This window comes from Acinetobacter sp. YH12241 (genome assembly GCF_013417535.1).
Lineage (GTDB): Bacteria > Pseudomonadota > Gammaproteobacteria > Pseudomonadales > Moraxellaceae > Acinetobacter.
The window spans coordinates 1-115343 of record NZ_VPDQ01000006.1 but is presented as its reverse complement, the minus strand read 5'-3'; the positions used below and the strand labels follow the sequence as shown (position 1 = coordinate 115343).

Here is a 115343-nt window from a genome sequence, read left to right as displayed (position 1 = left end):
ACCCGACGCAGACAGGAAGAAGGGGATAGTCCAATTTCACGTGCCAGATCGTTGTTCTGAATACGACCATTGGCTTGCAAGTGATGAATGATATTTTTATCAATTCGATCAAGTTTTACTCGCACAGACTTGGAAGATATTTTCATAAATTAGAATATAATTCGAAAAATAATACTTATTATAAAATAAATTGAAAGCCTATTTTGTAAAAATTCGCAGATACTAATTCCACTTTCCGAAGATTCAAAGGAAAAAGGAAATGTCTGTATTTGCACTTTTTGCACTGACCGTGCTCCCCCTGATTTTTACACCTGGACCAGATATGCTGTTTATCCTGTCTCAAGTGATGGGTAAAGATGCAAAAGCAGGCATGATGGCAACTATCGGGATTTGTTCAGGTTATCTGGTACATTCCATTTTGGTAGCAATAGGAATCGCAGCGATTATCGTGTCTTTTCCGGTATTGTTTGAGGCGATTCGCTGGTTGGGTATTGCTTATTTGCTCTATCTGGCTTGTAGCCTGTTGAAATCAGTATTTAGTAAAAACTCAATGAAAATTGAGAAAAAGACCACTGCTAATCCAGTGAAAAAAGGCTTCTTTACGGCCTTACTCAATCCTAAAGGCATGCTGATCTATTTTGCGATCTTGCCGCAGTTTATCGATAAAAGCGGAAATACGGTGAGCCAAGGCTTAATTCTCTCTTTTATTTTTATCGGTATGATTTTCATTGTTTATTGTGCTCTCAGCATTCTGTTCAGCAGAATTACCCGCAATACACAAATTGATGAGCGTAAACAGAAATGGGTTGATGGCACCTCAGGTGGTTTACTTGCCCTTGCTGCAAGCTGGTTAATTATTAATTAAGCAATGTCGTATTTTAAAAAAGCATACTGCTCCCGGTATGCTTTTTTTATATTTATAGATTGATGACAACCCGATTTTTAGACCTGCCAACAAAATAAAGCGGAGTAAATTGAGCAGATATGCAGAATAAATGATGAACAATTCTCTATTATGTCCAAACTGACCAAAGCGGTCATTTTTAAATATAAGTCATTTTCCACAAATCTCAGGACGGATTTGTGCATTTAATAAGCAAAAATCAAAAGTTCTGATGTGTTTCATCAAATAAAAACATAATAAAAATCAAAGGTTAAATTTTATTAAATATTGATAAAATTCATTGTAATAAATCGATACGGATTAATTGTGAACGCATCGTTCAAGGAAAATTACGCATTTTTACAGCTCTTTGCTGAATTGTGACTTGACCGAAATGCCGTGCACATTGCAAGATAGGGCACCTAAAAAAATTTAAGTGAAGAGTTATTATAACTTTTCTCAACATTTACATTTGCTAAAACAGCCGAGGATTACATGAAGGCTCTTGTTGCTGTAAAACGTGTGGTTGATGCCAACGTTAAGGTTCGCGTTAAGCCGGACAACAGTGGTGTTGACTTAACAAACGTTAAAATGTCAATTAACCCATTCTGTGAAATCGCGGTGGAAGAAGCGGTTCGTTTAAAAGAAAAAGGAACTGTTTCAGAAATCGTTGTTGTTTCTATTGGTCCTAAAGAAGCGCAAGAACAAATCCGTTCTGCAATGGCGCTTGGTGCTGACCGCGGTATTCTGGTTGAAGCTGATGACAGCCAGCTAGGTGCGCTAGAAGTTGCTAAAATTCTAAAAGGTGTTGTTGAAGCTGAACAACCACAATTGATCCTTCTTGGTAAACAAGCAATTGATGACGACTCTAACCAGGTTGGTCAGATGCTTGGTGCACTTCTAGGTGCAGGTCAAGGTACATTCGCTTCAGAAGTTAAAGTTGAAGGCGACAAAGTACAAGTGACTCGTGAAATCGACGGTGGTCTACAAACTGTTGAATTATCACTTCCAGCGATCGTAACTACTGACTTACGTTTGAACGAGCCACGTTATGCAGCTCTTCCAAACATCATGAAAGCGCGTAAAAAACCGCTTGATACCAAGTCACCTGCAGATTTCGGTGTAACTACTACAACTAAACTGAAAACAGTAAAAGTTGAATCTCCTGCAGAGCGTAAAGCTGGCGTACAAGTGAAGTCTGTAGACGAGCTTGTAGAAAAATTGAAAAACGAAGCGAAAGTGATCTAATACAGAAGGATAAAAATCATGAGTATTTTAGTAATCGCTGAGCACGACAACAAAGCACTTAACGCTGCTACTTTAAACGTTGTTGCTGCGGCGCAAAAAATCGGTGGTGATATCACTGTATTGGTTGCTGGTTCTGGCGCTCAAGCAGTTGCTGATCAGGCAGCTAAAGTTGCGGGCGTAAGCAAAGTTTTACTTGCTGACGACGCTGCTTATGCAAACCAATTGGCTGAAAATGTAGCAAAACTGGTTGCAGAATTAGGTAAAGGCTATAGCCATATTCTTGCTGCTTCTACTACAACTGGCAAAAACATTCTGCCACGCGCTGCTGCACTTCTTGATGTCAGCATGATCACAGACATCATCGCTGTTGATTCTGCAAATACATTCAAGCGTCCTATCTATGCAGGTAACGCGATTGCAACTGTTGAGTCTTCTGAATCAGTAATCGTTGCAACTGTTCGTGGTACTGCATTTGATGCGGTTGCTGCTGAAGGTGGTTCTGCTGTGGTTGAAGCTGCTGCTTCTACTGGTGATGCTGGTATTTCTAAGTTCATTAATGAAGAAATCGTTAAATCTGAACGTCCTGAATTGACAGCTGCTCGTATCGTCGTTTCTGGTGGTCGTGGTGTAGGTTCTGGTGAGAACTACCACAAAATCCTTGATCCACTAGCTGACAAACTTGGCGCTGCTCAAGGTGCTTCACGTGCTGCAGTTGATGCTGGTTTCGTTCCTAACGATATGCAGGTTGGTCAAACTGGTAAGATCGTTGCACCTGACCTGTACATCGCTGTAGGTATCTCTGGTGCGATCCAGCACTTGGCAGGTATGAAAGAGTCTAAAGTGATCGTTGCGATCAACAAAGATGAAGAAGCTCCAATTAATGCAGTAGCTGACTACTGGCTAGTAGGTGACTTGAACACTGTAATTCCTGAATTGGTTTCTAAAATCTAATTTCTGAATCAGTTTCAAAAAAACGCTCCTTTAGGAGCGTTTTTCTTTTTTTTTAATCTAAATAATTAATCTAACTAACAAGTCGTCCATTTCTGACTCGAAATTTTGGTTATTGTATATTTTGTGTTGATATTAAACTTTTATTAAGCTTGCCATTTGGCGGAGTGTCCGTGAAATTTGATTTTCAGTTACCAGTCAGTATTTTGGTAATGATGATCTGCTGTTTGATTTTCCCTTTTCTCCCGAGTTTGCACCTTCCTTTGTTAGGAGGTATGACGGTTACAGCAGTTGAGTCAATTCAAGCATTAATGTTGTTTGGTTTTGCCGTATTTAGTTTTTTCTATATCCGTCCATTTGAATTAAGTAAAGGTCAAAAACAATTTTGGCTCTGGTCAGTTGCATGGTGGATTATGCTGTTTGGTAGAAGTACCAGCTGGGGACGTGACTATTTCCCGGAAGTGCCAAAAATCTATTTCCGTGGTATTTCGGTTCTTGTGATTGCACCCGTGGTGTTTATGCTGTTTTTAGCACCTTTGCGTCAAGAAATTGCTTATAAGTTTAAGCATGTATCACTTCCAATTTGGGCACTCATATTAGCTTTCATTGGCTTGCTGATGTCTGATGGCATTGAACATAATCGGTTTTTTATTCATTTTATTTTTACAGATTTTATCTATAAAGATTTGATGGAAGAACTATACGAATTTCCGCTTATTATCGGCTTATTCCTGGTCGCTTATCCATTAATGAAGCAAGATTGTGCTGTGACAAAATCAACTAGTCAGGTCATAGCTGAAGATGATTTGTCCGATATCGATTCTAAACTTCATATTTAAGTGACTTGCTTTTTTAAAGAAAAAAATGAACCTCTGCAAGCAGAGGTTTTTTAATATCAAAATATTGTGAAGTGATTAAAATTTCTACTAAAAATCCTGTGGATAGTTGGGGATGAAACAGATAAATTTAGCCTAGATTATGCTATACTGTACGACTAAATTTTAATATTGGTTCAGCTTTTTTTGAGCCGATTTATAGCTGGATTTACGACATATAAATGCAAGCCAAATCTGGCTTGTAGAATAAGGAGTATGCATGAGCGTATCGGAAATTAGACCGATTGCCATTGAGGATGAACTCAAGCACTCGTATTTAGACTATGCAATGAGCGTGATTGTGTCACGTGCCTTGCCGGATGTACGAGATGGTCTAAAACCTGTTCATCGTCGTGTGCTATTCGCAATGCACGAATTGGGCAATGACTACAACAAAGCTTACAAAAAGTCTGCCCGTGTTGTAGGTGATGTCATCGGTAAATATCATCCACATGGTGATTTTGCTGTTTATGAAACCATTGTCCGTATGGCTCAGGACTTTAGTCTGCGCTACCAACTGGTTGATGGTCAAGGGAACTTTGGTTCGATCGATGGCGATAGCGCTGCGGCAATGCGTTATACCGAAGTTCGTATGCGTAAGCTGACCCATGAATTACTGGCCGATCTGGAAAAAGATACAGTTGACTGGGAAGATAACTACGACGGTTCTGAGCGTATTCCGCAAGTCATGCCAACTCGTATTCCGAACCTATTGGTGAATGGTGCGGCCGGTATCGCAGTCGGTATGGCGACCAATATGGCGCCACACAACATGACTGAAGTGGTGAATGCGTGTCTGGCTTATGCAGATAATCCAAATATCAGCATCGAAGGTCTGATGGAATATATTTCCGGTCCAGATTTCCCAACGGGCGGTATTATTTACGGTAAATCAGGTATCGTGGATGCCTATCGTACCGGTAAAGGCCGTTTGCATATTCGTGGTAAATATCACTTTGAAGAAGATGCCAAATCTGGCCGTACTACGATTGTCTTCACAGAAATTCCTTATCAGGTCAACAAAGCGAAAACGATTGAACGTATCGCCGAGCTGGTCAAAGAGAAAAAACTTGAAGGCATTTCTGAACTTCGTGATGAATCTGACAAAGAAGGGATGCGTATTGCGATTGACCTGAAGCGTGGTGAAAATGCTGAAGTTATCGTCAATAACCTGTTCCAGAATACACAGTTAGAAAATTCTTTCAGCATCAATATGGTGTGTCTGGACAATGGTCAGCCGAAATTGATGAACCTGAAAGACATCATTGCGGCGTTCATTCGTCACCGTCAGGAAGTCGTGACACGTCGTACCATGTACGAACTGCGCAAAGCACGTGAACGTGGTCATATTTTAGAAGGTTTAACCGTTGCTCTGGCAAATATTGATGCCATCATCGAAACCATCAAAACTTCTGCCAACCCGGCTGAAGCGCGTGAACGTTTACAAGCAGGTGAGTGGGCAGCAGGCGGTGTGGCAGCATTGCTTGAAAAAGCGGGTGCTGTTTCTGTACGTCCTGACGAAATTGAAGGCGAAGATCCAGAGCGCCCATTTGGTATTGATGGTGAGGTGTATCGCTTATCTCCGACTCAAGTCAACGCGATTATGGAACTGCGTTTGCACCGTTTGACCGGTCTTGAGCAGGATAAACTTCAAGCTGAATATTCTGAAATCTTAGGTCAAATTGCTGAATACACAGCCATCTTAAATGACTTCAACTTATTGATGAACGTCATTAAAGAAGAGCTGGCATTGATTCTTCAGCAATATGGCGATGCGCGTAAAACAGATATTGTTGAATCTCGTATCGACTTCTCTCGTGAAGATCTGATTCCTGAAGAGCAAATGGTTCTGACCGTTTCAAAAACAGGCTATGCGAAAACTCAACCATTATCTGACTATGCTGCTCAGCGTCGTGGCGGTCGTGGTAAGTCTGCAACCAGCATGAAAGAAGACGATTACATCCAGCACATGGTTGTAACATCGAACCATGCTACGGTACTTTGCTTCACCAATGTCGGTAAGGTTTATCGCCTGAAAGTTTATGAGGTGCCACAAGCTTCGCGTGGTGCCAAAGGTCGCCCAATGGTGAACTTGTTGCCGCTGGATGACAACGAAACCATTACTGCTATCTTGCCAGTGATTGATGCACCGAAGAAATTCAAAGAACGTCTGGCTGACTTCAAGGCATTTGTGAAGACCAATGCTGCCCAGCTGCAAACCAATGAAGTGATCAATAGTCACTTTGCGGCACTAGAAGCAGCTCTTGCTGAATCTGAAGATGGTGCAGATGATATTTCTGATGCACTGCGTGTTCAATTGAAAGAGCTTGGTTTAGCACTTTCAACCACTGATCTTGATGCTGACATCATCAATGACTTTGCACAGCAAGCCGAAGCTGTTCGTAAGAACTTCTATGTGTTTATGGCGACTGAGTACGGTACGATTAAACGTGTAGAACTGGAACAGTTCTCAAATGTTCGTTCAAACGGTTTACGTGCGATTGAACTGAATGGCGATGACACCTTAATTGGTGTTGCGATTACTGACGGTGAACAGCAAATTATGTTGTTCTCGAACGAAGGTAAAGCAATTCGTTTCGCAGAGACTGACGTACGTTCAATGGGTCGTTCAGCCAAAGGTGTGCGCGGTATGCGCGTGACCATCGGTGCTTCTCAGGTTGAAGATGCAGAAGATGCAGATGTTGAATCTGATGATGAAGATACAACTGAAGCTAACTTCATTAGTCGTATCGTATCTCTAGTGGTTGTACCTGAAACCGGTGAAGTGCTGTGTGCTTCTGCAAATGGTTATGGTAAACGTACCCCGGTAGATGACTTCCCAACCAAGAAACGTGGCGGTAAGGGTGTGATTGCAATCAAGACCTCAGAACGTAACGGTGAGCTGGTCGGTGCAGTTGCGATTGACGCATCTAAAGAACTGATGCTGATTTCTGATGGCGGTACATTGGTACGTACCCGTGCTTCTGAAGTGGCACAGACTGGTCGTAATGCACAAGGTGTTCGTCTGATCCGTCTGGCTGAAGATGAAAAACTGGTGGGTGTAGAAGCGATTGAAGCAGTTGAAGATGAGTTGGAAATATTGGAAGATATTGAAAATACTGAATCTGCAGCTGATGATGTAACTGATACACAAGAAGCTGAAAAAGATGATGACAATACAGTAGAGGAATAAGTTCTGCTACTGATGAAAAAGGGCGCTTCGGCGTCCTTTTTTACACATCGGCTAAATGAGAGATAAATAATGAAAACCAGATTGATGCTTTTGACCGCAGCTATTGCACTCAGCGGCTGTAATAATGCAATGGACAGTATGCCCGATCCAAGCCCTGAGCAGGAAAAGGCAGCGCAAGTAGCTTATGAAGACCTGCGTGATGGAAAATATGACGAGTTTTTAGCTCAGCTTGAACCGAAGTTGCAGGCAGAGTTTCAAAACAATGAAAAAATCATGAAGCGTTTTTCACGTTCAATTCCGCAAGGTGAATATAAGTCCAAGACTATCATGAGAAAGAACTTCGAGGAAAATAACGGTAAACCGAGTGAATACAAGGTCAGCTATGAAATTGTCTATCCAAAAAATCTGGTTCAGTATGATGTGAGTTTTGACCAGCCGAATGGCAGTACTAAAATCCGCAACTTTAATATTCAGGTATTTGGTGAATAATTTTCAATGTGAATAGACTGAATAAATCCATATCTAAGAACGTGGGCGTAGCCGATAATAGCCTAAGCTCATACAGATGATGCCGATCACCAATAGATAAGCAAGCTTTCCTAGAATCATATAAGTGGGCACGCCCATCTGATTGAGCTGAATAAACATCTGCACGATTTGGGTCGAAGGTAAAGCTTGCCCAATAAGTTGGACCCAGACTGGCATGGCAGCATGCGGCCAGGCGACTCCTGAAAGCATAAAGAGCGGAATCGAAGTAAAAACAATGATATGACCGGCGCGTTCTGGCATGTCCAGAAAACTGGCGAATAGTGTGGTAATACCAATCATGCAGAATACAAAGATGGGTACAGCCAGCAGCATGCCCCAGAAATTTCCACCACGGGGATAATCAAAATACCAGAAAGTAAAACCAAACAGGTAATAACAGCCCAGACAGCCAATGGTCAGAATCGCCAAACTGATACCACTTAAGGTGGTCAGATTAATCACCTGTCTACTTTCTCGATACAACGCAATTAACATACTCAGGCCTAGAAAAATAGTCTGATGAATAATCAATGGCGCAACAGCCGGAAACACATAGCTGCCATAGCCAGAAAGCGTATTAAATAATGGAATCTGGTGAATGGATAGGGCAGGAGAGAAGTGTGAAATCTCGCTAAAGCGTTCAGCATATTCACTTAAGGTATTTTCTACTGAAGAGACCAAGCCTAAACCAATCTGTTTGGTAATTAAAAAGTTAGCAGCACTTAAGTACAGCCCAATCCCGCCATTTTCACCATGCCGGATAGATTGAGAAAGATTATCTGGTAATAATAAAATCCCGTCAGCTTTTTGAGTTTCCACCCAGTATTTGGCTTCAGCAAAATTTCCAGTCACCGCCTTGATTTGTACATTGGGGCTTTGGCTGACATGACTGATAATGGTATTGGTTAAAGCACTTTGCTCTTCGTCGACAATAATAATCGGCAAGGCTTCTGCCTGTTCAGCTTTATACGCCGTTGGATAAAAAAAGCTGTAAAACACAACCGATAAAATTAGGGTGGTAAAAATACTGGTATTGCTAATAATGTCTTTAAAAGTTTGGCAATAAGCTTTCCAGAGTGATTTCATGGTGACACTCCTTTGGCTGTTTTTTTGAGAAAGACATAGGCCAGCACAGCATAAAGCACGACATAAATGACGAGCACGAACATCGGTTGCAGTGAAAGAGAGAGCGGACTGCCAATCACCCATTGCTCCGTCTGTAATTTGGCATAGGGTGTATAGGGAATAATATTGGCCCAGAACTGGGTGAATAGTGGGGCATTATTAAGGGGCAAAGTCACCCCAGCAAAACTGAGCGATGAACCACCATAAACTGCTAGTAGACCAAAAGATTTGGTCAGGTCCTGAGTGGCCAGAACCACCGCACTACTGATAAAGGCATAGGCACTATAGAACAGTATTTGCGCCAGAAGAATTGGCCATAATGACCCGGCAATAAACCAGCCGCGAATTTCGACCAGCCAAAACATCCAAGCCCAGGTCCAGCAACAAAATATTGCTACATAAACCAGATTTTTAGACAGCAGTGCCGACCACAAGTTTTGTTGGGCAATCCAATGACTAACAGTATGTCGTTTAATTTCCTGACCCACAGCAAAAGCCACACAGCAACATAACAGCAAGTGCAAAATTGCCGGCACCATGTAAGGTTCCAGATAAAATTCATAATTCAGCTGCGGATTATACAGTGGGGAAATTTTAATATTCGGTGTAGGTGCTTCCAGATAGGGGAGCGTGTTACCTAGATACTGCTTGCCAGTAAATTCAGCCAGAGCCTGCAAGGTGCTAAGTAGCATAGCCGAAGAAATGGTATTCCCGATACTAAAATAACTCTGATTAAAAGCAATACTAATTTCAGCATCCTGAGCTTTGACCAGTCGTTGCTCGGCTCCGGCAGGAATATGAATATAGCCCCAGATTTTATTTTCGTTTAATAGCTTCTCGATTTCGACCGTTTGATCGGAAACGGTATGCACTTGTAGGGTATGATTCAAAGATAAATGATCATAAATCTTGCTGCTCAGGCTACTTTGATCCTGATCAATAATGGCGATTGGTAGATGATCCGGTTTGCCTTTGGCAAACATGCTACCAAGTAAAATCAGAATACAGGCAGGGGCGAGCAGGACCAGAGCCAGATCCCATTTTTCTCTGCATAAATAGCGTATTTCACGCTGAATACCCGCCCAGAATCCAGAAGCCATTTATTTTGGCTCTTTCAATTTAAACAGCACGCTCATGCCGACTTTTAGCTCAGGCATTTCAGTGACTGGCACAAGATGAACTTTAAAACTGCGGACATCATAACCACCGGTTTGGCGCGTGGTTTTAATGGTGGCAAATTCACCTTCAGCACTAATATTTTTTACTTTAAAAGTAGCTGATTGATTCAGTGCCGGAATAAACCCTTCAAGCTGTTGCTGTTTACCTAAAGCGGCATATTGGTCTTCACGAATATTCAGGCTAATCCAGCGTTCTGCCGAGATCAGGCTGACCACTGGCACTGCGGTTGCCACCAGCTCAGTGGCATTGCCATAGGTTTTGGAGACGGTACCATCAATCGGTGCCAATAATTCAGTTTCTGCTTCTAGTGCATTGGCTTCGGCGACTGCTGCACGGGCTATATCGACCTGAGCATCTGCAGAACTTTTCTGTTCTGGTGTACTGCCGCGTTTAGCCCGGGCATATTGCTGATAAGCGGCTTCTGTCATTTGGGATGCAGATTGTGAAGCTGCAAACAGTTCATCTCGGCGCTGGCGGGAAATGACACCCTCCTTAAACAGGTTAGCTCCACGTTGATAGGAAGTTTTAGCGAGTTGCTCCTGTGCTTTTAGTGACTGCCAGTTGGCATACAGAGAAGCGATATTTTCTTCCTGAGAACCACGTTCTGCGGTGGACTGAAGTGCTAATGCAGACTGTAAAGTAGCTAAAGCCTGCTGCTTTTTCGCCTCAATTTCAGGACTATGTAATTTTACCAGCGCCTGGCCTTTCTTGACGTTATCGCCTTCCTGTACATAAATCTTTTCAATCCGGCTTGGAACTTTGGTGGCCACTTGAACGGTTTCTGCCTCAACCCGGCCTTGTAGCTCGATTTCTTTGGGTTGATAGGTTTTCCATAGGCCAAACCCAATCAAAGCAAGAATCACTGGAATTAAAGCTAAAAGCAGATATTTTTTGCGCGATTTTTTTTCTGTGCTTTCAGGATTATCTGGCTCTGATTCACTGTAATTGATTTCTGAAGCCGTTTCATCAACAGGATGTTCTGGCTTTTGCTCATCTGTCATGTCTGGCTCCATTAACGAATATAGTGGGTATTGGCATGTTGCATGTAATTTGGAAATTCAACAATTGAGCCATGGCTCTGTAATAAGGTCGCGAGAGATATTACATATTTATAAGCGTTTAATGCCATTTCTGCCTTTAAACTGCTGAGCATGTTTTGGGCATCGATGACCTGAGTGGCTGTCCCGACTTCTTCCTTAAAGGATAACTCCTGAATACGCAGGTTTTCCTGAGCTGCTTTCAGGTTCTGCTGAAGTAGAGCATCACTTTGCTGGGCGCTGACTGCTTCACTAAATGATTTATAAATCAGGTTTTCAATCTCCTGCTGGGTACGCGCCGTCATGAGTTCAGCGGCATAGCGTTTCAGCTCTGCAGCCTGAATATTTTTATTTTTATCAATGCCTGAGAACAGGTTATAACGTGCTGCAACCCCCACAATCCAGTTTTGATGTTGATCCAAGCTATATTCACCAAACGCAAAAACATTTGGCTTTTTAGCGGCCTGCTGGGCTTTGACATTGGCTTTGGCCAGTTCGGTATCCATCTGCATTTTTTTGATCAGAGGAGAGTTCTGGCTAAAACTGCTGAGCAGAATATTCACATTTTGGGGTTCAGCACGATTCACAAACAAAGGTGTGCTTAGCTCGGTGATATTGCTATCCAGCAACAGATTATTTAGCTGAAATAGGGCAGCATTCAGATTGGCTTGGGCATTTTGTTGTGCGCGTTCAGCATTGTTGCGTGCCACTTCGAACTGCATGCGTTGACCTTTACTGATAAAACCCTGCTGTTCCAGCTTCAGAGCATTACGATAATGTTGTTGCATGGCATTTGAATTAAAGAGTGCTGCATCCAGTAACTGTTTTTGTAGTTGAACATTAAAGTAAGACTGAATCAGTTCAAAACGCTGCGTGTCCTGTTGCTGCTGATTGCTAAGTTCGCTACGTCCTGACTGAATATTGGCAATTTCTTTGGCGCTACGGGTGAGGCCTCCGGTATATAGTGGCATCATCACGGAAACAGTGGGACGAATCACCTGATCTTCAAGGACGACATTAGACGTATCCGGAATCAGACCAACTCCGCTATGAATAGTATTGTTAAGTCCTTCACGCAGTGGATCAGTAATACCTGCAGGTAGATCCACACCATTACTGGCTTCCCACTCATTAAGCCGGCCATTCACGCCTTGAGAGAGTGAATTTTCCAGATTATTTTTAAACTGCTTTAATGGAATATCGACTTCACTATGAAAGGCATAGGCACGAACATTCAGGTCAACACGAGGTAGGCCAATACCTTTGACAGCTTCTGCTTCAAGTTTTGACGCTTGCTCCAGACTTTGAAAAGCCTGGCTACTATAGGAACGTTGCAACAATTGTTGTTCTGCATCCTTAAAGCTGATGCTTTGTGCATAAGCAAAACTGCCATACATCATAGATGCAAGTACAGTCAGACCCCAGCAGACACATTGTTTATTTTTCTTCATATTCATAAAGTGGTAATGTAAAAGTCACATTAATTCAGTCTAAGCTGCATTATAAATCAAGTGCTTGCAGTGCAGGAATGGGTTAAGTTGTAGTATTGTTGTAATTTGAAACAATTCACTTCTCAAGTTTCAAGCTGATAGTTCTATGTCACTCTAAAACTTGAGCCGAGTTTAAATTCATTTTTCAATTATTTTATATTAGCGGCCGATTCAACATCTTCTAAGTATTGGATGAGATTGAATATTTTTAGCTGTACAATTTCTCATAAATGAAATCACCGAGTTAGAACAAAAAAATCAAAGATATTCAAATTATCCCTCGAATCTAGATTGGTTTTTTGACTCTATCTTCATTCTTGGATAGAAATAATTTTGTGCAAGCGGCGTCCAGATATGGTTAAATGCCATCATTTTATTGTGTTTCACTCTGAAAGGAAAAATCATGCGCGCGTACAACTTCTGTGCTGGTCCTGCTGCATTACCTACTGCCGTACTTGAAAAGGCTCAAGCTGAAATGCTTGACTGGCAGGGCAAAGGTCTTTCGATCATGGAAATGAGCCACCGTAGTGCAGACTATGTTGCAGTTGCGGAAAAGGCAGAAGCAGACCTTCGCAAACTCATGAATATTCCTGAGAACTATAAAGTACTGTTCTTGCAGGGTGGTGCATCTTTGCAATTCTCGGCAATTCCATTGAACTTGCTGGGTAAAAACAACAAAGCTGACTATATCCGTACCGGTATCTGGTCTGAAAAAGCATTGAAAGAAGCTAAACGCTATGGCGATATCAATGTGGTTGAAGCAGGCATTAAAACTGAAGATGGTAAATTAGCGATTGCTGATCAAAGCACATGGAATCTTTCTGATGATGCCGCTTATGTGCATTATGCAGATAACGAAACTATTGGCGGTCTGCAATTTGCCCATGTGCCAGAAACTGATAAGCCACTCGTATGTGATTTCTCTTCAAGCATTCTGTCTGCACCGATTGATGTTTCTAAATTCGGTCTGATCTATGCCGGTGCGCAAAAGAATATTGGCCCTGCAGGTTTAACACTGGTTATTATCCGTGAAGATCTGCTTGATCAGGCAAAACCTGAAATTCCAAGCATCCTGAAATATGCAGATCAAGCGAAAAACGGTTCGATGGTCAACACACCATCAACTTATGCATGGTATCTATCTGGTCTGGTATTTGAATGGTTACTGGAACAGGGCGGTGTAGACGCGATTCATAAAGTGAACCTGCAAAAAGCTGAATTGCTTTATGGCTATATCGATTCTAGCGACTTCTATGCAAATCCGATTGCCAAAGAAAACCGTTCAATCATGAACGTTCCATTTACCTTGGCAAATCCTGAACTTGAAAAACAGTTCCTGCAAGAAGCAAAAGAAAACCATTTGCTTAACCTTGCCGGCCACCGTTCAGTAGGCGGTATGCGTGCCAGCATTTACAATGCCGTACCGTTAGAAGGTGTACAGGCATTGGTAAACTTCATGGATGACTTTGCTAAACGCAATGCTTAATTCCTGAGAATTAAAAAACCCGGCAATTGGCCGGGTTTTTTTATCATTTAATTCGGGTTAAAAAACAAAGTTATGTAAGATATAGCCGCAAATGAGCATACCCAATACGAAAAATAGGCATGACATCATATCAAGCTGATAACGCGAGCCAAGATGATGCTCAACCTGCTGTAAATTTTCTTCTTGAACGATTTTCATAGATATTTATTATCCGATCTATTTATCGTAAATGATTATTTGTTGATCGTATTTTTACCATAAAAAATTGATTAAATAAAGTACATTCTTAACTAAACTTCATAAAGTATTAATTTTATTTAAATAACTGGCCTCAATATATTCATAAAAATAGAACTATTATATTAAGTCATTATTTTTATAATGTTTTTAATATGATTATTCAGTTTAAGATAACATTGAAAATGAATTTATTTGAATTTAAATCTGTGGATAAATCTATTTTTAATAAATTCAAAATCCATTAATTCTGATTTCAATTGTGGATAAAAAATAATCAGAATTGAGAGAATATCGCACTAAAATAAATAAAAAACAGGAGACTCATATAAAAATATGAGCCTCCGATCTGGATATTCAGCTTAAGCTGCTTTTCGATAGATATTGGCCTGAATCCACAGATTGCCCCGAATATATTGACCAATCTGGAAATCTTTATGCTTGTCATTGCGGGTGGCTACACGGATCAAGGTAGCCGGCTGGCCTTCATCATGAATCAGGGTAACATCATAGAGCATGTAGTCCTGATCCATAAATTGCATTGAAGTTTTACCGACAATATTGCCCTGGAACCAGGCTTCATCTTCCTGACCCATGGTCTCACCATAGAGATAAGCGACCATTTTGGAGAAATCAACCGTTACCGGTTCTTTGTCTTCTTCAGATTTCGGCTCCCAAGCATCGATCTGTTCCTGTAAATTATCCGGTGCAACACCATTATTTTCCGCAAGAATTGCATTCAGGGCACGGTGATGTTTGATAGAGGCAGGATCATCCACGACTAAATGTTCATGGTCAGTCACCACTTCCAGTTCATAAGCCCAAGCATTTAAGTTGACGATATAAGACTGGTCTTTTTCATAATGCGACCGGTTGACGCTGTACAGCGTATCAAAGGCATAGATGATATTGTTGGCACCCAGATTGAGACGCAACACAGCTTGGGTGTCGGATTTACAAGAAATAATCCGGTCAATCGTGGCTTTCACCTGGTAGGGACTGTCAAAACCCGGAAATGCGGTTTTCACAGCCTGTGGCTTGTTATTTTCTACGGCAATCACTTGGCTTAATTGTACCGCAGCTTTGCTCGGTCCCTGAATCAGCCAGGTGGTTTCATCCATATCGCATTCTTGTGTACACAAGCCCATCGGCATTACAGGTGCGTCAAGGGCTTTGCCTAACCACTGGGGAACATCTGTGCCTGGGTTTTCAGTAAGCAAGGTCCAATGTTCGACATGACTACCGAAATTTTGATCATCAATAGTGATGATCTCTGGGCTATTCTGTTTTTTCATATGCACAATTGATCTTGGATGACTTATTTATAGTTAATCGAGGGTCATTACGATTTTTCAAGTCACTCGAATGAATTTAAAAATTAAAATGCAAATCATGTGAAGTCAAATATTTTTCTAGTTGTGAGTGGCTGACTCATTTAATACGGTTGAGTTGAGTATTTAAATACCAGGATATTCAGAGAAAGAGCAGTTTTAGGCATCAACCTGCATCCTCTGATTTGCTACACTAGTCCAAATTTCTCCCTTATGGAAAGCTGTGTGTTGCCATTCAAACTTTGGGTCGATGCAGATGCATTACCTCGTATTCTGAAAGATGTGATTATCCGTGCCTCCGATCGTTATCAGCTTGAAGTCACTTTTGTGGCTAATCAGCCGGTAGGGATTACACCGTCGATTCGTATCAATTCTATTCAGGTGATGAGCGGGGCAGATGCAGCAGATCAGGAAATTGTTGATCGTATGAAAGAGCATGACATTGTGGTGACGCAGGATATTCCTTTGGCTGCTCAAGTCATCGAGAAGGGCGGTATCGCGATTCACCCGCGTGGCGAAATCTATACAGTGGCTAACGTCAAAGCACGTCTACATTTACGTGATTTTATGGATACCTTGCGGGGGGCTGGTGTACAAACCGGTGGCCCACCGCCGATTTCTGAACGTGATAAACGTGAATTTTCCAGCTCTCTAGATCAAACCATTCAAAAACAGAAACGTAAAACTGCGATTAAATAAAAAACGAGATCAAGTATGCCCCCAAAAAGTAACCTGATGTTGACCTATGCCTTGCTGGTTTTCATCTGGTCCACCACACCACTGGCGATTGTCTGGAGTGTGGAAGATTTGCATCCGATGTGGGCATTGGCGATCCGCTTCTTTTTGGCTTTGCCTCTGGCCTTAGGATTATTGTGGTTATTTAAAACCAGATTACCGCTTGATCGTGTTTCCCTGCATAGTTACTTGGCGGGTGCATGCAGTTTTATCGGCTCGCAAATTTTTACTTACTGGTCTACGGATTATTTAAGTTCCGGCATCATTGCCTTAATGTTCGGCTTGGCCCCCCTAATTTCAGGTCTGATTGGGCGTTTTGTCTTTCAGATGCAACTTTCGCTAAATCAATGGCTGGGAATGGGAATCGCTTTAATCGGACTTTCGGTGATCTGTCTAGGTGATGCAGATCAGCATATACAGCCAATTGGAATCGTGATCGCTCTGGTTGGTGTATTAGTTTATTGCGTATCTATGTTCTGGGTGAAGAAAATCAATGCACCAATTGATCCTATGGCACAGGCGGCCGGTTCGATTGGTTTGTCAGTCGTTTTTTCTCTGGGTATGTTGCCATTTATCTGGCAATACGCACCCACTGCTATGCCACATGCCAAGTCCTTATTTGGTCTGGTATATGCGGTAATTATGGCATCACTGATTGCGATGTTCTGTTATTTCAAACTGGTACAGAAGATTAAGCCGACGACTCTATCTTTAACCACCGTTCTGACACCGATGCTGGCCTTGCTGGTAGGTGTATTATTGAATAATGAAAAATTGCCGCTCATTGCTTTGGTGGGTGTAGTAATCTTATTGTTTGGCTTAGTGGTTTATTTCGCTAAAGAAATTAAGGCGAGCTATAAAGCCCGCCTTTAATAAAAAGATAGATACCAGTCTTAAGCAAAGCTGGCTTTCACACATTCGCCCAGTTTGACGCGATCCTGAGGATGCAGGGTAATGAAATAAGCACCCGTACGATATTTCCCGTTTTCTTCTGCACGACTGTAGGCCACCTGAGCGGTTGCCGCGATGTGGAAGAAGTTTTCCGGGTGACTTAAAGTCACATGCAGATAGGTTCCTTCACTAATCGGCTGATCACTAAAGAAGCTAAAACCAGTCTCTGAAAAGTTCACATGTTCCGGTACAGGTAACATGCTTTGTACAATTGCGTCATACAAAGAACCGGTAATAAGGTTTAATTTTTGGTTGAATAAGGATAAGATTCGAGCAATTTGTTGATCTTTTTCAGATAATTGTTCTAATTCGTAGTTAACAGCATGATCAAATTGATCTAGCTCTGCAAGTAGTAGAAAATAGCGGGGCAATACGAAATTAGCATCGTAAGGATCATTCAAGGCAACATCATCGGAAATAATCTGATAATTGATTCGTAAAGCAGCATCGATTCGAGACAGGACTCGTCTTTCAGTGAATCCGTTTGGATGCTGTACATTTTCCATAATTTATTACCTCGGACTAGATGGTTATGTTCAAACCAATCTCGCTGTATATAGGGTTGAAATATACTCGCGCACGGCGTAGTAACCACTTCATTTCTTTTATCGCATTGGTCTCAATGATCGGTCTCACGCTCGGTGTAGCAGTCCTCATTACAGTTTTGTCTGTCATGAATGGTTTTGACCGAGAGTTGAAAAATCGCGTCTTGGGGATGGTTCCTCAAGCCACTGTTTCTTCGACGCAAATTCTAACAAATTGGCCTGAACTTGCAAAGCAGATTGAGCGGCATGAACACGTTCAAGGTGTGGCTCCTTTTACCCAGTTACAGGGGATGCTCACGGCTCAAGGGCAAGTTGCCGGAATTATGGTCAGCGGAATTGAACCAAAGTATGAGAAGAAAGTTTCGATCATCCAGAACCATATGGTCGAGGGTAGTATTGATAACCTGAAAAAAGGTGAATTTGGGATTGTTTTAGGCAAACAGATGGCAGATGCCATGGGCGTAGGCTTGAACGATAATATTACCTTGGTTCTACCTGAAGCGACGCCTTCACCAGCGGGTGTTGTGCCACGTTTTAAACGCTTTAAAGTGGTTGGGATCTTCAGCATTGGTGCAGAAGTTGATTCGATGATGGGTTATATTGCCTTGAACGATGCTTCAACCTTGTTACGTCTGCCAGATGGTGCACAAGGCGTACGTATGAAGCTGGATGACATTTTCGCAGCGCCTCAGGTTTCTCAGGAAATTGTGCGTGATTTACCGGGTAACTTCTATGCCTCTGACTGGACTTATACCCACGGTAATCTGTTCAGCGCAATTCAGATGGAAAAAGCAATGGTCAGCTTATTATTATTCCTGATTGTCCTGGTCGCAGCATTTAATATCGTGTCTTCACTGGTAATGGTGGTCACAGATAAAAAATCCGACATCGCAATTTTACGTACTTTGGGTGCTTCACCTGCCACGATTACCCGAATCTTTATGGTTCAAGGTACTGTGATCGGCGTAATCGGAACTTGTGCGGGTGCCATTCTCGGGATTATTGCCGCCACCAGTATTAGTAGTTTTATTGGCTGGTTAAACAATTCACTTGGCCTGAATATGTTTGATGCTTACTTCATCAACTATTTACCTTCTTATCTGCGCTGGCAGGATGTGGTCGTGATTGTAGGTTTGTCACTTGCCTTAAGTTTCCTAGCCACTATTTATCCAGCATTCCGTGCTGCTAAAATTCAACCGGCGGAGGCATTGCGTTATGAGTAATCTGGTTCTGGATGCCCAAAATATCGAGAAATCTTTTACAGATGGAAAATCTACGGTTGATGTGATCAAAGGGATTTCATTGCAGGTAAAGGCCGGGGAATTTGTTTCTATTGTCGGTTCAAGTGGTTCCGGTAAAAGTACCTTGTTGCATATTCTGGGAGGATTGGATCGTCCTTCTGCCGGACAAGTGATGGTCAATGGCCGCCGTTTTGACAATTTATCTGAAGCAGAACGCGGCTATGTCCGTAATGAAAATTTGGGCTTTGTATATCAATTCCACCATTTATTGCCAGAGTTTACTGCACTAGAAAATGTCGCGATGCCTTTAATGCTTCGTAAAAACGTCAAGTTTAAAGAGGCTAAACAGCAGGCAGAATACTTACTGGAGCGTGTTGGATTAACCCATCGTTTAACCCATCAACCGGGCGAACTTTCAGGGGGCGAGCGTCAGCGTGTAGCACTGGCTCGTGCCGTGGTGACCAAGCCGAAGTTAATGATGGCAGATGAGCCAACAGGTAACTTGGACCGTAAAACAGCCGATAAAATCTTTGAGTTGCTGACTGAATTACGTAGTGAATTCAATATGGCCATGTTAATTGTGACCCATGATGAACAATTGGCACATTCGGCAGACCGGATTCTACATATGCGTGATGGTCTATGGATGAATGACTAATTACAGAAATAATCTTCTTTAATTGAAGCTCACTTCGGTGGGCTTTATTATTGCCTGAAAATAATAATAAAAAAGAAAATCTTCATGTTGCAATGGCTGTGTCTGGGCTGGATTTTAGGCCTTGCCAGTATGGGAAAATCTTTTCTGAATATTGAGTTGAATTCAATCTCAGTGATATTTCTTGCTGTGCTCTTTTATTTCTGTAGTTCCAAGCTCAATACTGTTCTGAAAAAGCCCTTACATAAAGGATTGCTGGTAAGTACCTGTATTCTACTCGGGACATTTTTGGGATATGGTTATGCCAATCAACAGCTCAGCCAACGGCTATTGAATGTCGAGCATGAAGTACTGCAGAAAGACATTATCGTTTATGTCAAACGCTTGAATAAACTCGGTGAACAATCCATCCAGCAGCCTTTGGAAGTATTAAACCTCGATGGACGCACCGTAACCTGGATGGGTTTTCTACCTAAAACCTCATCGAATACTTCACAACTATCAGCGAATCATGAAAATAATGCACTTGAACTGGGGCATTATTACCGGCTGCAAGGGCAGGTACGTCCTAATCACAGTTATGCAACGCCCGGTGCTTTTGATGCTGAAAAATGGGCACTGCAACAGAATATGATGGCAGGTTTCCGGATCAAACAGATAGAGCAACTTGATTCAGCTACTGTTTCTACACTGGGGTATAGTCAGTTTATTCGAGAGCAAAGAGCTTTAACTCAGCAATTTCTACTTTGGGTAGAGAAGAAGCGGCTGCAATTAAGAGAGTTCATAGCAAGGCAACCTGTACAAAATAAAGGTTTGCTTCTGGCTTTGCTCACCGGAGATGAAAGCCTTTTAAATCCTGCAACTGAACAGCAATTTCGACGTATGGGTATGAGTCACTTACTGGCGATTTCCGGACCACATGTGCTGATCTTTGCCCTGATGGTCTGTGCCATGCTTCGGCTACTCGTCGCACGAAGTATGCCTCAGCTTTATCTAAGATGGACACGCCAGTATTTTCTGGCTTTACCTTTTCTGTTTTGTGTGGTGCTGTACTGTGCCTTTGTGGGTTTTGAAATCCCGGCAATCCGCACTCTGCTGATCTGTATGATTGGTGTCATCCTCATGCTGCTTCGACAAAATCTGCAGGCTTTAAAACTACTGATTCTGAGCGCCGCCTTACTGTTATTCATTGATCCCTTTAGTATCTTGTCCGCGGCTTTCTGGCTATCCTATGGGGCCTGTTTTGTATTGCTCAGAATTTATCAGACCATTCAACAGCGACCATCCGAGCAAAATCAGACAGCAATACAAAAACTGTATTTTGCAGCTAAAGTGCTAGTGGAATCACAGTGGAAAATCTTTCTCGCTTTATTTCCTTTAATGATGCTGTTTTTTAAGCAGATTGCCTGGATCACACCGTTCAGCAATTTGGTCGCAATTCCCTGGATCGGTCTTTTGATTGTACCGATCGATATTCTGGCAGCAATTCTCTTTTTTATCGCTGAACCGGTCTCAAGCATGCTATTTCAGCTTAATGATCTGTTGCTGAATATCCTGTTGGGCTTCTTAAATCTGCTGGATCACTGGTTTAAACCGCAGTTAATTCCAGTTGCAATGAATCACTGGATGATTGGGCTATGTATTCTGTCTTTGCTGATTTTATTCTTACCACGTGGAGTATTACCAAAATCCTGGATAGCTGTCGCGGCGGTACCAGTTTGTGTTCCTCAATTTAATCATCCGCCATTTCAGCTTTCGGTGCTGGACGTTGGGCAAGGGCAGGCGATATTCCTTCGTTATGGAACTCATAACATGATGATCGATATGGGTGGTTATTATGATGAGGAAAAATTTAGTATTGGGAAGCAGGTAATCATGCCATTTCTGTCGGTACAAGGTGTTTCTCAACTGGAGCAGGTGATTTTAACGCATCTGGATCAGGACCATAGTGGTGCTTATCACAGCATTAAAGAGCAGCTCAAGATTAAGAATATCTATGCCAATGAAGTGACCGAAACTGCAGCCTCTTCAAACTTTCAATTATGTTATCAGGGACAGCGGTGGCAATGGCAGAATGATGTGCAGATTAAGGTCATTGCACCAAAACTAGAACAATTAAATACTGCTAATTTCAATAAAAATGACCTGTCTTGTGTAGTGTATTTGCAGCTCAAAGATGTCTGGCCTTATCAGAATTTTCTGCTGATGGGAGATGCAGGTTGGCAGACTGAATATCAGTTACTCAAAGACTACCCCGATTTAAAAGTGGATGTCTTGGTCTTAGGCCATCATGGCAGTCAGCACAGTTCAGCTTATCAATTCTTGCAGCACTATCGTCCTAAACTGGCGATTGCGTCTGCTGGAAAATTTAATCGTTACGGGCATCCAAGTCAGTTGACTCAACAGCGTCTCAAAGAATTGGATATTCCTCTATTGACTACAGCAGAGCATGGCAGCCTGCATTTTCATCAGCAAGGAACTCAAATCATTCTAGAAACTGAAAGAAGTCGCTGGAAATGGTTACAAAAACAAAATCTAACTGACTGATTCTAGAGATGGTTCAACAGCAGCCAGATTAGAAGTTCTTAACTGGTTCACTTTGGACAAAGCTTGGTTATGATCAAGCTTATAAATATTTCCCAGATCTTCGTGAGCTCTAAAGCGTTTATAGCTCCAGTGATAATGTTCAGGATGACGCTGAATCAGGTTTTCAATCGTGTTGATGATGATGCCTGTACCTTGATTAGCATCTCCCTGATAAATTTTTTCATCTATGGCCTCGATATGAATATCAAAGCCAGCATCCTCATTACGCAGGGCATAAAGAAACAGCGCACGGGCTTTGGTTTTCTGGATCAGCTTGGCACTCAGGTTGCTGGTGGCCAAAGGAACGCCAAAGTAAGGAATATATTCACCGCCAACGTTGGGTGTATGATCCGGCAGAATGACAGTGGTGCCACCTTGCTTCAAGGCCTTGAAAATTTGTCTTACACCAGACTCATCTGTCGGCACCAGATTGGCCTGTTCGCGGCTGCGTGCTGCACGAACAAATTGATCCGCTGCCTGATTTTTTACAGGTTTATACATGATGGTCATTGAAGTGAATTGCGCAACATAGGCATTCATGATTTCCCAAGTGCCAAAGTGCGGCACAATCAGTACCAGACCTTTATTTTGTGCCAAGGCATCATGCAGTAAATCTTCGCCTATAACCTTATGCACTCTCTCAATATTTTTCTGATTACTCGAACCCCAAATACTGAAAAATTCGAAATAAGACATCAGTTCATTGCGAATCGCGGCACGGGTAATCCGTTCTCTTTCCTGTGTCGACAGTTCAGACAAACTGATCTCAAGGTTCAGGCGAATTACATCAGAAGTTTTAGAAACTTTAAAAATATTAACGATTAAGGCAAGAATACGCGCAATCCATCGGGAAACTGAAAGCGGTTGGCGGCTAATATATTTGAGTAAACCGTAAGCTGAATTCTTTGAGCTGCGTTCAGTCATTGAGTTGTAATATTGATAAAATAAAAAAGAATAGCACTTATTATAGGCGAAAACGGTTTCTTTAGACAGAATTACCCTTTTCGGTGTATATAATGGGTTCAATATAAATTAATTTATTGGATTATTTATGTCCGATTGGCCACCAAAACCTGAAAATCAAATACAAAATACGCAACAACCAGTTCAACCGACTGGCCCAGAATGGAAACTGCTGGAAAAAGCGGTTTTAGCTTCAGTAGAAGAGCAACGACGGGCACGTCGCTGGGGGATCTTCTTTAAATTTCTGACCTTCGCTTATCTGCTGGTTGTCATTCTTGCGCTGGGTAAAGGCTGTAGCATGAGTGCTTCTGATCCAAGTGCAGGCGCAGGTGCACACATTGCTGTGGTTGATATTATTGGCACGATTGCCGCAGACAAGCAAAGCGTAAACAGTAGCAATACCATCAAATCACTCAAAAAAGCCTTTGAAAACAAGCAAAGTAAGGCTGTCGTTTTAAATATTAATTCACCGGGTGGTTCACCAGTCCAGTCAGATGAAATCTGGCAGGAAATCCAGTATCTGAAAAAACAGTATCCTGAGAAAAAACTCTATGCCGTGATTGGTGATACAGGGGCTTCTGGTGCTTACTATATTGCATCCGCTGCAGATGAAATCATTGTCAATCCATCGAGTCTGGTCGGTTCAATTGGTGTGATCATGCCGAACTATGGTGTGAATAACCTGCTGCAAAAACTTGGAGTTGAAGACCGCACCATGACTTCAGGTGAAAATAAAGCTTTGCTGTCCATGACACAGCCGGTTGATCCTGCGCAAAAAGCGCATGTACAAGGTGTGCTGGATAATGTGCATGGTCACTTTATTAATGCTGTAAAGCAGGGACGTGGAGCGAAATTAAAATCGACTGATCCTGCTATTTTCTCAGGTCTGTTCTGGACCGGTGAACAGGCGGTGAAATTGGGTATTGCAGATCGTATTGGTAGTTTAAATACTTTGAAGCGTGAACTAAAAACTGAAAAAGCTTTAAATTACACCATTGAATATAGTCCATTTGAGTCAGTACTAGGTCGTATGGGTTCATCGATTGGTGAAGGAATTGCAACTTCAGTGGCACAGAAACTTCAGTCAGAAAATAAAACGACATTACAATGAAACCCTTGATTCATTTTGCACACGCCAATGGCGTACCATCTAAAGTCTATCAAAAGCTGTTTGAGGGACTGCAAGATGATTACGATATTATCTATGTGCCGTTATTAGGGCCTGATAAGCGTTATCCGATTGATAATCACTGGAAAAGTCTGACTCAGCAGGTGATTGATAGTATCGTGCGTCAGTCTCATGGACGTCCGGTAATTGGTTTGGGGCATTCATTAGGTTCAGTCCTGAGTTTTCAGGCCTCCCTACAGCGTCCGGAAATTTTTTCGCAAATGATTATGCTTGATCCGCCGATGATCATGGGCAAAGAAGCCTTGGCGTTGCATATTGCAAAAACTTTTCGCTTAAAAGCACTGGACCAGATGTCACCTGCAGGTTTGTCGAAACGCCGTCGTGATCATTGGGAGTCTCGGGAACAGGCAGCTGAACTGCTACGACCGAAAGGCTTTTATCAGGATTTTGATGCAGATTGCTTCCAGGCTTATATTGACTATGCCTTAAAGGATGATCCGGTTCGAGGTGGAGTTGAACTCACCATTCCTAAAATGGATGAAGTGAATATCTTTAGAACCAATCCATCGCTATGGTGGTTACCTCAGGCAAAACCAAAAGTACCAGTACATCTGGTGGTTGCCAAGAAAGGTCCATTTTTGGCGCGCAGATTTCCGCAGCAAGTGCAAAAGAAATTTGGCATTCCATTTACAGTAGTAGATGGTGGGCATATGTTCCCATTAGAGCAGCCTGAGCAAGTAGCGAGTCTGGTCAAACAACTGATTCAGCAACAGTCTGCTTAAAGTTCATCTCATCTAAAGAAATAAAAAAACGCATCCGAGGATGCGTTTTTTTATATTTGGACTTTTAGAATTTGCAGAATTGAACGGGTTCTTGCATTTTTGCATTATGGTACAACACACCTTGTTCAGTATGCTGAATTGTCCCATTACAAATCCATTCTACCACTTGTGGGTAAATCAGATGTTCCAGTATATGTACCCGCTGAGCTAAAGTGTGAGTCGTATCTTGATGCGATACTTTTAATACACCCTGTGCTAAGGCTTGGCCGGCATCCAGTTCGGGGGTGACATAATGCACTGTACAACCATGCAGAACATCACCAGTATTCAGGACGCGCTGATGGGTATGCATGCCTTTGTAATGTGGCAAAAGAGAAGGGTGAATATTCAGCATTTTCCCTTCCCAGGCTTTCACAAATTTTTCACTTAAAATTCGCATAAAGCCCGCAAGTACCACTAGATCAACATCCCAGTCCAGAAGCTGCTGATGCATGACATCATCAAAAGCTTCCCGGCTTGGATACTGCTTATGTTCAATGACTGCGGTCGGAATTCCTGCTTTATGAGCGCGCTCTAAAGCAAATGCTTCAGGCTTGTTGGAAAGCACCCCGACAATTTCTCCTGACAGATTGGCATCAATCAGGGCTTGCAGGTTCGATCCACTGCCTGAAACAAGTACAGCAATTTTAATCATGCGAAATTACGCGAAGATCACACGGATTTTTTCGTCAGCGCCTTCTACAGACTCGGCATTATCTGCAATATGACCCATGGTCCATGCTTTCTCACCCAAACCGTTGAGTAACTCTACAGTTTTGTCTGCTTCGGCTGCATCAACAACAAGAACCATACCTACGCCACAGTTAAAGGTACGATACATTTCAAACTGTTCTACACCGCCTTCGCGTTGAAGGAGTTTGAACAGCTCAGGCCATTCCCAAGAAGATTCATTTACGACTGCTTGAGCACCGTTTGGTAATACGCGAGGCAGGTTGCCTGGCAAACCGCCACCCGTGATGTGTGCCATCGCATGTACATCAACCTGTTTTAGCAGTTCAAGAATAGATTTCACATAAATGCGTGTTGGTTCCATTGCAACATCAGCAAGTGGACGACCATCAACGATTTGATTCAGGTCAACATTTTTAACTTCAAGAATTTTACGAAGCAACGAATAACCGTTTGAGTGTGCACCAGAAGATGCAACACCAATAAGTACATCACCCGCTTTTACTTTAGAGCCATCAATAATTTTGCTTTGCTCAACTACACCGACACAGAAGCCTGCAAGATCGTAATCTTCACCTTCGTACATGCCTGGCATTTCAGCAGTTTCACCACCAACCAGTGCACAGCCTGCAAGTTCACAGCCAGCACCGATTCCTGTTACGACATTTGCAGCCACGTCCACATTTAGGTGACCAGTCGCATAATAGTCCAAGAAGAAGAGTGGTTCAGCACCACAAACGAGAAGGTCGTTCACACACATTGCAACCAGATCTTGACCAATGGTGTCATGACGGTTCAAATTCAGTGCCAGACGTAATTTTGTACCAACACCATCTGTGCCTGATACGAGAACAGGTTCTTCATAACCTTTAGGGATCTTACAAAGGGCGCCGAAACCGCCTAATCCGCCCATTACTTCAGGACGTTTAGTACGCTTAGCGACGGACTTGATTCGGTCGACTAACGCGTCTCCCGCTTCAATATCGACACCTGCATCTTTGTAGCTTAAACCAGTGTTTGGGGTAGAAGTTGAGTTGCTCATAATGAAGTCTCCGCATTCGCGCGGGGGATTATAACCTGAATATGCAAAACTCTTATGGTATTTATGCCCTAAAATGCTATCTTTATTAAAATATTTTACTTTTTATAACGATTAATAGAGAGAAGGCGAAACTTTATGGTAGATCGCACATTGCGTCGCGTGTTTATCCTAGCTGGGATAGCTTTGTTGTTGTGGATTCTATATTTACTAAAACCCGTTGTAATTCCATTTGTTGCAGCGTTTTTAATGGCTTATCTGTTCAGCCCGCTGGTAGATAAACTGCACGATATCGGTCTGCCGCGTTGGCTCTCTATTAGTATCGTTTTTACTGGAATCGGGATCGTTATGATCCTGGCGATCTGGTATCTGGTGCCGTTGATCTGGCAGCAGCTGATTTATGCGCGTGACAATATACCTGCGGTCATTGGCTGGATTAATTCAACCTTTTTGCCATGGTTGTCGAATACCTTCAATGTCGTTGAAATGGAAATTGATACCACACAGATTTCTGATGTGGTCATGGACTATGTGCAAACCAATTATAGTGCTGACAGTATTCAGGCCTTCCTGCTACGCCTTGCACAATCTGGAATTAACTTCTTGCAGATTGGCGGTACGATTGTCCTGATTCCAATTATTGCATTCTATTTCCTGCTGGATTGGGATCGTATGCTGGAAAGCTTGCGTCGCCTGATTCCACGCCCTTATGAAGAAAGCACCTTAAGAATTGTAGGTGAATGCCACAGTGTGCTGGGCGCCTTTGTCAAAGGACAGTTTCTGGTGATGATTCTGCTGGGAATTGTTTATGCAGTGGGCTTACAACTGATTGGTCTTGAAGTCGGTTTGATTATCGGTATGGTGGCAGGCCTGGCCAGTATTATTCCTTATCTGGGCTTTGCTGTCGGTATTATTGCGGCTGTGATTGCAACTTTCCTGCAGTTTGGGATTGACTGGTGGCAACTGGTTCTGGTTGGTGTGGTCTTTATGGTCGGTCAGGCGGTAGAAGGTTATGTACTGCAACCATTCCTGCTTGGCGATAAAATTGGCTTATCACCAGTAGCAGTTGTATTTGCGGTACTGGCGGGTGCTCAACTGGCGGGTTTCATGGGAATGCTGATTGCTCTCCCAGTTGCAGCGGTAATTGTGGTTCTGCTCAGACATGCACGTGAATATTATGAATGCACATCATTTTATGGAAATCAGGCAGTCGTCATGAATGATCCGGCTACAGGTTCCATAAGCGTAGAAACTTCAGACTTAGATGTTGATATTGAAATGAAAAAGTCAGAAGCAAAACCACTGCAAGAGGGAGAGAAATCAAGTAAGATGGATGTACCTCTTCATAAAGACTCATAAGGCCATCAGAATCATATGCGTCAATTGCAGCTAGATATAGAACCTCAACTCGATGCTCGAATTAGTGATTTTTCGGGCCCGGGATGGGGGCATGTAATTGATGCAGTCCGACAGCTGCATGCAGGCCTAATCAGCCGCTTTTATGTGTATGGCGGAGCTGGAACAGGGAAAAGTCACTTACTCTCTGCCATTTGTGATTCTTATCTGGAAATCGGTAAGACTGCTATACAGGTGTCTTTGCTGGAGCTTCTGGATGCGCCTACTGAAGCGATTACTTCGCTGGACCGGTTTGACCTGATCGCACTGGATGATATTGAAGCCATTAGTGGGGTTCCACACTGGCAACGCGCCGTTTTTCACTTGATTAATTATAATGATGAAGGCGGTGGTCAGCTGGTATTTTCTTCCCGTTTTGCACCCATTGAGTTAAAGCTTGAATTGCCCGATTTGCAGTCCCGACTCACGCAGGCAGTTAGTGTCCGTGTCCCAAATGGCAGTCTTTATGCGGACCGATTTGCCTTGGTATCCTCGGTATTGGACCGACGCGGTATTCATCTTGATCCACAGATTTTTGATTATTTGCTAAATCACGGACCACATCAAACTTCCGTGCTTTTACAAACATTAGAACAGATTATTCAATTACTTAAAGGCGAAAAGCTGAAGGTCAGCAATGCTAACCTGCGGCAGATTTATGCATTAATTGATGAATATCGTTAAATTATAAAACATCTTGAGTAATTACTCAGTCTATGCGAAAGTAAGGCAAAATAATTCGCTGTTGCAAGGAAGATGCAACTTTAGAAGAAAAAGAAAGAAATAAAAAATTAAGGAGAAGGGTATGCTCAAGAAGAGCATAGGCATGGCTTTGCTATGTATGGCGGGGCAGGCATATAGTGCAGAAATTATTGTAACTACCACAGAAGATATTGAAAAAGATGACAAGGAATGTTCACTTCGAGAAGCTGTTGAATATGTGAATCGTGGCCTGGCTAAAGAAGGTTATATGGGCTGTGGTGGCGAAAATGCTATTGGCACCATTATCTTAAAAGAAAAAACGACCTATGTACTGAATAAGCATATCCCGATCAAGAAATCAGTAACGATTAAATCTATCGCAGAAGTAGATGGTGAATTTAGTAGTACCGATAAGGTAATGGGGTTATATAACGCTCATATTCAAATGAAAGGGACAGATAATCTCTTCCGTATTAGCAATGATGAAGAGCTGATTCAAGTCAATTTAAAAGAACTCGACCTTGAAGGTTGCGGTAAAAGCAGCTGTGCCGAACAAGGTGGCCTAATTCATAATAAAGGTAAATTGGTGATTGATTACAGCCGCTTATACAAGGGAGCTGCGAGTCAAGGTGGTGCCATTTATAATGTGGGGAAATTTGGCCAGAATCTGATTGCTTTTGCCGAAATAAAAACCAGCCTGATTGAAAATAATCAGGCGCAACAGGGTGGCATACTCTATAGCCAGCTTCCATACTTTCTGGTTTATCAAAGCGTTTTAAAGAATAACCAGACGCTGAATAATAATGCTACCAATATTTATACAGCGGGCCAAGTCGATAATCCTGCCGATATTCAATCCATTAATGCTGAAGTCCTAAGCAGTACCCTGTTAAAAAATAAGGGAGCACTGATCAATGTGATTGATGGAGTGGGAATCAATAACCTGACAATAGTGGACAATACAGGTACAGCACTACGTATTAGTGCCCCGAATGGTAAAGCCTATGTGGCGAACAGTATTATTTTAAGAAATGGTACGCAGGATTGTCAGATTGAAACTACGGATAAAAGTACGATTCACAATAACCTGGTAACAGCATCTTGTGGTACAGGTGATGCTGCGTATCCAAACCAGATCTGGACAGGTACTCGCTTGTTTGCAGAGGCTTCAGATCAAAGTGAAGGTGTTTGTCTAAATTTAAAACAAAATAGCGATGCTATTCTATGTCCTTATAGCGTTCCTAAAGATCAGTTCTTGGGCTATCTACGTCCTCGTATCCTGTTGAATTATAATCAGGTTAGTGATTCACCGATTGTAAATAGAGGGACTAGCTACAATAGCAGCAATCCTTCAGTCAGCTGTGAGGCGTCAGACCAACGCGGTGTAGACCGTTTACTAGATAACTTATTTTGTGACCGTGGTGCGATTGAAATTACAGTTCCAACATCTACCAGTCTGGTTGGACAGGATCTTCTAAAAGGAGAGACTGCAAAGTTTTCAATTGAATCTGCTTTAGGAGATAGTGATTTAATTCCTAAAGAGCAATGCAATAACATTATTGGAGAGAATCCAAAGGGTGAGCCTTGGCAAGATGGCTGCTTACAGGTTATCCAAACCAAAACTGTTTCCAAGGGCAAAACAGTCATTGATATTGATGGGAATGTTGTTTATACCCCAGATTCACAATGGCATGGTGCTGACATTTTTGAAATTCAGGTAGTTACTTCCTCTACACGCTTTAATAAGTCCAAACCTTATCTGGTTTTAAGTACCCAGATTGTACAGGAACCTAAAAATGAAATGAAAGACAAGTCTGTGAAGACCTCGGGTGGGGCATGGGGGATTGCTGGCTTAATGGGCTTGATAGGGTTGATCGGCCTACGTCGCAGATTAAAAGATTAAGGAAAAATCATGAAAAATTATAAAAAAGGACTGCTTGCAGCCATGATTTTATCTGCCATGAGTTTAATGGCAGCCGAAGATAAAACCATATATGTCACTACATTTGCTGACGAGGACGGGGAAAATACCAGTGCCTGTTCCTTGCGTGAAGCCATTAAGACAGCCAAGCTGGATAAATCCTATGGAGGATGCAATGTTGGCCGTACATTGCGTAATGATGGTTCCGCTCCAGATGTCATCCAACTCGAAGCTGGGGAATACAAACTCAATAGTGAAATTATTGTTGAATCCCATGTCAATATTTTTGGAAAATCACCCTTCAATTATACTCAAAGAAGTCCTATTACCTTTTTATATCCAACACGTGAGGCTTTAACAACCACCATTTCAGGCCAAGGGAAAACCCGCTTATTTAATACGGTCGCTAGCCAAGCCAGCATGGTGGTAAATGGTGTCATCCTGAAAGATGGTTATGCTGCAAAAACCAGTCTGGATAAAGGTAATGGTGGAACATTTTATGTCGCCGGTCCTCTAAGCCTCGTGAATAGTGAAATTGTAAATTCACGAGCGGCTGCAGAAGGGGGAGCAATTTATGCAGTGGCGATGAATAATGAAAAAGTTATCAGGATTCAGGATTCCTTAATTCATCAGAATAAAGCAGCTACATATGGCAGTGTCTTGGCTATGGATTGTGTGGGGAATTTGGGCAGTACAGAGACCAAGCTAGAAATTAGCGCAAGCAGCATTGTCAAAAATGGTTCTACTGATACGGCCAGTATTCTGGACTTCTGTGGTTATGCCAAAGCTGATATTAGTAACTCTACGATTGCAAAAAATACGACCAGTACTACAGGTCATATTTTCCGAATGGCTAATGAAATCAGCCGTCCATTAAGTTCTTTCTTCACTTTTAGTGCCATTAATAACACGATTGTCGAAAATACTGCTCGCTCTACCATCTTTTATGACAATACTGGTAATTCGAGTCTGGCTTATAACGTGTTGGCCTTTAACCAGGGCTTGTCTTGTGAATATGCCTTGAATGGTGGGAATCCAAGTAAAGAACAAGGTGTAGATTTATTTACTGCTTATAATGCGATTCATACAAGTGGTTCCTCACGCTGTATATTACCTGAACTGGCAGAAAACAGTGTTTCAACGAATATTGATGTATCCAGTAATCAGATCACAGATCTATTAACTGCTTATATCGAACCTTCTGTAAATAACCGTTATTTAGGGATGTATTATCCTATTGATCGACAATCGAATACGGATCTGGTCAATATCGGTACAGAAAGTTGTGAAGAAACTGATCAGCGTGGAATTGAGCGGTTGACTAAGGCAACCTTATTATTTAATCCGGACGCAAAAAATTCCTGTGAAATTGGGTCAGTAGAAATCCGGCGCTTAACTGCAGCAGATATTTCTGGCCTAAAAAATAGTTCTTTAACAGAGTTGCTGGATTATTATCAGGAAAATATTGATGATATTAATTCTATTCTGGCCGATAAGAATACAAAACCTGAGGAAATACAGGGCTTAAAGGAAGAGCTAAAAGAATATGAGGATCTTTTAAAATATACCAAGCAATACCAGAAATATCGTGCCATATACGTTAATCCATTTAGTTTGGTCATGCCTCAAGAAACTTTAAATAATACTCAAGTACAAGCTAAAGCATTAAATTCACAAAATTATGAAATTACAGTGCAATCTTTAGGTGTAGGGTCTTTATCTGGATCAGGCAGTTCATTAATTGTTCAAGGTGCGCCGAATGACCCAAATTTAAAATGTGAATGGAAGCCTGACTTAAACCGTATCATGATGTATCGTACTGATGGCAAAGTAACCAGTCTCTCGGATACGGAGTATTGCCGTTATACAATTAAAGACAAGCAGACAGGTGCCAGCAGTACAGGTATTTTGCAGGGCGCATTTGTAAATATTAAACCGATTGTAAAAAATGATGAATATAGAATTAGCGCAGAGAACAATCTGACCGTAACTGTGAATCCATTAGAGAATGACAGCGATGATGGTGATGGTCCACGGATGAATGGCAAGGCTGCTTTCTATCGTGATAAAGATGGTCGTGAGATTCCAATTCGCATTGTCAAGCTTCCTGCCGGAGTAAACCTTTCCGCAGAGCGAGAAGGACCATGCCCAGGAAATTTTGCAGGTGAAACCTGCTATGGTGGAAAATTAACCTTTAGTGTGAAAAATACTTTTAGTCAGTCAGATTATGATATGCAGTATCATGTTTTTGATGCAGATGAGTTGATGTCAGATACAGCTAGAATTAACTTAAAAAATACGGCTAAAAATACCAATACATCATCAAGTGGTGGTGGTTCATTTGGAATTTGGGGATTGTTCGGATTATTAGGTCTGGCAGGATATCGCCGAGTTAGAAAATAATTGCAGCATGAAAAAAGCCTCCAGATGGAGGCTTTTTTATTTAACTTAAATTAATGAGTTTTAGGTTGAGTGAGTTGCTGGTATTTCTGGATATATTCTTCACGGATCGCCAGTCGTTCTTCTGGTGTTGCTTTTTGCATCCGTGCCCCTAACTCCTTACGTTCCTGGCTGCTCATCATTTGCCAGGTTTCACGCATACGCTGCTTTTCAGCTTCAGGAAGCTGGGTGAACCAATCCATGCGTTGCTGTAAATTAATACGTTGCTGTTCAGGCATTTCTTTTAAGGACTGATAACGTTTAATTAATGCCAGTTGCTCGGAATCAGAAAGTGTATCCCAGGTTTCGTTGACCTGCGTATTGGCATCTTTGGAAAAAATCCAAAAACGTTCAAATCCCGCAAAGCTGGTTTGCAGGAAGCTGAATGCACAAAATGCAATTGCTAATCTTTTAGCTGCCATGTGGAACTTTGTCCTCACCTAAAACCATTAACATTTCCAGATCTTCAAGCATCTGTGGGGAGAGTTTGGGGGTAGATACTGCCTGAGTCTGAGGTTCGTTATGGCTGACAATATTCGGTAGCACTACCACGCCAGCAATCGCAGCAGCCAGAGCAAAGCCAGACATTTTTAGAAATGCAAAGCGTGAATGTTGTGCGTCCTGAATATGCTCCAGCACATGATTCATCACCACCGGTTTATCCTTGTGGTGCTGTGCCAGTCCATCAAGTTTGGAAGTTACTTGCTTTAAGAAATCATCTTGCTTCATTCGGATGATCCTCCCAGATATGGATTTAAGTGTGCTAGAGAGGCACGTAGACCTTGAATAGCACGGTGATAATGGGTTTTCACACTGCCTTCTGTACAGTTCATAATTTGCGCTGTAGTTTGAGTATCAAAGCCTTCCCAGGCTCTGAGCATAAATGCTTGCTGCTGACGCACAGGTAATTTGGCAATCGCCTCCTGAATTTCTTCAGCAGTTACTGCCTGATCCAGAAATTCTAAAGGTGAGGGCGTAGATTCATCTACCAGATTGTCAAATTCGACTTCGTCGTCATCAAGGCTGACTTTTTTGAAAAAGGAAAAGGGCTGGTTGCGACGTGCTTCTTTACGACGCCAATCCTGTAATTTGTTATTCAGAATCGTATAGAACAGGGGATACCACTCTTCAGTGCTTTTCTCTGCATAAGATTTATGCAAAGCAATAAAAGCTTCCTGAACCAGATCCATTGCGATCCCATGTTGTCCTTGAGTCGCACTTTCCATCATCACCAAAGCACGCCCAGTCACGTCCTGCATGAAATTTTTCAGGCGAGACTCTGCCGTACTCTTTAGAATACTCGCATCTTGTGACTGCAACGGTTTCGGTGCTAAATCCATAGAGATGGAAAATCCTGTCATTGGATACCCACCATTATTCCCAAGTTCATGTGCATATAACGTTGGGAATAACGATTTGGTTGACAATAAAACTTATTATTTTTGTAGTGTAATCTATTTTATAAATACACTGACTGGAATTAAAACAATGTAACCTAAATACCGTATTAGATACGTTGACGCACCATCTCAAAGAAACAGATAGAGCCTGCAATGGCAACATTCAGGGATTCCTGTCCACCTGGCTGTGGAATAGTCACCGCTTCGGCATGTTGCAGGGCATAGTCAGATACGCCTTGACCTTCATTGCCCAGAATCCAGACGCAGGCTTTACGCAAGTCTTTACTGTACAGGCTGCTAGAACGATGTGAGCTGGTGACATATACCGGAATCTTGAATTGCGGTAAAAGGTCTTCCAGTGCGATATTTTCAAAAGTTTGCAAAGAAAAATGCGCGCCCATACCTGCACGTAATACCCGTGGTGACCAAAGAGATGCTGAACCCTTAGTACAAATGACCTGATCAATACCGGCAGCTGCTGCTGAACGTAGCAGGGTGCCAACATTACCGGGATCCTGCACATTTTCAAGGATCAGAGTGTCAGCCGTAAAATCAAGTGCCTGGCTTGAGCTTGGAATATCGACAATCGCCATACATGCAATCGAAGTGCCTAAGGTACTCAGGTCCTTATAAAGCGATTCACCAATGACAAAGACCACACCGGTATATTTGTTTAAAATAATGTCGAAATCAGGATGCGCTAAAGCATGTTCAGTCGTGAAGATCGAATTGATTTTCTTGTTTTCATGTAACCATGCAAGACACAGGTGCGTGCCTTCAAGCACAGTCTGTCCTTGTTTTTTTCGATAAGAATTCTGTTCAATTAAACCGCGTAAGTGTTTAATTTTAGGATTGTCTTTGGATTCAAGGAAGATGGTTGGCATAAGAAGAAAGTCCACGGCAGTCAATCAAAGATCAACTGCCGTTTAAAAATTAGTGGTGGTAGCTGGTCACAAGCTCAACTTCATTTTTTGAGCCAATGATGACAGGAACACGTTGATGCAGATTTGTAGGTTCGATTTCAAGAATGCGGACACGACCAGTCGTTGATGCACCGCCAGCCTGTTCCATCAGCATACTCATTGGATTGGCTTCATACATTAAACGTAAACGACCTGCTTTAGTTGGGTCTTTTAAGTCGTATGGGTACATGAAGATCCCGCTACGGCACAGAATACGGTGAATATCGCCGACCATACAAGCGACCCAGCGCATATTGAAATCTTTGGCGCGAGGACCTGTTTTACCTGCCAGCAATTCATCGATATAACGCTGTACAGGCGCTTCCCAGTGACGCTGGTTCGATGCATTGATTGCATATTCTTTAGTATCAGCAGCTACCTGAATCGCTTCAGAAGTCAACAGAAACTCTTGAGTTTCAGGATCGAAAGTGAAGAATACCACACCGGCACCCACAGTCAGTGCCATCATGGTTGATGGGCCATACAGCACATAACCAGCAGCAACCTGATTGACACCAGCCTGCATGAAGTCTTCTGCCTGAGTTACACTATTTTTTGCAGGAAGAATTGAAAAGATGGTACCCACACACATGTTGATATCAATATTGCTTGAACCATCAAGTGGATCGAACAATACTAGATATTGACCATTTTCCTGAGCTGAAGTGAATTCATCCAGTTCTTCAGACGCTAAACCGCCTACATGTGGATGTACTTTTAATGCATCAATCAGATAATCATTAGAAATCACATCCAGTTTCTTCTGCTCTTCGCCTTGAACATTTTCATGTTGAGCACTACCTAATACACCCGCTAGAGCACCTTTTTGCAGGAGTTGGTCAATACGCTTGCAGGTATTTCCAATTGTTTCAATTACTTGTGCAAGTTCAGGTGTGAGGTTCCCGCTTTGTTGTTGTAGAAATTGGGATAAGGTGCGGTATGACATAAGGGAAAAACTCCAAGACTTATAATCGGGGAAAAAAGATCAAAACGATATACGGCTATATTTTAGAGGAGAACGTCCGAAAAGGACAATTAAACTGAATTATTTGTTGTGATTTTGCCCTTGCAACTCCTGTGGAAAGTGCTATGTTGAATCAAAGGAAAAAATGATCATAGGAGCACAGAGATGACAACATTAAAGTTTGATGCGACTCCAACGCCGAGCGAAGCGATTAATCTCGATGAAATTTCTGAAGACAAGATGAAAGAAGCGTGGAAGGATTACGAAGCAAAACCTGAATATAAAAAATTCAATAAACACGACATGATTGAATCCATGCAAACTGCAGAAGAAGGTGAAGGCAAAGAGTAATTTTATTCTTTGATCTTTCAAATATCCCTCTAATAAAAAAGCACTCGATTGAGTGCTTTTTTATGAATGATGTATTATTTAAATGATCACTTATTTTAGTAGTGGTGGAACAGCTTCGTAGTTGATTTCTACACGGCGGTTTTCTTTCCACGCACTTTCATCATGGCCAGGATTAACTGGCATTTCTTTACCATAGCTCACTGCTTCAAGTTGGCCTGCATTTACACCAGAAGTGATCAGGAAACTTTCTACTGCTTTGGCACGACGTTCACCAAGCGCCATGTTGTATTCACGTGTACCGCGTTCATCTGTATGGCCTGTCAGAGCTACACGAGAATTGGCATTTGCCATCAGGAACTGGGCATGTGCTTGCAGAGTACGGATATCGTCATTGCTCAGTTCACTGCTGTCATAGTCAAAGTGAACTACACGTTTAGCTAAATAAGCCTTATTTTCCGCAGTTACACCTTTAGCAGATGCACCGTCCATATTTTGAGCACTTAAAGCTGCATCTTCACTTAGACCTTCAGTGTTTACAGTGGTGGTGCCACTGGTATCCAGGTTGCCAGTTTGGACTTCAGCTGCTGGTTTACGGCTGGCACAACCAGTCATTACGACTGCAGCTGCAAGTAAAGGAAGTGCAAATAATTTTACTTTGTTCATTCTTCATCTCCATGAAGGTTGATTATGGGGTAAAGCATTTATAAATATTGAACTATTATTTTGGTGCCCAAGCAGGTTCGCGGACTTCACCTGTTTCACTTGGCAAATTCATGCGGAACCGGCCATCGAGAGACATAATGGATAACAATCCACGGTTACCTTCGCGAGTGGCATAGACCACCATCTGACCATTTGGCGAGAAGCTAGGTGATTCATCCAGGCTGGTTGGCGTCAGGATATTGGTCACACCTGAGCTAATATCTTGTACAGCCACTTTATAGTTACTGCCACTTGGACGATGAACCAATGCAAGTTTCTTACCATCTGCACTTAAGGTCGCGCGGGCATTAAATGCGCCACGGAAAGTCAGACGTTTAGTACTTTCATTATTGAAATCATAGCGGTAAATCTGCGGAGAACCACCACGATCTGAAGTAAAGATAAATGATTTTCCATCTGGTGCATAACGTGCTTCTGTATCAATTGCGCTATCGTTAGTCATGCGTTTTAACTGGCGTGTTTCCAGATTCATCTGATAGATTTCCGGGTTGCCGTGCATAGATGCAGTGAACAGCATGCTCTTGCCATCTGGAGAGAAGCTTGGCGCACCGTTTAAACCACGGAAGCTGGCCAGCTTTTCACGTTGACCAGTCGCCAGATCCTGTACATAAATGGCCGGACGTTTGGTCTCAAAAGACACATATGCAATTTTTTTCGCGTCCGGTGTCCAGGCAGGTGACAGGATTGGATCACGCGAAGTCAAAATGGTCTTTGGCTGTTCACCATCCGTATCGGCAATCTGTAAGGTATAACGCTGCTCAGGCGTTGCCGGGTTACGTAAGACATAAGCAATACGGCCAGTGAAATCTCCCGGAATACCGGTTAATGCCTGATAGATGGCATCACTGATCATATGGGCTGCCTGACGGGTACGTGAAGCAGGAACAGTCAGCAACTCATTCAGTAAGTATTGACGTTTTTCGACATCATACAATTGATACTGAATGCTATAAGAACCATCCGGATTGGTCTTGGATGAACCGGTCACCACATAGGGTACGCCTGCAGCTGCCCAAGCTTCAGCATTTGGCGAATTTAGTTGTGCTGTAGCAGGTAAATTCTTCGAGGCACTGGCAAATTTACCAGAACGATTCAGGTCATTTTCCACCACCGGATAAATACTCTGATCCTGGCTAAAAGGCACAATGGCAATTTTAGGAGCAGCTTCAGGAGCTTTGGTAATTTCCAGATGCAGTTGGGCCTGAGACTGGGTCGCAGTGACCGCACCCAAAGTGGTCATGATTGCAAGGCAGAGTAGGTGTTTGCGTGTCTTTTCCATCATTCGTTATTTACTCAAATCAACGGAGTTATTTATAAGTGATTGGGCTACATCATCGCATGGATTTATGCGAAATAGACCACGAATTTATCATCAAACTGTTATATCACTATGGGGAGTGATTATTATTTAATCTGTTTCAATTGAAGTTTAACTCAAAAAAACAGCCATAACACTTTTTCTTTATTATGGCTGTTTTTCATTAATGAGCTGTAAAGGTTGAAGTAAAACTTCGTGCTTCACGGCGTGCATCCGGATCTGAAGGCATTGGATAAGGTGCAGCAGCACGTACTGCCGCTTCTACACTGGCTTTCATATCTGGATCACTGGCACTCACCACCACAGAAACCACAGAACCACTATCGCTCAAAGTGACCCGAGCAGTCGCTTTCTGGCCTGAGGAGCCCACAGGGGTATCCCATGCACGTCTGATTTTATTTTCGAAATCACGTTTTGCAGTAGAGGCAATTCGCTTAGATTCCGCTTTTTTCTGTGCAGCTTCTTCAGCAGCCTGTTTGGCTGCAGAGGCTTTGGCATCAGCTTCTGCTTTAGCCTTTGCCGCAGCCTCAGCTTTATGTTTAGCATCCGCCTCTGCTTTAGCTTTTGCAGCGGCATCAGCTTTATGCTTGGCATCAGCATCCGCTTTGGCCTTCGCAGCGGCATCAGCTTTACGTTTAGCTTCGGCCTCTGCTTTAGCTTTCGCCGCAGCGTCAGCTTTGTGCTTGGCATCTGCTTCCGCTTTAGCCTTCGCAGCCGCGTCAGCTTTACGTTTAGCTTCAGCCTCTGCTTTGGCTTTTGCCGCAGCGTCAGCTTTATGTTTAGCATCCGCCTCTGCTTTAGCTTTTGCAGCCGCATCGGCTTTACGTTTAGCTTCGGCATCTGCCTTGGCTTTTGCCGCAGCATCCGCTTTTGCCTTGGCTTGAGCCTCTGCTTTTTGCTTGGCGGCTAAATCAGCCTTTTTCTGCGCTTCAAGTTTGGCTTTTTGTGCAGCATCGGCTTTACGCTGTGCTTCTACTTCGGCCTTACGCGCTGCTTCAGCTTCAGCCTTAGATTTTTGTGCAGCCTCTGCTTTGGCTTTGGCAGCAGCCTGTTTTGCCTGTTCGGCGGCTTCAGCACGTTTTGCTGCTTCGGCTGCTTGCTGAGCGGCTTTGGCTTGAGCAAGCTCTGCCGCTTTGGCTTCTTGCTGAGCTTTTTGAATATCGATCTGTGGGGGTGCTGGTGCAGGCTGCGGTGCCGGAGGTGTCGGTGCAGCTGCCGTTGGAACCACAGGTGCAGGCTCTACACTCGGTTCAGCAGTTTGGGTAATTTCTTCTGCAATATTTTCATGTGCAGTTTCTTCAAACTCGGTTTCTTCACGAGTCACCGGCTTGAGGTCTTCAGGTTTAATTAAAACCGTTTTAATCTGTTTTGGCGGTTCAGGTGGCTTACTCATGCCCAGAAAAAGCAGGCCCACCAAAGCAACTGCATGGATTCCTAGCGTAAACCCAATCGCAATTGCTTTCTTCTGAAACGGTGGTTTCTGATAATTTTTCATACTTTATTCTAATGGCTTGGTCAGTAAACCCACTTGGGACAAACCGGCATCTTGCAGGCTTGACATCAAGGCCATCACATCGCCATAAGGGCGGGTGGTATGACCATTGATCACGACATTGAGGACCTTGTTTTCACTTTCCGCAGTGCTTTGCGCTTCTATCAAAGTCTGCGTCAAAGCCTCTAGGGTGACAGGACCTGTGGTCTGATTTTTATATTCCAGAAAATAAGTACCATCTTCTTTTAAAGTGACGATAGTAGGCGCATCTTTGGATTCGATCGGCAAGCCATTGGCCTGCGGCAAATCGACCTTGATGCCACTGGTAATCATTGGGGCAGTCACCATGAAAATGACCAGAAGTACCAGCATCACATCGATGTATGGCACCACATTCATGTCACTTTTCAGTGGTTTTTTAATACGCTCGAAGCGTCCTGAACGTTGAATGGCCATTAGTCATTGTCCTGCGTAGCGCCCACAGATTGACGTTGCAGCAGAGCTACCATTTCTTCAGCAAACATGGCGCGGTCAGAGTACAGTGCTTCACCTTTAGATGTGAAATGGTTAAAGGCTAAAACCGCAGGAATTGCAGCAAATAAACCAATCGCCGTTGCAATCAGGGCCTCTGCAATACCAGGTGCGACAGTGGCCAAAGTAACCTGATCGACATCTGCCAGACCAATAAAGGCATTCATGATGCCCCAGACGGTACCAAACAGACCGACATAAGGAGCGACTGAACCAATACTGGCCAGCGCACCCAAGCCTTGTTCCAGATGTCCCTGATCACGACTTAAACCTACCCGCAGAATACGTTCGGTTCCTTCAATTGACTGGGCAGTTAGAGCATGGCGTTTTTTAAGTTTAAGGAACTCGCCCAGACCCTGATAGAAGATATCTTCCAGACCAGTACGTTTGGAATTGAGCTGGGCATTGTTATAAAGCGTCTTGAGTTCGGCACCTGACCAGAAAATTTTCTGGAAATGATCGTCGTCAGCCTGAGCCTTTTTATAGCTCATGGTTAACTTAGCAATCAGGTACCAGCTGTACAACGAGGCTAACAGGAGAGAAAGCATCACCAGTTGTACGACAGGGCTTGCTTGTAAAATAAGATCTGAGACTTGAAGAGATGATTCTAACTGAGTTGCCATAGCTGTTACGTGTGCCAAATAATTTTTTTAGTCTTGTTCCAATTCTTTATGAATCAGTTCGCGGATTTCATCAGGAAGTCGACGTGGTTTCATGTCTGCACTAATACATGCCAACTCGACCTCACCAGATGCAAGCATGATTTCACCACGATAAATATTTTGTTGCAATACAAATGATGAAGCTTTACATGAAATGACACGTGCAGTCACGGTAATCAGGTCATCCATGAGGATTGGGCGCATATATTTGACGTTAATTTTGTGCACAACAAAGTTATAGTCGGATTGATGCCAGTAGTGACTCACTCCGGAAGCACGTAACCATTCAGTACGGGTACGTTCCATATAGCGAATATGGTTAGCGTGGTAGACAATGCCACCCGCATCAGTATCTTCAATATAGACGCGGATATTGAATTCAAAGTGATTCGCCATAGTTTTGTTCCATGCAGATTTTACGAAATTATTGCTTGTTTTTAGAGGCTGGAGCAGGCTTAGAATTTGCCTTATTCATTCCAAAAGTCAAGCAATTTAGCGCGTCAAAGTTTAGCACTGTGAGCTTTGAGACCAATGGCACAAGATGTCAAATCTGGATGGAGCAGGGGCTAAGCCAGTACGGAACGGCCAATTGCTTATTAATACGGCGAAGTAAAAGCATGAATGAGACCAGTCACTCATGCTTGAGGAACTAAGAATCAGCTTTTGTTATTTTGCTTCCAGCTCGCTTGTACCTGATCAGCCACTTTTGGATAATCCAGAATAAAACGGACATGACTTTCTACGCCGGTTTTTAAAGTCGCATCATCGACTATAAAATTCGGGTTATGGTTCGGTGCTGCTTTGGCTGGGTCCTGATCGGCTGGCGTTGCACCGACGAAGACAAACAATGATGGCATCAGCTTGCCATAATAAGCAAAGTCTTCACTGGCACTAGCATTGTTATCAAGCAGATGCAGTTTATTTTCACCATTCACCTTAGCCAGAGTCGGACGCATCAATTCGGTCAAGGTTTTGTCATTGGTGGTAACAGGTGCATAGGGTGCAATTTCTACTTTGACTTTGACATCATTGGCTGCGGCATTGTGTTCCAGCATTTCCGGCAAGTCTTTTAAAATGCCTTGACGGACATCTTCACTGTTAGAACGAATCGTACCGACCATATTCACCTGATTAGGAATCACATTTCCTGTGGTACCACCCTGAATACTTCCAATACTGACCACGCCCATGCCTTTGGTTAAATCAGCTTTACGGCTTACCAGACTTTGTAAATTATTAATCATCTGTGCAGAAGCATAAATTGGATCGCGACCTGCCCAAGGCATTGAACCATGTACCTGATGGCCATCTACCTGTATACGTAAATGATCCGCGCTATTGAGAATTGCACCATCTTTATAGAAAATATTGCCGCTTGGCATACCCGCCATCACATGCATTCCAAAAATCACTTCAGGCTGAGGATTCTTGAGTGCGCCATCAGCCAGCATTTTACGTGAGCCGATCTGATCACCTTGACTAAAGTTATCAATATCTGCACCGCCTTCTTCTGCTGGCTGGAATACAAAAACTACGGTTCCGGCAATCTTATCTTTATTGGTAGCGAGCACTTTGGCTGCACCTAATAGCATTGCAGTATGCGCATCATGACCGCAGGCATGCATCACATAAGTTTCCTTGCCTTGATAAATACCTTTCTGCTTGCTGGCAAAAGGTACAGCTGCCGTTTCCTGAATCGGCAAGGCATCCATATCTGCACGTAATGCCATGACGGGGCCAGGTTTTGAACCTTTTAGAACGCCGATCACACCTGTTTTGGCATAGCCTTTACGTACTTCAATACCATAGGACTTTAATTCTTTTTGTACTAATTCCGAGGTTTTGAATTCCATATTGCCCAGTTCAGGATATTGGTGAATATGCTGGCGTAGTTTGATGGTATGCGCTTCGGCTGCTTTAACAGAATCATCTACCCAATCTGCTAAAGCCAGTTGACTGCAAAATAAAAGAGGGAGACAAAACGAAAGCGTCTTATGCATGTTCATATCAGGGAGAACCTTAAAAATCTGAATAGAGTTAAAGAGATGCCTGAGCATTACATAATGCACTACATTTGACCAAAACCCTCTGAATATGGATTTCATACCTTTTCGGTATATTCATTTTTAGTACTTGCTGATAAAGGGAATTTTACAGAGGTAGATATTGTAAAATTATGTAATTATAAAAATTTAACGGTCTATTTTATTTAAAAAATTCAAACGAATAGAGAATTATTAAAAGGAATTTGTATCTGATTTAAAAATCTTTCATTATCTAAGTTTCAACTATTTCTCTAAGTTAAATACTATTTTGGCATTAAAGTTGCTTGGATTATTTCATAATTATTATTGATAAAATTTAAAAGAAATAGCCTAAGTATTTGCTTAAAGAGCAATAACTATAATAGCTAAATAAACTACTTAATAATAAAGATTCGAGTTTGTGCTTTTGGAGCTAATTGATTGCAGTAGTCAATTAGCTCTTTTTCTTTATGATAAAAAATGGCTAAGCCAAAAGAATTTTAACCCTTACTTCGGCTCAGGCGGCGTTATGCCAAACTGTAAATAAGCCATATTGGTCGCAATACGACCGCGCGCAGTACGCATCACATAACCTTGCTGAATCAGATAAGGCTCAATCACATCTTCCAGCGTACCTGAATCTTCTGCCATTGCTGCTGCCAAAGCTTCTACACCCGCCGGGCCACCATCAAAGCGTTCTAGCAACATCGACAGGTAACGACGGTCGAGAGTATCCAAGCCATCTTTATCCACGTTCAACATATCTAATGCACGTTGAGCCATTTCCTGAGTGACTTCACCTGTGCCTTTGACTTGAGCATAGTCACGTACACGACGCAATAAACGGTTGGCAATACGCGGTGTACCACGTGAACGACGTGCAATTTCTTTTGCGCCATCTTCGGTCATTGGAACATCCAAGAGGCTTGCAGAACGTTTCACAATATGAGTGAGGTCATCGACTGAATAGAATTCCAGACGCTGCACAATCCCGAAACGGTCACGAAGTGGAGAAGTGAGTAGACCAGCACGTGTGGTTGCAGCGACCAAAGTAAATGGTGGTAAGTCCAATTTAATCGAACGGGCAGCAGGGCCTTCACCAATCATGATATCCAGCTGGTAGTCTTCCATGGCTGGATAAAGGATTTCTTCAATCACAGGTGACAAGCGGTGAATCTCGTCAATAAACAGAACATCACCTTCCTCAAGATTGGTCAGCATTGCTGCCAGATCGCCCGCACGTTCTAATACTGGGCCAGAAGTCGATTTGAGATTGCCACCCATTTCACGGGCAATAATATTCGCTAACGTCGTTTTACCCAGACCCGGAGGTCCAAAGATCAAAGTATGATCGAGAGCTTCGGCACGGCCACGAGCAGCACCAATAAAGATTTCCATTTGCTCACGCACCACGGGCTGACCGATATAGTCATCGAGGGAAGTCGGGCGGATGGCACGATCAAAATGATCTTCGGGTTTTTCAGAACCACTGATGAGACGGTCTTGCATATCTATTAACTTAATCTCTTTATCGAAGCTGTTTGATGCTGCAGAAACAGCCTCAAATAATGATTTGTGTTTAACTGCCATTGTGTAGGCGTTGTCTTACTTTTGAAAGATCAAAAGTAACAAAAATCTTTTGTTGAGTTGAAGGTACTTCCTGTACCTTAACTCAACCGGCGACATCCATGTCGCCAAAGCTCGAGCAAATTTTGGATTGAAAATTTGCTCATAGGTAAATTGCTTATTTATTCATCGACTTTAATGCAGCACGGATGATGTCACTGGCTTCGGTAAACTCACCTTTGGCTGCATTCACCAGTTTTTGCGCTTCAGCCGGTTTATAACCGAGAGACTGTAATGCAGCTTCAGCTTCAGCTACAGCTGAATTGCCCATAAACTGAATTTGTGGAGCTGTCGAATTGCTTGGAGCAGTGCCCGCAGACATGGCTTTAAAGCGATCGCGCAGTTCGATCATCAAACGTTCAGCAGTTTTCTTGCCGACACCTGGAACTTTAACCAAGGTATTTACATCTTCATTCTCAACTGTATGAATTAGCATTTCTACACTTAAGGTAGATAGAATGCCGAGTGCCATTTTCGGGCCAACGCCGTTCACTTTTAATAAAGTACGGAAAATAGTTTTTTCCTGAGTATTTAAAAAACCATACAGTAATTGTGCATCTTCACGTACGGCCAGATGTATCCATAGGGTAATTTTCTGGCCTTTTTGCAACTGGCAAAAAGTAGTGAGCGGCGTATCGATTTCATAACCCACACCATTCACATTTAATAATACAGTCGGTGCTTCCAGCGCCAGCACTTCACCAATCAGGCATCCAATCATCTTTTATCATTACTCAATTCAGTTTTGCAGCATAGTAGTCAGCATTTTCAGGAAAGGCAAAATCTCCTTCTGCAAAACAGGTGATTTTGCTGCAATAATCATCTAATCCAGCCAGATGTTTTATAACAATCCGGCTTTATTACCCTGCAATTCCTGTGACAGGTTATAAGCCTGATGATCCGAGAATTTCGAGATAATATCCAGCACCTGCATGATATTGTCATAATGGCTGTCTTTAAAATTCGCCCCTGAACGTTGCAGGATCGACATTAAACGTTGCTCCTTAAAACTCAGGTTTTTATGCGGTGTGGTCAGCGGGATAAAGGCATCCAGAATATTTTGCAGACTTTGATGGGCAATGATTTCTAAGCCTGCTTTTTGTGGATGTTCAAAAATCTTGTCACGTGCCAGTTCTTTGGCACGATTAATACCACTTTCAATATCTGACGAACAATATTGCAATAAAGTGCCTTGTAACTGGCCAGACAGAATCTGGTCATGATGGCGTGCAAAAGCAGTCGTCACTTCATTCACCAGACGTTTCATCACACGGCCACGCAGTGCAGCAATTTTCTGTTGCCAGGTCGTATCAGGCATGCCGATTTCAGAAGGCGTTCCATAATCTCCGAGCAGATTTAAAAATACCGGTTCCACTTCAGCATAGCTGAGCATGTTCAAGCTGATGCCATCTTCTAGGTCAATCAGGGCATAACAAATATCATCGGCTGCTTCGAGTAGATAGGTCAGTGGATGACGACAATATCGATACTCGCCGAGCTGGATTAGTCCAAGCTCTTCCGCAATTTGCTTTAAAATCTCTTTTTCTGCCTGATAGCAGCCAAATTTGGCACGGCTACTGGCAGGTAAATCTACTTGTGATGCCATGGTTTTTGACAGCCACGGATATTTTAAATAAGCACCCAAAGTGGCATAGGTCAGGCGCATGCCGCCATCATTTGGATGATAGTCAATCTTGGTTAGAAGCCGCAGGCCTTGGGCATTGCCTTCAAACTGACGTACATCTGCTTCCTGTTCAGGACTTAAATCTTTTAAGAAGTCAGTATGTGATACATCATCAAACCATTCGCGGATCGCATATTCACCGGCATGGCCAAAAGGCGGGTTGCCAATATCATGGGCCAGACAAGCGGCTTGAATGATGGCGCCCACATCCGCTGGAGACACCCAGGGTGGAAGCTGGTCTTTAATTTTCTCTGCGGCCAACATCCCTAGCGAGCGGCCAATACAGGAGACTTCCAGTGAATGCGTCAGGCGCGTATGAATACCATCGTGCTGGGTTAAAGGATGCACCTGGGTTTTACGGTTGAGCTGCCGGAAGCTCTGGGAAAAAATAATACGGTCATAATCTTTGTGGAACGGGCTACGGGCCAGTTCTGTACTCTGCTTTTTACTACCAATCCGAACTGTCGAAAGCAGTTCCAACCAACGCATTTGAGTCATTTATCATTATTCAGTTCTCTACTTTCTGCATCATGCCAAAAAAGAGCGTAAAGCACTAGGGCAGTGCGACATGAAATGTCATTTTGAATTAGCTTAGCTGAAATACAGCGAAAGATTGTCAATTTGGTGACAGGGCTGAGCCAGCAATTTCAGGCAAATTATGACCATAATAAAATCAATTTGCAGACCAAATATGACGACAGCACACGCTACACCACCTAATATTTTACTCATCGTCGCTGATGATCTGGGCTTTTCTGATCTGGGTGCATTTGGCGGAGAGATCCAAACACCACATTTAGATGCGATTGCCCTGGAAGGATTACGTTTAACTAATTTCCATACCGCTTCGACCTGTTCACCAACCCGTTCCATGCTGCTTTCCGGTACAGATCATCATCTGGCAGGATTGGGTTCCATGGTCGAAGCCATACGACCTGAACAGAAAGGCCAACCGGGTTATGAGGGGTATTTAAATGATCAGGTTGCGGCTCTACCGGAACTGTTACATGATGCAGGCTATTACACCATCATGTCTGGAAAATGGCATCTGGGCTTAACTCCAGACCGTTTTCCGGCACGCCGTGGTTTTGAAAAGTCATTTACCTTGCTCCCGGGTGCAGCCAATCACTATGCGTTTGAACCCGATATTCCAGAAGAAGAAATTCCGGGCCTGTTGAAAGTAACTCGGGGGCTCTATGCAGAAAATGATGAATACATTACTGCATTGTCGGAAGACTTCTATAGTTCGGACTATTTCACAGATCGCTTGCTAGATTATCTGCAAGATGATGAGAGTCGTGCAGAACGCCCATTCTTTGCCTATTTGCCATTTTCAGCACCACACTGGCCTTTACAAGCCCATCCGGAAGATATTGCCAAATACAAAGGCGTATATGATGAAGGTCCTGAAGTATTACGTCAGAAGCGTTTAGCCAAAATCAAAGAGCTCGGTTTAGTAGGTGAAGATGCTACGATTCATCCAGTATTGGCGAAAACTAAATTCTGGAACAGCTTAACGGATGAAGAAAAGCAGTTCTCGGCGCGAACCATGGAAGTCTATGCAGCAATGGTCGATCGTATGGACCAGAATCTTGGTCGCGTGATTGAATACCTGAAACAGACTGATCAATACGACAATACCATTATTATTTTTCTTTCGGATAATGGGGCAGAAGGCGCGCAGCTGGAAGCATTACCAGTCTTTGGTCCTGATATTGAGACCGTAATTGCCAAATATTATGACAATGCTCTGGAAAATATTGGCAAGGGTAATTCCTATGTCTGGTACGGTGAGCATTGGGCGCAGGCGGCCACAGCGCCATCTCGACTTTATAAAGCGCATACAAGTGAAGGTGGAATTCGTACACCTGCATTCATCAAGCATCAGGGCTTCGCACGCCAAAATGGCATCAGTCATGAATTTTTAACGGTGATGGATCTACTGCCGACTTTACTGGAAACACTGAATATCCAGCATCCGGGACAGCAATATAAAGGTCGTGAACTGGTGCCATTACGGGGTAAAAGCATTTTGCCGTATTTGCAGCAACAGCAGGCCCATATTCATGCTGAAGACCATGTCACGGGTTGGGAGCTGTTCGGACAAAAAGCCTTACGTAAAGGGGATTGGAAGGCTTTATTTATTCCCGCACCGAATGGCCCAAACAAGTGGCAACTCTATAACCTGGCAGAAGATGGCGGTGAAACAGAAGATCTGGCAGAGCGTTATCCAGAAAAATTACAGGAGCTGCTGGCCGACTGGAAAGTTTATGTACGAGAAAATGGTGTGGTAGAAATTGAAGGTGGGGGAATTTTATTAAATAAAACTGCCTAAGCTATTTCTGATGAATTATCGAATTTCATAACTGAGCAGATGCTTACAAGAATGAGCTGAAATAAAAAACAGGTCAAACGGCCTGTTTTTTATAGAGCAATAATTTTGATAGAAAGTAAATCTTAGTCTGTGGACTGAATATTTAATATAGTTGATCATCATTCAGACAGATGGCAAAAAGCAGCGCAGCTACCTATTTTTGATCAAGAAATAATAAAGAAGTCAATTCTTGGCTCATTTTTATTAAAAATTGAGATTAAATTTTAAACCACTTGATATGATCAATAGTGTTGAAAAATAATACAAAATTTTTAAGTTGAATTATTCTTGACTAGTTTTAATTTTTCTTTAACAAATTGTGTTAAGCTGTGCGACTACATTCAATTTTTTTATCTGAAAATAAAAGCATTATTTATAAAATGCTATAGCTTTTCGCTTGAGTTTTCTCATTTCCTCTCTAGCCGATTTATGTATTTCACAGTAGAATATGCGCTCTCTCAAGTCACATTGTGGCATGGTCGCTCGATCATCCCGTGGAGCCAAAATCAGCATGTTTATCGTTGCCGGTGCACCTGCACATTCTTCTTTTAAGAAAGCTCAACTACTCACACGTTTATCGTCAATTAGTTCTGTTCAATCACTAGAAAGTCAATTTGTTTATCTTTTTGACCAAGCGCTCAACGAGCAACAACAGCAATCCGCTTTACAGCTTCTCAACGATGGTCAATCATTTGAACTGCGCCAGGCTGCAAGTGATGAAATCCAGATTCTAGTGACACCGCGTGTCGGCACGATTTCACCATGGTCATCAAAGGCAACTGATATTTTTGCCAACTGTAATACACCGGTTCATCATTTAGAACGCGGTGTTTTGTTTACTTTGAAGGGCGAAAAAGAGCTTTCTAAAGAAGCATTACAGATCTTGCATGACCGCATGACTGAAAGTGTTTTCAATGCGATTGAAGATGCTGCAGTGTTGTTTACTGAAACTGCGCCAAAACCTTTGAACTCGATTGATATCCTGGGTCAAGGTAAAGAGGCATTGGTAAAAGCCAATAATGAGTTCGGGTTTGCGCTGTCTGAACAGGAAATTGATTACCTGACAGAGGCATTTACTAAACTGGGTCGTAACCCGAATGACATCGAACTGATGATGTTTGCTCAGGCAAACTCAGAGCATTGCCGTCATAAAATCTTTGGTTCTGAATGGACGATTGATGGTGAAGTTCAACCATTGTCATTATTCCAGATGATCAAAAATACCTATAAAGAATCACCAACAGACGTATTGTCAGCTTATAAAGACAATGCATCGGTGATTGTTGGTTTTGATACGCAACGTTTCTACCCAACTCAAGAAGATAACGGTCAACACGTTTATAAATACAAGAGCCAGGCCGCTCACATCCTGATGAAAGTGGAAACTCATAACCACCCAACAGCGATTGCACCATTTGCCGGTGCCGCAACAGGTTCAGGCGGTGAGATTCGTGACGAAGGCGCGACTGGTCGTGGTGGTAAACCGAAAGCTGGTTTAACGGGTTTCACCGTATCTAACCTGAATATTCCTGGTTTTGAACAGCCTTGGGAAGAAAACTACGGCAAACCTTCACGTATGGCATCTCCACTTCAAATCATGATTGAAGGTCCATTGGGTGGTGCTGCGTTTAACAACGAATTTGGTCGTCCAGCGTTAACTGGTTATTTCCGTACGTTTGAACAAAACGTCAATGGCGAAGTGAAAGGTTTCCATAAGCCAATCATGATCGCGGGTGGTTACGGTAACATCCGTCCGGACCACGTTGAAAAAGATGCGATTCAACCAGGCGATCTACTGATCGTGCTTGGCGGTCCAGCAATGCTGATCGGCCTTGGCGGTGGTGCTGCATCATCTGTAGACAGCGGTAAACTGGGTGAAAACCTGGACTTCGCTTCTGTACAACGTGAAAACCCGGAAATGGAACGCCGTTGTCAGGAAGTGATCGACACTTGCTGGCGCATGGAAGATGAAAACCCAATCGTATCTGTGCATGATGTCGGTGCGGGTGGTATTTCAAACGCGATGCCAGAACTTGTAAACGATCACGAGTTAGGTGCAGTACTTGATCTTCGTAAGATCCCATCGCTTGAGCCAGGCATGTCGCCAATGGAAATCTGGTCAAATGAAGCGCAAGAGCGTTATGTGCTTGCGATTCGTCCAGAATCTCTACCGTTATTCGAATCAATCTGTGCGCGTGAACGTTGTCCGTTTGCAGTACTGGGTGAAGCAACTGAAGCACGTCATCTGACTGTTGAAGATCCATTGTTCGGCAACAAACCAGTGGATATGCCAATGCAAGTGATGCTTGGTGGTACACCACGTATGAGCCGTTCATATGAAACTGCTCCGCGTAAAGGCGATGACTTTGATGCATCTAAAGTGACTGATCTGAAAGATGCGATTTATCGCGTGATCAAGAACCCGACTGTGGCATCTAAATCATTCCTGATCACTATTGGTGACCGTTCGATTACTGGTATGGTGGCACGTGACCAGATGGTTGGCCCATGGCAGGTTCCTGTAGCCGATGCTGCGGTAACTACGACTAGCCTTGTAGGTTACACAGGTGAAGCAATGGCCATGGGTGAACGTCCACCAGTGGCATTGTTAAACCCAGCTGCATCTGCACGTTTATCTGTAGCTGAATCGATCTCGAACATCATGTCTGCGAAGATTGATCAGATCAGCGATATCAAACTGTCTGCGAACTGGATGGCTGCTGCTGGTCAACCGGGCGAAGACCAGGCCTTGTTCGAGGGCGTAAAAGCCATCGGTATGGAAATGTGTCCAGCACTGGGTATCGCCATTCCTGTTGGTAAAGACTCGCTTTCAATGCGCACCACCTGGAATGACGAAGGTGAAAACAAGTCTGTGACTTCTCCAATGTCAGGCGTGATCACTGCATTTGCACCTGTAACTGATGTTCGTAAGACATTAACCCCTGAACTGAAAAATATTGAGTCTGTACTGGTTCGTATTGATCTGTCTAAAGGTCAGTTCCGTCTAGGCGGTTCGATCCTGGCTCAAGTGTATAAAGCCATCGGTTCTGTGACACCTGATGTTGATAGCTTCGATGACTTCAAAGCATTCTTCGCACTGGTTCAAGACTGGAACAACCGTGGTCTGATCAAGGCTTACCATGACATCGGTGATGGTGGTTTATTAGCGACTGTTGCGGAAATGATGTTTGCTGCACGTCTAGGCGTGGCACTAGAAGATCAATCAGTTGAAGCATTATTTGCTGAAGAAATCGGTGCAGTTCTGCAAATCGCGAAAGCGGATTGGGAAGCTCTACAAGCAGAAATTGCTACTTCTACTCTGAAAGAAGCGATTTCAGTTGTAGGTACAGTGAATAACTCTGACCAGTTATCTGTAAATGGTCTGGTACTTGAACGTGCTGACCTGCAAGTAGCTTGGACTGAAGTTTCTCATCAAATTCAGCGTCTGCGTGACAACGTAGAAACTGCAGATCAAGAATTTGCATTAGTTGCTGATAAATCACACAAAGGTTTAATTGCTCAACCGACATTTGATCTGAACGAGCAAATCGAAGCGCCGTACATTAATTCACGTCGTCCAAATATGGCGATTCTGCGTGAGCAGGGTGTAAATGGTCATGTGGAAATGGCAGCAGCATTTGATAAGGTCGGCTTCAATACAGTTGACGTACACATGAGTGACTTGCTTGCTGGTCGTATCAGCCTGGATGACTTCGAAGGTCTTGTCACTTGTGGCGGCTTCTCTTACGGTGACGTATTGGGCGCAGGCGGTGGTTGGGCGAAATCAGTATTGTTCAATCAGCAGCTTCGTGACCAGTTTGAGAAATTCTTTAACCGTCAGGAAACCTTCTCTTTAGGGATCTGTAACGGCTGTCAGATGCTGTCACAATTGGCTCCACTGATTCCAGGTGCAGATGCTTGGCCTCGGTTCCATCGCAACAAATCAGAAGTATTTGAAGCACGTAGCGTCAATGTTCGTGTAGAGAAATCTCACTCTGTATTATTAGAAGGCATGGAAGGTTCAATTCTTCCAATCGCTGTGGCACATGGTGAAGGTCGCGTAGTAGCATCGGCTGAAAACATTGCTGCATTGAATGCCAATAATCAGGTGATTATGCGTTATGTGGATAGCCAGGGTAATGCGACTGAGCAATATCCATTGAACCCGAATGGTTCGCCTGAAGGGATTTCTGGTGTAACTTCGAAAGATGGTCGTGCGACTATCTTGATGCCACACCCTGAGCGTAACTTCCGTGCGATCCAGCACTCTTGGAAACCAGAAGACTGGGATCAGGACGGTGCATGGTTACGCATGTTCCGTAATGCTCGCAAATTTATTGGTTAATCTGATTTAGCTTCAAAAAAAGGGTCGCAGCAGCGGCCCTTTTTTATAGTTTGAACTTATGGGAAATTAGTAAAACTAGAAAAATCATTTACTTTTGTTTAGACTAGCTTCATCAATTGCCACCAGTGGGTGGCTTTTTGCTTTCTAAGCAGTTTGAAACATTTATTTAATTTTCTCCCGCTGAACTGGTTTAGATTTTGCTTTTATATCTGCATAGAAGTGATATTGTGTAAATAATGCACAATATTTATGCACTTTAAAGGAAAGATGGTATAGATCAGTTCAGTATCAACACTCAAGAATGAGGTGATGACATGGCTAAGACGCTCAGAATAATGGATAGAACAGAATTACGTCAGAAAGGTTGGTGGTTATTTGGTTTTGTCGTTGGCCTACAGGTGCTGTTCTTGGTAGGTAGTTATTTGCTACAGGGTTCTTGATCAACAGATTTAAAAAAGCCACCGAAAGGTGGCTTTTTTATTGCTAAACAGTGGGTTGAATCTGCTTTAACGTTACCTTCAGCGTATTTTAATAAACAAAAGCATTATTAATACTGTCCTGATCACGCCAAACGATTAATCATCCGACCTAACCAGAATTGCCACAGATTCATTAATTTCAGGCTTGCCATTCTAGGGTTTATAACATCATGAGAAGCAATCCGAATCACATCCAGATATGGTTAGTTCAAAGATTCAGCTGCCTGTTCCCAATCTTCACCAGAACATCAGTATTAAATACTGCGTCATGCAAGGCACCATGTGTATACCTGAAACACGCATAAATGTATGAGGAGCAAAGTCTGGCCATGCATAGAAGGTAGTTATATGAGTATTCGTATAAGCTATTGATCTATTAACATTTTCAATACATTGGCCTAAATCGTAAGATAAGCACCTATTTTTTGAAGTGAGCAATCTATGGAACTTCGACATTTACGCTATTTCATTACTGTGGCGCAGGAGCAGAGTTTCACTAGGGCTGCTGAAAAGCTGTTTACGGCTCAACCTTCTTTAAGCCAGCAGATTAAAGATCTGGAGCAGGAAGTTGGCGTTAACCTGTTTGAGCGTTCTTCACGGAAAATACATTTAACTGATGAAGGCAAGGCCTTTTTAGCCTATGCAGAAAAAGCTCTGGAAAATGCCAAATTGGCTGTTGCGTCAGCACGACAGGTGGCCCAGCAGAAAAATAACCAGATTTATATTGGTTTTCTGAATGTTGCCGAACTAAAAGTCATGCCACATATTTTGGCCAAGCTTAAAAAGACCATGCCAGATTTAAAAAATCATCTGCATAGCCTGTTCTGTCTGGAACAGCTTCAACGTCTGAAAAACGCCGAACTAGATCTAAGTATTACCCGTTTTCAGCTAGATCATCCAGATTTTGACAATATTCATTTATTGACGGAGCAAATTCACTTGGTTGCAGCCAAGCATTTGCACCCAACCGATCGAATACTGAAATTACAAGAACTGAAAAATCATACGATTATTATGTGTGATCAGAATGCATCACCTGTATTTTACGAAAGACTGAATGCTTTGATGTCCTTTGATCAGCTAAAGCACGATCAGGTGCTGTGGGCGACCAATGTGCTACAGCATATTAACCTGATCAATATGGGTATGGGTTTTAGTTTTGCTCCCGATTATTTATTACGTTTCCTGAATGATGAAGTGAAAGTGATCCAGACAGATCGACCTTTACCCCAGGTAGAACTATATGCAACATTTAACAAGAACTCTCAAAATCCAGCATTGAATATTATTACCGAAGCCCTTAACAATACGGTAAATGCTTGAAAAACTTGTAGGGATATATGCTTAAACTGATTTATTACGTACCAGATGAAAACCTGGAGGAAACCAAGAAGGCCATCTTTGCAGCAGGTGCGGGTGGGATTGGTGAATATACCGACTGTGCCTGGCAAGTGCTGGGAACTGGACAATTTAAGCCGCAGCAAGGCGCAGATCCTCATATTGGGGAAATTGGCCAGTTGGAAAATGTGGAAGAATGGCGGGTCGAAATTCTTGTACCTGATGAAAAGGCTGTTGAAGTGGCTAAGGCTCTAAAAGACAGTCATCCTTATGAAGAACCGGCATTTGAATTTATACAGCTCTTAGATATAAAAGTTTAAATTTTAGAAGTGATATAAACCGACGGTGCATTAGTGTTGATGTGCCGTCTATATATTAAAAACACCCAATCTGCTTTTATTATTAGGAGGGATTTACGCGTCCTTGTGTGCATATCAACTGATCCATAAAAATAAGCCAACAATTCAAATTATGAAGTCATCGGCTTAAGCAGGATTCGGGTTAATATACTTAATTAAGCGACATCCATGTCATCAAATATTAAGTAAATTAATATTCTTAAATCCTTTAAATACTATTTTTAAACTCAAACCTTCTGAATAAACAGCTCTCGATCAAAACGATACTGCGGGAAGAACACGCCATCTTTGGCACGTTCACCAGCACCAATCACCATCACCGGATATTGCTGATCATTCAGGTCCAGAATTTCACGAACCATTGGTTCATCGAAACCTTCCATCATACAGCTATCAAAACCATAAGCACGTAAAGCCAGTACCAGGTTTTCACAGGCTAATGCTGTGGTTTTACTTGCCCATAGTTTGGCATCGGCAGGACTAAATGCGGAAACCGGCATTTGTTTATCGAGTGTACGTGCTACTTTGAAAGCAACTTTCTTAAAGTTACCAAAGGCATTTAAATAACCCGTTTTGTAGTTGTATGGAATGTACTTATAGTACTTTTTAATGGCTGGTGGAGCCTCAGGAAATGGAAACTCGCTGATATTCAGTTTTGCCATTTCATCTACACGGTCAGTACGTGCCACACAGACAATCAGTTCTGAAGCTGTTTTAGCAGCAAGCTGGCTCATACATGCTTTAACCAGACGTTTTTTCTTGGATGGGTTCTGCACCACATAAAATGTCCACGGCTGCAGGTTTGAAGAGTTTGGTGCCAGCAAGGCCAAATCCAGACAGGCATCGAGGACCTCGGCAGGAATTGGCTTTTTAGTGAATTTACGTACAGAACGTCGGCTTTCGATGACCTTTCGGAAATTGTCTACATCAATATCCTGAGGTGCAGGTTCGTAGTAACGTTTCTTTTCAGGATTTGAACTATCGGTTGTTTGAGAAGTCGTTTGGGAGTTTTCATTAGTCATAAGCTAGATTCTTTCAAAAAAATAAAAGATTGAGGCAGTCTAAACTGCCTCAATTAAAAGATAAGTTTCAGAATTAGTTGAATTGTGTGAAATCAGGTTTCCGTTTTTGCATAAACGCCTGAACGGCTTCCGTCATTTCAGGTGAACCCACACGTTTCATAAAGATCTCCGCTTCATCATCAATACACTCGATAATTTCAGCCAGATTATGCTTCATCAGTGCTTTGGTTTGTTTAATAGAAGCCAGGGGTAAAGCGGCAAGAATTTTTGCCTGTTTTTCAGCAGCGGCATAGGCGTCTTCCTCAATGCTATTTACCAGACCTGCACCCAATGCTTTTTCACTATTAAATCGCTGTGCAGTAAGCAGTAACTCAGCCGCTTTATGATAACCCGCTTGTTGTACTAACAGTTTACTTGAAGCGCCTTCAGGCGACAGGCCAAGGCTAACAAATGGAATCTGGAACAGGGCAGTATTGTCACTATAAACCAGATCAGCATGCAGCAGAATCGTTACCCCGATCCCAATCGCCACACCACGAACGGCAGCAATTAAAGGCTTGGAAAATTTTGCAGCGGACTTCAACAGGACAAAAGGAGGGGTATCACCAGCCTTACCTTGCAGAGGCGTCTGAATAAACTTCATGAAGTCCTGCATGTCATTGCCGGCACTAAAGTCTGCGTCTTGACCACGTAGAATCACGACACGCACACTACTATCCTGATCTGCTTCATCCAGTGCCTGTGCGATCCATAGATATAGTTCGCCGTAAAGCGCATTTTTTGCCTCAGGACGGTGAATGGCTAAGGTCAGTACGCCATTGTCTAAATTCGCATTTAAATGCTGATGCGGTTGTTGAATACAGCTCAGTGTCATCGTACTATCCTTGCTTTATTAATATGAATTTATTGGCGCTTATTATGTCGCAAAAACTTCCCTGCGGCATAACTGATGCGTTCATAAAAGTAAGATGTGCTATGAAGTATAAATTTGATTACCTGGTGTTTATTGGTCGTTTTCAACCTTTCCATCTAGCCCATATGCAAACGATTAAAATTGCCTTGCAGCAGAGCCAGCAGGTGATTCTGGCATTAGGCTCAGCACAGCAAGAACGCAATATTAAAAATCCATTTCTGGCCACTGAACGTGAAGAAATGATCCTGTCGAATTTTTCTGAAGCAGATCAGAAGCGCATTAAATTTGTCCATGTCATTGATGTCTATAATGATGAAAAATGGCAAAAACTGGTGAAATCGTTGGTGTCTGAAGTAGTTGAAGCAGAAGCAAAAGTTGGTCTAATTGGACACTTTAAAGATGAATCTTCTTATTATTTAAGTTTGTTCCCGGAATGGGAAATGGTGGAACTGGATAGCTTGGTCGGCGCTATATCCGCCACTCCTTTACGTGAAGCGTATTATCGCGGTGAAGTGGTGGAATCAGCTTTTCCTTTAGGCACTAGTGAGTTTTTACATAAATTTAAAAATAATGAGATTTATCAACAATTGGTCAACAAGTTTGAACTAAATGATAAAACAAATCTGGGCTGAAACCGTTTTAAGGTAGTGAGTTCATTTGATTGTTAAGGATGAACACAATGAATCTATTCCTGAAAAATATAGCTTATGCAGGTGCTTTATCTGCTATGTGTATATCGGCTGCGTATGCTAAAAGCTGGACATTGACGCCTCAAAGTAGTGTCGGCTTTAGCATTAACTCCTTGGGTTTGAATGTGGTAAAGGGAAATTTTCAAGAGTTCAAGGCAACCATGCAGTTTGATCCCGATCGGCCACAACAGTCATCTACTGAGTTCACTATGCAGGTGGATAGCCTGAAAGTTTCCAAACCTAGCCTTAAAAATATGATTATGGGTGAGGACCTGTTTCATGCATCGCGCTATAAAACAGTCAATTTCAAAAGTACGCAGTTTAAGCCAAATGGTACGAATCGTTATCAGGTTATGGGGCAACTAACATTAAGAGGTGTTACTCGACCAGTGGTATTCGATACCACGCTGACACCGAACAAGGCTAATCCTAATCTACTCGATGTGAAATCTACTACGGTAATTAATCGCTCAGATTTTGGGATGAAGAAGGCCACTGCAGGCGTAGGTGAAAAGGTTAATATTCATTTAATGGGGCAGTGGAAAACCCAATAATGTGATATTCAATTTCTGTGAATTCGGCAGGACATATAGAACTGTTTATTGAATTGGACTATTCATGCACTGTTCTGCCTGTTCCAGAATGACTTTGGTTAACTGTTTTAGAGCGGGAGACTGCTGTTTCCAGTGATGCCAATATAAAGGTACATCACAGCTGCATTCAGGCAGTATTTCGATCAGTGTCCCATTTTGAATCCGGTCCGCAATTTGATAGTCCGGCACCAAACCATATCCTAATCCTGAAAAAATAGCATCCGCAAAGGCGGTCGAGGAGGGGATATAGTGAAAAGGAAAACATTGCTGGTTTAAGCCAAATTGAGCCAACAGTAGATGGCTATGTAAATGATCCTGATCATTATAAATCACAGCGGGTGCCTTACGCAGTGATTCCCGGTGAATGCCTTGTTTAAACCAGGAATGCACAAAAGCAGGTGTTGCGACCATTCTATAATGCATCTGTCCAATAAAATGAGCCTTACAGCCCGGCATGGCTTCACTCTCACTGCTAATGCAGGCATTGACTTGACCCTGCTCTAGAAGCTTATGAGTTTCACTTTGAACAGCGACCTGAAGATTCAAAGTGATTTTCTCTGCAAGCAGGGTGGTGTTCAGACAGGGAAATAACCAGGTCGCGAGTGAATCTGCATTTACCGCAATATGAATCGAGCTGAATTCTGCTTTATTTTGACCATTTAATTGCTGGATCAATTGCTGCTGCAACAGGCGTTGATGCTGCAAATAATTCAGTAAGGTTTGACCGGCATTGGTCACTTTACAAGGACGCTCACGTAGTACCAGAACTTGCCCCAGATCTCTTTCCAGATTTTGCACTCTTAAAGTGACTGCCGAAGCCGTTATATTTAATACTTTTGCGGCAGCATCAAAGCTTTGGGTTTCTGCAACAGCCAGAAAAGCACCACAGTTTTTAGAATTAAGTGGCATAGCTTACCTAAATAAAATTTAGTCTGAATGATATTTTCTTAATTATATTTAATTGAAAAGAATAACATAGATAATGACCTTCATCTTTATAATTCCATGATATTCCAATGTTAAATGCATATATACAAGGTCTGGCGGTAGGCTTTAGCCTGATTATTGCCATTGGTGCACAAAATGCTTTTGTATTAAAACAGGGCTTGAAACAGCAGTATGTCTTTGCAATCTGTATATGTTGTGCATTGTCTGATGCAATATTGATTTTTGCCGGTGTTCTGGGATTTTCACAATTAATGCTGGTTAATCCACACTGGATCAATATGGCGAAATATCTGGGTGCAACTTTTCTGGCGATCTATGGCGCTCAGCATTTTTATCAGGCCTGGAAGAATGAGCAGCGTCTGGACACAGATCAAAAAGATGTGCCTTCTTTATATAAAGTTTTGCTGATCTGTTTGATGCTGACCTGGCTCAATCCGCATGTTTATCTGGATGCACTGGTCTTGATTGGTTCTATCTCCACCCAATATTCCAATGCGCAGATACAATTTGCCTTGGGAGCGATTAGTGCGTCCTTTGTATTCTTTTTTGGACTGGGCTATGCAGCACGTTATTTGCAACCTATTTTTCAGCGTCCAAAAGCCTGGAAAATACTGGATGTACTCATTGGCTGTGTAATGTGGTCGATTGCAGTTTCTTTAGTGAACTGAAGTATTCTTTGTAGTACCTCTAAAGAAAAAGGCATGATATTTCTATTCATGCCTTTTTTGATTTTATGAAAGATCTTAAGCAGCTTGTAATGCTTTCAAATCTTCTAAAACCTGTTCAGCATGGCCAGCAGCTTTTACCTTGCGGTATTCTTTGACCAGCTTGCCATTATGGAAAATGAAGGTAGAGCGTTCAATGCCCATGACTTTCTTGCCATACATATTCTTTTCTTTAATGACATCAAAGTGTTTGCATAACACTTCCTCTTTATCACTGATCAGATTGATAGTCAGATTCTGTTTTTCAGTAAAGTTCTGGTGCGCTTTAACCGAATCACGTGATACGCCCAGAATAGTCGTATTGAGTGCATCGAACTGATCTTTTAAACAAGAGAAACCGACTGCCTGAGTAGTACAGCCAGGTGTCGAATCTTTAGGATAAAAATAGATCACCAGCCATTCTGCATTTAATTGGGCTAGATTAATTTCACCTGTAGTGGTTGAAAAAGTGTGCTCAGGTAAGCTGATCTCAGACATGGTCTCTCCAATTTTTCTAAATTTTTTCAAAAAAATAAGCCACATTATAGTGGCTTATCCTAGAAAAACATCCGTCAGGATTATTTCTTTTGAGTGGCTTTATTGGCTTCTGCAGCAAGTGAATTTAATTTACCTGCGAGCTGTGGGCCTACACAAGACTGCACGTTCTGGCTTTGTTTTTTAACAAAGTCTAAAGTAGCAGGGTTTTTCTTCTGGTTAATGGTGCTTTGAATCTGCCATTTTTGGGCTTGAGTCAATTTACCTTCCGCATCTACTTCACATGTACAAAGCTTGTTCACATCAGACTGAGTCAGTTTTTTGTACTTCACTGCCTGTTTGTATGGAATAGCACAGGCTTTAATTAAACCGTCACGTACATTTGAACTGCTTCCAGCATTTTTCATGGCAGTTGTATATTCTTTTTTCATCGCCTCAAATTCTGCTTTTGCCTTAGCTTGATCATTATTTGCAAAAGATGCAGTTGAAAATAGGGCAGACAAAGAGAGTAGGCTAGTCGCAAGTAATTTGGCTTTAATATTCATAATATGGATTTATAACCTTGATCGATTTTAAAGGTAATAACGTGTCGGGTCTTCAACACCTGCATCAGCAAAACCTTGCTTGCGTAAACGACAACTGTCACATGTTCCACACGCACGTCCTTGGGCATCTGCTTGGTAGCAAGATACCGTTTGACTGTAGTCTACGCCATGTTCTAGGCCTAAGCGAATGATATTTGCTTTGGATAAATGTAACAAAGGTGTTTCAAATTTCAGGGCTTGACCTTCAACACCAACCTTGGTTGCAAGGCGTGCCATGTTGGCAAAAGCTTCAATAAATTCCGGGCGACAGTCTGGATAACCTGAATAATCCACTGCATTAATACCGATCACAATTGCCTCAGCACCGAACACTTCTGCAGCAGCCAAAGCATAAGATAAGAAGATGGTATTTCGTGCAGGCACATAGGTTACCGGAATACCTTCCTGCAATTGGTCTGGTACCTCAATGCTATGATCAGTAAGGGCTGAGCCGCCCAGGTTACCTAAATCAATATTGATGACACGATGTTCTACACCCGAGCGTTGAGCCAGCGCACGAGCTGCATCAAGTTCTGTAGTAGAGCGTTGGCCATACATAAAACTTAGTGCGATACATTCATAGCGTGCCTGCGCCCAAGCCAGACAGGTTGTTGAATCTAATCCGCCAGATAACAATACAATGGCACGAGGGCGCATAACAAATACTCCAATATAGTAAATTTACAAAAATTAACGACCAGTTTCATCATTCCATAACAACTTATGCAGCTGCAGCTGGAAACGAACAGGGAGATGGTCTTCTAAAATCCATTGAGCCAGATCACGTGCCAATTGTGGCAAGCGCGCAGCTCCTTTTTCAACTGCAAAGGCAGGGGAGAACCAGACCGTACTGACTTTTTCATTCAACTGGTACTGTTCTACCTGCTGTTTTGACCATTCATAATCTTCACGATTACAGATCACAAACTTAATCTGGTCATGCTGAGTCAAATGATCCAGATTTGTAAGCAAATTTCGTGCAACTTCACCTGAAGTTGGTGTTTTTAAATCCAGAACTTTGGATACACGTGTATCCACTTTAGAAACATCTAACGCACCGCTGGTTTCTAAAGAGACTTCACAGCCTAAATCTGCAAGTCGCTGCATCAAAGGCAGGGCGTTCGGTTGCGCCAATGGTTCACCTCCGGTCACACAGACATAAGGCGTTTTAAAATCAAGCGTGGTCTGGATGATGTCATCTAAAGATTTGCGCTCGCCACCTTCAAAAGAATAGGTAGTATCACAATAGGTACAGCGCAGTGGACAGCCGGTTAAGCGGATAAATACGGTAGGTAAACCTGCAGTATTGGCTTCACCTTGTAATGAATAGAAGATCTCCGTAATGCGTAAGCCCGCAGACGGATCAGAAACTGGAATTGCGGAAGATCGGAGCGTATTCATAACAACATTAACCACTGAAAAATAAATAACAATGTATAAAAATAAAAATCCCTACGATCATTGCTGACCGTAGAGACGAGGAGCGGTTGAAGCTCCGGGGAACACAAATGTGTCCTCTAGGTTAAGACATCTTAGTCTTCGCGAAGCAGATCGTTCAGGCTAGTTTTAGCACGAGTTTTCGCATCTACTTTTTTCACGATTACAGCTGCATATAAGCTGTATTTACCGCATTTAGATGGCAGGCTGCCTGATACCACAACAGAACCAGCAGGTACGCGGCCATAATGGATTTCGCCAGTTTCACGGTCATAAATCTTGGTAGATTGACCAATGAATACGCCCATTGAAATGACAGAACCTTCTTCAACGATTACGCCTTCAACGATTTCAGAACGTGCACCGATGAAACAGTTGTCTTCAATAATAGTTGGATTAGCTTGAAGCGGTTCAAGAACACCACCGATCCCTACACCACCAGACAAGTGAACATTTTTACCAATTTGAGCACATGAACCTACAGTTGCCCAAGTATCAACCATTGTACCTTCATCTACATAAGCACCGATGTTCACATAAGAAGGCATCAATACCACGTTTTTCGCCTGGAAAGAACCTTTACGTGCTACTGCAGGAGGAACAACACGTACGCCAGCAGCTTTAAACTGCTCGTCAGTCCAGTCAGAGAATTTAGTATCTACTTTGTCGTAGAAGCGAAGATCACAAGCTTCCATTGGTTTGTTATCGTTTAATTTAAATGATAACAATACCGCTTTCTTAATCCATTGATGAACAACCCATTCACCTTCGATTTTTTCAGCAACACGTAAAGTACCATTGTCCAGGCCAGCAATTACTTCCTCAACTGCTTGACGGATTTCAGCAGGACAGTCTGCTGCTGTGAAATTCGCACGGTCTTCAAACGCTTGTTCAATGATTGTTGAAAGCTGAGACATGATCTTCCTTCCAGAAAAAAATTTCCGATATTTTACACTATATTGCTCTAAAAAGATGGAAAACTAGGAAGGGTCCTGAATTAAATTCGCAAGTAAAGTGATTAGTATCCTTTTCGTATTTTAGATATGTACAAACATTGTTTAAAAAAGGCTTATCATTCAACAAGAAAAATTAATATGTATCAAAAAATAACAAAAGCTCAGCAAAACACGAATAAAAAATATTCATTGGCTCCTTTATATTGAGCTCATCACGAATAACTAATGATGAAAAAAAAGTTCTTTTGAGGAGAGAAATAATGAAAGCTTTATATCAACTTTTAGCAGTATCCGTTCTAGCTGCCACAGCTGGTTCTGCCATGGCTGCTGATGAAACAATTGTAACAGATGAAGGCGTAGCTGAATTCTCTTTCTTTAAACCTGCAGCTGTTCGTGCTGAAGTCGGTACTACCGGTTATGGTGGCGCGATCTCTTGGAATGCTAACCCTTATGTCGGTGTTACTCTAGGTTATAATGGTGGTGATATTTCATGGTCAGATGATTTATCAATCAACGGTTCTAAATATGACCTAGATATGGATAATAATCTGACTTATTTGAACGCTGAGATTCGTCCTTGGGCGAACTGGTTCTATATGGCTGCCGGTGTAGCATATATTGATAATGACTATGATATCGATCGTCGAGTAGATCCAGAGCGTGGTTTTACAGTAAATGGCCGAGATTTTACAGCTGGTGCAGATGGGGTACGACTGAATGGTCAATTATCCTACAAAAATAATATTGCACCGTATGTAGGTATTGGTTTCTCTCCAGCAATCACTAACCGTTGGGGTGTATTTGGCGAGCTAGGTGCATATTATAATGGTAACCCACGCGTTAATTTAGTAAGTGAAGGAACTGTAGAAGCGCGTCAAGCTGAATTTGAACAAGCTGTAAGAGATGAAGAACGTGAAATTCGTGAAGATAATAAATACGAATGGCTTCCAGTAGCAAAACTGGGTGTAAGCTTCCGCTTCTAAATCAGAGCTGCTAAACCTAATAAAAAAACGAGCTTCGGCTCGTTTTTTTATTTATTAAAAGCTATTGAAAATGATAGCCCAACTTCATACCGACCACCCAAACATCGTTATCATCTACTGCGGATAAGCCCACGAACTGGGGTATAGCAGCGTTTGTATCTGTTTTAGGCTTCTGGAATTTTAGATAATACAGTCCTGTAGCAATATCCCAGTGTTTTTGAAAATTCTGAAAATAGCCCAAACCCACTCCCCAATAGCCGTCACTCGGATTTAAGGTAGAAGCTGGATTTCCTGTACCTGAGTCCCATAGAATTTCAAAAGAATTAATCATAGAAGAAGGCCATTGATGGGCGATTCCAAATTTAGCAGACCATTGATCCTCCTGATAATCGATCATCTTGATATCTTTCACTTTAGGAAATTCTAGGGCGGCATAATCAATCACTGCACTGAATTTCGGCGGTTGAATAACAAAATCTTGCCAATTTACCCAGCGTAAACCCGCATAAAAAATATTCTGAGAGGGAAGCCCAGTCTGAAAATCAAAATTAATGGATTGAGGTGTTTGCACGTGGGTAAAGCTGGACGTAGGTGTGCCGACTGTAAGTGATTCTGTGATTTGCAGTTGAAGATTTATGGCTGAACGATAAGTTAACGCAGTTCTAAAGAAATACTCAGGAATTTGATAGCTCATTCCAGCGAGCCAACCCCAGGCAGCATTTTGTTCAAGCTGAACGTGATAACCATTAAAGACAGAAAAAGATTCTCCTGCCAAACTTAGATTACCTTCTAAGGTCTGATAACTTAGTCCTGCATAGAGATTCCAGTTGGGATCAGGCTGATAACCAAGAATGGAAGTCAGATTATAACTATCAAACTCAATATCGGCTGCTTCAATCTCTGTAGGCTCACCTGCAAAAACTGGACTATATTGATATGCAACATCCACATGGAAAGGCTGATCGTAAATAAGACCCCAAGAGATCTGTGGATGAAGCTGTAATTTTAATGCAGCATTCGCAACCAGCTGATTATTCGCAAGCTGACCCGTAGAAAAATCCTGAATACCTAATTGTTCTAATATTTCGGTATGCTGTACTTGACCGCTAACATTAGGATTCGTCCAGGCAAATGAGACTTCAGCATAATGATCCTTTTCAAAAAAGGACTGGATAGTTTGATTGGATTGCTCAAAAGCGGCAGCAAAACTTGTCCCGGAAAAAATCAGTCCATATCCCAAGAGGGAAAATTTGTAGCTCATCATTAATATAATTTATTTATTGAATTATACTGTGATTATGTTTGATTTTTAATGAAATAATCTACTGTTAAAATTAAAAAAAGAGGCAATACGCCTCTTCAATTTAGAAAGCATAATCCATATTATTCATCTGGATAAGCCACTTTTTTCAGTGCCTTGATATCTGCATCTGGTGAGCATAAAGAAATAAACTCATAACCATAACCACGTAATAAGTGGCCTTTACGTACTGCGATCCAGGTAGTATTTACTCCAAAAATATCAGTTTTAATCTGTTTCAGACGATAGTCACGTTCTGGATCATAAGCCAGATCATTGACAATGCCGACACCCATGTTGAGTTCTACATAAGTTTTAATCACATCGGCATCCAGAGCTGACATGACAATATCCACATCCACACCGGCTTCTTCAAAGGCTGAGTCGATTTTAGAACGGCCAGTAAAGCCACCGTGATAAGTAATAATCGGATAGCCAGCGAGGTCTTCAATACGAACCTGTTCTTTGCTATTTAACGGGTGATTTTGCGGCGTAATAATACTGTGCTGCCAGTTATAATAAGGCACACTCGCCAGATTTTCTTCAGTCGTTAAGGCCTCAGTCGCAATCCCGATATCTGCTTCACCCTGAAGAAGCATTTCGGTAATTTCCATTGGACTGGCTTGTTGCAAAATCAGATGAACTTTCGGAAATTCTTTTTTGAACTGATTTACGATTGGTGGCAGTACATAACGTGCTTGAGTATGTGTCGTTGCAATCGTTAATGTACCTTCATCGACCTTGTTAAAGTCATCTGCAAGACGTTTGATATTGTCTGCATCAACCAGCATACGCTCTACAATGCCAAGAAGTGCCTGGCCTGGTTCAGTTAATCCTAATAAGCGTTTACCTTTACGGATAAACAACTGTACACCAAGTTCATCTTCCAGGTCTTTAATATGCTTACTGACACCTGACTGCGAAGTGTAAAGCGCGGCAGAAGCTTCAGTTAAATTAAAATTCTGTCTAACAGTTTCTCGAATAATTCTTAATTGTTGGAAATTCATAATTCTTTATCCTATAAGAGGATGGGGCATTTTAAAGCCCCATCTTGCAGTCTTACGCGACCTGGTTTTCAAATAAATGCAGATTTAATGCACTCAACCAAACAGTTTGATCCGGACGGAATTGATGAGCGCGGGCTTCTTCTGGTGTCAGTGAAATTTCAATCAGATTGCCTTGGCGGTCATTCAATTCTGCAACGACTTTTCCTGCAATCCAGAGTTCACGAATAAACGTGGCCTGAATCGCATTCTCTTGTGGTTGGGCATGAATACGCAGTTCATCCGGGCGAGCGAAGACAATGACATTACCCTGAGCTGCCTGTTTGGCGGCATCGAACTGGATACGGTCTTCACCTAGCTGAAGTATGCCGCCATTATTCTGGCCTTCAAAGCGGTTGGCTTGTCCCAGGAAGTCAAACACGAATGGTGTTTTCGGTGTTTCATACACTTCACGTGGTGAACCGATCTGTTCCACATTGCCTTTGTTCATCACCACGATCTGATCAGCAACTTCTAAGGCTTCTTCCTGATCGTGAGTGACGAAAATTGAAGTAATGTGCAGTTCATCATGCAGGGTACGTAACCAGCGACGTAGTTCTTTACGGACTTTGGCATCTAGTGCGCCGAACGGTTCATCTAGTAACAAGACACGTGGCTCAACGGCTAGTGCACGAGCAAGTGCAATACGTTGACGCTGACCACCAGAAAGCTGAGCCGGATAACGGTCAGCCAGGAAGCCAAGTTGTACCAGATCAAGCAAGCGGGTCACGCGTTTTTTAATTTCAGCTTCTGATGGACGAGTAGAGCGTGGACGGACACGTAGACCAAATGCCACGTTGTCAAACACAGTCATGTGACGGAACAGGGCATAGTGCTGGAATACAAAACCCACTTCACGTTCACGAACGTGAACATTGGTTGCATCCTGACCTTCCAGAATTACCTGACCACCGTCAGCAGATTCCAGACCTGCAATAATACGCAGTAGAGTTGTTTTACCGCAGCCTGAAGGACCAAGTAGGGCAACCAGCTGACCATCCGGGAAATCCAGGGAAATGTTTTTCAGTGCATGGAATGCACCAAAGTGTTTTTCAATATTTTTAACTTGAATACTCATGTGGGCATTCCTTAAGAAACTGTTGAATCGTCATTACGTTTGTCTTGTTTTTCCTGGCGCAGTTCTACCCAGGTTTTCAGAACCAGAGTCACAATTGCGAGGAGAGCCAGGAGCGATGACACGGCAAACGCAGCGCTAAAGGTATATTCGTTATATAGAATTTCGACGTGTAGCGGCAAAGTATTGGTTTCACCACGAATATGGCCAGAAACCACTGATACTGCACCGAACTCACCCATGGCGCGGGCATTACACAGAATTACGCCGTAAATCAGACCCCATTTGATATTTGGCAGGGTCACTTTCCAGAAGGTTTGCCAGCCAGATGCACCGAGTACAATCGCAGCTTCTTCTTCTTCAGTACCTTGCGCTTCCATTAAAGGGATCAGCTCACGTGCTACAAAAGGTACGGTAATGAAGATCGTTGCTAGAACAATCGCAGGAACGGCGTAAAGGATCTTGATGTCATTATCCATCAACCAGCCACCCATCCAGCCTTGAGTACCGAAAATCAGTACCAGCATCAAACCTGCAATAACAGGTGATACTGAGAAAGGCATATCGATAATGGTGGTTAAAATTGACTTACCAGGGAAGTTAAACTTCGCTACTGACCAGGCTGCAGCTACGCCGAATATTACATTCATTGGTACCGCGATCACAGCCGTTAGTAAAGTCAGTTTGACCGCAGATAAAGTATCTGGATGAACAAGGGCTTGCGTATATACGCCAACCCCTTGTTTAAATGCTTCAACAAAGACCAGAACCAAAGGCAGGATCAGGCAGCTTAAAAAGAAGATCAGTGCAATCGCAATCAGGGTATAACGTACCCAGGTCGGCTCACGAGTCGCATCGCGGGATTGCAGCTTTTCAGCCAGCGCATTGCTGTTGGTATTTAAACTCATCGTGCAGTTCTCCCGGTACGGCGGCTCGCCCAAGCTTGCAATAAGTTAATCAGGAAGAGCATTACAAAGGAAATGAGCAGCATCACTACAGCAATTGTGGTCGCACCTGCATAGTCATATTCTTCCAGACGGGAAATAATCATTAAGGGTGCAATTTCAGTTTCAAAGGGCTGATTACCGGCAATGAAGATCACCGAGCCATATTCACCGACACCACGTGCAAAAGCCAATGCAAAACCTGTGATCAGTGCTGGCAGCAGAATCGGGGAAATGACTTTGGTGACAATCTGAAAACGGTTTGCACCGAGTGCAGAAGCCGCTTCTTCCAGTTCAGTTTCTAAATCAGAAAGAACTGGCTGTACCGTACGGACCACAAAAGGAATACCGATAAAGATCAAGGCCAGGGTAATACCGATCGGGGTATAAGCCACCTTGATGCCGATTGGATCTAAATACTGACCAATCCAGCCAGTCGGTGCATATAAAGAAGTCAGAGCAATACCGGCAACTGCGGTTGGCAGGGCAAAAGGCAGATCGACCAGTGCATCGACAATACGTTTACCCGGAAAGCTATAACGCACCAGACACCATGCCAATAACAGGCCAAAAACTACATTAATCAAAGCAGCAATAATGGCTGAACTGAAGCTTAGCTGTAATGATTTCAAGATACGTTCAGAGCTCAGGATTTCCCATAAGCCTTCCCAGCCAATGCCGAGTGATTTAATAAAAACGGCAGATAGCGGGATCAGAACGATTAATGACAAATACGCTAGGGTAAAGCCTAGAGAAAGACCAAATCCTGGCAGCACTCGGGATCGCTGCGACATGATTACTCCTCAAAAGAGAGAATGCTGGTTAAAGTTAACCAGCGAAAATTAGAAAATAGAATCGGCACAAGCATAATTTGCAGGGACTAAAATGCAAATTTAAAATAATACTTGCTCTCATCAACTTTGCTGATATGGTGCATAGCCTTTTCTGAAATCAAATATTGTTCAATTTCAGGGAAAGGACCAAAACCGGAAGCAACATTGACATGACCTACAGCTCCCAGATTAATCGGTTTGATCTTCCAGGCTTTCGCCAGAACCTGGGCATCTTCAAAACTCAGCCAAGGATCATTTTCACTGATCAGCAAAGTCGTTGGAGCCTGAATCTTGAGCTGCTGAAAATAGGCACTGTAATCTGTCTGGCTATCACGGGCAAAACCATTTTCCCCAAAACGTACCGGATTGGCAGGTGCAACCAGCACCAGATTTTTGACTTTAGTATTCAGTTCAGGATGCTGGGCCAGTGCTGCCACGCTGGTCAAACAGCCAAAGCTATGTGCCACAATTTGTACATCATCTGGAATGGCTTGCAGGGTTTTAACAAATTCTGCGACCCATACATCCAGTACCGGATGATTCCAGTCTTTTTGCTGCACACGGGAGCAACGCATGAGCCGGTGTTGCAGGCAGGTTTGCCAGTGATTGTATTCACTGCCACCTACACCGGGAACAATAAGCGTATGAGTCATGTCGATGCTCCTGTATGAAATCAGCTTAAATTATTTTTTTGCGCTGTTAGCTTTAACGATCTGGTCAAAAACACCACCATTTTCAAAGTGGGCTTTCTGTACTTTATCCCAGCCACCAAACTCCTGATCAATAGTTACCAGTTTTAATGGCTTAAAGACTTGGCTGTATTTCGCCAGTACTTTTTCATTACGTGGGCGATAGAAGTTACGTGCTGAGATTTCCTGACCCAGTGGTGAGTACAGGAAGTTCAGATAACCTTGGGCCAGGTATTTGTTGCCTTTTTTATTGGCATTCTTTTCAACAATCGCCACGGGTGGCTCAGCCAGAATTGACAGGGAAGGAGTCACAATTTCAAACTTGCCCGGTTGTTCACGAAGGGCTAAATGTGCTTCATTTTCCCACGCCAGTAATACGTCACCGATACCACGTTCAGCAAAAGTGGTGGTTGAACCACGGGCGCCTGAGTCAAGTACTTTGGTTTGTTTATAGATTTTACGAACAAATTCTTGTGCAGTTTTGTCGTTACCACCCGGTAAATGTTTGGCATATACCCAAGCTGCTAAATAGTTCCAGCGTGCACCGCCTGAAGTTTTAGGATTTGGTGTAATAATCGCTACACCCGGTTTTACCAGATCACCCCAATCCTTGATGCCCTTTGGATTGCCTTTACGTACCAGGAATACGATGGTAGAAGTGTATGGTGTTGAGTTTTGTGGTAGTTTTTTCTGCCAGTCTGCAGGTAACAGTTTGGCTTTTTCGACCAGTACATCAATGTCAGCGGCTAATGCCAAAGTTACGACATCGGCATCCAGACCATCAATCACGGCACGCGCCTGTTTACCTGAACCACCATGTGACTGTTTAAAGTTAATACTTTGGCCAGTACGGCTTTTCCAGTATTTACCAAATTCTTTGTTGACGTCTTCATAGAGTTCACGCGTCGGATCATAAGAGACATTCAAAAAGTCGCGTGCTGCAGCAGAAAACGAAGTTGCTGAAATAACAGCAGCAAGAACCCCTAGTTTTAGTTTTGTTGAAATGCTCATGTGAACCTCAAACTCTTACACGTTTTGTAACATGAGTGAAGAATAAACCTATTCTTTATGCATAAAAAATAATTAAAAATGAATTTTATATGAAAATATAAGATAAAAGGTTTTATAAGTATTTGAAACAACAATGGCCTTATTCAATAAGACCATTGCATAGACATTTATTATTACGATTTTGTGCTATTTGCCTTTACGATCTGGTCAAAGATACCGCCATTGGCAAAGTGTTTTTTCTGTACCTTGTCCCAGCCACCAAACTCTTTATCAATGGTCACCAGCTTCAGCGACTTAAAGACATTGTTGTATTGTTTTAATACTGCCGCATTACGTGGACGGTAGAAATTCTTTGCAGCAACCGTTTGACCCGCAGGTGAGTACAGGTAGTTCAAATAAGCTTTAGCCAGATTTTCATTACCATCTTTTTTAGCATTCTTTTCAACGATTGCCACTGGTGGCTCAGCCAGAATCGACAAAGAAGGGGTGATGATTTCAAACTTGCCAGGCTTTCACGAATCGCCAGATGTGCTTCATTTTCCCAAGCCAGCAATACATCACCGATCCCGCGTTCAGCAAAAGTGGTGGTTGAACCACGTGCACCTGAGTCGAGTACTTTAGTTTGTTTGTAGATCTGGCGAACAAAGTCTTGAGCTTTAGTATCATTGCCGCCTGGCTGATGTTTCGCCCAAGCCCAAGCTGCTAAATAGTTCCAGCGCGCACCACCAGAAGTTTTCGGATTTGGCGTAATGATTTCTACGCCCGGTTTCACCAGATCGCCCCAGTCTTTAATGCCTTTAGGATTACCTTTTTTCACCAGGAAAACGATGGTTGAGGTATAAGGTGTCGAGTTTTGTGGGAATTTCTTTTGCCAGTCTTTAGGTAGCAGGCCACGAGCAGCGATTTCATCAATGTCTGCAGCTAGAGCCAAAGTCACAACGTCCGCATCCAGACCATCAATGACAGCACGTGCCTGTTTGCCTGAACCGCCATGTGACTGTTTAAAGTTCACATCCTGACCAGTAGATTTTTTCCAGTAAGCACTGAATTCTTTATTAAAGTTATCGTACAATTCGCGAGTTGGGTCATAAGACACGTTTAGGAAGTCTTTTGCAGATACGCTAAAAGCGGTTGCTGAAATAAGTGCTGTCAATACCCCAATTTTTAATTTACGGATGTTCATATTTGCCTCAAATGTTTCTTTGTTTTGTTGGATGGGGCAAGAATAGCTGGAGATTTTTTGCATAAAAAATAATTAAAAACGAATTTTATGTGAGTAAAACAGATATATAGACAGAGCTTATATTTCATCGCTCTATCCGTCACCAGAGAGGCCTTAAAAGCATGCTGTATTTAAAAAATGCTCAACCCGTCAAAGATATAGATGTGCTGGATCGTGCCTTTCATTATGGTGATGGCTGCTTTACTACCGCTCGCATCTGTCGAAACTGGATCGAGTTAGCAGACCGTCATCTAGCCCGTTTAAGGATGAGCCAGCAAAAATTAAGTTTGCAGGCTGATCTGGACCTGATTGAAAAAAGTTTGCAAGCGTTATTGAAATCAGAAGCTGAACTGAACGGCACCTTAAAGATTGTACTGAGTCGTGGTATAGGGCAGCGTGGTTATAGCCTGCCAGACCATCCGGCAGATCTTTGGGTGTTCTATTATCCGAAAACTGTACAGGACTTCAGTTATGAACAGATTCAGACGGGTGTATTGCAACAGGCCATTGGCCTCAGTATGCCGAATCTGGTGGGGCTGAAAACCTTAAACCGTCTGGAACAGGTGTTGCTTAAACAGGAAGCGGATCAGCATGGCTGGCCGGAAGCACTGGTAACTGATGTGCAGGGTACAATTGTTGAAGGGGTGAGCAGTAATTGCTTCATTCGTATAAACAATACATGGATTACACCAGAACTTCGTTATAATGGCGTCTTCGGTGTGATGCGTGCAGAAATTTTGCAACGTATGCAGGATCAGGGCATTATCTGTCAGCAGCGTGATGTGGAAATGGATGAAATTCCCCATATCGACAGTCTGTTTTTCTGCAATGCGCTCAGTCCGATGAAAATTGCCACTCAATTTGAGCAGCGTGCTTTAAATGTAGATGCTTGTATTGAACTTTTTAACCGTCTTCGATTGAATCAGATGCCTTATTAATATGTCAGCTTCCAAGTCTAAAACCAAAAAGAAAAATAATGCCAAACGCCCTGGTTTCATGAAAGGGATAGTTTTATTTCTAATCGGGATACTCTTGGTTCTAGGGTTGATCCTGAAAGCTAGCCTATGGAAAGATTATCCTGTAGAAGGTCAAAAACAGTTACTGGCAATTAGTAACGGTGAAACCTATTCTGGATTTATTGATCGGCTGGCCAAAGAAAATTATGTCAGCTTTCCGATTATTTTAAAGCTGTATCAGCGCATCATGATTCATGACACCATGAAGGCGGGTGTTTATGAAATTCCTCAAGGTATGAGTATCCGTGCAGTGCTGGGCATGATTTCCAATGCAGAAAATGCTCAGATGAACCGGATTCTGGTCATCGAAGGCACGACCTTTAAACAGCTGATTGATGCCTTAAAGAAAGATGATCTGGTGACTAAAGAAGTGGTGAATTTGCCAACCGATCAATTGCTCAAAGAACTTAATATTCCATTCAATCATCCTGAAGGTCTGTTTGCTCCGGATACCTATTTCTTTGCCAAAGGTGAAACGGATCGCAAGATCCTAACCGATCTTTATCAGCGCCAGATGAAGTCTCTGGATCAGGCTTGGGAAAAACGTGCTTCAGATCTGCCATATCAGAATAAATATGAAGCGCTAATCATGGCATCGATCATTGAAAAAGAAACCAGTCTGGATAGCGAGTTACAACAGGTATCAGGTGTATTTGTACGCCGTTTGAAAATCGGTATGCGTCTACAGACAGATCCAACCGTGATTTATGGTATGGGTGAGAATTACAAAGGTAATATTACTCGTCAGGATCTACGCACTCCAACACCTTATAACACCTATACCATGGCTGGCTTACCACCGACACCGATTGCCTTGCCAAGCAAGAAAGCCATTGAAGCAGCGATGCATCCGGACAATTCACAAAATATTTATTTTGTTGCAACGGGTAATGGTGGGCATAAATTCAGCAGCAGTCTGCAAGACCACAATAGAGCAGTGCAAGAATATCTCTCTGTTTTACGTTCAAAAAATAAGGAATGAGCATGTTTATCAGCTTTGAAGGCACTGAGGGTGTAGGGAAAACCACACTCATTCGTCGTATCTATGATGATTTTATTGCTCAAGGTAAAGAGGTCGTGTTGACCCGCGAGCCGGGTGGCACACCAATGGCAGAACAGATTCGTTCGCTGTTATTGGCCGTAAACCACGAAGAAGCGATGTGCCATGATACAGAGTTATTGCTGATGTATGCGGCACGTGCCCAGCATCTGGCACAAGTGATTTTACCCGCTTTAAATGCTGGAAAAATTGTCTTATGTGATCGCTTCAGTGATGCCAGTTTTGCCTATCAATGTGCAGGACGTGGACTCAGTGAAGACAAGCTGAATCTGTTAAATCAAAATTTTGTGGAACGTATGCCAGATATTACGTTCTGGCTGGATGCACCGATTGAACTGGGTATGAATCGCGCCCGTGCCCGAGGTGCGCTGGATCGATTTGAACAAGAGAAAGTTACTTTCTTTGAGAAAGTTCGCGCCGGATATGCCGCGCTATGCCAGCGTCATCCAGAGCGGATTAAACGTCTGGATGCGACTCAAACACCGGATCAGGTATTTGAACAGGCACTGTCTTATTTAAAATAATTTTATTCTAAAGATATTTTTGGCATACTTTTCTCTAGTTATTTCAAGGAAGAATCTCTATATTGGAATAAATCAGGAAGATAAAACATGATGAAAAGTACAAGAGAAGAAATCATCCAGTTTTTACAGCAGGAATTTCCACAGAGCTTGGAAAAGTGCCAGATCGAAGCTGTAGTGCCTCAGGGTGCAACCGTACTGTATCGAGTGAGCGAGCAGGAATTACGTCCCGGCGGCACGGTGTCTGGGCCCACCATGATGACTTTGGCTGATCTGGCTTTATATATTGCGATCCTCGGTGAAATTGGACTGGTTGGCCTTGCAGTGACCACGAACTTGAATATCAATTTTCTGCGTAAACCTTCGGGTGGTGTTGATCTGCGAGGGGAAAGTAAATTGATGAAAGTGGGGAAGGCGCTCATTGTGGGAGAAGTTTGGATTTATTCGATTGATCAGGAAGAGCCGGTTGCCCATGTGACAGCGACCTATTCGGTTCCACCACGTAAAGAACCCATACACTCCTTAAAATGCTGATTAACTCATACAAATCATATGCTTTATTTAAATAACCTGATTATTCTAAAAACTTAAAAAAATCACAACCAAAGAAAAGGCAGATAACATTTAAAAATATGATCTGCCTTATTTATATCTTTAAGCATTCACCAAAGGAGTTTCTACTTCAAAACTTGGTGGAATTAGTACAGTTTTACGTAGTTCAGGCAGCAATTCTGGATAATCTAGGGTGAAATGCAGGCCACGGGATTCTTTACGTTGCATGGCACAACGTACAATCATCTCTGAAACGAGTACCAGATTACGCAGCTCGATCAGATTTTTACTGACCTGATAATCCTGATAGTACTCGGTAATTTCTTTCTTCAACATCTCAATCCGGTGCAGGGCACGTTCCAGACGTTTAGTGGTACGCACAATACCGACATAGTTCCACATGGTCTGACGCAGCTCATCCCAGTTTTGCAGAATAACAACATCTTCATCAGGATTAGTGACCTGAGAATCATCCCATTCTGGTACCTCAGGGATAGCTTGATCTGCCTTGAAATTTTCCTGAATATGTTTGGCAGCACTCATGCCATACACAAAACATTCTAAAAGTGAGTTACTGGCCATACGGTTAGCGCCATGTAAGCCAGTATAAGAAGTTTCACCAATGGCATAGAGCCCGGCAATATCGGTCTGACTGTTTTCATCTACGACCACACCGCCACAGGTATAATGCGCAGCAGGAACCACAGGAATCATTTCCTTGGTGATGTCGATGCCAAGCTCTAGCAGACGTGCATATAAGGTTGGAAAGTGTTCCTTGATGAAGCTTTCATCTTTATGGGTAATGTCTAGCCAGACATGACGAATGCCCAGACGTTTAATTTCATAGTCAATCGCGCGTGCCACAATATCACGTGGTGCCAGTTCAGCACGCTCATCAAAGCGCAGCATAAAGCGCTCACCATCAGGAAGGCGTAAATAGGCGCCTTCACCACGCATAGCTTCTGTAATCAGGAATGAACGGGCTTGCGGATGATATAAACAGGTCGGATGGAACTGGTTGAATTCCATATTGGCAACCCGGCAACCGGCACGATAAGCCATCGCAATCCCATCACCGGTCGCGATATCAGGGTTCGAGGTATAAAGATAAGCTTTCATCGCACCGCCACAAGCCAGAGCAGTAGATGGTGCTAAGAAAGTGTGGACTTGTGCACTTGCTTCATTGAGTGCATATAAACCTAAAGCGCGATTTTTACCATCTAAGCCCAGTTTTTGTGAGCAGATCAGATCAATCGCAATGTAATTTTCAAAGATGGTAATATTTTCTTTTTCCTGAGCGCGCTGTACCAACGTGGTAGAAATGGCACGCCCAGTCGCATCAGCTGCGTGAATGATTCGGCGCTGTGAATGGCCGCCTTCACGGGTCAAATGTAATTGTTCCTGCTCATCCAGGGTAAATTGGACGCCGTGTTTCAGCAGAAAATCCACCGAAGGCTTACCACCTTCAACCGTCTGCTTCACCGCATCCATTTCACACAGATGTACACCTGCAATCATGGTGTCATCAATATGCTGTTCAATCGAGTCTGTCTCATCCAGTACTGCTGCAACGCCGCCTTGTGCATAATAGGTACTGGCATCGGTCAGGGTGGATTTGGCAAGAACTGCAATATTAAAATGTTCAGGCAAAGAAAGTGCTAGACTAAGACCGGCACCACCACTGCCCACAATGATCACGTCAAAATGATGGGTAAGGGGAAAATTAGACATGTCCATCAGCTAATTGAAAAAAGTCCGTTAATCAGAGCGCTTTTTTGTACAAAAGGCAAGCGTTTAAGTGCTCATTTATTGATGAAAAAAATTAATAAAAGCTTTAACTTAATGCTTTAGAAAAATTAAAGGTTGCCAACATTCAAGCTTTCGAACATATTGTTACTTAAAATATATGAAGTTTGTGATAAAACCTATTTACATAAATTTATCAACAATTTGGGTGAATAATTTATATGAAAATTCTGGATTTAAAAAAAGGATTATTTGCAGCGACTGTTACCATGAGTGCTGCTCAGTTACAGGCAGTAACACCCGTCGATTTTTCTAACCTGGTTGATCAGGTCAGTCCGGCAGTTGTCAGTGTGAGTGTTGTCAAGAAAATGAGCGAAGAAGAGCTCTTGCAACAACAGGTTCCTGAAATTTTACGCCGTTTCTTTGGTAATCAGGTGATTATTCCGCAGCCACGTGTACCGCAGGAAAAAACCGGATATGGGAGTGCCTTCTTCATTAGTAAGGATGGCTATCTGCTGACCAACCACCACGTAGTTGAAGATGCGTCTAAAGTGACAATTACCTTGAATGATCGTCGGGAAATTGATGCGACAGTCGTGGGAAGCGACGAGCGTACCGACGTCGCTTTGTTGAAAGTCAATGGTTCAGGTTTCCCGGAACTGCGTACTGGTGATGTCGATAAATTACGTGTAGGTGAGCCTGTACTAGCAATCGGTTCACCTTTTGGTTTTGACTACTCCGCTTCTGCCGGGATTGTCAGTGCCAAGATGCGTAATATGATGGGCGAAACCGCAGTCCCATTTATTCAGACTGATGTGGCCCTGAATCCAGGTAACTCGGGTGGACCGCTATTTAACCAGCGCGGTGAAGTGGTTGGGGTGAACTCACGAATCTTCAGTGGTACTGGCGGTTATATGGGCCTGTCATTTTCGATTCCCATTGATGTCGCTATGGAAGTCGCTGACCAGCTGAAACGTGATGGTAAGGTGACCCGTTCTTATCTGGGTGTAAGCCTGCAAGATATCGACCGTACTTTGGCTGAATCTTATAAATTATCTAAGCCAGAAGGTTCTTTAATTACCCAGGTGGCACCAAACTCGCCAGCGGCTAAAGCGGGTCTGCAAGCCGGTGATGTGATTTTAAAATACAATGGTACTGATATTTCACGCACTAGCCAGTTGCTGAACTATTTGAACCGTTCTGCGCCTAAACAGCAGATCCAGTTAGAAGTATTACGTGATGATAAACGTCGTAGTATCAATGCAACACTCACGACTGCACCAGATGAAACGCCAGCCAAAGCAGGTAACCAGGCTCAGCCAAATAAAGGTCCGGTATTAGGCGTTACTATTCGGGAATTAAGCCCGGCTGAAAAAGAGCGTTTAGAGATTAAGGGTGGTGTAGTCATTCAGGATGTTCGTAGAGATGGGATCGCAGCTCAGGCACGGATTATGCCCAATGATGTCGTGACTCAAATCAATGGTAAAGCAATCTTGAACAGTAACCAGTTTGTGGAAGCTGTGGCAGATTTGAAAAAAGGTAGTGTTGCCCGTGTCGGTCTGATTCGTCAGGGTCAACGTGCCATTGTCGGGATGCGCATTTCATAAAATAAATGAATCTTCAATAATAAAAGACCGCTTGTATAGGCGGTTTTTTATTTTTCGCAATTTACCCGAGGCATAATTTCTGTAGACTCTGTATATAGAAAAAATTGCGATAAAGGATTAGAGAAAAGTGACCGGTATTTTTGACCAAGTTTTGAAGGTACAACCTGAACATATTGATCGTCTAGGACATGTGAATAACGTAGTTTATGTGCAGTGGATGCAGGATGTGGCCTCGGCGCATATCGAGCAATTAGGACTCGGTTTAAATGAGTATCTGCAACTTAAACATGCCATGGTTGCAGTTGAACATCATGTCCAGTATCGCAAGGCGGCATTTGAAGGGGATGAGCTGATTCTACGAACTTGGTTAAGTGATCTAAATGCCTTGTATTCATTCAGACAGTATGCATTTTATCGTCCGCAGGATCAGAATGTCCTATTTACCGGTAGCACGCAGTGGGCCTGTATCGAAATTGCGTCGGGTCGACCGAAGCGTATGTCGCCAAGTTTTACCCAAGCTTATCAGCCTCTCTCAGACAGTATTAACCCTTATGATTTTTCTACTTTATATTTGAGTGAAGAAGCAAAGGCGATAAGAGAAGAATCAATCTAATAAGGTGATGATATCGAGATTGAATAGAGAGTAGCTACCAAATAGGAGGCAACCCATTTAACAAGCTGTTTTCTTGAAAAAAAGCTGAGGAAAAGAAAATAAAACATAAAGCAGTTACGTATTTAAGATAGGCGAGAGAGAAGAAAGATAATTCTTTTTCTGTATCTCCATTCTGCTATAATCCTCGGCAATTTCTATTCGGCTTTTGTTATGCAATGACTTTTTAAATTGCATGACGCGTTTTTTTCTCAAGGTAGCCCATGGCGCAAGCTAAAAAATCTGTTGATATTAAAAACATTCGTAACTTCTCGATTATTGCGCATATTGACCACGGTAAATCGACTCTGGCAGATCGTTTTATTCAAACTTGTGGTGGTTTGCAGGATCGTGAAATGCAGGCTCAAGTTCTTGATTCTATGGAACTTGAACGCGAACGTGGGATTACCATCAAAGCGGCTTCGGTCACCTTGTACTATACCCATCCAAATGGCCAAGAGTATCAGTTAAACTTCATTGATACCCCGGGACACGTGGATTTCTCTTATGAAGTTTCACGTTCTTTGGCGGCCTGTGAAGGTGCACTACTGGTGGTAGATGCAGCACAAGGTGTAGAAGCGCAGTCTGTTGCAAACTGCTATACCGCCATTGAGCAGGGTCTGGAAGTTTTACCAGTACTGAACAAAATTGACTTGCCACAAGCTGAACCCGAACGTGTAATTCAGGAAATTGAAGATATTATCGGGATTGAAGCGACTGAAGCACCGACCTGTTCAGCAAAAACTGGCCTAGGTATTGAAGGTGTGCTTGAAACGCTGGTGAATGTCATTCCTGCACCAACAGGTGAACGCGATGCACCGCTGCAAGCGTTGATTATTGACTCATGGTTCGATAACTACCTGGGCGTAGTATCTCTGGTTCGTGTGAAACAGGGTCGTGTTCGCAAGGGCGACAAGATGCTGGTGAAATCGACTGGTCAGACACATATCATCACTTCAGTCGGTATTTTCAATCCGAAGCATACTGAAACCGATATCCTTGAAGCGGGTGAAGTTGGTTTCGTGATTGCCGGTATTAAAGACATTTTTGGCGCACCAGTGGGTGATACCATTACACTGGCAACTACTCCAGAAGTTCCAACACTACCTGGTTTCAAAAAAGTAAAACCACAGGTATATGCAGGCCTGTTCCCAATCGATTCCAGTGATTTTGAACCTTTCCGTGAAGCATTACATAAACTGCAAATCAATGACTCTGCGCTGTTCTTCGAACCAGAAAGTTCTGATGCTCTAGGCTTCGGTTTCCGCTGTGGCTTCTTAGGTATGTTGCACATGGAGATCGTACAGGAGCGTCTAGAACGTGAATACGATCTGGATCTGATTTCTTCAGCACCAACGGTAATTTATGAAGCAGTGATGAAAAATGGCAATACCATTTACATCGACAGCCCTTCAAAAATGCCAGATGGTTCAACTGTTGAAGACCTGCGTGAACCAATTGCAGAATGTCATATCCTCGTGCCACAGGAATACCTGGGTAATGTCATGACCCTATGTATTGAACGCCGTGGCGTACAAAAAGATATGAAATTCATGGCGAATCAGGTATCCGTTACTTTTGAAATTCCAATGGCCGAAGTGGTGATGGATTTCTTTGATAAATTGAAATCTTGTTCACGTGGTTTTGCCTCCCTTGACTATAACTTTGTGCGTTTTGAAAGTTCATCACTGGTGAAAGTGGATGTCCTGATCAATGGTGAAAAAGTCGATGCTTTAGCAATGATTTGCCATCGCCAGGATGCACGTCACCGTGGAATTGCACTGGTTGAAAAAATGAAAGACCTGATTCCTCGTCAGATGTTTGATGTGGCAATTCAGGCGGCTATTGGGGCGCAAATTATTGCCCGTTCTACTGTAAAAGCAATGCGTAAAAACGTATTGGCAAAATGTTATGGTGGTGACGTATCACGTAAGAAAAAACTTCTTGCAAAACAGAAAGAAGGTAAGAAACGTATGAAACAGGTGGGTAGTGTTGAAATTCCACAAGAAGCGTTCTTAGCTGTACTGAAAGTCGAACGCTAATACTATAAGGATAATAAGCCCATGGATTTTGATTTTAATTTGATTCTTGTTCCTGCGACCTTATTTTTCGTCGCGGTCTGGTTGCTGGATAAATTTGTTCTGAAACAACGACAGACCAAAGGCAAGGGCAATGAAAACTTCATTATTACCTGGGCTTATGATTTCTGGCCGGTTTTGGCCGTCGTTTTAGTATTGCGTTCTTTCCTGTACGAACCTTTCAATATTCCATCAGATTCTATGGTTCCAACACTGGAAACCGGTGATTTTATCCTGGTCAATAAATTTGACTATGGTGTGAAATTACCGATTGTAAATACAAAAATTCTGGATACAGGTAGTCCGGAACGTGGCGATGTCGTGGTCTTCCGTTATCCGCCACAACCAACGATTAGCTATATTAAACGTGTAATTGGTTTGCCAGGTGATCATATTGTTTATGATCATGGTCAGTTAACCATTAATGGTGAGAAAGTAGCAAAAGTTCCAGTAGAATTCAGTCGTGAAAAAGATCGCCTGGATACGCCAAATTCGATTTATCATAAAGAAACCATTGGCGAACATACTTTCACTATGCGTGAGCTGGAAGGAGTCAATGTAGCTCGTCAGGCTCCATTCCTTAACTATATAGAAAATGGTAAGTTTTCAACTGAAAATGGTTTATATTGGGAAGTGAAAGTTCCAGAAGGTCATTACTTTGCGATGGGGGATAATCGCGATCAAAGTGCTGACAGTCGTTTCTGGGGCTTTGTTCCGGAAGAAAACTTAACAGGTCGCGCATTCTATATCTGGATGCATAAAGAACCTGGCTTTAAACTGCCATCGTTTAGTCGAAACGGAATAATCGATTAATTATTTCAGTCAGGAAAATAAAAAATGAAACATCAACAAGGTGCTTCGTATATTGGAATTTTATTTGCAATCGTGGGGTTTGCTTTTCTTGCCAAAGTGGCGATTGCAGTTTGGGGGCCATACTTTGATGATCGTATGGTGGACAATCAGATTGAGGAACTTTTAAAGAGTTCTCCGGCAAATATTGCGCCAGAAAAATTTCGTCAACAGATGGCTCAGCGTTTAGAAATGAACAATATTCGCGATCTGAAGTTTGATGAAATTGCCAAGGTAACCAACACAGATGGTTTACAGGTGCACAAGAATTATGAAATTCGCAAGAATTTTATAATGAATATCGATTTAGTGATGAAGTTTGAGAAAGATTTTGATCAAAGCACAGTCAAAACTAAATGATGAGCGTCTTGCCAAACGGATCGGCTATCAGTTTAAACAAGCTGATCTGTTAAAACTGGCATTGACCCATCGTTCAGTCAGTCATAAACACAACTATGAACGCCTAGAATTTCTAGGCGATTCTCTTTTAGGAATGATCATAGCCAATTATCTCTTTACTGCTTACCCGCAGGAAAATGAGGGCCGTCTGACGCGTATGCGTGCGACTCTTGTCCGACAGGAAGCGCTAGGGAAAATTGCCAATGATCTAAAATTGAGTCAGAACCTGATTCTCAGTACGGGTGAGCTGAAATCGGGTGGTCATCATCGTGAGTCTATACTTGCGGATACGGTCGAAGCCATCATTGGTGCGATCTATGTGGATTGCGGTGATCTCACTGTATTACAGGCAATTGTGCTAAAATGGTACGAGCCGTATTTAGACAATATAGAGCCAACTGACCAGCTGAAAGACCCTAAATCACGCCTACAGGAATATTTACAAGCACGTAAAAAACCTCTCCCAGTTTACGAGGTTGTAGATATTCAGGGTGATGCCCCGAACCAGCATTTCAAAGTGGAATGCCAGGTAGAAGGCTTGCCGGTCATGGCCGGTGAAGGTTCAAGCCGACGATTCGCTGAACAGGCGGTTGCGGCAGATATTTTAAAACATTTGGAGCATAAGTCTTAATGACTACTCATTCCGATCACATTGATGCTGATCACGAGTCGCAAAGCGACAGCAATGACTTGATTAGTCAATTTTTCAGTGCACAGGGTACTGAAATTCCTTCTGATTATCGTAGCGGTTTCGTGGCGATTGTCGGACGTCCAAACGTGGGTAAATCAACCTTGATGAACCACTTACTGGGCCAGAAACTTTCAATTACTTCACGTAAACCACAAACCACACGTCATAAAATCGTAGGGATTGATTCACGTGAAAAGTCTCAGGCGGTATTTGTTGATACACCGGGGATGCATAAAAAAGAAGTGCGTGCCATCAATAAAATGATGAACCGAGCTGCGCACTCTGCATTGCGTGACGTGAACTTGGTGCTGTTTGTTGTTGATGCACAGAAATGGACCCAGAACGATGAGCTTGTTCTGGAGAAATTAAAAAATGCGGATATGCCAGTCATTCTGGTGATCAACAAGCTGGACACGTTCGAGAACAAGAATGAGGCCTTACCGCTGATTCGTGAACGTGCCAAACTGATGAACTTTGCTGAAATCGTACCGGTGTCTGCACTTCGTGGTGCCAACCTCGAACACTTACGCGATACGATTGCCAAGTATCTGCCATTCCAGCCGCCGCTATATTCACTGGATCAGCTTACCGATCGTTCAGAGCGTTTCCTGGCCTCTGAAATTATCCGTGAAAAGATCATGCGTCAGTTAGGTGAAGAACTGCCATACGATTTAACTGTTCAGATCGAATCTTTCAAAACTGAAGAGCCGACCCTGAACGAAAAAACAGGTCGTATGAAGCCGGCATGTACTTATATTGATGCGACTATTTTCGTTGATCGTGCTGGCCAGAAAGCCATTGTGATTGGTGAAAAAGGCTCCAAGCTGAAAAAAATCGGTATGGATGCTCGTGTCGACATGGAAAAAATGTTCGAGCAGAAAATCATGCTAACGCTTTGGGTGAAAGTCAAAGGCGGCTGGTCTGATGATGAGCGGGCATTGAAAAGTCTAGGTTATAGCGACATTTAAATTGGATAGGAACGGATCATGATGAAATTTCTGGCAGTTGTTGCATGTGTTTTATTCTTGCAAGGCTGTATTCATAAAGTAGTGACCGTTCCTGCCAAAGTTGCCTATAAAACCACAAAGTACGCGGTCAAAGGGACCGCGGCTGTTGTGGGTGCCGCCATTCCTGATGGGGATGACGAAGAAGATGAGAAAAAATCAAAAAAGAAAAAAGATTAAAGAAGCAGCCTATGCGTAATGAAGTGCTGCATGGATATCTGATTCATCATCGTAAATACCGCGATCGCAGTCATATTGTGCATTTATTTACCCAGGAATATGGCCGTATCGACGGGATACTGAGACAAAATCCTCCACCCCAATATCAACCCATTAGCTTGCTGGCCTCGGGCAAATCTGAACTGAAAAACTTCACCAAATTAGAAATTGTTAATCAGCCGATCTTTTTTTTCGGTGATGCCTTCTTTTCTGGCTTTTATCTGAATGAAATCCTGTTGCGTTTATGTCCGCTTGAAGTGCAAATGCCGCTGACCTTTGCCAAATATGGCGAAACGTTGAATGCTTTGCAAAAACTCTCCGATCAGGAAAATCCCAATACTTATTTAAAACAGGTTCTGCGTCAGTTTGAACATATCTTATTAGAAGAACTGGGCTATGAACTGGATTTTTCAGTCGATGCTAATCAGGCACAAATCAATCCCGTGCAACATTACTATTTTCAGTTGAATGAAGGTTTTATGCCTTCGGCTAAAGCCTTACGTTCAACCATGTCGGGCCAGCAGATTTTAACAATGCAGCACTATGAAAATGGTAGGGATTTTAATCCAGAACAGTTACAATTACTGACGAAGCTATATCGACAGGTGATCACTGCTTTGCTCGGTGACCGACCACTGAAAAGTCGACAATTGTGGATCCAAAATTCTCAATCTCAATCGTAGTTAGGAAAATAGTATGGCTGCATTACTTGGTGTCAATATTGACCATGTCGCAACTTTAAGACAAGCACGTGGTACGACGTACCCAGACCCAGTCAATGCTGCATTGATCTGTGAGCAGGCCGGTGCAGAGGGAATTACCCTGCATTTGCGCGAAGACCGTCGACATATTCAGGATGAAGATGTACGTCGTATGCGTCCGGTATTAACTACCCATATGAACCTGGAAATGGCCGTAACTGATGAAATGGTGGCGATTGCTAAAGAAATCCAGCCGCAGCATGTCTGCTTTGTACCAGAAAAGCGTCAGGAAGTGACGACTGAAGGTGGTCTGGATGTCGTTGGTCATTTTGAAGATGTGAAAAAAGCCACCCAGGAACTGTCTGCGATTGGCTGTGACGTGTCGCTATTTATTGATGCAGACATTGCCCAGATTGATGCGGCAGTCGCTTGTGGCGCACCTACAATTGAGCTTCATACAGGTGCTTATGCCGATGCTGACACGCCAGAAGCACAGCAAGTTGAGCTGGATCGCATTATCAAAGGGGCAGAGTATGCGGCTTCTAAAGGTCTGGTGGTCAATGCAGGTCACGGTCTGAACCTGGATAATGTCACTCCAATTGCTGCGATTCCTCAAATTCATGAATTAAATATTGGTCACTCGATTATTGCAGATGCAGTTTTTGTTGGTCTGGCGCAAGCTGTACAACAAATGAAGGCTGCAATTAAAGCTGCGCGTTAAGATTGCAAAAGATATATGTCAAATATTGATTATGATGAACTGATGAAGCCTGTCATTGGCTTCTTAGGTTGTGAAACACCAAAAGCCTGGCTTGATGAGGCATTACAGAATCTGGAAATTCTGATGCAGGATCATGCCAACTGTGAGAAAAAAGCAGCCAGTACAGCAATGAACCTGATGTTTCGCTATAGCTTCTTCGTAGATTTACAGGTGAAACTGGCGCAACTGGTCCGTGAAGAAATGCTGCACTATGAACAGGTGCTGGAATTCATGAATAAGCGTGGCCAGCAATGGATTGGACTCAGTGCAGGGCGTTATGCGGGTGGTTTGCGTAAGGAAATCCGGACCTATGAACCAGAAGCATTAATTGATGTGCTGGTGATTGGTGCTTTTGTAGAAGCGCGTTCTTGTGAGCGTTTCTATGCGCTTGCGCCGCTGGTGGATGACGAGTTAGGGCGCTATTACCGTTACTTGCTCAAATCTGAATCTCGCCATTTTGAGGATTACTTGGCCTTAGCTTTAGATGTGGCAAAAACCGCTAAACTGAAAAATCCACAAGAAGATATTCAAAGCCGAATTGAGCATATCCGTGAAGTAGAAAAGAATCTGATTCTCAGTCCAGATGAAATGTTCCGTTTCCACAGTGGTGTACCTGCAAAAGCAGCTTAAAAAGCTACTTAATTAAGACATCAAAAAAGATCCTCCAAATCGGGGGATTTTTTTATAAATATAAGAGTTTTTACCTAGCTTATTTATCTATTGAAAGGATTTAAAATAGCCTAAGCATTTTATAATTTGATTAGAAGGAAAAACTTGAAGTGCAAGATAGCAAAAGCTGTAGTCAATTTTAGAATAACGGCTTATAACAGCACATTTGATTAAACGAGAATATAAGCCAATCTAACTAGGTAAATAAAAGGGCAGAGTAAGAATATATAAGAGAAAAGAAGAATCGAATCATTTTATAAATGAAATTTCAGGCAATAAAAAAGCCCAAGTCTTAAATGCTTGGGCTTTCTTGAATTTGGCTCTCCCACCTGGGCTCGAACCAGGGACCTGCGGATTAACAGTCCGTCGCTCTACCGACTGAGCTATGGGAGAATCTGAATGCGATTATAGAGAGATTTTGCAAAGGGTCAAGCAAAAAACTGTCATATTTATTACAAATTGTACTTATCTGATTTTAATTTAAACGATTGCATTAAATTCTTAAAAAATGCTTGTCAGAACAAATTTCACTTGCTAGATTGAAAACATAAAGTCGTTTGACCAAATGGTCAAACAGTGTGGATTTAAACCTACTTGCCAGCACAAAAATGGCTAAACCGGAGAAAGCGAATGAATACGCTCACTATCCCTCAAATCTTCTCTCAACTGTCTTTTTATCAAGATCATTATCTCGATATTATTCAAGATTCAGCTCAATACTTTACCCCTGTGGCTGGTGCAGAAATCCGTTTATGGCCCTTAGCGACCAAACAATTGTATCTGGGTGACTTGCTGCAATTATGGTTTGCAGAAAAGTGGCTGGTCGAACAAGAACGCCAATTTAGTTTTGAGATCTTTCTGAACACACCTGAAGCACAGCAAAAAGATCATTATATCTATGCGCTTGCTGGTAATCTTCTGACCGGATCAAACCAGTCTAAAGTATGGCAGGCTTCTGCTAAAGAAACTCGGGAATTGAGTGTGGCGAATGTTTCCAAGCACTATTTCGAATATCGGGCTTTGACCCAACCGAAACTGGTAAAAGCACTGCAAGGGAAATGGGGCGTACTTTAAGTCTTAAACACCTTAATGGTCAGAATTGCGAAAAATCATGCAGGTTGCTGTGGCATGGGCATAAATGCGACCTTCGTCATCCAGAATTTGACCTTCAGAAATACCTAGATTTTTACTGAGATTAATTGATTTTCCGATTGCTTTTAGTTCTTGGTTGTGAGGAATTGGACAACACATTTTTACATTCAAATCAATTGTGCCATAACCGACACCTGCTTCAAGTAAAGTATGAATCGCGCAGCCTGTTACTGTATCTAAAACGGTTGCAGCAAAACCGCCATGCACACCTCCCATAGGATTCAGATGGCGTTCATCAGCTTTTACAAGAAAGGTCACATGTCCCGGTTCAACTTCGCTTGCAGACATGGGAATAGTGGTTGCCATAGAAGGCATAGGCAGGTTGCCCTTAAGCATCTCTTGCATAATCTGCAAACCTGAAAGATTCTTGAGATCCATAGCTTGTCCTTATTATTTTAAATACTGGATTTGAATGACAAGTTTAGGCAGATGGTGCTTCGATCAGCAATAAAAAATTGTATGAGGAAATGTACAAAGCCTTTTACTTATGATGAATCCGGTAAAATGATTAAAAATAATAATACCGAGGAAGAATAATCATGAAAGCGAGATGTTTATGCGGAGCGACTCGATTTGAAGTTCAGCTCAGAAATCATGAAGTTGCTGCCTGTCATTGTTCCATGTGCCGCCGCCAGACAAGTGGCCTCTCATGTCGATTGATATAGAAAATATTCACTTTATTGATCAGCAGCATTTATCTGTTGCAAGTACTTCTGAATGGGCAGAGCGTGGTTTTTGCAATGCCTGTGGTACTTTTATTTTCTGGCGGACCAAAGATCATTCCTTTGCCAATATTAATGTATTTACTTTGGAGCAACTGCCAGAGGATCTGGATTTCAATTTAGAAATTTATATAGATCATCAGCCAGCATTTTATTCATTTAACAATCAAACCAAAAAAATGACAGAAGCTGAGGTAATTGCTATGTTCCAGCAACCTAACTCCTGAAATGAATATCATTAGATAAAGGAAGAGCAAGTCTGGTGATTTTATCTGATGAAAATAATCTTTTTAAAATTAAGAACACTATATAAGTGCATATATATCATTAAATAAAAATACTGATTAGCAGGTTCGTATTTCAAATAGCATCCTGCTTTTCATGTCATGATCATTCTTTCTTTTGATTAAATTGTTAAATTGGAACGAAAAAAACTCATAGTTTCTGAGCTCAATAAATTATTATTTTCTATAAGCGAACTAAAGATAGAAACTAAACTTTTCTATAAAAATCAATAAATATAAAGATTTATGGCACAAGGATTGTATGTGATTTCCACTGTATATCTCAGTTTTAAATAATTCAGTTTAAAAATAAAACCCGAGAAAAGAATTAAGAATAGAGTGATTTTGCAATGAAACAGTTTTTGCATCTTTGGGTACCGATTTTTTTGAGTAATAGCATCATAATGTTGGTCGGAATATTTGACATGATTTTCCTGTCTCATTACTCACCGCAACATATGGCTGCTATGGCTGTGTGTTTATCTATTTATTCTTTATTATTTGTTTCGGGAACGGGGATTTTGCAGGGTATGATGCAGGAACTTGCTGAAGCATATGGGCGACGTGCTTTTGATAATATTCAAAAAATTCTGAAACAGAGCATCCTTATTGTCATCGTCCTGTCTGTATTTGCAGGATGGCTATTAACTCATGCAGATCCTTTGCTACATCTGTTAAAAGCAGATAGTGCATTACAGGCTTTGATTCAACCTTGTTTATGGTTACTGGCTTGGACGCTTCCAGCACATTTGTTAGTACGTATTTTATATATTTTAACGCAAGCTTGTGGTGAGGCGAAGCGTGTGTTCTATGCCAATATTTTTTATCTGATATTCAAAGTGAGTTTGGCCTATTGCCTGATTTTTGGGATTCAGGGTTATGTACCTGCCTATGGGGTTAAGGGAGCTTTCATTGCTCATCTGACTGTTCAATGGGCACTATTAGTGGTGTATTACCTAATATTTCTAGAAAAGCAGTTGCGTGTGCACTGGTCCGGACAATTCTTCCATTTTAAGACTTTGCTAAAAATCTTAAGAATCGGCTTACCCTCAGCAATTGTCGTATTTATTGATGTCTTTACAATTAGTGCGATTGCATTATTGATCTTGCCTTTGGGGGAGATAATAGTGAATGCGCATCAAGTAGCGATGGGTTTGGCTGGCCTGCTGTTTATGGTGCCATTTTCGATGAGCTCTGCTTTTAGCATTCTGGTCTCTACCAGGATTGGTGCAAATCAAGTGCAATCTGCCTGGGATTTAACTTTTAAAGCGTTACGTGTGGTGGTCGCAAGCGCAGTTGTTTTGGCGATCTTGATCGCAATTTTTCAAAAACCGATTGTGACGCTATTTAGTGATAATAAGGATGTGCTTGCGGTGAGTCTGGCATTGATGTTCTTATTGTGCTGGATGCATATTTTTGATGCGATTCTGGTGGTTAGCGTCAATATGCTGCGCTGCTGGAAAGTGGTGATATTCCCCATGTTTATCTTTAGTGGAGTACTGCTATTAGGTGGATTGGGCGGAGGCTGGTATTTGGCTTATCATCCAGTATTGCTCTTCAATCTCAATCTGGAAGTCTCAGGAATAAGTGGTTTCTGGTGGATGCTGGCTATTTCCTATACCTTTGCCGCATTGATGTGCTTGCTTTGCTTGGGACTTAAATACCGTAAGCATCTACAAACTGCATAAAAAAACCCGCGATGATCGCGGGTTTTTTTATCTAATCAATTAGATTATTTCGCAGCTTTTTCAGCTTCGATAGAAGCAATCGCCTCATCAACGCCTTCGATAGAATCAGCAGCTTTTTTGATACGTGCAAGCGCATCAACTAATACTTCGTCAGCAGTTGCGTAAGAGATACGCATGAAACCACCTAGACCGAATGCATCACCAGGAACGACTGCAACACCAGTTTGTTCCAGTAACCAAGCAGAGAATTCTGTGCAAGAGTTCAGGCCTTTCGCACGAATCAATGGTTTGATGTTTGCGTATGCATAGAATGCACCATCAGCAGGTAGGCAAGAAATACCTTTAATGTCATTCAAGCCATTCACAACCAGGTCATGACGACGTTTGAATGCTTCAACCATTGGTACAAGAACGTCTTGAGGACCATTCAATGCAGCTTCTGCAGCAACTTGTGAAATAGAAGTTGGGTTAGAAGTTGACTGAGACTGGATTTTTTTCATCGCACCGATCAGTTTAGCAGGGCCCGCTGCATAGCCGATACGCCAGCCTGTCATTGCATATGCTTTAGACACACCGTTTAATACGATAGTGCGGTCGTAAAGGTCTGGGGCAACAGTTGCGATGTTGTAGAATTCATCTTCCCAGCGGATTGGTTCGTACATGTCATCAGATGCGATGAATACTTCTGGGTATTTACGCAGTACTGCAGCTAAAGCTTCTAATTCAGCTTTAGTGTAGATCATGCCAGTCGGGTTAGAAGGGCTGTTTAATACCACTAGACGAGTTTTGTCAGTGATCGCAGCTTCTAATTGCTCAGGAGTAATTTTAAAACGTTGTTCTTCACCACATTTCACGATTACTGGTGTACCTTCAGCAATGATCACCATATCTGGATAGCTTACCCAGAATGGAGCAGGGATGATCACTTCATCACCTTTGTTTAACAAAGCAAGTGCCAAGTTAAAGAAAGACTGTTTACCACCACAAGAAACCAGGATTTGGTTTGCTTGATAGTCAAGGTTATTGTCACGTTTTAATTTAGCAATAATTGCTTTTTTAAGACCTGGCGTACCATCAACAGCGGTGTATTTGGTGAAACCGTTGTTAATTGCTGCAATTGCTGCATCTTTGATGTGTTGAGGGGTATCAAAATCTGGCTCACCTGCGCCCAAACCAATAACGTTGTGACCAGCAGCTTTCAGTTCAGCAGCCTTATTTGTCACAGCAAGCGTAGGGGACGGTTTGATGGCATTCACACGATCAGAGAGACGTACGTCCACGGCAGTATTCCTTCTTATAGGGATTAAAAAATAAAAAGCACATTATCTTAGCCTAAAATGGTGCACATTGGGCAAAAGAATTTGGAAAAATATACGAAAAAAATGCTGAATCAGTGCAACCTTATCTTGAACATCGATAGGTAGTTTAGATAGACATGAACTAAGAATATGCTTTGAGGATGAGAATAATAGGGGAAATATAAACTAAAAATGGCCACTTTAAAGTGGCCATTTATGTGAGAAAGTGTTGTTGTTATGCACTAAAACGTGACAAATCTTCTTCAGGACGGGCAGTCAGCACTTCAATGCCATTTTTTGTTACCAAAAGAGTGTGCTCATATTGAGCCGATAATTTATGGTCTTTAGTGACCACAGTCCATTTATCACCCAGCAGTTTGGTTTGCCAAACACCGGCATTCACCATTGGTTCAATCGTAAAAGTCATACCTTCTTCAAGAACCATACCGGTATCTGGTTGACCATAGTGCAGAACTTGTGGTTCATCATGGAAAGTCGTACCGATGCCATGGCCACAGTATTCACGGACAACGCTAAAGCGTTCAGATTCAACATATTTTTGAATCGCATGACCAATGTCACCAATAGTAGCACCTGGTTTCACCACAGCCATACCACGATACATGGCTTCTTGAGCGACTTTGCACAGACGGTTTGCCAGGATTGAAGTTTCACCACCCACGATGTACATCATATTGGTATCCCCATGGAAACCATCTTTGATGACAGTGACGTCAATGTTTAAAATATCGCCTTTTTTCAGGATCTTGTTTTCAGATGGGATCCCGTGACAGACCACATGGTTTACAGATGTACAGATTGTATGCTGGAAAGCAGGGCGGCCAGGCGCTGCACCATAACCTAAACATGCAGGAATGGCATTCTGCACATTTACAATATAGTCATGACAAATCGTATCCAATTCCAGTGTCGTTACGCCGGGTTTGATATGCGGTTTGATCATATCCAACACTTCTGCAGCCAGTCGTCCAGCGATACGCATCTTTTCGATATCTTCAGCGGATTTGATTAAACGACGGGGAGCTTGATAAGTAGTGTTCATGATCTCTAAAAACTTTTGGAAATTTGTATGTGACTATGGTATAAATAGCCGCCCATTTTATCAAATGCTTTTTCGTGAATATATTTGCGAGGCTGATTGAATGGTGTATTAAAAATCCGCACATATATCGTCACATTACTCTGGGTGCCCGCAAGGGTGGAGAATGCGGATATATGGAGGCCTAACCCAAACTTTAAGGTAAAGAAAATGGCAGATTACAACGTAAGCATGCGCGACCTTCTACAAGCTGGCGCGCACTTTGGTCACCAAACTCGTTTCTGGAACCCAAAAATGCGTCAATACATCTTTGGCGCGCGTAACAAAATTCACATCATCAACCTTGAGCACACTGTTCCTGCGTTAAATGATGCTTTGAACTTCGCTAACCAATTGGCTAGCAAAAAGAACAAAGTTTTGTTCGTTGGTACTAAACGTGCTGCTTCTGCAATCATCCGTGAACAAGCTCAACGCGCTGGTCAACCATACGTAGATCACCGTTGGTTAGGTGGTATGTTGACGAACTGGAAAACTCTTCGCCAATCTATCAACCGTTTAAAAGACCTTCAAACTCAATCTCAAGACGGTACTTTCGCTAAACTTACTAAACGTGAAGCTTTAGAACGTAGCCGTGAGATGGAAAAACTTGAACGTGCTTTAGGCGGCGTTAAAAACATGGGTGGTTTACCTGACGCATTATTCGTAATCGACGTTGATCACGAAGCGATTGCAATTAAAGAAGCTAAAAACCTTGGTATTCCTGTAATCGGTATCGTTGATACTAACTCTAACCCAGACAACGTAGACTACGTTATTCCGGGTAACGACGATGCGATCCGTGCAGTAACACTTTATGCTTCTGCTATGGCTGATGCGATTCTTGCTGGTAAAGAATATGCTCAATCACAAGCAAATGCACAAGCTAAAGCAGAAGAAGCTCCTGCTTCTGAGGCTTAATGCGTTAGACGCTAGCTTGTCATTTTTGCGACACGTGATGGTGGCAAAGTAAGCGTTATGTATGCAGGCGGCCCATGAGAATCCTCTGGGCCGTTTCTGTTCTAAAAAGAATTCATTTTCTACCGAATTTAGGAGATAAACATGACTGCAGTTACAGCAAGCATGGTTAAAGAACTGCGTGATCGTACTGGTCTAGCAATGATGGAATGTAAAAAAGCTTTGACAGAAGCTGGTGGTGACATCGAATTAGCGATCGACAACCTTCGTAAATCTGGTCAAGCAAAAGCAGCTAAAAAAGCTGGTAACATTGCTGCTGACGGCGCGATCACAATTGCTCAAGAAGGTAACAAAGCAATCCTTCTAGAAGTAAACTGCCAAACTGACTTCGTTGCTAAAGACGAAAACTTTGCTGGTTTCTCTGCGAAAGTTGCTGCTGCTGCACTTGCTGCAAACGAAACTGACGCTGCTAAAATCGCTGAACTTAAACTTGAAGATGGCGCTACTGTAGAAGAAGCTCGTATTGCGCTAGTTCAAAAAATCGGTGAAAACATTCAAGTACGTCGTGCGAAAATTGTTGAAGGTGAAAACCTTGCTGTTTACAAACACGGTCTTCGTATCGGTGTTGTTGTATCTTACTCAGGTGATGCTGAAACTGGTAAAGGCTTGGCAATGCACATTGCTGCATTCAACCCGGTTGCCGTAAACGCTGAACAAGTTCCTGCTGACCTTATCGCGAAAGAAAAAGAAATCGCTGAAGCAAAAGCACTTGAATCTGGCAAACCAGCAAACATCGTTGAGAAAATGGTTGTAGGTTCTGTTGAGAAATACCTGAACGAAGTTGTTCTTGAGCGTCAACAATACGTAATCGACAACGACAAGAAAGTTGCTGAAGTTCTTAAAGCGACTGGTACTACTGTTGCTAACTTCGTTCGTTTCGAAGTGGGTGAAGGTATCGAGAAAAAAGCTGAGCTTTCTTTCGCTGAAGAAGTTGCTGCTGCTCAGGCTGCTGCAAAATAATTCGGTAACGAATTAGAAAAAAGCCCCGAATGGGGCTTTTTTTATGACTAAATAAAGAATGATCAAGGAGGAATAATGGCAAATAAAACCGATATGGGGATCGGGGCTGTCATTGCGCTTTTGGTGGCTGCTTATTTAGGTCTGGATTTAGCAGAATCTAAACAACAGGCCAATACTTTTGTACCTTCAGCAGAAGTTGCGATTCAACAGCAGACTCATGTTCAAAAAAGTACGCATAAGGTTTCTGATGATACCCAGCGCATAAAGCAAGCTTACCAGCAAAGACAAAGTGATCTTCAGGTTCAGGCGAGTGGTAAGGTGGTAGCGTTATTAAAAGATGATAATGAAGGTTCCCGCCATCAGAAATTTATTCTGGAGTTATCCACTGGTCAAACTGTATTGGTTGCGCACAATATTGATCTGGCACCACGCATCCAGAATATTCAAAAAGGTGATCAGGTTGAGTTTTTTGGTGAGTATGAATATAGCGAAAAAGGCGGGGTGATTCATTGGACCCATCATGATCCATCCAATAAGCACATCAGTGGTTGGTTAAAACACCAAGGAAAAACCTATCAATAAGGGAATTTTCCTTGGTTTTATAAATGTAATGATATTACATACGCTTTAAGCGCACTGTATTGCCTCAGATTGACGAGATTTCCATTTAGGTAGGACTTTGCCTAAATAGGCATCCATGCACCATAACGGGCCAATGAGAAGGAATTGAAGGTCTTTGAAGAAAGAAGGCTTTTTACCTTCGACTTTATGTCCATAAAATTGCCCAATCCAGGCAAAAACAAACAGGGCCATAAAGAAGCCGATACCTACAGGTAAAACCCAGATGAACCAGGCCATCATCAGCGTTAGTACTGCCATTGCCACAGCTAGTACGATATCTAAACGTGCATAAAACACAAAAGACAGAACCAGGAGCAGGGCAGTCAGTAAAGCGCTAAAGTGCGCCATGATGCCAATAATGGAAAAATAGATGGTAGGCACGCAGACCCAATGGATCAGTTTGTTGGTTTTATTTTGATGACTTTCACTATATTCATCTAACCATTCGGATATTGTTTTCATTCTATCGCTCTCATCCATGAACGTACTGTTATTTTCAAAATATAAAACAGTTTGAGGGGATGGTCAAAGTGAAATCGATAGTGGTTGAGTAAAGGAGAGGAGGCCTATATCTGAATGGAATAATATCGACAGTATTAAGGATAAAAGTAGTTCGAATTCTTGCTCTACATCACCAAATAAAAAAGCCACATGACTGTGGCTTTTGAGTTAAATGTAGAGCGGTCAAATCTTATGAGTTTGGACCATCTACACGCTCAATATTAACATGTGCAGTACCAGCATTGGTAATACCAAGCTGTTTAGCAGCACCGTAAGATAAATCTAGAACACGATTGCCATGGAATGGACCACGGTCATTCACCTTCACAACCACACTCTTACCATTGTTTTTGTTGGTCACGCGGATAAAGCAGTTTAATGGCAGGCTACGGTGTGCAGCAGTCATTGCATTCATATCGAATGTTTCACCACTGGCAGTTTTACGGCCATGGAACTGACGGCCATACCAAGATGCTGTACCTGTCTGACTGAATTTACGAACTGTGTTTGAAGCAACATTGTTCAGTTTCTCAATCACTGAAGGCTCTTCTGCAGGAATTGCAATTTTTGCTGCAATGGTTTGACGACGAACTTTATCGCCAGAACGCTCAGTGATTGAAAGGCTGTTCAAATTTGTGAAATTTGAATTGAAGCTTTGAGCTTCTTTATTTAATACACGCGCTGCAAGACGCGAATTGTCATGATCATTATTGAATGATGACGACTGAACCATATCTGCTTGCGATTGCGTTAGGGTAACGGTCGCGGCAATGGCCATAAAATACTTCAGAAAAGAAGAATGCATTGAATCAACTCCTAACAGCATGTTTCATTAGATTGGGCCTAAGTAGCTGATAACCCTATAAACATGCCTGATATTTAACTTATGCAACTACATTTAACGAATTGGATAATATTCATGCTGGCAACTGGCTGTCTAGTATTTAATTAAAATAGTTAAAAAAAGTACGCAAAATAAACAATGAGTGATTAAAAAATAATCAATATTGTAACAAGGCGTAAAAAATGCCTAAAATTTAGGCATTTTGTTTAATAAAAATCTTGACTTTAATAGTATGTAGTAATTTTTACTGTTATCGGCTCGTAATTTCTGTACCTAAAAGCCACAATGCAGTGGCATACATACGACTACGATTGTACGTGGTAATCACTTGAAAATTCGGATAAGTAATATAGTAAATCGGTCCGTAATTTTCTTGTAATTGAATGACATTGACCATATCAAGATCATCAATACGAACAATCGGATTCATCGGACTGATTCCTTGGGTTTTGATTACTCCATAAGGTGTTGGCTGAGTCAGATCTTTGGCGATGACAGAATCAGGATTCGAACCGCTATAACGGGCAGGGAAGGCAATTGGCTGATCACGTTGCCAGCCATTTTGAGCCAGATAGTTTGCAATTGAACCAATCGCATCTACCGCAGAATTGCGCAGATCGATATGGCCATTGCCATCATAGTCGACCCCATACTTTGGAATATTACTTGGCATAAACTGCGGATAGCCCACAGCACCTGCATAAGAACCCACGATCGAGGATGCTGACACACCATCTTTATATGACCATGCGATCAATGCCGCCAGTTCATCCTGGAAGTATTGCGCACGACGTTCATAACCAAAGCCAAGAGTTGCCAGTGCATCACGGGTCACAAATGAACCCTTGTTGCTGCCAAAACCGGTCTCTACCCCCAAAATACCCAAAATGATCGATTGTGGTACACCAAACTGCTGCTCAGCGCGATTTAGTGTTGCAGCATATTGCTGCTTGAAACGTACACCACGTTGAATCGTACCTTCAGACAGAAAATTGGTCTTATAGGCATACCAAGGCTTACTTTCACCTGGACGATTCATGATATTGATAATATTTGGAAGATTTTTTGCTCCCGTCATTGCACTGTCTACTTGCTGGGCACTTAGACCATAGGTCTGCATAGTGTTTTGCTTGAAACTGGCATAAGAGGGATGATATTGAAAATCGTTGGCCAGGCTTAAACTACTGAGTCCGAATGCACTGACAAGGATCGAAAGCTGCTTCAATTTTTTATAAAAATTCGATTTCAACATCTTGGTATGATTTCCAATTTTTTGATAGGTTTGTGGCTATGTCATTTGAATCGTGCCATGAAAAAGATCAATTCACTTTTCTCAATTTTCTGGCATTAGAGGCAATATTAAAGATAACATTCTGATGAATAGGAGTCATATAAACTCCCTTAAAAACAGGAAAGGGTTGGTTGTTTTTTCAGCATTTTGTATTTTAGTTCACAATAACTGTAACAAGCTATTTCTTAAGCCACAAAAAAGCCTGACCGAAGTCAGGCTTAATCTGCATTATTTGAATAAATATGCGGCTTTATTCAGTAAAGAATAGGGTGTCGTGATATTCTGCCATTGCCTGAAGTTCATCCTTATTTAAATTCAGGATGATTTTATCTGCTGCAATATTAATCGCTTTGATTACCGCTGAAGCACCAATATCAGCAGCCTTGCGTTTAATCATGCCTAAATCTAAGGTTTTATTAAAGTCGACCATGAAATGACGTACAGTCGCTTCACCAAACTGTTTGTACAGATTGCTGAGACTCTGCTTATCGACACTTTGGCCAGCTTTTAATTCTGCATAATGGTGTTTTAGATTGGTGACCAGATTGGCATCCAGTGATTCACCAATACGGAAATTTCCTTCCGGATCTTTAAACAGGCTGCGTTCAGAAAAAGCAATCGACTCCTTGACGACTTCATTTGGTGCTTTACTCAGTAACTGTTTCAGTAACACTGCCACAGTAGACTTGATATAGCCTGCCAGTTTTTCTGCCGTATCGCGTTTTTCGCTTGCAGGAAAACGGCGTACCAGTTCCGTGAGAATGGCATCAATAATTTCATCATTAATCATTAATGCAGTTTTATCACGCAGTGGATAAAGCGGTTCACTCGAGTTTTTATTTTTCTGTGCAGTCTGAATTGTATTTAATAGTTCTGCAGAAGGAATAAAACCAAAAAAAGGCATTCTTAAACCTCAATGTTTTTTATTGTCGCGCTAAACGAATAGGGCGAGGCATCCATGTGGAATCCGATACACGACAAGGGTTGATATCCAATCCACCACGGCGTGTATAGGTCGCATATACCATCAGCTTTTCCGGTTTCAGATTTTGCCAGATATCGGCAAACATCTGTTCCACACATTGTTCGTGAAAACCGTTGTGCTGACGATACGAAATAATATAAGCCAAAATACTCTTATAACAAGGTTTTTTGCCCTGATAGCGTATAAATACTGTACCCCAGTCCGGTTGTCCAGTGACTGGGCAGTTACTTCTTAATAAATGTGAATAGAGTTGTACTTCGATATTTTCATCGCTGTGCCGATCTAAAGACAATAAAGAAGCATCTGGATGATTTTCCAGGCGTTCCGGAGTCAGGTCATCAATACAGATACCTTCAGGCTTGGAAATTTCCAGTTCATCAACATGGAAAAGATCCAGTGTGATTTCAGCACCGGCAGCTTTTGAGAGGTCTTTTTCTACAGTTGTAATAAAGGCCTCTTTCGAATCAAACTTGGCAAAGTTCAGACTATTGAAATATAGCTTTAAAGATTTTGATTCGATGAGATTTGGGGAAAATGCTGGCAGGGTAATTCGACCAATTGCCACTTGAGGTACGCCGGCAGCATTTAACCAAGAAATTTCAAATACATGCCACCAGTCTTTACCTTGCTGAATAGCTTCAACATGGGCATATTTTTCACGGGCAGGCGCACGGGAAATCGGAAACAAAATATCGGGTTGATACTCTGTTGGGTAGTTGGTGTCTTTACCAAGGAGAGAATGTTCTACACTCATTATTCACGCATTCCTGAACCACGAGACAATAAATAGTAAGCAATACCGTAAAGCACGGCACACCAGAAAGTAATCACGACCAATGAAATGGAAACATTGACATCACTATGACCTAAAATGCCGAAACGGAACGCATTGACCATATACACGATCGGGTTAACTAAAGAGAGATTTTGCCAGAACGGACTTAAGGCTGAAATCGCATAAAATACACCGCCTAAATAGGTCAGTGGTGTAAGTACAAAAGTCGGGATGATCGAAATATCATCAAAAGATTTGGCATAGACAGCATTAATAAAACCGCCTAGAGAGAATAATAACGAGGTAATGAGTACTGTATATATAGTCACAAACCAGTTAGTAATATAAAGGTCTGCAAAAAACAGGCTCATGGCACTGACAATAATGGCAACAAACAGACCACGAATTACACCACCCAATACATAGCCCCATAAAATGGCATGTAAAGGTACAGGGCTCATAATTAGCTCTTCAATGCTTTTCTGAAATTTTGAGCTAAAGAAGCTGGAAGAAACGTTGGCATAACTATTAGTAATCACCGCCATCATAATCAGACCAGGGACAATAAACTCCATATAACTATAGCCGCCCATTTCCCCAATACGTGAACCGACCAGATTACCGAAGATCACGAAATATAGACTCATGGTAATGGCAGGTGGCAACAGGGTTTGTGGCCAGATCCGCATAAAGCGGCGAACTTCTTTATGAACGATGGTATATAAGGCGACGCCGAGCTGATTTATATTCATTGTGCAGCTCCATCCAGATTTTTCTCGACCATTTTCACAAACAGTTCTTCTAAGCGATTTGACTTGTTACGCATGCTGCGTACCTGAATGTTCTGTGATTCCAGTAACTGGAACAAATCATTCATGGAATGGGCTTTATCCAGTGTCACTTCTAGGGTCATTGAATCAACTAAATTAAATTTCACACCAATAATTTCAATATTTAATGGCTCAATAGGCGCAGCCAGATCGAAGATAAAGGATTCTTCATTAAGCTGATTCAGGAAGTTCTTCATGGTGGTATCTTCTTTGATCACACCACGGTCGATAATCGCAATCCGACGACACAACATCTCTGCTTCTTCCAGATAATGAGTCGTTAAAATAATAGAAGTACCATTACCGTTCATTTCATTAAGAAAATCCCACATGGAACGACGCAATTCGATATCTACACCGGCGGTCGGTTCATCCAGAATCAGTAATTTTGGTTCATGCATCATCGCACGGGCAATCATCAGGCGACGTTTCATACCACCGGAAAGCATACGAGCTTGGGTAGAGCGTTTTTCCCAAAGACCCAGTTTATTTAAATATTCTTCAGCGCGCGCTTGGGCAACTTTTTTAGGAATACCATAATAACCGGCTTGAGTGACCAGAATATCAAAGGTTTTTTCAAACTGGGCAAAGTTAAATTCTTGGGGCACCACACCTAGACATTGTTTGGCTTCAGAAGGGTGGGTATCCAGATTGTGGCCAAAAATCTCAACGGTTCCAGAGGTTTTTCTTGTTAATGAACTGATAATACCAATAGTAGTGGACTTGCCCGCGCCATTAGGACCTAACAGGGCATAGAATTCACCTTCAGGTACAGTTAAGTTAATTCCTTTAAGTGCCTGAAAACCATTTCCATAGGTCTTCGACAAATCCCTTAATGTCAGCGCATCAGTCATAGAGATCTCAAATGGTGAAAAGTTGAGATATTGTGAGTGATCTTGCAGAATAAACCAAGTCATTCACATGGAATTCTCTGTTGCTGTTTTGGCACACTGTATAAAGGATAGGCATAAAAATAACGAAGTTATAGATAGTTGCTTTACCTTATGCATTTTTTTGTTATGATGTGCATCGCGCGCTCATAGCTCAACTGGATAGAGTACAGGTCTCCGAAGCCTGTGGCGTGGGTTCGAGTCCCGCTGAGCGCACCATCATTTTATTAGTTCACTTACCTCATTAGACTAAAAAAACAATTCCAGATTTATAAAATAAATTATGGATTCTCTTCCTCTTCCTCTTCATCCTGATGTTTTTGACGTATTTGATCTCTTTTAACCTGAGGGTCTTGATCTACGCCTAACTGACCGCGTTGAATCTCTCGATCTTGTTTCTCTTGTGGGTCTAACTCTTCTTCTGGAAACTCTTCATTCAGTTCTTCATCTGGTTTAGCCATCGGGAATTACCTCTTGAAAATATAAGTAGTAATGTCTGTAGAATATGCTCTTGGACCTCTTATTCTATAAAAGTGGGTGAATTACATTGTTGTATTTATAGTTTGTTTAATCTCATAAATTGTTGTTTCCATAAATAGATGTGCTGAGTAGTTTTTCTATCAAAAAATTAGTATCTTATGCTCACAATAAAAATGAGATATAGATATGAAAAAATTATTATTCATTGGGTTAATGATTGGGGCTTCTTCAGTTGCTGGAGCGAATACACCTTTAGCTATTCAATATGGTAATCCTGCTGCAATAGATAAAGCAGTTATTACGACTACACCTTATTATGCTCAAGAAAACCTATTAAGTCAGTACTCTTTAGCTTTTGGCTACGCCGGTTCAAAAATAGGATCAGACAGTTTTTTTGGTACTGAATCATTCGATGGGCTGTTTATTAATGGTGAATATCAATCCCATCCGACGGCCAGCTTATGGGCCGAATACAAATTTCAAAGTTCAGATATTGATTACAATCAAGTTGCAATTGGGATAAAAAATAAATTTCTGGAAAATGATCAGCTTTATTCAGCAGTTTCTATAGGTCTGGGAATGAGCTGGGTAGATGAAAGTGAAACGGATGCAGATCTTGGTCGAATCGATCTTGAATTGGATTATTTTACAATTCCCGTTGCATTGGAAGTCGGTTATAAAGTTGCTCCTGAAGCAGATTTATTTGGATCTTTTGGTTATCAATGGATGTTTAACCGTGACGCCAAGATTTGTATGAATGGCGCATGTGTCTCTGGTAAGAGTGATGATCTGGACTTAAATGGGGTTACTTATCAATTTGGTTTTCGCTATTACTTTTAGTGGCTAATCAATCGCCTTAATAGCGAACTCTTTTACTTAAGACTTGAAATTGTATTTAGATGAAATTATTCATTTTTCACATAAATAAAGAATATTTTTTATTGAAATTTAAATAGATAGGATGTAGAGATAGAAAAGAATAGAATTGTTTGTAGTGCTCTATTGAGCCAGCCAAAATATTTTAATCTGCTTTTGAAAAAGCACAATTTAAATATTGTATAAGTCTTCTTTTAGAAGTGTAAAAGCGTATTGTAGGTAAAAAAAATCCTGCTATATTGAACTCATGGTAGGTTATAAAACGAAACGACGCTACCAATAAGTTGGACGGATCAATGACAGTTAGTTGAGTTCGAACTTCGGTTCAGGCAATAGATCTAGCACTAGCCATCCAACACAGAGCCCGCAGCGATGCGGGCTTTTTAATGCAAAATTTTAAGCGTGAGTTATTAATAATTTTGACTCTTTTATTTGTATGGCACATTCTTCATTAGCGACAATATATAGTCAATAAAAGGTGCTCGCTAAAAAATCTTACATATTCGTTTGAAAGCCTTTCAAATAACTATGTTATAAGAATTCAGACAAGCAAATTTAATAATGCCAATAAAGGGAGGTATGACGATGACAAAAGATTTAATTGAAGTGCAAGTCAAAAACCAGTATGGCAAAATTCTGAATGTAAAAGCATTACTACGTGCTGGCGCTCAGCATAGTGATCCGTCCCAGCGTTTGGAACAGCAAGTCGAATATATTGTCGTGGATGATGAAATTATCCGGCCAACGATTGAACTGTTATTTGCCAGTGAGCAGACCGACTGTATCTATCGTGTTTTAGAACCTAAATAAGGATCCGGGATTCATTATGCTGCTTTGCGACCCTTAAAAAAAGATATAGCTCATCCAATGATGAGCTTGATTTTGATATCTTAGTTCAGCTTCTTTATAAATAGTTTGATGCAGAATAAAAACTGATAAATTTAATTCAAAGAGATTGGATAAATTCCTATCATTTCTCAGTTTCTTAATTTTTTATGTTATATAGCATCAAGCTATCTACATAGATGATCTAAATGAACTTCTTCAAAAATACGCTCTGAGAAAAGCATTATTTCAGAAAACTTTTAATGTGACATTTACATCATAACGGTCAAACTCGTCCAGAATCTGATGAAGTGTTTGCTGTCCGAGTTCATCTGCAGGCCTAATATGTACTTCCTGATTGGTCGCGCTGTCAAAACATTCAATTGTTTGAATTAGCCAATGATGTTCGATTGAACTCTTTTGAATTAATACCCGTCGTGGCTGTAATACATCACTGATCTGGCGTGGTAGTACATAAGTAATCGCAAGTTGTATAGTGTCCAATTCTTCAGCTGGACTTAAAAAAGTGATTACCCAATTGCCCACTTTACTGAGCTGCATGGGATTATCGAAGGCATCGAATTCAAGATAATGTTGCATGGGAAGAAAGAGTATTAATTTATATTATTTCCTATATGCACCTGTTTAGAGGTGTGTTCTATCACGCTAAAGTATAATAACAGTTAGGTGTGAGAAAGGATTAAATATTAAATTATTAAAAATCAATAAATTAATATTGATTTGTATCTATTTTTATTCTGAATATCGATTAGTTAAGAGCTTTAAAGACTAAGGTAGTCATCTATAAAATACTTTATTTCACTTGCTGAATAAAACAAAACATGATTAGTTAGAAATCCCTCTCCATATTTAGAGAGGGAAGAAAAGATTTCATTTATAGCGTAAGGATCGCCGTATTTTCCAATGCTTTGCGTAGATAAGGATCTAAGTCGTCCTGGCGAAGTAACCACTGAACATAGTCAGCAGGAAGATCGGCAATCGCAGTGCCACGGTGCTTACCAAAATTGATGGTCCGTGGAATACGCGCATCTTCAGATGCCTCATAGAGTTCTTCAATACTGCTGATTTTCAGGTGATGCACAATATGCATCAGGATATTTGCAGTCAAAATGATATCCATATCGGCGCGATGGGCTTTACGGATCATTTCCCGGGCGCGTTCGCTGCCTTTGGTAATCATATAGATTAATGCAGAGATATTATGCGCTTCAGCCTCTGGCCAAACTCGGCGGGCGAGAGCAAGGGTGCAAATTGCTTTAATATTCGATGAATCGACGCCACATTTTTCTAAGGCACGAATATCATAATCAATATTATGGCCAATGATATAAGTGGTTTCTTGTGGGAGTTCAAAGCTGCTGTAATGCGGTTGTCCTTCCAGATCAGACTGCAGAATATGATGTACGGCCATTGCGGCAAAGGAAATCGGTTCGTCGCATGAATAAAGCTGATCAAACAAGCGACTTTTATCCAGACTGATTTTATGGTCTATGATCTCTACAGGCGCATAGGCAATTTCAATGGGTTGACCATTCAAGGTATGGGTTTCAGTATCGAGAATGATAGCCTGCATGACGAAAATATGCCTGAAAAAAGGGAATATCAAAATCTAACATTATTGTTTCGATCCTGACAATTGAAATGCCGGATTTCAACTTTAATTGCAGACTTTTTGACTGATATAGAATATTTTTAAACTGAACTAATAAATAAAGGTTTTTGTAGTTTCTGTAATTATTTCCACAGCTTAAGTTTATTATGCCGAAATCAATCGAAACTTGGACTGTATTTGTTAGATAAATAACAAAATAATCTCTTGCCATTAATAGAATAACTTGGGAAATTAATCTCTAGTTTTATCATTTGATAAAACTATAAAAATCATAAGAGACAATAATTAAGACAAGGATAAGATCGATGAAACGTCATGTATTGACTGGTTCTCTACTCGCCCTAAGCGTAGCTTTAACTGCGTGTAATGATAGCGATGATGATGGTAATTATGAGTCCAAACCCGCTATTCCGGTAAATAATATTGCCAATCCGGTTGTAGCAACGCCTGTGGCTTATACCGAAACGGACCTGACAGCTGTTGCTGATGAAAGCGTGGTTATGACTTATAAGATGTTAGGTATCAATAATAACGAAACCCAGGCAACGGCACTGGTTTTCACTCCAAAAGGAACACCTCCTGCGAAAGGTTGGCCGATAGTTGCATGGGCACATGGTACGACCGGTGTGGCTGATCAGTGTGCACCAAGTCGCAATGAAATAAATTCTTATATCAAAAATATGATTGCCGGATTCCTTCAAGCGGGATATGTGGTCGTTGCGCCTGATTATGAAGGTTTGGGTGAGCCGGGTGGAAAAGAACTTCATCCTTTCCTTAATCTTAAGAGTGAAGCCTATTCCATTACCGATGCTGTCGTCGCAGCAAAAGACTATTTAGGTTCGGAAGCCTCTAATCAATGGATGGCTGTCGGTCATTCTCAAGGTGGTCAAGCGGCTTTAGGCGCTGCCCAATATGCAGCACGTGCTTCTCAAATGACTTATAAAGGTACGGTAGCTTTAGCACCTGCTTCTAATTTCAGTCTGATTTTGGCAGGTGGTGAGGCTCAAGCTGGACAAGAACCAGATCTGAATAAAAAGATTCAAACTCTAGCCTCTTTAGATACTTTTACCGCGCTGATTGTCGCGGGATTGCGTAATCCGAATCCAAATCTGCAATATATTCAGGTCTTTAAAACACCAACAGACGAGATTGCCAAGAATGCCGAAACAGATTGTTATGATGTATTAGGCAACAAATTCGGTACGGCAATGGGAGCTTATGCCCAAACCAATGGGAATCTGGAAGAATATCCGCGTACTCAAGCTAATTTTATGAGTATTCCAGTAGTGAAGAATTTCCTGGATAAAGACTCTCAGCCTTTACAGGTTAAAGTGTCTACACCTGTGATTATTTATCAGGGAGAGGCGGATTCTACTGTTCCAAAGGCTGCAACAGATGTTTTAGTGAGCTTAGCGAATCAGAAACAAACCTCGGTACGATATATTACGGACGGTTCATGGGATCATGGTAGCGTCTATGCACTGAATATCGCTAATATTATTTCAGATGTAAAATCTCTAATGCCAATTCAATAACTTATTTTTATCTCTATAGCTCATGTTTTTTTAAGCATGAGCTATTTTTATTGCAAACTGAATAAAGTTCATGATCGAAATTGGTAAAGTTCATGTTACAATACGCGCCAATCTTAGCACGGCTTAAAAGCCCTAATTTAATAGGACCTCGCTAATGTTTGCCAATATCTCTATTGCTGAATTTGATCCAGAAATCGCTCAAGCAATCTCTAACGAAGATGCTCGCCAAGAAGCGCACATCGAGTTGATCGCTTCTGAAAACTATTGTTCACCAGCAGTAATGGAAGCTCAAGGATCAAAACTCACTAACAAATATGCAGAAGGCTACCCAGGCAAACGCTACTATGGCGGTTGTGAATATGTAGATGTCATTGAACAATTGGCAATTGACCGTGCTAAAGAATTATTTGGTGCTGATTATGCTAACGTTCAGCCACATGCTGGTTCTCAAGCAAACTCTGCAGTTTATTTAGCGCTGCTTAACCCAGGCGACACAGTATTGGGTATGAGCTTGGCTCACGGTGGTCACTTGACTCACGGTGCGAAAGTAAGCTTCTCAGGTAAAACTTATAATGCAATTCAATACGGTCTGAATCCAGAAACTGGTGAGATCGATTATGAAGAAGTTGAACGTCTAGCTGTAGAACACAAACCACGTATGATCGTAGCTGGTTTCTCTGCATACAGCCAAATCGTAGATTGGCAACGTTTCCGTGACATCGCGGATAAAGTTGGCGCTTACCTGTTTGTAGATATGGCTCACGTTGCTGGTCTGGTTGCTGCTGGCGTTTACCCAAGCCCAGTTCAAATTGCTGACGTAACAACAACAACTACTCACAAAACTCTTCGTGGTCCTCGTTCAGGTCTGATCCTTGCAAAAGCAAACGAAGAAATCGAGAAAAAACTTCAATCAGCTGTATTCCCAGGTAACCAAGGTGGTCCTCTGGTTCACGCGGTTGCTGCTAAAGCAATCTGCTTCAAAGAAGCAATGGCACCTGAATACAAAGCATACCAACAACAAGTGGTTAAGAATGCTCAAGCAATGGCTGAAGTTCTAATCGAACGCGGTTACGATGTTGTATCTGGCGGCACTAAAAACCACCTGTTCTTGTTGTCTCTGATCAAACAAGACATCACTGGTAAAGATGCTGACGCTTGGTTGGGTGCTGCACACATCACTGTGAACAAAAACTCTGTACCAAATGATCCACGTTCTCCATTCGTGACTTCAGGTATCCGTATCGGTACACCTGCTGTAACGACTCGTGGTTTCGGTGAATCAGAAGTTCGTGAACTTGCTGGTTGGATCGCTGATATCCTTGATGCTAAAGGTGATGAAGCTGTGATCGCTGCTGTTAAAGAAAAAGTTGCTGCTGTTTGTGCTAAATTCCCTGTTTACGCAAAATAAGCCTAACTTGAGAAAAGCCCCCTCAAGGGGGCTTTTTTATTGGGTGATATTTTTTCTGACTCATCTTCTGCTGCTAGCTTTTACGATGAGTTAAAAGGGAAGATAAGATCAAAGCTTAATCAATCCTATATAGAAAATACTTATCCTTTTATAAAACAAAGTTGAGAAATACAGATCCTATAAATCTGATTTCGAAAAGAGTATTGAGTTTTTCTAAAACTGGTTACATTCTTTGAAAAACAGCTTTATAAGTTGAGTTAAGACACAATTTTTTAGCAGCTAAAAATAGATTTTTTATATTTGAACTTAATTTAATCTGATTAACCACTTAGAACCTAGATTCATTCGCTTTTTAAAGACTATTCAATCATTCATTAAACAAGGTAGTAAGAATGGCTAAACCAAAAATTATTTTATCTGAACAGGATGTGGAGCGTCTCGAAACCATGCTTGAAAATCAAGACAAGCTCAGTGAGACCATGCTTCAACTGGAAGATGAACTGGCTCGTGCTGAAGTGGTCAAGCCAGAGGACATGCCAAGCAATGTGGTGACCATGCATGCGCGTGCATTGCTGACGATTGCACCATCAACGGAGCCTGTAGAAATCACCTTAGTCTACCCGCATGAGTTTAAAGGTGAAAAAGGGCAAGTGAATGTGGTAGCACCGATTGGAACTGCAATCTTGGGCTTGGCAGAAGGACAGACCATTGAATGGCCACAACCTGATGGTCAGTTGATGAAAGTCACGATTGAAAAAGTGCTGTATCAGCCGGAACGAGAAGGTGACTATCTATAATTTTTTAATTAATTCGCCAATATAAAAAGGCCCCTATAATCGGGGCTTTTTAATATCCATGTTTTAATGCTTTGTGAGTTTATCCAGATAACCCATAATAAATGCAGAAATCACAAAAGTCAGATGCATAATGATGTACCACATGATTTTGTCATTCTCGACGTTGCGGGCATCCATAAAAATACGCAGTAAATGAATCGAAGAAATAGCTACGATGGAAGCCGCAACTTTGAGTTTAAGCGAATTGGCATCCATAGTGCCGAGCCAGTTCAGGCGGGTTTTATTTTCATCAATTTTGAGTTGCGAAACGAAATTTTCATAACCTGAAAACATCACCATCACAATAAGTCCACCAACCATGGTCATATCAACCAAGGATAGAATTACCAGGATCAGGTCAGCTTCAGTATATTCAAAAATATGCGGCAGGACATGAATCACTTCCTGAAAGAATTTTAAAGCCAGCAATAATAAAGCGAATGATAAACCAAAATAGACAGGTGCCAAGATCCAGCGTGCGGCATACATCGTATTATGAAAAAAACGTTCCATTTTATTCTCAGGTTACCTACTTTATTGTTGATCTTGATCATAAATAATTCATGCTTAAAATTCGAGAATTATTTATGTTTTATAATGCCTTATAAGTATTCTTAAGTTTAAAAAAAGCTTAATTAAGACCATAAATTAACTTGGCATTTATTGTGCTTATCCTTATTTGGTTGATTATTAGCCTATTTGAGGCTGATGGGAAAGGTTATAGAGAGCAACAGCAGGCTAGAAGCAAAATGATTCATACAAGAAATGACTGTAGGCCAAACTTAATTCCAACAATATCTTCAACGTATATAAAGAAAATTCTATGGCTTGAAGCATTCCTTTGCAAAATGCTACATGTTATGTTGAATGAAAAGACGTACTATAAAAATCGAATTCATTGAGTTTAAAGGGTCATGTCACAGATAGATGTTTTGATTCCAATCCAAGACATTGCAGTAGAGCAGAGCGAGATTCTAAGTATCAAGCGCAACGAACTTGTGCCTTTACTCCACGATCAATACAAGCTGAATCATTATGCGGACTCACTTATTCAGGCGCAGGCAGTACTATTAAATGGGGTAGATCCCCATCTGACCCAACAACTGAGCCATACTATTGAACAGCTGATTCACATGCTGGCTCAATCAAAAAAATATTTTAAAAAACGTAAATTTAATGCCTTGCAGAAATGGCTGGGTATTGATCTGGACTATGGCTCAAGTCAGGTTGAATACTATAAAAAACTGGACTATTTACTGGATCAGGCAGATCACCTTAGCCGTAAGTTGCAAATTGAAATCCAGAAATCCCAATCGCGATTCCAGCAGCTGATCGGTTTACGTGAGCAAATGGCCAAGCATATTGTGGCAGCAGAAGAATTTTTATCTGAATATCCGCAGTTTGTAAGGAATCAGCATCCACTGGATAATTTTTCTGAGCGGCTGTCAAAAAAGGTGCATACCTTAAGAACCTTGCAAAGCAGTAATGACATTGCCATTACCCAGATGCAATTGTCCCAGCAACTGTCTTATAGCCTACTGGATCGGTTTAAAGAAGCGCAACAGGTGCTGATTCCGGCCTGGCAATATCATGTCAAACAAAGCCAGATGAAACACTCGACAAGTGATCTGGAAAAACTTGATAATAGCCGGGACAATTTGATTAAAACGTTAAAAAAGTCACTCGAGAAACCCTCGAATACATAACAATATAAGGTGAAACATGACCAAATCTGATGTAGTAAATTTACCTGTCGAAAGCTCAACTGAACTGACTGAACAGAAGTTCCAGCAAATGGATCTGAAAGAGCTGGGCTTGCAGCCTGCCGATTTTCAGGGGGTCTTGGCAGCACGTAAAGAACTGCAGAATATGAGTCATAATAGTGTGGCCGAATATGGCAAAAATATAGCCACCAAAACTTCAAGCTATACCGATGAATTGCTGAATCTGGTACAAAATAAAGATCTGGATGCAACCGGTCAAAAGCTGAATCAGGTGGTGCAGGTGGCACAGCAACTGAATACCAGCAGTATCTTGAACAAGAAAAAAAGTTCAGGATTTCTGGGCAATATCATCAGCAAATTTAAGGGCGTGAAAGATAATTTTGACTCGCATTTCAATACCACTAAAGAACAGATTGATGTACTGGTCAAGGAAATTGAAACTTCACAATCTGGATTAAAAGCCCGCGTTGATACCCTGGATAAAATGTTCGATGGGGTGCAGGAAGAATACAAGCAGCTGGGTATTCATATTGCAGCTGGACGTTTACGTGAACAGGAATTGCAGCAGGAAATTGCTGCGCTTACAGCTTTGCCACAAGATCAGAGCACCACGCAAAAAATCTATGACCTAAATCATCTAGCCAATAATCTGGAAAAACGCATCAGTGATTTACAGGTATTGCAGCAATCTGCGATGCAGACTTTGCCTATGATCCGGATTATTCAGTCCAATAACCTGATGCTGGTGGATAAATTCTATGCCATTAAAAATATCACATTGCCAGCATGGAAAAACCAGATCAGTCTGGCCATTTCACTGAATGAACAGAAGAACAGCGTACAGCTGGCCAATACCATTGATGATGCGACCAATGAGCTTTTACGCCGTAATGCAGATTTATTGCATCAAAACTCGGTCGATACGGCAAAAGCCAACCAGCGTTCTGTTATTGATATTGAAACGCTTGAACATGTGCAAAATACCCTCATTAAAACTGTTAATGATGTGATTCAGATCCAGAAAGAAGGTGTACAGAAACGTACTGAAGCAACGGTACGTTTAAGAGCCTTACAAGATAATCTGAATCATTTGGTGATTGAATCAAGTACCAGTGGATCTAAACCCAACTAAATGCAGTAGGGCCAAGATCTAAAAAAAGGAGTAGAGATTGCCGCCCTTAGATGAATATGCTGTAAATCCTCAGGAAATCAAGCAAGGGGTCGTCGCACTCAAAAAGCGTCAACGTAATTTGATGCTTTTGGGACTGACCACCTCTACGGTCTGTATTGCATCCGTGATAGGTCTATTCTTTCAGCAGGAAATGGTTTATGGCTTTTTTGGCCTGAGTACTCAGCTTCAACAGCTGCATTTACCAGTCAGTGTCGATGCTAATCTGGCCAGTATTGGGGATAGTCCGGATTATTTCTTTGCTCTATTAAGCTGGTTTGGCTGGCTGATTCTGAAAATCTTTGCCTCTTTTATTGGTGCATTTTTTCTGGTTGGATTGCTGAAGAAGTTTCGCTTCTTCTATGTGCGCTTTCAGTCTTTCATATTGAAGTTTGTAGGCTGGCTGATTTCCTTTATCGTGATCTGGTCAGGACTGACTTATTGGCAATATGACCTGAGAAATGACCGTGAAGACGCTTATCAGCAAGTGGTCTATTACGATAGTAATATCAATGATAGTGAAGTGGCTCGTTATCTGGTTGATTCCGATATTGCTTCACCGGTGAAATCTTATTTACTTGCCCAAACTGCACTCTTGCATAAGCCTGTGGATCTATCCGCAGCCAGACCTTATGTCGCACAAGTAGTTGAAGCAGAGCGGCAGGATAACAAGTTTGAACAATACGGATTTAAACCGGAACAGATCTGGACCATGCAGCAACAGGTCTATGGCAAAAGTCTAACGCCTGTGGCACAAAGTGTAGATCGTCAAGCCCAGCAAGCCGAACAAGTCAGCAAGATTACCAATGTCATCATTATTGGCATTGCCATCTTATTTGCCTTGCTTAGCTTAATCATATTTGTACTAGCTAATTCAATTAAGGGGCGTTCGCTACGTATTGAACAGCGAATCTTCTAAACTTAAAAATGCTCCTTTAAAAGGAGCATTTTTATTTTCCAATCTATATTCAGTTTCTTTGGGATAAAAGGCATAAATTCTAGCGATAATAAAAAATAAAATGAGGAGATGGTTTTTGATCTATAAAAACGATCATTAAGATAAAAACAAACTGTTTTACCTATTTTTGTTATTCACTTAATATAGCTTCATCGAATAAATATTTACTCCCTTGGAGACGTTAGCAATGTTAGATCAAAATACTTCAGCTCAATTAAAAACACTACTTGAACGTTTGGAAGGCCCGATTGAATTAGTGGCAACTCTGGATGGCTCTGACAAATCAGCCAAAATCAAAGAACTGGTTGAGGAAATCGCGCAACTTTCTGATTTAGTCACTGCGCGTTTTGATGGTACCAACAAACGTGCACCAAGCTTTGGTGTGGCAAAAGCCGGTGAACAGCCTCGTGTGTTCTTTGCAGGCTTGCCGATGGGCCATGAGTTTACTTCCCTGATTCTGGCATTACTGCAAACTTCAGGCTATGCACCAAAAGTCTCTGCGGAAGTTCTGGAATCGATTAAAGGCTTAGGGATCAAATCTGACTTTGATGTATTTGTCTCACTCAGCTGTCATAACTGTCCGGATGTTGTTCAGGCATTGAACCTGATTGCTATCTATAACCCGGGTACAACAGCAACCATGATTGATGGGGCTTTCTTCCAGGACGAAGTGGAAGAACGTAAAATCATGGCCGTACCGATGGTCTTCCAGGACAATGAACATATCGGTCAGGGTCGTATGACACTGGAAGAAATCATTGCCAAACTGGATACCAATGCCGCAGCCAAAGATGCTGAAAAACTGAATGCCAAAGATGCATTTGATGTCTTGGTGATTGGTGGCGGACCTGCAGGGAATACTGCAGCGATCTATGCAGCACGTAAAGGCATCAAAACTGGCATCGTGGCTGAACGCATGGGCGGTCAGGTCATGGATACCATGGACATTGAAAACTATACGTCAGTGCAAAAAACCCAAGGTCCAAAATTTGCGGCTGAAATGGAAGCACACGTGCGTG

At 42.0% G+C, this 115343-nt stretch carries 112 protein-coding genes, 2 tRNA genes and 2 pseudogenes (1 of these 116 running past the window's edge); 59 read left to right on the top strand and 57 right to left on the bottom strand.

The window, feature by feature from the left end; all coding sequences use genetic code 11:
• Nucleotides 1–146, bottom strand: partial view of an Lrp/AsnC family transcriptional regulator gene (locus FTV18_RS05595; RefSeq protein ID WP_005236726.1) — the 5' portion only. Its footprint begins 349 nt before the window's first position; the window shows 146 of its 495 coding nt (coding positions 1–146); its start codon is at nucleotides 144–146; the stop codon falls past the left edge of the window.
• A 113-nt stretch (nucleotides 147–259) separates the two neighbouring features.
• On the opposite strand from FTV18_RS05595, the gene FTV18_RS05590 reads away from it, so the two are divergent.
• The 6 genes from FTV18_RS05590 (at nucleotide 260) to FTV18_RS05565 (ending at nucleotide 7636) form a co-directional block, all read left to right on the top strand.
• Nucleotides 260–865, top strand: coding sequence for a LysE family translocator (locus tag FTV18_RS05590; protein WP_180016992.1), 606 nt, complete (start codon nucleotides 260–262; stop codon nucleotides 863–865).
• Between the two features lie 513 nt (nucleotides 866–1378).
• Nucleotides 1379–2131 (top strand): electron transfer flavoprotein subunit beta/FixA family protein, encoded by a 753-nt coding sequence (locus FTV18_RS05585; protein WP_159124425.1) that lies wholly within the window; start codon nucleotides 1379–1381, stop codon nucleotides 2129–2131.
• A gap of 18 nt (nucleotides 2132–2149) precedes the next feature.
• Nucleotides 2150–3082 carry an electron transfer flavoprotein subunit alpha/FixB family protein gene (locus FTV18_RS05580; protein ID WP_180016990.1) on the top strand — a complete coding sequence of 311 codons (933 nt, stop codon included), beginning with the start codon at nucleotides 2150–2152 and terminating at the stop codon, nucleotides 3080–3082.
• Nucleotides 3083–3252: 170 nt separating this feature from the next.
• A complete protein-coding gene (locus FTV18_RS05575) occupies nucleotides 3253–3918 on the top strand; it encodes a hypothetical protein (RefSeq protein ID WP_125278449.1) in 666 nt (221 codons plus the stop codon).
• 256 nt (nucleotides 3919–4174) lie between these two features.
• Entirely contained in the window at nucleotides 4175–7147 is a 2973-nt protein-coding gene (gene gyrA / locus FTV18_RS05570; RefSeq protein ID WP_180016988.1) for a DNA gyrase subunit A, read from the top strand.
• 69 nt (nucleotides 7148–7216) lie between these two features.
• Nucleotides 7217–7636, top strand: a complete 420-nt coding sequence (locus FTV18_RS05565) for a DUF3887 domain-containing protein (protein ID WP_125278447.1) — start codon at nucleotides 7217–7219, stop codon at nucleotides 7634–7636.
• Nucleotides 7637–7669: 33 nt separating this feature from the next.
• On the opposite strand, the gene FTV18_RS05560 is transcribed toward FTV18_RS05565, so the two are convergent.
• The 4 genes from FTV18_RS05560 to FTV18_RS05545 are packed head-to-tail and all read right to left on the bottom strand — an operon-like array spanning nucleotide 7670 to nucleotide 12473.
• The gene (locus tag FTV18_RS05560) at nucleotides 7670–8761 is read right to left on the bottom strand and encodes an ABC transporter permease (protein WP_166137722.1); all 1092 of its coding nucleotides are present in this window, start codon (nucleotides 8759–8761) and stop codon (nucleotides 7670–7672) included.
• Nucleotides 8758–9900 carry an ABC transporter permease gene (locus FTV18_RS05555; protein WP_180016986.1) on the bottom strand — a complete coding sequence of 381 codons (1143 nt, stop codon included), beginning with the start codon at nucleotides 9898–9900 and terminating at the stop codon, nucleotides 8758–8760. Before FTV18_RS05555 ends, FTV18_RS05560 begins: the two co-directional genes overlap by 4 nt.
• Nucleotides 9901–10980 (bottom strand): HlyD family secretion protein, encoded by a 1080-nt coding sequence (locus FTV18_RS05550; protein ID WP_179992663.1) that lies wholly within the window; start codon nucleotides 10978–10980, stop codon nucleotides 9901–9903.
• Nucleotides 10981–10991: 11 nt separating this feature from the next.
• Entirely contained in the window at nucleotides 10992–12473 is a 1482-nt protein-coding gene (locus FTV18_RS05545; RefSeq protein WP_159124431.1) for a TolC family protein, read from the bottom strand.
• 436 nt (nucleotides 12474–12909) lie between these two features.
• Here FTV18_RS05545 and serC point away from each other — a divergent pair, with 436 nt between their 5' ends.
• Complete coding sequence (serC, locus tag FTV18_RS05540; protein WP_166137710.1) at nucleotides 12910–13992, top strand: 3-phosphoserine/phosphohydroxythreonine transaminase; 1083 nt, start codon at nucleotides 12910–12912, stop codon at nucleotides 13990–13992.
• A 599-nt stretch (nucleotides 13993–14591) separates the two neighbouring features.
• Here serC and FTV18_RS05535 read toward each other — a convergent pair.
• On the bottom strand, nucleotides 14592–15524 hold the full coding sequence (locus FTV18_RS05535; protein WP_159124053.1) for a hypothetical protein: 933 nt from the start codon (nucleotides 15522–15524) through the stop codon (nucleotides 14592–14594).
• 249 nt (nucleotides 15525–15773) lie between these two features.
• Here FTV18_RS05535 and FTV18_RS05530 point away from each other — a divergent pair, with 249 nt between their 5' ends.
• Nucleotides 15774–16259: a YaiI/YqxD family protein gene (locus tag FTV18_RS05530; RefSeq protein ID WP_159124052.1), complete on the top strand. Its 486-nt coding sequence runs from the start codon at nucleotides 15774–15776 to the stop codon at nucleotides 16257–16259.
• A 15-nt stretch (nucleotides 16260–16274) separates the two neighbouring features.
• Nucleotides 16275–17168, top strand: coding sequence for a DMT family transporter (locus FTV18_RS05525; RefSeq protein WP_159124051.1), 894 nt, complete (start codon nucleotides 16275–16277; stop codon nucleotides 17166–17168).
• A gap of 20 nt (nucleotides 17169–17188) precedes the next feature.
• On the opposite strand, the gene FTV18_RS05520 is transcribed toward FTV18_RS05525, so the two are convergent.
• Nucleotides 17189–17752 carry a PilZ domain-containing protein gene (locus tag FTV18_RS05520; RefSeq protein ID WP_159124050.1) on the bottom strand — a complete coding sequence of 188 codons (564 nt, stop codon included), beginning with the start codon at nucleotides 17750–17752 and terminating at the stop codon, nucleotides 17189–17191.
• A gap of 26 nt (nucleotides 17753–17778) precedes the next feature.
• Between FTV18_RS05520 and FTV18_RS05515 the strand changes: the two genes are divergently transcribed.
• From FTV18_RS05515 to FTV18_RS05505, 3 genes are all read left to right on the top strand, one after another.
• Complete coding sequence (locus FTV18_RS05515; RefSeq protein ID WP_034170943.1) at nucleotides 17779–19014, top strand: lipoprotein-releasing ABC transporter permease subunit; 1236 nt, start codon at nucleotides 17779–17781, stop codon at nucleotides 19012–19014.
• Nucleotides 19007–19690 (top strand): lipoprotein-releasing ABC transporter ATP-binding protein LolD, encoded by a 684-nt coding sequence (gene lolD / locus FTV18_RS05510; RefSeq protein WP_159124049.1) that lies wholly within the window; start codon nucleotides 19007–19009, stop codon nucleotides 19688–19690. The genes FTV18_RS05515 and lolD overlap by 8 nt, the downstream gene beginning before the upstream one ends.
• 84 nt (nucleotides 19691–19774) lie before the next feature.
• On the top strand, nucleotides 19775–22234 hold the full coding sequence (locus FTV18_RS05505; protein WP_180016984.1) for a DNA internalization-related competence protein ComEC/Rec2: 2460 nt from the start codon (nucleotides 19775–19777) through the stop codon (nucleotides 22232–22234).
• On the opposite strand, the gene FTV18_RS05500 is transcribed toward FTV18_RS05505, so the two are convergent.
• Nucleotides 22223–23197: a lysophospholipid acyltransferase family protein gene (locus FTV18_RS05500; RefSeq protein ID WP_159124047.1), complete on the bottom strand. Its 975-nt coding sequence runs from the start codon at nucleotides 23195–23197 to the stop codon at nucleotides 22223–22225. The genes FTV18_RS05505 and FTV18_RS05500 overlap by 12 nt on opposite strands.
• A gap of 127 nt (nucleotides 23198–23324) precedes the next feature.
• Between FTV18_RS05500 and sppA the strand changes: the two genes are divergently transcribed.
• Nucleotides 23325–24347 (top strand): signal peptide peptidase SppA, encoded by a 1023-nt coding sequence (sppA, locus tag FTV18_RS05495; protein WP_004784634.1) that lies wholly within the window; start codon nucleotides 23325–23327, stop codon nucleotides 24345–24347.
• Nucleotides 24344–25147, top strand: coding sequence for an alpha/beta fold hydrolase (locus FTV18_RS05490; RefSeq protein ID WP_180016982.1), 804 nt, complete (start codon nucleotides 24344–24346; stop codon nucleotides 25145–25147). Before sppA ends, FTV18_RS05490 begins: the two co-directional genes overlap by 4 nt.
• Before the next feature lie 64 nt (nucleotides 25148–25211).
• On the opposite strand, the gene purN is transcribed toward FTV18_RS05490, so the two are convergent.
• Both purN and purM read right to left on the bottom strand, forming a co-directional pair.
• The gene (purN, locus tag FTV18_RS05485) at nucleotides 25212–25841 is read right to left on the bottom strand and encodes a phosphoribosylglycinamide formyltransferase (protein ID WP_159124045.1); all 630 of its coding nucleotides are present in this window, start codon (nucleotides 25839–25841) and stop codon (nucleotides 25212–25214) included.
• A gap of 6 nt (nucleotides 25842–25847) precedes the next feature.
• Nucleotides 25848–26918, bottom strand: a complete 1071-nt coding sequence (gene purM, locus FTV18_RS05480; RefSeq protein WP_159124044.1) for a phosphoribosylformylglycinamidine cyclo-ligase — start codon at nucleotides 26916–26918, stop codon at nucleotides 25848–25850.
• Between the two features lie 135 nt (nucleotides 26919–27053).
• On the opposite strand from purM, the gene cxpE reads away from it, so the two are divergent.
• The 4 genes from cxpE (at nucleotide 27054) to FTV18_RS05460 (ending at nucleotide 33336) form a co-directional block, all read left to right on the top strand.
• Nucleotides 27054–28274, top strand: a complete 1221-nt coding sequence (gene cxpE, locus FTV18_RS05475) for a chloramphenicol efflux transporter CxpE (protein WP_159124043.1) — start codon at nucleotides 27054–27056, stop codon at nucleotides 28272–28274.
• Nucleotides 28275–28289: 15 nt separating this feature from the next.
• Nucleotides 28290–28994, top strand: coding sequence for a DnaA regulatory inactivator Hda (gene hda, locus FTV18_RS05470; protein WP_159124042.1), 705 nt, complete (start codon nucleotides 28290–28292; stop codon nucleotides 28992–28994).
• Nucleotides 28995–29115: 121 nt separating this feature from the next.
• Entirely contained in the window at nucleotides 29116–30915 is a 1800-nt protein-coding gene (gene rbtA / locus FTV18_RS05465) for a rhombotarget A (RefSeq protein WP_159124041.1), read from the top strand.
• A gap of 9 nt (nucleotides 30916–30924) precedes the next feature.
• Complete coding sequence (locus FTV18_RS05460; RefSeq protein ID WP_166138761.1) at nucleotides 30925–33336, top strand: CSLREA domain-containing protein; 2412 nt, start codon at nucleotides 30925–30927, stop codon at nucleotides 33334–33336.
• 50 nt (nucleotides 33337–33386) lie between these two features.
• Here FTV18_RS05460 and FTV18_RS05455 read toward each other — a convergent pair whose 3' ends face one another.
• From FTV18_RS05455 to FTV18_RS05435, 5 genes are all read right to left on the bottom strand, one after another.
• The gene (locus tag FTV18_RS05455) at nucleotides 33387–33794 is read right to left on the bottom strand and encodes a DUF3106 domain-containing protein (protein ID WP_159124038.1); all 408 of its coding nucleotides are present in this window, start codon (nucleotides 33792–33794) and stop codon (nucleotides 33387–33389) included.
• A complete protein-coding gene (locus tag FTV18_RS05450; protein ID WP_004784617.1) occupies nucleotides 33784–34101 on the bottom strand; it encodes a hypothetical protein in 318 nt (105 codons plus the stop codon). Before FTV18_RS05450 ends, FTV18_RS05455 begins: the two co-directional genes overlap by 11 nt.
• Nucleotides 34098–34712: an RNA polymerase sigma factor gene (locus FTV18_RS05445; protein ID WP_159124054.1), complete on the bottom strand. Its 615-nt coding sequence runs from the start codon at nucleotides 34710–34712 to the stop codon at nucleotides 34098–34100. Before FTV18_RS05445 ends, FTV18_RS05450 begins: the two co-directional genes overlap by 4 nt.
• Nucleotides 34713–34879: 167 nt before the next feature.
• The gene (locus FTV18_RS05440; RefSeq protein ID WP_159124036.1) at nucleotides 34880–35656 is read right to left on the bottom strand and encodes an RNA methyltransferase; all 777 of its coding nucleotides are present in this window, start codon (nucleotides 35654–35656) and stop codon (nucleotides 34880–34882) included.
• Between the two features lie 49 nt (nucleotides 35657–35705).
• On the bottom strand, nucleotides 35706–36680 hold the full coding sequence (locus FTV18_RS05435) for a class 1 fructose-bisphosphatase (RefSeq protein ID WP_159124035.1): 975 nt from the start codon (nucleotides 36678–36680) through the stop codon (nucleotides 35706–35708).
• Nucleotides 36681–36863: 183 nt separating this feature from the next.
• On the opposite strand from FTV18_RS05435, the gene FTV18_RS05430 reads away from it, so the two are divergent.
• On the top strand, nucleotides 36864–37049 hold the full coding sequence (locus tag FTV18_RS05430) for an NF038105 family protein (protein WP_159124034.1): 186 nt from the start codon (nucleotides 36864–36866) through the stop codon (nucleotides 37047–37049).
• 90 nt (nucleotides 37050–37139) lie between these two features.
• Here FTV18_RS05430 and pal read toward each other — a convergent pair whose 3' ends face one another.
• The 10 genes from pal to FTV18_RS05380 form a co-directional block, all read right to left on the bottom strand.
• Nucleotides 37140–37712: a peptidoglycan-associated lipoprotein Pal gene (pal, locus tag FTV18_RS05425; protein WP_180016980.1), complete on the bottom strand. Its 573-nt coding sequence runs from the start codon at nucleotides 37710–37712 to the stop codon at nucleotides 37140–37142.
• A 55-nt stretch (nucleotides 37713–37767) separates the two neighbouring features.
• Entirely contained in the window at nucleotides 37768–39051 is a 1284-nt protein-coding gene (gene tolB / locus FTV18_RS05420) for a Tol-Pal system beta propeller repeat protein TolB (protein WP_171505601.1), read from the bottom strand.
• A gap of 202 nt (nucleotides 39052–39253) precedes the next feature.
• Nucleotides 39254–40585, bottom strand: coding sequence for a cell envelope integrity protein TolA (gene tolA, locus FTV18_RS05415; RefSeq protein ID WP_166138755.1), 1332 nt, complete (start codon nucleotides 40583–40585; stop codon nucleotides 39254–39256).
• 3 nt (nucleotides 40586–40588) lie between these two features.
• The gene (tolR, locus tag FTV18_RS05410) at nucleotides 40589–41038 is read right to left on the bottom strand and encodes a protein TolR (RefSeq protein ID WP_159124030.1); all 450 of its coding nucleotides are present in this window, start codon (nucleotides 41036–41038) and stop codon (nucleotides 40589–40591) included.
• On the bottom strand, nucleotides 41038–41736 hold the full coding sequence (tolQ, locus tag FTV18_RS05405) for a protein TolQ (RefSeq protein WP_180016978.1): 699 nt from the start codon (nucleotides 41734–41736) through the stop codon (nucleotides 41038–41040). The genes tolR and tolQ overlap by 1 nt, the downstream gene beginning before the upstream one ends.
• Nucleotides 41737–41763: 27 nt before the next feature.
• A complete protein-coding gene (ybgC, locus tag FTV18_RS05400; protein ID WP_034170923.1) occupies nucleotides 41764–42171 on the bottom strand; it encodes a tol-pal system-associated acyl-CoA thioesterase in 408 nt (135 codons plus the stop codon).
• Nucleotides 42172–42431: 260 nt separating this feature from the next.
• A complete protein-coding gene (locus tag FTV18_RS05395) occupies nucleotides 42432–43781 on the bottom strand; it encodes an amidohydrolase (protein WP_166138748.1) in 1350 nt (449 codons plus the stop codon).
• Nucleotides 43782–44306: 525 nt separating this feature from the next.
• The gene (ruvB, locus tag FTV18_RS05390) at nucleotides 44307–45308 is read right to left on the bottom strand and encodes a Holliday junction branch migration DNA helicase RuvB (RefSeq protein ID WP_166138764.1); all 1002 of its coding nucleotides are present in this window, start codon (nucleotides 45306–45308) and stop codon (nucleotides 44307–44309) included.
• 235 nt (nucleotides 45309–45543) lie between these two features.
• Nucleotides 45544–46146 carry a Holliday junction branch migration protein RuvA gene (gene ruvA / locus FTV18_RS05385; protein WP_166138745.1) on the bottom strand — a complete coding sequence of 201 codons (603 nt, stop codon included), beginning with the start codon at nucleotides 46144–46146 and terminating at the stop codon, nucleotides 45544–45546.
• Nucleotides 46147–46266: 120 nt separating this feature from the next.
• Nucleotides 46267–47607: a deoxyguanosinetriphosphate triphosphohydrolase gene (locus FTV18_RS05380; RefSeq protein ID WP_166138742.1), complete on the bottom strand. Its 1341-nt coding sequence runs from the start codon at nucleotides 47605–47607 to the stop codon at nucleotides 46267–46269.
• 193 nt (nucleotides 47608–47800) lie between these two features.
• Here FTV18_RS05380 and FTV18_RS05375 point away from each other — a divergent pair, with 193 nt between their 5' ends.
• The 5 genes from FTV18_RS05375 to FTV18_RS05360 all read left to right on the top strand — a co-directional run bounded on the left by FTV18_RS05375 (nucleotide 47801) and on the right by FTV18_RS05360 (nucleotide 55965).
• Nucleotides 47801–49444: an arylsulfatase gene (locus FTV18_RS05375; protein WP_180016976.1), complete on the top strand. Its 1644-nt coding sequence runs from the start codon at nucleotides 47801–47803 to the stop codon at nucleotides 49442–49444.
• A 550-nt stretch (nucleotides 49445–49994) separates the two neighbouring features.
• Nucleotides 49995–53828: a phosphoribosylformylglycinamidine synthase gene (gene purL / locus FTV18_RS05370; protein ID WP_180016974.1), complete on the top strand. Its 3834-nt coding sequence runs from the start codon at nucleotides 49995–49997 to the stop codon at nucleotides 53826–53828.
• A gap of 314 nt (nucleotides 53829–54142) precedes the next feature.
• Entirely contained in the window at nucleotides 54143–54268 is a 126-nt protein-coding gene (locus tag FTV18_RS15685) for a KGW motif small protein (protein WP_253144109.1), read from the top strand.
• A gap of 480 nt (nucleotides 54269–54748) precedes the next feature.
• The gene (locus FTV18_RS05365) at nucleotides 54749–55630 is read left to right on the top strand and encodes a LysR family transcriptional regulator (protein WP_180016972.1); all 882 of its coding nucleotides are present in this window, start codon (nucleotides 54749–54751) and stop codon (nucleotides 55628–55630) included.
• A 17-nt stretch (nucleotides 55631–55647) separates the two neighbouring features.
• Complete coding sequence (locus tag FTV18_RS05360; RefSeq protein ID WP_180016970.1) at nucleotides 55648–55965, top strand: NGG1p interacting factor NIF3; 318 nt, start codon at nucleotides 55648–55650, stop codon at nucleotides 55963–55965.
• A 266-nt stretch (nucleotides 55966–56231) separates the two neighbouring features.
• Here FTV18_RS05360 and FTV18_RS05355 read toward each other — a convergent pair whose 3' ends face one another.
• Nucleotides 56232–57026, bottom strand: coding sequence for a nitroreductase family protein (locus FTV18_RS05355; protein ID WP_166138362.1), 795 nt, complete (start codon nucleotides 57024–57026; stop codon nucleotides 56232–56234).
• Nucleotides 57027–57099: 73 nt separating this feature from the next.
• Nucleotides 57100–57900, bottom strand: coding sequence for an enoyl-CoA hydratase (locus FTV18_RS05350; protein WP_166138359.1), 801 nt, complete (start codon nucleotides 57898–57900; stop codon nucleotides 57100–57102).
• A 101-nt stretch (nucleotides 57901–58001) separates the two neighbouring features.
• On the opposite strand from FTV18_RS05350, the gene FTV18_RS05345 reads away from it, so the two are divergent.
• Together FTV18_RS05345 and FTV18_RS05340 are read left to right on the top strand one after the other, a co-directional pair.
• The gene (locus tag FTV18_RS05345; RefSeq protein WP_004784571.1) at nucleotides 58002–58571 is read left to right on the top strand and encodes a nicotinate-nicotinamide nucleotide adenylyltransferase; all 570 of its coding nucleotides are present in this window, start codon (nucleotides 58002–58004) and stop codon (nucleotides 58569–58571) included.
• 47 nt (nucleotides 58572–58618) lie between these two features.
• Nucleotides 58619–59182 (top strand): YceI family protein, encoded by a 564-nt coding sequence (locus FTV18_RS05340; RefSeq protein WP_180016968.1) that lies wholly within the window; start codon nucleotides 58619–58621, stop codon nucleotides 59180–59182.
• 45 nt (nucleotides 59183–59227) lie between these two features.
• Here the strand turns inward: FTV18_RS05340 and FTV18_RS05335 are convergent, their stop codons facing one another.
• Nucleotides 59228–60130, bottom strand: a complete 903-nt coding sequence (locus FTV18_RS05335; RefSeq protein ID WP_180016966.1) for a LysR family transcriptional regulator ArgP — start codon at nucleotides 60128–60130, stop codon at nucleotides 59228–59230.
• 107 nt (nucleotides 60131–60237) lie between these two features.
• Between FTV18_RS05335 and FTV18_RS05330 the strand changes: the two genes are divergently transcribed.
• Complete coding sequence (locus FTV18_RS05330; RefSeq protein ID WP_180016964.1) at nucleotides 60238–60837, top strand: LysE/ArgO family amino acid transporter; 600 nt, start codon at nucleotides 60238–60240, stop codon at nucleotides 60835–60837.
• 75 nt (nucleotides 60838–60912) lie between these two features.
• Here FTV18_RS05330 and FTV18_RS05325 read toward each other — a convergent pair whose 3' ends face one another.
• From FTV18_RS05325 to dapD, 5 genes are all read right to left on the bottom strand, one after another.
• The gene (locus FTV18_RS05325; RefSeq protein WP_180016962.1) at nucleotides 60913–61371 is read right to left on the bottom strand and encodes a peroxiredoxin; all 459 of its coding nucleotides are present in this window, start codon (nucleotides 61369–61371) and stop codon (nucleotides 60913–60915) included.
• 80 nt (nucleotides 61372–61451) lie between these two features.
• Complete coding sequence (locus FTV18_RS05320; RefSeq protein WP_180016960.1) at nucleotides 61452–61913, bottom strand: hypothetical protein; 462 nt, start codon at nucleotides 61911–61913, stop codon at nucleotides 61452–61454.
• 27 nt (nucleotides 61914–61940) lie between these two features.
• The gene (gene queC / locus FTV18_RS05315) at nucleotides 61941–62609 is read right to left on the bottom strand and encodes a 7-cyano-7-deazaguanine synthase QueC (protein ID WP_180010699.1); all 669 of its coding nucleotides are present in this window, start codon (nucleotides 62607–62609) and stop codon (nucleotides 61941–61943) included.
• A 33-nt stretch (nucleotides 62610–62642) separates the two neighbouring features.
• The gene (gene queE / locus FTV18_RS05310; RefSeq protein WP_034171208.1) at nucleotides 62643–63353 is read right to left on the bottom strand and encodes a 7-carboxy-7-deazaguanine synthase QueE; all 711 of its coding nucleotides are present in this window, start codon (nucleotides 63351–63353) and stop codon (nucleotides 62643–62645) included.
• Nucleotides 63354–63484: 131 nt separating this feature from the next.
• On the bottom strand, nucleotides 63485–64306 hold the full coding sequence (gene dapD / locus FTV18_RS05305) for a 2,3,4,5-tetrahydropyridine-2,6-dicarboxylate N-succinyltransferase (RefSeq protein WP_004784553.1): 822 nt from the start codon (nucleotides 64304–64306) through the stop codon (nucleotides 63485–63487).
• 299 nt (nucleotides 64307–64605) lie between these two features.
• Here dapD and carO point away from each other — a divergent pair, with 299 nt between their 5' ends.
• Nucleotides 64606–65328, top strand: coding sequence for an ornithine uptake porin CarO (gene carO / locus FTV18_RS05300; protein WP_180016958.1), 723 nt, complete (start codon nucleotides 64606–64608; stop codon nucleotides 65326–65328).
• Between the two features lie 61 nt (nucleotides 65329–65389).
• Here the strand turns inward: carO and FTV18_RS05295 are convergent, their stop codons facing one another.
• The 8 genes and pseudogenes from FTV18_RS05295 to FTV18_RS05260 all read right to left on the bottom strand — a co-directional run bounded on the left by FTV18_RS05295 (nucleotide 65390) and on the right by FTV18_RS05260 (nucleotide 73406).
• Nucleotides 65390–66592, bottom strand: a complete 1203-nt coding sequence (locus FTV18_RS05295) for an outer membrane protein transport protein (RefSeq protein WP_180016956.1) — start codon at nucleotides 66590–66592, stop codon at nucleotides 65390–65392.
• 119 nt (nucleotides 66593–66711) lie between these two features.
• Entirely contained in the window at nucleotides 66712–67635 is a 924-nt protein-coding gene (locus tag FTV18_RS05290) for a CysB family HTH-type transcriptional regulator (RefSeq protein WP_004784546.1), read from the bottom strand.
• A gap of 52 nt (nucleotides 67636–67687) precedes the next feature.
• On the bottom strand, nucleotides 67688–68749 hold the full coding sequence (locus tag FTV18_RS05285; protein WP_004784543.1) for a sulfate/molybdate ABC transporter ATP-binding protein: 1062 nt from the start codon (nucleotides 68747–68749) through the stop codon (nucleotides 67688–67690).
• Nucleotides 68750–68760: 11 nt separating this feature from the next.
• Nucleotides 68761–69654, bottom strand: a complete 894-nt coding sequence (gene cysW, locus FTV18_RS05280) for a sulfate ABC transporter permease subunit CysW (RefSeq protein WP_004784540.1) — start codon at nucleotides 69652–69654, stop codon at nucleotides 68761–68763.
• Entirely contained in the window at nucleotides 69651–70484 is an 834-nt protein-coding gene (cysT, locus tag FTV18_RS05275; RefSeq protein ID WP_180016954.1) for a sulfate ABC transporter permease subunit CysT, read from the bottom strand. Before cysT ends, cysW begins: the two co-directional genes overlap by 4 nt.
• A gap of 86 nt (nucleotides 70485–70570) precedes the next feature.
• Entirely contained in the window at nucleotides 70571–71176 is a 606-nt protein-coding gene (locus FTV18_RS05270) for an alpha/beta hydrolase (protein ID WP_180016952.1), read from the bottom strand.
• Nucleotides 71177–71206: 30 nt separating this feature from the next.
• Complete coding sequence (locus FTV18_RS05265) at nucleotides 71207–72223, bottom strand: sulfate ABC transporter substrate-binding protein (protein WP_180016950.1); 1017 nt, start codon at nucleotides 72221–72223, stop codon at nucleotides 71207–71209.
• 173 nt (nucleotides 72224–72396) lie between these two features.
• Nucleotides 72397–73406 (bottom strand): annotated as a pseudogene (locus tag FTV18_RS05260) (sulfate ABC transporter substrate-binding protein).
• 161 nt (nucleotides 73407–73567) lie between these two features.
• On the opposite strand from FTV18_RS05260, the gene pabC reads away from it, so the two are divergent.
• From pabC to FTV18_RS05240, 4 genes are all read left to right on the top strand, one after another.
• Complete coding sequence (gene pabC / locus FTV18_RS05255; RefSeq protein ID WP_180016946.1) at nucleotides 73568–74383, top strand: aminodeoxychorismate lyase; 816 nt, start codon at nucleotides 73568–73570, stop codon at nucleotides 74381–74383.
• Between the two features lies 1 nt (nucleotide 74384).
• Nucleotides 74385–75443 (top strand): endolytic transglycosylase MltG, encoded by a 1059-nt coding sequence (gene mltG, locus FTV18_RS05250; protein WP_180016944.1) that lies wholly within the window; start codon nucleotides 74385–74387, stop codon nucleotides 75441–75443.
• Between the two features lie 2 nt (nucleotides 75444–75445).
• Nucleotides 75446–76045, top strand: a complete 600-nt coding sequence (gene tmk / locus FTV18_RS05245) for a dTMP kinase (protein ID WP_179992697.1) — start codon at nucleotides 75446–75448, stop codon at nucleotides 76043–76045.
• Between the two features lie 90 nt (nucleotides 76046–76135).
• The gene (locus tag FTV18_RS05240; RefSeq protein WP_179992698.1) at nucleotides 76136–76576 is read left to right on the top strand and encodes a PaaI family thioesterase; all 441 of its coding nucleotides are present in this window, start codon (nucleotides 76136–76138) and stop codon (nucleotides 76574–76576) included.
• A 120-nt stretch (nucleotides 76577–76696) separates the two neighbouring features.
• Here FTV18_RS05240 and nadB read toward each other — a convergent pair whose 3' ends face one another.
• Nucleotides 76697–78325 carry an L-aspartate oxidase gene (gene nadB, locus FTV18_RS05235; protein WP_180016942.1) on the bottom strand — a complete coding sequence of 543 codons (1629 nt, stop codon included), beginning with the start codon at nucleotides 78323–78325 and terminating at the stop codon, nucleotides 76697–76699.
• Between the two features lie 236 nt (nucleotides 78326–78561).
• Here nadB and FTV18_RS05230 point away from each other — a divergent pair, with 236 nt between their 5' ends.
• The 11 genes from FTV18_RS05230 to FTV18_RS05180 all read left to right on the top strand — a co-directional run bounded on the left by FTV18_RS05230 (nucleotide 78562) and on the right by FTV18_RS05180 (nucleotide 87927).
• A complete protein-coding gene (locus FTV18_RS05230; RefSeq protein ID WP_125279350.1) occupies nucleotides 78562–79947 on the top strand; it encodes a Do family serine endopeptidase in 1386 nt (461 codons plus the stop codon).
• 127 nt (nucleotides 79948–80074) lie between these two features.
• Entirely contained in the window at nucleotides 80075–80560 is a 486-nt protein-coding gene (locus tag FTV18_RS05225; protein WP_166138319.1) for a thioesterase family protein, read from the top strand.
• A 260-nt stretch (nucleotides 80561–80820) separates the two neighbouring features.
• Nucleotides 80821–82638, top strand: a complete 1818-nt coding sequence (gene lepA, locus FTV18_RS05220) for a translation elongation factor 4 (RefSeq protein ID WP_004784519.1) — start codon at nucleotides 80821–80823, stop codon at nucleotides 82636–82638.
• A 21-nt stretch (nucleotides 82639–82659) separates the two neighbouring features.
• Nucleotides 82660–83487, top strand: coding sequence for a signal peptidase I (gene lepB, locus FTV18_RS05215; RefSeq protein WP_159124070.1), 828 nt, complete (start codon nucleotides 82660–82662; stop codon nucleotides 83485–83487).
• A gap of 24 nt (nucleotides 83488–83511) precedes the next feature.
• Nucleotides 83512–83883: a DUF4845 domain-containing protein gene (locus FTV18_RS05210; RefSeq protein ID WP_180016940.1), complete on the top strand. Its 372-nt coding sequence runs from the start codon at nucleotides 83512–83514 to the stop codon at nucleotides 83881–83883.
• Nucleotides 83855–84553, top strand: coding sequence for a ribonuclease III (gene rnc / locus FTV18_RS05205; protein WP_004784515.1), 699 nt, complete (start codon nucleotides 83855–83857; stop codon nucleotides 84551–84553). Before FTV18_RS05210 ends, rnc begins: the two co-directional genes overlap by 29 nt.
• The gene (gene era / locus FTV18_RS05200; protein ID WP_004784513.1) at nucleotides 84553–85581 is read left to right on the top strand and encodes a GTPase Era; all 1029 of its coding nucleotides are present in this window, start codon (nucleotides 84553–84555) and stop codon (nucleotides 85579–85581) included. Before rnc ends, era begins: the two co-directional genes overlap by 1 nt.
• Nucleotides 85582–85599: 18 nt before the next feature.
• Nucleotides 85600–85797, top strand: coding sequence for an NF038104 family lipoprotein (locus FTV18_RS05195; RefSeq protein WP_180016938.1), 198 nt, complete (start codon nucleotides 85600–85602; stop codon nucleotides 85795–85797).
• 11 nt (nucleotides 85798–85808) lie between these two features.
• Nucleotides 85809–86519 (top strand): DNA repair protein RecO, encoded by a 711-nt coding sequence (locus FTV18_RS05190; RefSeq protein WP_034171228.1) that lies wholly within the window; start codon nucleotides 85809–85811, stop codon nucleotides 86517–86519.
• A 13-nt stretch (nucleotides 86520–86532) separates the two neighbouring features.
• A complete protein-coding gene (pdxJ, locus tag FTV18_RS05185; protein ID WP_034171229.1) occupies nucleotides 86533–87258 on the top strand; it encodes a pyridoxine 5'-phosphate synthase in 726 nt (241 codons plus the stop codon).
• Between the two features lie 15 nt (nucleotides 87259–87273).
• Nucleotides 87274–87927, top strand: coding sequence for a tRNA-(ms[2]io[6]A)-hydroxylase (locus tag FTV18_RS05180; RefSeq protein WP_179992703.1), 654 nt, complete (start codon nucleotides 87274–87276; stop codon nucleotides 87925–87927).
• Between the two features lie 356 nt (nucleotides 87928–88283).
• On the opposite strand, the gene FTV18_RS05175 is transcribed toward FTV18_RS05180, so the two are convergent.
• Nucleotides 88284–88359, bottom strand: a tRNA-Asn gene (locus FTV18_RS05175).
• A 237-nt stretch (nucleotides 88360–88596) separates the two neighbouring features.
• On the opposite strand from FTV18_RS05175, the gene FTV18_RS05170 reads away from it, so the two are divergent.
• Entirely contained in the window at nucleotides 88597–89040 is a 444-nt protein-coding gene (locus tag FTV18_RS05170) for a hypothetical protein (protein WP_180016936.1), read from the top strand.
• Between the two features lie 12 nt (nucleotides 89041–89052).
• On the opposite strand, the gene FTV18_RS05165 is transcribed toward FTV18_RS05170, so the two are convergent.
• Nucleotides 89053–89496 carry a PaaI family thioesterase gene (locus FTV18_RS05165; RefSeq protein ID WP_180016934.1) on the bottom strand — a complete coding sequence of 148 codons (444 nt, stop codon included), beginning with the start codon at nucleotides 89494–89496 and terminating at the stop codon, nucleotides 89053–89055.
• Nucleotides 89497–89657: 161 nt separating this feature from the next.
• On the opposite strand from FTV18_RS05165, the pseudogene FTV18_RS05160 reads away from it, so the two are divergent.
• A pseudogene (locus FTV18_RS05160) lies at nucleotides 89658–90067 on the top strand (GFA family protein).
• A 482-nt stretch (nucleotides 90068–90549) separates the two neighbouring features.
• A complete protein-coding gene (locus FTV18_RS05155) occupies nucleotides 90550–91812 on the top strand; it encodes an MATE family efflux transporter (protein ID WP_373686945.1) in 1263 nt (420 codons plus the stop codon).
• Between the two features lie 44 nt (nucleotides 91813–91856).
• Here FTV18_RS05155 and FTV18_RS05150 read toward each other — a convergent pair whose 3' ends face one another.
• Together FTV18_RS05150 and map are read right to left on the bottom strand one after the other, a co-directional pair.
• Nucleotides 91857–93092 carry a pyridoxal phosphate-dependent aminotransferase gene (locus tag FTV18_RS05150; protein ID WP_159124078.1) on the bottom strand — a complete coding sequence of 412 codons (1236 nt, stop codon included), beginning with the start codon at nucleotides 93090–93092 and terminating at the stop codon, nucleotides 91857–91859.
• 253 nt (nucleotides 93093–93345) lie between these two features.
• A complete protein-coding gene (gene map / locus FTV18_RS05145; protein WP_004784494.1) occupies nucleotides 93346–94173 on the bottom strand; it encodes a type I methionyl aminopeptidase in 828 nt (275 codons plus the stop codon).
• Between the two features lie 207 nt (nucleotides 94174–94380).
• On the opposite strand from map, the gene rpsB reads away from it, so the two are divergent.
• The 3 genes from rpsB (at nucleotide 94381) to FTV18_RS05130 (ending at nucleotide 96726) form a co-directional block, all read left to right on the top strand.
• The gene (rpsB, locus tag FTV18_RS05140) at nucleotides 94381–95127 is read left to right on the top strand and encodes a 30S ribosomal protein S2 (protein ID WP_004784492.1); all 747 of its coding nucleotides are present in this window, start codon (nucleotides 94381–94383) and stop codon (nucleotides 95125–95127) included.
• Nucleotides 95128–95268: 141 nt separating this feature from the next.
• Nucleotides 95269–96144, top strand: a complete 876-nt coding sequence (tsf, locus tag FTV18_RS05135) for a translation elongation factor Ts (RefSeq protein WP_004784491.1) — start codon at nucleotides 95269–95271, stop codon at nucleotides 96142–96144.
• A 75-nt stretch (nucleotides 96145–96219) separates the two neighbouring features.
• A complete protein-coding gene (locus FTV18_RS05130) occupies nucleotides 96220–96726 on the top strand; it encodes a DUF3465 domain-containing protein (protein ID WP_180016930.1) in 507 nt (168 codons plus the stop codon).
• 45 nt (nucleotides 96727–96771) lie between these two features.
• On the opposite strand, the gene FTV18_RS05125 is transcribed toward FTV18_RS05130, so the two are convergent.
• From FTV18_RS05125 to FTV18_RS05095, 7 genes are all read right to left on the bottom strand, one after another.
• Nucleotides 96772–97227, bottom strand: coding sequence for a DUF962 domain-containing protein (locus tag FTV18_RS05125; protein WP_180016928.1), 456 nt, complete (start codon nucleotides 97225–97227; stop codon nucleotides 96772–96774).
• Nucleotides 97228–97456: 229 nt separating this feature from the next.
• The gene (locus FTV18_RS05120) at nucleotides 97457–98071 is read right to left on the bottom strand and encodes a septal ring lytic transglycosylase RlpA family protein (RefSeq protein ID WP_004784482.1); all 615 of its coding nucleotides are present in this window, start codon (nucleotides 98069–98071) and stop codon (nucleotides 97457–97459) included.
• A gap of 289 nt (nucleotides 98072–98360) precedes the next feature.
• Nucleotides 98361–99362: a lytic murein transglycosylase B gene (gene mltB, locus FTV18_RS05115; RefSeq protein ID WP_159124080.1), complete on the bottom strand. Its 1002-nt coding sequence runs from the start codon at nucleotides 99360–99362 to the stop codon at nucleotides 98361–98363.
• A 289-nt stretch (nucleotides 99363–99651) separates the two neighbouring features.
• Nucleotides 99652–100305, bottom strand: a complete 654-nt coding sequence (locus tag FTV18_RS05110) for a hypothetical protein (RefSeq protein ID WP_180002837.1) — start codon at nucleotides 100303–100305, stop codon at nucleotides 99652–99654.
• A 19-nt stretch (nucleotides 100306–100324) separates the two neighbouring features.
• Nucleotides 100325–101140: an NADPH-dependent 7-cyano-7-deazaguanine reductase QueF gene (gene queF, locus FTV18_RS05105; RefSeq protein WP_005236649.1), complete on the bottom strand. Its 816-nt coding sequence runs from the start codon at nucleotides 101138–101140 to the stop codon at nucleotides 100325–100327.
• Nucleotides 101140–101913, bottom strand: a complete 774-nt coding sequence (locus FTV18_RS05100) for an ABC transporter permease (protein WP_004784472.1) — start codon at nucleotides 101911–101913, stop codon at nucleotides 101140–101142. The genes queF and FTV18_RS05100 overlap by 1 nt, the downstream gene beginning before the upstream one ends.
• A complete protein-coding gene (locus FTV18_RS05095) occupies nucleotides 101910–102845 on the bottom strand; it encodes an ABC transporter ATP-binding protein (protein WP_180016926.1) in 936 nt (311 codons plus the stop codon). Before FTV18_RS05095 ends, FTV18_RS05100 begins: the two co-directional genes overlap by 4 nt.
• Nucleotides 102846–103024: 179 nt before the next feature.
• Between FTV18_RS05095 and FTV18_RS05090 the strand changes: the two genes are divergently transcribed.
• Nucleotides 103025–103100: transfer RNA gene (locus FTV18_RS05090), tRNA-Arg, on the top strand.
• Between the two features lie 62 nt (nucleotides 103101–103162).
• Here the strand turns inward: FTV18_RS05090 and FTV18_RS05085 are convergent.
• Nucleotides 103163–103342: a hypothetical protein gene (locus FTV18_RS05085; protein ID WP_180016924.1), complete on the bottom strand. Its 180-nt coding sequence runs from the start codon at nucleotides 103340–103342 to the stop codon at nucleotides 103163–103165.
• A 205-nt stretch (nucleotides 103343–103547) separates the two neighbouring features.
• Here FTV18_RS05085 and FTV18_RS05080 point away from each other — a divergent pair, with 205 nt between their 5' ends.
• Together FTV18_RS05080 and FTV18_RS05075 are read left to right on the top strand one after the other, a co-directional pair.
• Nucleotides 103548–104201, top strand: coding sequence for a hypothetical protein (locus tag FTV18_RS05080; protein ID WP_180016922.1), 654 nt, complete (start codon nucleotides 103548–103550; stop codon nucleotides 104199–104201).
• Between the two features lie 621 nt (nucleotides 104202–104822).
• Complete coding sequence (locus FTV18_RS05075; protein WP_159124508.1) at nucleotides 104823–105047, top strand: hypothetical protein; 225 nt, start codon at nucleotides 104823–104825, stop codon at nucleotides 105045–105047.
• Between the two features lie 264 nt (nucleotides 105048–105311).
• Here the strand turns inward: FTV18_RS05075 and FTV18_RS05070 are convergent, their stop codons facing one another.
• Nucleotides 105312–105662: a hypothetical protein gene (locus tag FTV18_RS05070; RefSeq protein WP_180016920.1), complete on the bottom strand. Its 351-nt coding sequence runs from the start codon at nucleotides 105660–105662 to the stop codon at nucleotides 105312–105314.
• 295 nt (nucleotides 105663–105957) lie between these two features.
• Nucleotides 105958–106656: a putative quorum-sensing-regulated virulence factor gene (locus FTV18_RS05065; RefSeq protein ID WP_179993419.1), complete on the bottom strand. Its 699-nt coding sequence runs from the start codon at nucleotides 106654–106656 to the stop codon at nucleotides 105958–105960.
• A 344-nt stretch (nucleotides 106657–107000) separates the two neighbouring features.
• On the opposite strand from FTV18_RS05065, the gene FTV18_RS05060 reads away from it, so the two are divergent.
• From FTV18_RS05060 to rnk, 3 genes are all read left to right on the top strand, one after another.
• On the top strand, nucleotides 107001–108230 hold the full coding sequence (locus FTV18_RS05060; RefSeq protein WP_180016918.1) for an alpha/beta fold hydrolase: 1230 nt from the start codon (nucleotides 107001–107003) through the stop codon (nucleotides 108228–108230).
• 154 nt (nucleotides 108231–108384) lie between these two features.
• Nucleotides 108385–109638, top strand: a complete 1254-nt coding sequence (gene glyA, locus FTV18_RS05055; RefSeq protein WP_004784306.1) for a serine hydroxymethyltransferase — start codon at nucleotides 108385–108387, stop codon at nucleotides 109636–109638.
• A gap of 392 nt (nucleotides 109639–110030) precedes the next feature.
• Nucleotides 110031–110435: a nucleoside diphosphate kinase regulator gene (gene rnk, locus FTV18_RS05050; protein WP_034171243.1), complete on the top strand. Its 405-nt coding sequence runs from the start codon at nucleotides 110031–110033 to the stop codon at nucleotides 110433–110435.
• A gap of 63 nt (nucleotides 110436–110498) precedes the next feature.
• On the opposite strand, the gene FTV18_RS05045 is transcribed toward rnk, so the two are convergent.
• Nucleotides 110499–110987 (bottom strand): TIGR00645 family protein, encoded by a 489-nt coding sequence (locus tag FTV18_RS05045; RefSeq protein ID WP_005236522.1) that lies wholly within the window; start codon nucleotides 110985–110987, stop codon nucleotides 110499–110501.
• 401 nt (nucleotides 110988–111388) lie between these two features.
• On the opposite strand from FTV18_RS05045, the gene FTV18_RS05040 reads away from it, so the two are divergent.
• The 4 genes from FTV18_RS05040 to FTV18_RS05025 form a co-directional block, all read left to right on the top strand.
• Nucleotides 111389–112180: a tellurium resistance protein gene (locus FTV18_RS05040; protein ID WP_180016916.1), complete on the top strand. Its 792-nt coding sequence runs from the start codon at nucleotides 111389–111391 to the stop codon at nucleotides 112178–112180.
• A gap of 16 nt (nucleotides 112181–112196) precedes the next feature.
• On the top strand, nucleotides 112197–113330 hold the full coding sequence (locus FTV18_RS05035; protein ID WP_179993421.1) for a toxic anion resistance protein: 1134 nt from the start codon (nucleotides 112197–112199) through the stop codon (nucleotides 113328–113330).
• 37 nt (nucleotides 113331–113367) lie between these two features.
• Nucleotides 113368–114285 (top strand): hypothetical protein, encoded by a 918-nt coding sequence (locus FTV18_RS05030; protein ID WP_166135984.1) that lies wholly within the window; start codon nucleotides 113368–113370, stop codon nucleotides 114283–114285.
• Nucleotides 114286–114511: 226 nt separating this feature from the next.
• The coding region (locus tag FTV18_RS05025; RefSeq protein ID WP_180016914.1) for a thioredoxin family protein at nucleotides 114512–115343 on the top strand (832 nt) is incomplete at its 3' end.

What these genes read in the sequence shown, in the direction of transcription:
- FTV18_RS05560 (WP_166137722.1), bottom strand. Translation starts at nt 8,761, where the DNA reads ATGAAATCACTCTGGAAAGCTTATTGCCAAACTTTTAAAGACATTATT.
- FTV18_RS05555 (WP_180016986.1), bottom strand. Translation starts at nt 9,900, where the DNA reads ATGGCTTCTGGATTCTGGGCGGGTATTCAGCGTGAAATACGCTATTTA.
- FTV18_RS05155 (WP_373686945.1), top strand. Translation starts at nt 90,550, where the DNA reads ATGATTTTCCTGTCTCATTACTCACCGCAACATATGGCTGCTATGGCT.
- FTV18_RS05125 (WP_180016928.1), bottom strand. Translation starts at nt 97,227, where the DNA reads ATGAAAACAATATCCGAATGGTTAGATGAATATAGTGAAAGTCATCAA.
- glyA (WP_004784306.1), top strand. Translation starts at nt 108,385, where the DNA reads ATGTTTGCCAATATCTCTATTGCTGAATTTGATCCAGAAATCGCTCAA.
- FTV18_RS05565 (WP_125278447.1), top strand. Translation starts at nt 7,217, where the DNA reads ATGAAAACCAGATTGATGCTTTTGACCGCAGCTATTGCACTCAGCGGC.
- FTV18_RS05040 (WP_180016916.1), top strand. Translation starts at nt 111,389, where the DNA reads ATGTCACAGATAGATGTTTTGATTCCAATCCAAGACATTGCAGTAGAG.
- FTV18_RS05335 (WP_180016966.1), bottom strand. Translation starts at nt 60,130, where the DNA reads ATGCCACTTAATTCTAAAAACTGTGGTGCTTTTCTGGCTGTTGCAGAA.
- tsf (WP_004784491.1), top strand. Translation starts at nt 95,269, where the DNA reads ATGACTGCAGTTACAGCAAGCATGGTTAAAGAACTGCGTGATCGTACT.
- gyrA (WP_180016988.1), top strand. Translation starts at nt 4,175, where the DNA reads ATGAGCGTATCGGAAATTAGACCGATTGCCATTGAGGATGAACTCAAG.
- purL (WP_180016974.1), top strand. Translation starts at nt 49,995, where the DNA reads ATGTTTATCGTTGCCGGTGCACCTGCACATTCTTCTTTTAAGAAAGCT.
- FTV18_RS05265 (WP_180016950.1), bottom strand. Translation starts at nt 72,223, where the DNA reads ATGAGCATTTCAACAAAACTAAAACTAGGGGTTCTTGCTGCTGTTATT.
- FTV18_RS05190 (WP_034171228.1), top strand. Translation starts at nt 85,809, where the DNA reads ATGCGTAATGAAGTGCTGCATGGATATCTGATTCATCATCGTAAATAC.
- queF (WP_005236649.1), bottom strand. Translation starts at nt 101,140, where the DNA reads ATGAGTGTAGAACATTCTCTCCTTGGTAAAGACACCAACTACCCAACA.
- FTV18_RS05285 (WP_004784543.1), bottom strand. Translation starts at nt 68,749, where the DNA reads ATGAGTATTCAAGTTAAAAATATTGAAAAACACTTTGGTGCATTCCAT.
- FTV18_RS05080 (WP_180016922.1), top strand. Translation starts at nt 103,548, where the DNA reads ATGAAAAAATTATTATTCATTGGGTTAATGATTGGGGCTTCTTCAGTT.
- FTV18_RS05585 (WP_159124425.1), top strand. Translation starts at nt 1,379, where the DNA reads ATGAAGGCTCTTGTTGCTGTAAAACGTGTGGTTGATGCCAACGTTAAG.
- FTV18_RS15685 (WP_253144109.1), top strand. Translation starts at nt 54,143, where the DNA reads ATGGCTAAGACGCTCAGAATAATGGATAGAACAGAATTACGTCAGAAA.
- serC (WP_166137710.1), top strand. Translation starts at nt 12,910, where the DNA reads ATGCGCGCGTACAACTTCTGTGCTGGTCCTGCTGCATTACCTACTGCC.
- mltB (WP_159124080.1), bottom strand. Translation starts at nt 99,362, where the DNA reads ATGTTGAAATCGAATTTTTATAAAAAATTGAAGCAGCTTTCGATCCTT.
- FTV18_RS05330 (WP_180016964.1), top strand. Translation starts at nt 60,238, where the DNA reads ATGTTAAATGCATATATACAAGGTCTGGCGGTAGGCTTTAGCCTGATT.
- FTV18_RS05060 (WP_180016918.1), top strand. Translation starts at nt 107,001, where the DNA reads ATGAAACGTCATGTATTGACTGGTTCTCTACTCGCCCTAAGCGTAGCT.
- cysT (WP_180016954.1), bottom strand. Translation starts at nt 70,484, where the DNA reads ATGTCGCAGCGATCCCGAGTGCTGCCAGGATTTGGTCTTTCTCTAGGC.
- nadB (WP_180016942.1), bottom strand. Translation starts at nt 78,325, where the DNA reads ATGTCTAATTTTCCCCTTACCCATCATTTTGACGTGATCATTGTGGGC.
- rbtA (WP_159124041.1), top strand. Translation starts at nt 29,116, where the DNA reads ATGCTCAAGAAGAGCATAGGCATGGCTTTGCTATGTATGGCGGGGCAG.
- FTV18_RS05095 (WP_180016926.1), bottom strand. Translation starts at nt 102,845, where the DNA reads ATGACTGATGCGCTGACATTAAGGGATTTGTCGAAGACCTATGGAAAT.
- sppA (WP_004784634.1), top strand. Translation starts at nt 23,325, where the DNA reads ATGTCCGATTGGCCACCAAAACCTGAAAATCAAATACAAAATACGCAA.
- FTV18_RS05270 (WP_180016952.1), bottom strand. Translation starts at nt 71,176, where the DNA reads ATGACTCATACGCTTATTGTTCCCGGTGTAGGTGGCAGTGAATACAAT.
- FTV18_RS05180 (WP_179992703.1), top strand. Translation starts at nt 87,274, where the DNA reads ATGTCAAATATTGATTATGATGAACTGATGAAGCCTGTCATTGGCTTC.
- tolQ (WP_180016978.1), bottom strand. Translation starts at nt 41,736, where the DNA reads ATGGCAACTCAGTTAGAATCATCTCTTCAAGTCTCAGATCTTATTTTA.
- FTV18_RS05490 (WP_180016982.1), top strand. Translation starts at nt 24,344, where the DNA reads ATGAAACCCTTGATTCATTTTGCACACGCCAATGGCGTACCATCTAAA.
- pabC (WP_180016946.1), top strand. Translation starts at nt 73,568, where the DNA reads ATGCTGTATTTAAAAAATGCTCAACCCGTCAAAGATATAGATGTGCTG.
- rpsB (WP_004784492.1), top strand. Translation starts at nt 94,381, where the DNA reads ATGGCAGATTACAACGTAAGCATGCGCGACCTTCTACAAGCTGGCGCG.
- FTV18_RS05430 (WP_159124034.1), top strand. Translation starts at nt 36,864, where the DNA reads ATGACAACATTAAAGTTTGATGCGACTCCAACGCCGAGCGAAGCGATT.
- FTV18_RS05320 (WP_180016960.1), bottom strand. Translation starts at nt 61,913, where the DNA reads ATGAATATTAAAGCCAAATTACTTGCGACTAGCCTACTCTCTTTGTCT.
- lepB (WP_159124070.1), top strand. Translation starts at nt 82,660, where the DNA reads ATGGATTTTGATTTTAATTTGATTCTTGTTCCTGCGACCTTATTTTTC.
- mltG (WP_180016944.1), top strand. Translation starts at nt 74,385, where the DNA reads ATGTCAGCTTCCAAGTCTAAAACCAAAAAGAAAAATAATGCCAAACGC.
- cxpE (WP_159124043.1), top strand. Translation starts at nt 27,054, where the DNA reads ATGGTAGATCGCACATTGCGTCGCGTGTTTATCCTAGCTGGGATAGCT.
- FTV18_RS05350 (WP_166138359.1), bottom strand. Translation starts at nt 57,900, where the DNA reads ATGACACTGAGCTGTATTCAACAACCGCATCAGCATTTAAATGCGAAT.
- FTV18_RS05440 (WP_159124036.1), bottom strand. Translation starts at nt 35,656, where the DNA reads ATGCCAACCATCTTCCTTGAATCCAAAGACAATCCTAAAATTAAACAC.
- FTV18_RS05365 (WP_180016972.1), top strand. Translation starts at nt 54,749, where the DNA reads ATGGAACTTCGACATTTACGCTATTTCATTACTGTGGCGCAGGAGCAG.
- purM (WP_159124044.1), bottom strand. Translation starts at nt 26,918, where the DNA reads ATGAGCAACTCAACTTCTACCCCAAACACTGGTTTAAGCTACAAAGAT.
- FTV18_RS05375 (WP_180016976.1), top strand. Translation starts at nt 47,801, where the DNA reads ATGACGACAGCACACGCTACACCACCTAATATTTTACTCATCGTCGCT.
- FTV18_RS05355 (WP_166138362.1), bottom strand. Translation starts at nt 57,026, where the DNA reads ATGACTAATGAAAACTCCCAAACGACTTCTCAAACAACCGATAGTTCA.
- FTV18_RS05165 (WP_180016934.1), bottom strand. Translation starts at nt 89,496, where the DNA reads ATGGATCTCAAGAATCTTTCAGGTTTGCAGATTATGCAAGAGATGCTT.
- tolB (WP_171505601.1), bottom strand. Translation starts at nt 39,051, where the DNA reads ATGGAAAAGACACGCAAACACCTACTCTGCCTTGCAATCATGACCACT.
- FTV18_RS05550 (WP_179992663.1), bottom strand. Translation starts at nt 10,980, where the DNA reads ATGACAGATGAGCAAAAGCCAGAACATCCTGTTGATGAAACGGCTTCA.
- FTV18_RS05345 (WP_004784571.1), top strand. Translation starts at nt 58,002, where the DNA reads ATGAAGTATAAATTTGATTACCTGGTGTTTATTGGTCGTTTTCAACCT.
- FTV18_RS05075 (WP_159124508.1), top strand. Translation starts at nt 104,823, where the DNA reads ATGACAAAAGATTTAATTGAAGTGCAAGTCAAAAACCAGTATGGCAAA.
- tolA (WP_166138755.1), bottom strand. Translation starts at nt 40,585, where the DNA reads ATGAAAAATTATCAGAAACCACCGTTTCAGAAGAAAGCAATTGCGATT.
- map (WP_004784494.1), bottom strand. Translation starts at nt 94,173, where the DNA reads ATGAACACTACTTATCAAGCTCCCCGTCGTTTAATCAAATCCGCTGAA.
- FTV18_RS05065 (WP_179993419.1), bottom strand. Translation starts at nt 106,656, where the DNA reads ATGCAGGCTATCATTCTCGATACTGAAACCCATACCTTGAATGGTCAA.
- FTV18_RS05505 (WP_180016984.1), top strand. Translation starts at nt 19,775, where the DNA reads ATGTTGCAATGGCTGTGTCTGGGCTGGATTTTAGGCCTTGCCAGTATG.
- queE (WP_034171208.1), bottom strand. Translation starts at nt 63,353, where the DNA reads ATGAATACGCTCCGATCTTCCGCAATTCCAGTTTCTGATCCGTCTGCG.
- era (WP_004784513.1), top strand. Translation starts at nt 84,553, where the DNA reads ATGACTACTCATTCCGATCACATTGATGCTGATCACGAGTCGCAAAGC.
- pal (WP_180016980.1), bottom strand. Translation starts at nt 37,712, where the DNA reads ATGAACAAAGTAAAATTATTTGCACTTCCTTTACTTGCAGCTGCAGTC.
- FTV18_RS05455 (WP_159124038.1), bottom strand. Translation starts at nt 33,794, where the DNA reads ATGGCAGCTAAAAGATTAGCAATTGCATTTTGTGCATTCAGCTTCCTG.
- FTV18_RS05535 (WP_159124053.1), bottom strand. Translation starts at nt 15,524, where the DNA reads ATGAAAAAACAGAATAGCCCAGAGATCATCACTATTGATGATCAAAAT.
- FTV18_RS05360 (WP_180016970.1), top strand. Translation starts at nt 55,648, where the DNA reads ATGCTTAAACTGATTTATTACGTACCAGATGAAAACCTGGAGGAAACC.
- FTV18_RS05290 (WP_004784546.1), bottom strand. Translation starts at nt 67,635, where the DNA reads ATGAATTTCCAACAATTAAGAATTATTCGAGAAACTGTTAGACAGAAT.
- FTV18_RS05070 (WP_180016920.1), bottom strand. Translation starts at nt 105,662, where the DNA reads ATGCAACATTATCTTGAATTCGATGCCTTCGATAATCCCATGCAGCTC.
- FTV18_RS05085 (WP_180016924.1), bottom strand. Translation starts at nt 103,342, where the DNA reads ATGGCTAAACCAGATGAAGAACTGAATGAAGAGTTTCCAGAAGAAGAG.
- FTV18_RS05110 (WP_180002837.1), bottom strand. Translation starts at nt 100,305, where the DNA reads ATGCCTTTTTTTGGTTTTATTCCTTCTGCAGAACTATTAAATACAATT.
- FTV18_RS05295 (WP_180016956.1), bottom strand. Translation starts at nt 66,592, where the DNA reads ATGATGAGCTACAAATTTTCCCTCTTGGGATATGGACTGATTTTTTCC.
- FTV18_RS05170 (WP_180016936.1), top strand. Translation starts at nt 88,597, where the DNA reads ATGAATACGCTCACTATCCCTCAAATCTTCTCTCAACTGTCTTTTTAT.
- FTV18_RS05435 (WP_159124035.1), bottom strand. Translation starts at nt 36,680, where the DNA reads ATGTCATACCGCACCTTATCCCAATTTCTACAACAACAAAGCGGGAAC.
- FTV18_RS05230 (WP_125279350.1), top strand. Translation starts at nt 78,562, where the DNA reads ATGAAAATTCTGGATTTAAAAAAAGGATTATTTGCAGCGACTGTTACC.
- FTV18_RS05240 (WP_179992698.1), top strand. Translation starts at nt 76,136, where the DNA reads ATGAAAAGTACAAGAGAAGAAATCATCCAGTTTTTACAGCAGGAATTT.
- FTV18_RS05445 (WP_159124054.1), bottom strand. Translation starts at nt 34,712, where the DNA reads ATGGATTTAGCACCGAAACCGTTGCAGTCACAAGATGCGAGTATTCTA.
- hda (WP_159124042.1), top strand. Translation starts at nt 28,290, where the DNA reads ATGCGTCAATTGCAGCTAGATATAGAACCTCAACTCGATGCTCGAATT.
- FTV18_RS05395 (WP_166138748.1), bottom strand. Translation starts at nt 43,781, where the DNA reads ATGAACATGCATAAGACGCTTTCGTTTTGTCTCCCTCTTTTATTTTGC.
- FTV18_RS05130 (WP_180016930.1), top strand. Translation starts at nt 96,220, where the DNA reads ATGGCAAATAAAACCGATATGGGGATCGGGGCTGTCATTGCGCTTTTG.
- FTV18_RS05045 (WP_005236522.1), bottom strand. Translation starts at nt 110,987, where the DNA reads ATGGAACGTTTTTTTCATAATACGATGTATGCCGCACGCTGGATCTTG.
- tmk (WP_179992697.1), top strand. Translation starts at nt 75,446, where the DNA reads ATGTTTATCAGCTTTGAAGGCACTGAGGGTGTAGGGAAAACCACACTC.
- ybgC (WP_034170923.1), bottom strand. Translation starts at nt 42,171, where the DNA reads ATGGCGAATCACTTTGAATTCAATATCCGCGTCTATATTGAAGATACT.
- lolD (WP_159124049.1), top strand. Translation starts at nt 19,007, where the DNA reads ATGAGTAATCTGGTTCTGGATGCCCAAAATATCGAGAAATCTTTTACA.
- FTV18_RS05210 (WP_180016940.1), top strand. Translation starts at nt 83,512, where the DNA reads ATGAAACATCAACAAGGTGCTTCGTATATTGGAATTTTATTTGCAATC.
- FTV18_RS05590 (WP_180016992.1), top strand. Translation starts at nt 260, where the DNA reads ATGTCTGTATTTGCACTTTTTGCACTGACCGTGCTCCCCCTGATTTTT.
- FTV18_RS05530 (WP_159124052.1), top strand. Translation starts at nt 15,774, where the DNA reads ATGGAAAGCTGTGTGTTGCCATTCAAACTTTGGGTCGATGCAGATGCA.
- FTV18_RS05100 (WP_004784472.1), bottom strand. Translation starts at nt 101,913, where the DNA reads ATGAATATAAATCAGCTCGGCGTCGCCTTATATACCATCGTTCATAAA.
- FTV18_RS05545 (WP_159124431.1), bottom strand. Translation starts at nt 12,473, where the DNA reads ATGAATATGAAGAAAAATAAACAATGTGTCTGCTGGGGTCTGACTGTA.
- pdxJ (WP_034171229.1), top strand. Translation starts at nt 86,533, where the DNA reads ATGGCTGCATTACTTGGTGTCAATATTGACCATGTCGCAACTTTAAGA.
- FTV18_RS05515 (WP_034170943.1), top strand. Translation starts at nt 17,779, where the DNA reads ATGTTCAAACCAATCTCGCTGTATATAGGGTTGAAATATACTCGCGCA.
- ruvB (WP_166138764.1), bottom strand. Translation starts at nt 45,308, where the DNA reads ATGCAAGACCGTCTCATCAGTGGTTCTGAAAAACCCGAAGATCATTTT.
- FTV18_RS05520 (WP_159124050.1), bottom strand. Translation starts at nt 17,752, where the DNA reads ATGGAAAATGTACAGCATCCAAACGGATTCACTGAAAGACGAGTCCTG.
- purN (WP_159124045.1), bottom strand. Translation starts at nt 25,841, where the DNA reads ATGATTAAAATTGCTGTACTTGTTTCAGGCAGTGGATCGAACCTGCAA.
- FTV18_RS05340 (WP_180016968.1), top strand. Translation starts at nt 58,619, where the DNA reads ATGAATCTATTCCTGAAAAATATAGCTTATGCAGGTGCTTTATCTGCT.
- lepA (WP_004784519.1), top strand. Translation starts at nt 80,821, where the DNA reads ATGGCGCAAGCTAAAAAATCTGTTGATATTAAAAACATTCGTAACTTC.
- FTV18_RS05380 (WP_166138742.1), bottom strand. Translation starts at nt 47,607, where the DNA reads ATGACTCAAATGCGTTGGTTGGAACTGCTTTCGACAGTTCGGATTGGT.
- FTV18_RS05460 (WP_166138761.1), top strand. Translation starts at nt 30,925, where the DNA reads ATGAAAAATTATAAAAAAGGACTGCTTGCAGCCATGATTTTATCTGCC.
- cysW (WP_004784540.1), bottom strand. Translation starts at nt 69,654, where the DNA reads ATGAGTTTAAATACCAACAGCAATGCGCTGGCTGAAAAGCTGCAATCC.
- FTV18_RS05035 (WP_179993421.1), top strand. Translation starts at nt 112,197, where the DNA reads ATGACCAAATCTGATGTAGTAAATTTACCTGTCGAAAGCTCAACTGAA.
- carO (WP_180016958.1), top strand. Translation starts at nt 64,606, where the DNA reads ATGAAAGCTTTATATCAACTTTTAGCAGTATCCGTTCTAGCTGCCACA.
- FTV18_RS05195 (WP_180016938.1), top strand. Translation starts at nt 85,600, where the DNA reads ATGATGAAATTTCTGGCAGTTGTTGCATGTGTTTTATTCTTGCAAGGC.
- FTV18_RS05450 (WP_004784617.1), bottom strand. Translation starts at nt 34,101, where the DNA reads ATGAAGCAAGATGATTTCTTAAAGCAAGTAACTTCCAAACTTGATGGA.
- FTV18_RS05525 (WP_159124051.1), top strand. Translation starts at nt 16,275, where the DNA reads ATGCCCCCAAAAAGTAACCTGATGTTGACCTATGCCTTGCTGGTTTTC.
- FTV18_RS05120 (WP_004784482.1), bottom strand. Translation starts at nt 98,071, where the DNA reads ATGCATTCTTCTTTTCTGAAGTATTTTATGGCCATTGCCGCGACCGTT.
- ruvA (WP_166138745.1), bottom strand. Translation starts at nt 46,146, where the DNA reads ATGATTGGATGCCTGATTGGTGAAGTGCTGGCGCTGGAAGCACCGACT.
- rnk (WP_034171243.1), top strand. Translation starts at nt 110,031, where the DNA reads ATGGCTAAACCAAAAATTATTTTATCTGAACAGGATGTGGAGCGTCTC.
- FTV18_RS05580 (WP_180016990.1), top strand. Translation starts at nt 2,150, where the DNA reads ATGAGTATTTTAGTAATCGCTGAGCACGACAACAAAGCACTTAACGCT.
- dapD (WP_004784553.1), bottom strand. Translation starts at nt 64,306, where the DNA reads ATGTCTCAGCTTTCAACAATCATTGAACAAGCGTTTGAAGACCGTGCG.
- FTV18_RS05500 (WP_159124047.1), bottom strand. Translation starts at nt 23,197, where the DNA reads ATGACTGAACGCAGCTCAAAGAATTCAGCTTACGGTTTACTCAAATAT.
- queC (WP_180010699.1), bottom strand. Translation starts at nt 62,609, where the DNA reads ATGCGCCCTCGTGCCATTGTATTGTTATCTGGCGGATTAGATTCAACA.
- FTV18_RS05325 (WP_180016962.1), bottom strand. Translation starts at nt 61,371, where the DNA reads ATGTCTGAGATCAGCTTACCTGAGCACACTTTTTCAACCACTACAGGT.
- tolR (WP_159124030.1), bottom strand. Translation starts at nt 41,038, where the DNA reads ATGGCCATTCAACGTTCAGGACGCTTCGAGCGTATTAAAAAACCACTG.